We start from the raw sequence: 109,298 nt of genomic DNA, 5'->3' as shown, positions 1-109,298 counted from the left end.
TTCCACCCCAAGACGCTGGAGGGGTTGGACGTTTCCGGACCGATCTGCGGTTTCGAGGTCTATATCGACGCCGTGCCGGAACCGAAGGCCAAGCCGACGAAAACCAAGCCGAAGCTCGAGCTGTCCGCCTTCCATGCGGTGAAGCGCGACTTTGCTTTCGTCGTCGACAAGGCGGTCGAGGCCGGTACGCTGGTGCGCGCGGCGCTCGCTGCCGACAAGAAGCTGGTCACCGGCGTTTCGGTGTTCGACGTGTTCGAGGGGGCATCTCTCGGGGCCGCCAAGAAGTCGATTGCCATCGAAGTGTCTATCCAGCCGGTTGAAAAGACGCTCACCGACGAGGATTTCGAGGCGCTGGCCAAGCGCATCGTCGACAATGTCGGCAAGCAAACGGGCGGCATGCTGAGAACGTAGAGCGGCTAACGCCCGCCCTACATATTTCGCCTTCACGCAATTCTTAGGGAAAGCGCGTCTTAGGGAAAGCGCGGCGCGCTTTCCCAGGAAAACCGCTACACACTTTTTCCTGGAATTGCTTCTGAGGATTGCCGGCAGCTGCGAATCGCTCTCCAAAGGGCGATGGACCATCTGCGCTATTCCGGTCTGCCGTTCGAAGCCCAGCGCGAAGCGTTTCTCGCAATGGTGTTGGCGGATGCGCTCGTCAGCGACGCGCTGGAGCGGGCCCGCACGCTGGCGTTGCCGGACTGGCTGGTGGTGTCCGGCGCGCTCTACAACAGCATCTGGAACCATCTGACCGGCAAGCCGCCGGGCTACGGCATCAAGGATGTCGATCTCTTCTACTTCGATGACAGCGACCTGTCCTACGAGGCCGAGGACGCGGTCATCCGCCGGGCGGCGCAGCATTTCGAGGGGCTGGCTCTGCCGGCCGAGGTGCGCAACCAGGCACGGGTGCATCTGTGGTATCCGCAGAAATTCGGCCAGCCCTGCCCGCGCTATACGAGCTCCAGCGAGTCGGTGAGCTATTTCGCCTCGAAGACGCATGCGGTCGGGGTGCGATACGATGCCGACGAGCAGCTTGAGATCGTGGCGCCGTTCGGGCTGGATGACCTCTTCGCGTTTCGCATCACGCCCAACCGGCTGATGGATAACAGGCGCACGCATGAGGCGAAGGGGGCGAGGGCGAAGGCGTGCTGGCCGGAGATTACGGTGGTGCCTTGGTGATACGAAATGGCGGCGCGAGGCACCCCCCTCTGGCCTGCCGGCCATCTCCCCCGCAAGGAGGGAGATTGGCAGCTTCATCGTTGGCGCACTTTCTGCAACGTTGGTGATTGGCGAAAACAGCGACGACAGCCGATCTCCCCCCTTGCGGGGGAGATGTCCGGCAGGACAGAGGGGGGTGCCGCGCGCTGACTTCTCAGGGCGCCAAGCTCCCCCGCTTGTTCACCCATTCACCAGCGCCAACAGTTCCTCCGTATAGCGCTTGCCAACCACCTTATCCGGCGACAGCGCGTCGCCAATCGCCGCCACCTCGGCCGCGCTCAGCTCGATCCCGACCGCCGCCGTGTTCTGCTCGAGATGGCGTATCTTTCTTGCGCCGGGGATCGGCACGATGAAGTCGCCCTGGTGCAGCACCCAAGCCAGCGCCAGCTGCGCCGATGTGACGCCTTTTTCCACCGCCAGCTTTTCCAGCGTCGCAACGACCTTGGCGTTTGCCGCCATGGCGTCGGCCTGGAAACGCGGCAAGGTGCGGCGCCAATCGTCGTCGCTGAGGGCCTCGGGCTTGGCGATGGTGCCGGTGAGCAGGCCGCGACCGAGCGGGCTGTAGGGGACGAAGCCGATGCCGAGTTCGCGGCAGACATCGAACACTTCGTCTTCGGGGTCGCGGCTCCAAAGCGAGTACTCACTCTGCACGGCAGCGATCGGATGCACGGCGTGCGCCCGGCGGATGGTGGCGGCACTGACCTCCGACAGGCCCAGCGCCCGCACCTTGCCATCGCGCACCAGCTCGGCCATGGCACCGACCGTGTCCTCTATCGGCACGTCGGGATCGACGCGGTGCTGGTAGTAGAGGTCGATAACATCGGTATCGAGCCGCTTCAGCGAGGCTTCCGCCACCGCCTTGACGTGCTCCGGGCGGCTGTCGACGCCGACCATGCGTTCGAGGCCTGAGCCTTCCTCGGAAATCTTGAAGCCGAATTTGGTGGCGATCGTCACCCTGTCGCGCACCGGCTTCAACGCCTTGCCGAGAAGGATCTCGTTCTCAAAGGGACCATAGACTTCGGCGGTGTCGAAAAACGTCACGCCGATCTCGACAGCGCGGCGCAGCGTGGCGATTGCGTCAACCTCTGCCTGACCGCCATATGCGAAGCTCATGCCCATGCAGCCGAGGCCGACGGGGAAGACTTCGAGCTCAGTACCAAGTTTGCGGGTTTTCATGGCGCATCTCCTTGTTGCGATGAAACAGAGATAGCGCCTGGCTTTACGTTCGATAATTGGCTGTCATTCGCACGGGCTGTTCTATAAAATAGAACCGAGCGCATCTTTCTCAACTCGCTGTACTGGCAACAGTCGCCCAATGCGGTAGTTTTCGCGGCGCGGCGCGCGAACTGGCCATCGCGCCCTCGGCAGTTAGCCATGCCGTGTCCAGCCTGGAGGCGCGGCTCGGCGTGCGGCTTTTGGCGCGCAGCACCCGCAGCGTGGCACCAACGGAGGAGGGCGCGCAGCTGCTCGAACGGCTGCGGCCGGCGCTGTCCGAGATCGATCTGGCGCTGGAAACGGCGATCGAGGCGCGCGACCGGCCGGCCGGGAACCTGCGGCTGACCGTGCCGCGCACCGCGGCCCACCTGGCATTGACGCCCAGGCTCGGCGGCTTTGCCGCGGCCTATCCCGACATCGTGCTGGAAATCGTCATCGAGGATCGCTTCACCGACGTCGTCGAAGGCGGCTTCGATGCCGGCGTGCGGCTCGGTGAGAGCCTGCAGCGCGACATGATCGCGGTGCGCATCGGACCGGACCTTCGCGGCGCCGCGGTCGGCGCGCCATCCTATTTCGCGACCATGCCAAGACCCCGCCATCCGCGCGATCTTGCCGACCACCGCTGCATCCGCTTCCGTTTTTCCAGCGGCATTCTTTACCGCTGGGAATTCGAGAAGGATGGCGAAGAGATCGAGATCGCGGCGCAAGGGCCGCTGATCCTCGACGAAGACCATCTGATCGCCCAGGCAGCGGTCGACGGCGCAGGGCTCGCCTTCGTCTTCGACGATTATGTGCGCGCGCCGCTCGCCGACGGCCGCTTGATCCGCGTGCTGGAAGACTGGTGTCCGCCCTTCGACGGTTTCTTCGTCTACTACCCCAGCCGCCGCCAGATGCGCCCGGCGCTGCGGGCGTTTGTGGATTTCTTCAAGGTCGGTGCTTAGCCACCTCCCCCTTGTGGGGAGGGTGGAAGAAAGCCCAGCTGCCATTCGTTCACCAGCCATGCCGGCATTCATCACCAACAACTCAACCCGCTACGGCTGGGCGGCGATCGTCCTCCACTGGCTGATCGGCATCCTGTTCATCGGCCAGTTCATGCTCGGCTTCATCATGGTGCGGTTGACCAGCCAGCGCACCGCCTTCGAGCTGATCCAGCTGCACAAATCCTTCGGCTTCCTGCTGCTCGGCCTCCTCATCCTGCGCATTGCCTGGCGGCTCGGCAATGCGGCCCCGGCCTTGCCGGCCTCGGTCGGAGGCCTGGAGCGTCGGACGGCGCCGCTGGCGCATCTGGCACTTTATGGCTTCCAGCTCGCGGTGCCGCTGTCCGGCTGGGCATTGGTTTCGGTGTCGATGCTGGAGATCCCCAGCATGCCGTTCAACCTTTTCGTGATGCCGAACCTGCCGCTCGGCGTGTCCGATGCGGCGGAAAACTTCTGGGCGGCAGCACACTGGTATCTCGCCTATGCCGGCATTGCCTTGGTTGCGCTGCATGCGCTGGCGGCGCTGCGGCATCATTTCTGGCTGCGCGACAGCGTGCTCACGCGCATGATCACGCCTTCGTCAGATCAGGACATGGAATAGCGCGCGCCGCGCATTCGTTCATTGGAGTGAGGGCGCAACACTTCGCCTGCCCCAGTAAGGACAAAACCCATGTATGCGCGCATCTTCGGATTGGCGGCTGTTGCCGCTTGCCTTGCCATGCCTGTCTCCGCCGCTGTGGACCTCGGCGACGCCGCCGGCAGCTACACGGTCAACCCGGCCAGCTCCAGCATTCGCTTCTCCATCGGCAAGGTCGGTGGCGGCGGCCTCGACGGCGCCTTTGGCCGCTTCAAGGGCTCCATCCGCATCGACAACAGCGATGTCGGCCGTTCCGCGGTCAACTTCACCATCTATCCCGAAAGCGTCGGCACCGGCCAGGGCCGCATCGACGCCTTCCTGCGCTCCGATGCGGTGTTCGACGTGGCCAACAGCCCCGAAATCCAGTTCCGCTCGACCAGCGTAACCCGAACCAGCGACACCACGGCGCTGGTCAGCGGCCGGCTGACGGCGCGCGGCAAGACGTTTGCGGAAAAGTTCACTGCCGAGCTCGGCGGGCTGAAGGGCGGCGTCATTAAATTCCACGTCACCGGCAAGGTGCTGCGCTCCCGGTACGGCATGGATGTCGGCACGCCGATCTATTCGAATATCGTCAATTTCGACATGACGCTAACGGGCAAGCGAGGCTAGCAGGACCAGCGATCCGCATTGGCTTTTCCTGCAATTTCGGGCAAACCTCCTCGCCTGTAAATCGATAGGAGAAGCCTGATGTTCCGATGGGGTGTTTTGTCGACGGCCAAGATCGGCCGCGAGCAATTGTTGCCGGCAATCGTCGAGGCCGAGAATGGCGTTTTGTCCGCGATCGCCAGCCGCGACCTGTCGAAGGCCGAGGCCCTGGGCGAGCGGTTCGGCGCCAGGCATGCCTTTGGTTCGTATGAGGAGCTGCTCGCTTCGAAAGACGTCGACGGCGTCTACATCCCGCTGCCGACCTCGCAGCATGTCGAGTGGACGGCCAAGGCCATCGAAGCGGGCAAGCATGTGCTGGTGGAAAAGCCGCTGGCGCTCGACGCCAAGAATATCGCACCGCTGATCAAGCTGCGCGACCAGAAGAAGGTGCTGGTCTGCGAGGCCTTCATGGTCATCTACCACCCGCAATGGATCAAGGTGCGCGATCTCATCGCCGATGGCGCCATCGGCCGGCTGCGCCATGTGCAGGGCGCCTTCTCCTATTACAATGTCGATCCCACCAACATGCGCAACCAGCTCGATCTCGGCGGCGGCGCGCTGCCTGATATCGGCGTCTATCCGACGGTGTCGACGCGGTTTTCGAGCGGCAAGGAGCCACTGCGCGTGCAGGCGACGATCGAGCGCGACAAGAAATTCGGCACCGACATCTATTCCTCGATCCGCGCCGATTTCGGCGATTTCGAACTGTCCTTCTATCTGTCGACGCAGATGGCGGCGCGGCAGGTGATGGTGTTCCACGGCGAGAAGGGTTTCATCGAGGTGTTCTCGCCGTTCAATGCCGGGCTCTACGACCATCACCGCATCGAATTGCACAACCAGAACCATACGGAGGCGCAGGTGTTCCGCTTTCCCGGCACGCAGCAATACCGGCGCGAGGTCGAGACGTTTGCCAGGGCGGCACAGGGTGGCAAGGAGCGTGTCTTCACGCTGGAGGAGTCCGTGCTCAACCAGAAGGTCATCGACGCCATCTTCCGCGCCGGCGGCAAGGAAGGCTGGGAGGCCGTCTGATACAGCAATCTTAGCGGGTAATTTCATGGGAGAAGGGCGTCCGCATTGTGCATGCGGACGCTCCTTTCCTGTTGAACTGACGATCTCACGCGCCTCTGAGCGTCAGGTGCAAGGTCTCGGCGAAGCGGTCGGGATAGGGCGCAAAGCCCATGTGGTCGCCGGGGAAGGCGGCGCGCTTGCTGCCGAGCCCGTCGGCCAGCGCCTTGCCCATGCCGTCGATCGGCTGGCCGATGGACTCTTCGCCGATGCCGACCACGACCGGGCGGCCGCGCAGCGCCTCGATATCAGGACGGTAGAGCGACAGCGGCATGACGCCATGCGCCAGCCAGTATTCGAAATTGCCGCTGACCCTGGCAAAGGTCTCGGCCTCCTCGGGCGACGGTTCGAACGAAGGCGGTCCGTCCTGCGGCCCGGCTTCATCCTGACCCGGCCCTTCCGACAGGCTGTTCTCGCTGAAGAATTTCTGCATCGCCGCCTCGACACCCTGGCTGCGATAGGTGTCGTGCAGGTCGCGCATGCCGGCCAGTGACGGCGACGGGTCGTCGAGCAGCATCATGCTGGGCGGCTCATGCGCCACCAGTGCACGAACCCGGCCGGGATGGCGGGCGGCGAGGTTGAGCCCGATCTGGGCGCCGCCGCTGGTGCCGAACACATAGGCCGGTCCGGCGCCAAGCGCCTCGATCAATCGCGCGGCATCGTCGCCATGGACATCGAGGTCCTGCTCTTGCGGCTCTCCGTCGAAGGTGCTGCGCGAATTGCCGCGCGGATCATAGGCGACCACCGTGTAGCGGTCGGCGAGGTGGCCCGCGACATCGGCGAAGACGCCGGCGTCCTGCGGTCCGCCGGGGATTATCAACAGTACGGGGCCGGAACCGCGCATCTCATAATAGAGGCTGGCGCCCGGTACTTTCAGCGTCGACGTTTGGGGGGTCATGTCCATCTCTCCTGTTGTTCTCATGTCAAAGTTCGGCTTTGCGCCGGGTCCGATCATTTGCTGGCGACAACCATGCGGTTGCCCTCGCTGTCGCGGAATTCGGCGACTGTGCGGCCCGGCTGCCAAGGCGCTTCCTGCGGCTCGGTGATGATTTCGACGCCGCGCGCCTTCAGGCCCGCGACCGTTGCCTCGACATCGCCATCAACGAGCACCAGCACGGGCTCAGTGCCCGGCGTGTCATCGGGGCGTTTGACGAAATGCAAATTGGTGACGGCGCCGGGAAATGTCAGCTCGATCCAGCGCCAGCCGCTGTCGCCCATCAGCTGGTCCTCCGCCACTTGGCAAGCAAGATGTCCGGTGTAGAAGGCCTTGGCGCGGTCCTGGTCGAACACCGGCAATTCGGCAAACTGGATGTGCATGATGGGTCTCTCCTGCTCCTGGACGGCTGCCGCGCAGCCGTCGACGGGAAAGACGATCCGGACGATCGAAAAGATTCGCCGGGCGACGAATCTTTTCGAGGCCGCGAAACGTCTTCTCTGTGCAGAGTTGAAAAACAGGAGACGACAATGGGCTACAATCTCATCCGCTACGGCGTGAAGGACGAAAGCATCGCCGAGAACCGTATGCTGGTTGCACAGGTGTTCGAGGCACTCGACGACACGAAGCCGCAATCCGTGCGCTACCTCGTCCTGGAACTGGAGAATGGCGAGTTCATCCATCTTGTCAGCCAGGATGGCGACGGCCTGACGGGGCTCGCAGCCTTCAAGGCCTTCAGCGCCGATCATGCCGGGCGCCGCTCGACGCCGCTTGCCAGATCGCCGGCAAAGATCGTCGGCAATTATCGTATGCTGGCCGGCGAGGTCGTGCCGGCTTGAATGCAAAGACCGGCATTTTGGGAACGGACAGGATGAACACAGCAAAACTCGACCGCGTTGCCCTGGAGGCGATGCTCGGCGCCTTGCGACCGAAGCTGCACCGCTACTGCGCCCGCATGGCCGGCTCGGTGATCGATGGCGAGGACATCGTCCAGGAGACACTGATCAAGGCACTGCAGGCCATCGACGGCGACGCCACCGTTGGGCGTCCGGAGCAATGGCTGTTCCGCATAGCCCACAATGCCGCGCAGGATCATCTGCGCCGGCGCCAGCGGGAGCAGGCGCGCATGAGCGAGACCGACATGACGACGATCGAAGACCCCTCCGCAAGCGCCGATGCGAGGCTCGCCACCGCCGCCAGCCTGCGAAGCTTCATGCAGCTGGCAACAGTGCAGCGCAGCGCCGTGATCCTTGTCGACGTGCTTGGCCTCAGCCTGCACGAAACCTGCGAAGTGTCCGGCGCGACCCTGGCTGCGACCAAGGCAGCGCTCCATCGCGGGCGGTCGCAGCTGCGCCTGCTGGCGTCACAGGACGAGCAGGCGCCTGCCCCAAAGCTCGACGCCGGTGACGAGCGGCGCCTGCGCCGCTATGTCGACCTGTTCAACGCGCGCGACTTCGACGCCGTGCGCGCGTTGATCGCCGAGGATATCCAGCTTGAAATCGTCAACCGCACCCGCATGCGCGGTAAGGCGCAGGTTTCCAACTATTTCGGCAATTACGACCGTGTCCAGGACTGGGCGCTGTCGCTCGGCTTCGTCGACGGCAGGCCGGCCATCCTGATCCGCAACCCGCAAACGGGAGATGACGCCGTGCGCGGCTTCATGCTGGTCGACTGGCAGGATGGAAAGGTCAGCCATATCCGCGATTTCCGCTACGCGCCCTATTGCCTTGCCGATGCGGACATCCGCTTCATCGACGAGTAAGCATCGGCCAGAGAGCGCGGGCTTCGCGCCTCAGGCGAAGCTTTGCAAATTGGCGTCCTGCAGCTTGGAGCCGGCGAGCAAGGCCTCGAGCACCTGCTTCTTGAGCGACAGGCACTGCGAGCGGGCAAGCTTTGCGATGGCCGAGACTTCGGCCAGCTCGCAGGCAAGCACCAACTCCTTCTGCTGGCCGATGATCGCTTGCGTGAAGTCGCGCGATTTGAAGCCGAGATGGAGGACACGCTCCGACTGGTCGAGCGTTTGGTCGAGCAGGCGAACTAGGCGCAGATTGCCAGAGAGTTCAGCCAGGGCCAGGCGAAAGGCGCGGTCGGCCGCTAGAAAGGCGACATGGCTGCGCAGCGTCTCCGGCTTCAGCACCTTCTGCGCCGCCAGCCTGATGTCGTCGAGCCCGCGTTCGGTGAGGTTTGCCGCGGCCACCCGGAACACTTCCGGTTCGATCAGGCTGCGGACGTCGAAGATCTCGTTGACGTCGCGCAGGCTAAGCGGTGCGATGACATAACCGCGGCGCGGCTCGCTCTTGATCAGCCCTTCCTGCGTCAGGCGGGCCAAAGCCGAGCGGATCGTCGCCTTCCTGATCTGGTAGCGGTCGCCGATCTGCTTTTCGGTCAGGCTTTCGCCGGGTTGCAGGACGCAGGCGACGATGTCGCTCTTCAGCTGCTCATAAGCTTCCTCGCTGCGCAATATGTCGGCGGTCGACGGCGCCTTGACGGCGGACGGTGACACTGATTTCGGAAGAGCCATATCTGCCTGCCCGTTTGGTCTGCCCGCGTGGTCTGCCCGCGTGGTCTGCCCGCGTAGTCTGCCCGCGTAGTCTGCTTGCCGGTTTCGACCATCCGGTTGACGGGTCTGTCGGCATTCGCTAGCCTGAGCATCTCAGCTGTATTGGTTGAGCTTCCCAATGGAGATGACGACAAATGTCTCTTGCCGCCAACTCGCCTCTCTACGCCGTAACCGCCGATATCGTCAACGCAGCCAAAGGTGCTCATGCCATCGAACGGGTCAAGGCGGTGCTGCGCGAACACACCGATCGCTTCCATGCATCAGGCGTGCTCGCGCATGAGGAAGACGACGATGAGGTGCTGCTGCATGCCAGCCCTGACTTGACCATCTACCACATCACGCTTTCGCCCGGCCTGCAGTACCCGCCGCACAACCATCTGATGGATGCGCTGATCGGCATCTACAAGGGCAGCGAGACCAACTTCATCTATCCCGTCGACGGCAGCGAGATCGATGCGCCGGAACGCCACGACGTCGCGGCGCCCGCGGTGGTGCATATGAACCCGGATACGGTGCATGCGGTCGCCAACACCGGCAGCGCCCGCTCGGGCGCACTGCATGTCTATCTCGGCAATCTGACGGAGACCCACCGCCACATGTGGAGCCCGGACAGCACCCACGCCGAGCCGTTTGACAATGAGCGGTATCTGGCTGGAGCGAGGCCTATTGGGCCCTGATCCGGGAAAGGCGGAAGAAAAGTGAGCGTGCTGCGCGGCGGCGTGAATGAGCATTCAGCGTCGCTGCGCCCAGATAACGGTCGCCGCGTACTCTCCCGTTTCAAGAACATCGCAGCGCGTTTATAGCGCAGTCAGGCTGACGACTGGGGTAATAAATGAAGAAGCCCGGAATAGGCGGCGTCCAGTTCTCCAGCACTCGGATGAGGCGGTGCTCGGCAACGTGTTCCGCGACCTGCTCTTCATATGCGAGCCCAAGACCGGCTAGCGGATCGCAGGAAATCGCAGATTCGGCAGAAATGGCGCGCCCGAAGAGATTCGAACTCCTGACCCCCAGATTCGTAGTCTGGTGCTCTATCCAGCTGAGCTACGGGCGCGCAACAGGCCATGCTTTACATAGCCCCGCTAACCGATCCTGACGACCGGCCGCGACAAGACGTGTTCCCTAGCGACTGAATTTCCGAAAAGCAAGCCAATCCGGCAAAAGTTTTGTCGCAGCTGCTTTCGACGGTGCCGATCAAGGTGTGCTGAGATTCAGCTAAGTCCGACTTCGGCTGAATATCAAATACAGCTCAGGCCGGGCGGCGCAGGCCGCTGCGGGCCTGGTCGAGGCGGACCGGCTGGTCGGGGATGGTGACGGCGAAGGTGGTGCGTCCGCCGATCGATTCGACCAGCTCCACCGTGCCGCCATGGGCGCGGATCAGTTCATGCGCGATGGCCAGGCCAAGGCCGGTGCCGCCGCTGCGGGCCGAGCCGCGAAACGCCGCGAACAGGTTTTCTCGCGCCTTCGCCGGCAGGCCGGGACCGGTGTCGGTGACAATGATGCGGCTTACGCTGCCTATGCGCTCGGCCGATACGGCGAGCCGGCGCACCAGCGCGCTCTCGGCGTCGGCCGCCATCGCCTGGACCGCGTTGCGACACAGATTGGTGAGCACGCGAAACAGCTGGTCGGAATCGGCATCGACCTCGAAGGCGAGCTCGACGGCATTGACGAATTCGATGCCGTCCTCGATGTCGAGCAGGCCGTGGACGTCGTCGACCAGCTGGCGCAGCCGCAAGCGGCGGCGTGAGGGCGCCGGCTCCTGCGTGCGGCCATAGTGGAGCACGCCTTCGGAATAGGAGACGGCGCGGTCGAGCGCGCGCAAGAGCTTTGGCGCGAAGGCCTGCACGGTCGGGTCCTTGACCAGGCGCAGGCGGTCCGACATCAGCTGCGCCGAGGCCAGGATGTTGCGCATGTCGTGGTTGATCTTGGAGACGGCGAGGCCAAGGTCGGCAAGGTGCTTCTGCTCCGACAGCATCTTTTGCAGCCGTTCCTGCATCTGCGACAGTTCGCGCTCGGCAACGCCGATCTCGTCGGCGCGGGCGGCCGGGTGGATGATGCGCCCTGGATCGTCGGGCGCCTCGGAGAAGGACAGCATCGAGCGCGTCATGGTGCGGATCGGGCCGATCATGATCAGGTCGATCGCGGCATAGACCAGCATTGCGGTGAACAACGAGATCAGCAGCGAGACGAAGGCGACGTTGCGCGAATAGCGCAGCATGGCGTTGCGCAGGGAATAGTCGGGCATGATCAGCTCGAATTCCTTGTCGCTGTCGCCGACCGGGCCGAACACCCTGAGCATGCGCTTGCCGCCGAAGAACAGCGTATCCAGCGCCCCGGTCATGCCCTTGATCATGCCGACATTGGCGATGTCGATATGCTCGTCGACCTGCGGCGGCATCTCGGCCACCACCAGCAGGCGCGACACGCCGCCGTCGCGCACCGCGATCGCCTTGGCGCCGATTGCCATCAGCACGTCGTTCTGGGCGGCGCGGGAGAGCGAATTGGGCTCGCCCTGCACCAGCACGATCGACACCGCGGCAGCGGTGCTTAGCCGCTCCTTCAGCCAGGCCAGGCGGTAGCTGGCGATCCAGGGCAGGAAAATGAGGACTTCGGCCAGGAGCACGAAGACAATGGTGAGCAAGAGCAGCTTGGTCGACAGGCCGCGCGCCAAGGGCACTGAACGATTGGGCACCGAACGGCTCGCAACCGGGCGAACGGTCGCCGGGCTGGCATCGGCTGTCGCCGGGCCGCTCCCTTCATCCGCTGATGCAACTTCGCTCATTAAGGCCTGTCTTCACAAACGCTTGATCGGTTGAGATTAGGTGATTGCGGCTTTTTTGCCAATTTCATCCTTCGTTGGACGATGGCGCCAGCAATAAAAGACCGCCTCGAACTGGGTGTTCGCGCTGCGACGAACTGACGTTCGCGCTGCGACGAACTCATAGTTCGCGCTGGATTGACTCCCAAAACCCTTCTTTCTATAAGCCGCTCACGCTCGGGCCATTCGTCCCGGCGCGGTTTCGATCGCGCCAATGCCGGCCCGGCAAAGCTCCTGTTACACAGTGACAGAATCAAGAAGGGCCGCACCCCGCGGTATTAAAACAAATGAAGCGTACCTACCAACCGTCCAAACTCGTCCGCAAACGCCGGCACGGTTTCCGTGCTCGCATGGCCACCAAGGGTGGTCGCGGCGTCGTCGCAGCTCGCCGCAACCGCGGCCGCAAGCGGCTCAGCGCCTGAACGGAAGACGAGATCGTTGCCCGCAACCGGCAAGCCAGTGGGACCAAACCCCAAGCGGCTTCTGAAACGTGCGGAATTCCTGGCCGTCCGCCGCGGTGAAAAGCGGCGCGGGCGGCTTTTTCTCGTTGAAGTTCTCGATCGCAATGACGGCCTGCCGCCGCGCGTCGGCTTCACCGTCACCAAGAAGGTCGGCAATGCGGTTGTCCGCAACCGCGTCAGGCGGCGGCTGAAAGAAGCCGTGCGCACCCATGCCGCAAGTGACATGGCGCCCGGCAATGACTATGTCATCGTCGGGCGTGAAGACGTGCTCACCATTCCGTTCGGCCAGTTGAAGGCCGAACTCTCCCGCCGTCTCAGCGGAACACGATAGGCCAAGGGCTTTCGATGGAAAACAACCGGAACTTCTACATCACCATCGTCTTGTCGGTGCTGATCCTCGGGCTGTGGCAATATTTCTATGTGCTGCCGCGCAGCGAACAGCAGCGCGAGGCGGCCCGCATCGAAGAGCAGCGGGCGGCGGAGCAGAAGAAGGCGGCCGAGGCCGCCAACCCCGGCAGCACGCCGGCGCCCGCAGCGCCCGGCGCCATTCCAAACGCGCCCGGCACCTATGTCACGACGCCGGAAGGCCGCGCGCAGGAAGTGGCCAAGACGGCCCGCGTCAACATCGACACGCCGAGCCTGTCGGGCTCGATCAACCTCACCGGCGCCCGCCTCGACGACCTAAAGCTCAAGCACTACACCGAGACGGTCGACAAGACATCGCCGCAGATCCAGCTGCTCAATCCGCAGGCGCTGCCCACCGGCTATTATGCCGAGATCGGCTTTGTCGGGAGCGACACGACCGGCACGGTGCCGGGCCCGGAAACGGTCTGGAGCGTCGACGGCAATGCGACGCTGACGCCGGCGACGCCAGTGACGCTGACGCCGGCGACGCCAGTGACGCTGACCTTCACCAACGACAAGGGCCTGACCTTCAAGCGCACGATCTCCGTCGACGGCGACTACATGTTCACCGTTTCCGATGCGGTGCAGAATTCAGGCTCGACCCCCGTCACGCTGTCCAATTACGGCCGCGTCATCCGTTTCGACAAGCCGGCCGTCGCCAGCTCCTATGTGCTGCATGAAGGCCTGATCGGCGTCACGGGAACCGAAGGCCTGCAGGAGCACAAATACGCCGACATCGAGAAGAACAAGCTCTATACGCCGAGCAAATCGACCGATGGCTGGCTTGGCATCACCGACAAATATTGGGCGGTCACCCTGGTGCCGACCGAGAAGCAGCCCTTCCAGCCGCACTATGCCTATTACGACAATGGCCGCCCGCGCTACCAGTCGGACTTCCTCACCGACCCGATCACCATTGCCGCCGGCCAGTCGGCGAAGGTGGAGACCGAGATCTTCGCCGGCGCCAAGGAAGTCAACAAGATCAACGCCTACGCCCAGGACCGCCAGATCAGGCTGTTCGACCGGCTGATCGATTGGGGGTGGTTCATCTGGATCACCAAGCCGATGTTCTACCTGATCGACACGCTGTACAAATTCTTCGGCAATTTCGGTCTGGCCATCCTTGCCACCACCGTCGTCGTCAAAACCCTCTTCTTCCCGCTCGCCAACAAATCCTATGCGTCGATGGCGAACATGAAGAAGGTGCAGCCCAAGATGCTCGAGATCCGCGAGAAATACGCGGACGACAAGATGAAGCAGCAACAGGCGATGATGGAGCTGTACAAGACCGAGAAGATCAATCCGCTCGCCGGCTGCTGGCCGGTGGCACTGCAGATCCCGGTGTTCTTCTCGCTCTACAAGGTGCTCTACATCACCATCGAGATGCGGCACGCGCCGTTCTTCGGCTGGATCCAGGATCTGGCCGCGCCCGATCCGACCTCGGTCTTCAACCTGTTCGGCCTGCTGCCCTTCGCGCCACCGGCATTCCTGCCGCATATGGGCGCCTGGGCGGTGGTCATGGGCATCACCATGTTCCTGCAGATGCGCATGAACCCGACGCCGCCGGATCCGACGCAGGCGCAGATCTTCACCTGGATTCCGGTGATCTTCACCTTCATGATGGGCAGCTTCCCGGCCGGCCTCGTCATCTACTGGGCCTGGAACAACACGCTGTCGATCCTGCAGCAGGGCGTGATCATGAAGCGCCAGGGCGCCAAGATCGAATTGTGGGACAATCTGACGGCATTGTTCCGAAAGAAACCCTCGCCGGCTGAATAAACGGCGTGGCAATCAAAGCCCCGGCTCGTCCGGTGTTTTTTGTGGACGAGGCGCGCATCACGTTCCCGTGAGGCGCGAAACTTGCGGCGTGCAACCGGCGTGGCTGCTGCTTGTACCGCCAAGGCCGATCAACACCGATCAGCCCTAATCCGAAGACCGTTGTTTTTGATCCGTGACCCCGTCATGTCCATCGCGGGGATGCGGCGCGTGGAATGGGCATTCGCCTTTAAGTATTTGTTATCATTATCATTTTTTACTCTGCACCGAAACTTTCCCGCAATCGCCGCGTAACTCTTCCCGACAATCGAATCAACAATTGTCGCACCAGAAGGGTTCTCCAATGGCAAAGTCCATCCTCAAGGCATTATGCTTTTCCGTCGGCCTGGCTCTATCGGGCCTCGCAGCGACGACGGCCTATACGCACGCCAATCCCGCCGTTGGCGGCGCTGCGATGCTGACCTCCAAGAACATCGTCGAGAACGCCCTCAACTCGCCGATCCACAAGACGCTGGTTGCCGCCGTCAAGGCCGCCGGCCTGGTCGACACGCTGGAAAGCGCGGGACCCTTCACGGTGTTTGCGCCGACCGATTCCGCCTTCAAGAAACTTCCGGCCGGCACCGTCGCCACGCTGGTGAAGCCCGAAAACAAGGACAAGCTGACCAAGATCCTGACCGCCCATGTCGTGGCCGGCAAGATCTCGGCCAAGGAGATGATGACCAAGGCCAAGGCGATGGGCGGCAAGTATGAGATGAAGACCGTTAGCGGCGACACGCTGATCGCCGAGGTCAAGGGCGGCTCGCTCTACATCGTCGACGAGTCCGGCGGCGCCGCCAAGGTGACGGTCGCCGACGTCAACCAGTCGAACGGCGTCATCCACGTCGTCAACAAGGTGCTGTTGCCGAAGTAACGGCTTTACGCAACGGGGAATGACGGCGGGCTGCGACGGGCTTTCTCGGTCTGCCTTCCCCACCTCACGAGGAGGTGCCATTCTTTTGAAGCCGTCTTCGACACCACCGGGGTCCTGCTTGTCCTTCGCAGGGCCCCGTTTTTTTGGGTTTCAGGGCGCCTTAGCCGACGGCGGCGGTCGACCTGATCGTGATCTGCCGCGGCACGAACTGAACATCGAAGCCCAGCAGGGCTCGCTCATCGGGCGATTGGTGCTATAGGGCGGATCACGCCATCTAGAATGGCGGCTTTAATTTGCGCCACTCTCGACGGATCTCGCCATGGACGGACCCAACCCAGACATCAAACACCCGATCCCGATGCACACCCGCGTCGGCTTCCTCAAGCCCCTGGTCACCGCACCGAATATCGAGATCGGCGAGTTCACCTACTATGACGATCCTGACGGACCGGACAAATTCGCCGAGCGATGCGTGCTGCATCATTATCCCTTCATCGGCGACAAGCTGATCATCGGCAAGTTCTGCGCCATCGCCGAGGGCGCGCGCTTCATCATGAACGGCGCCAACCATGCCATGTCCGGCTTTTCCACCTATCCGTTCAACATTTTCGGCCATGGCTGGGAGCAAGGCTTCGACCCGAAGACGTGGTCGCAGGAAGTGCGCGGCGACACGGTGGTCGGCAATGATGTATGGATCGGCATGGATGCGGTGATCATGCCCGGCGTGTCGGTCGGCAATGGCGCCATCGTGGCGGCGAAATCAGTGGTGACGCATGACGTGCCGGCCTATGCGATCGTCGCCGGCAATGCGGCAAAGGTGGTGAAGATGCGTTTCGACGACAGGACGGTGCGGCGGTTGCTGGCTGTGGCGTGGTGGAATTGGCCGGTGGACAAGATCGGCCGCAACCTCAACGCCATCCGGGGCGCCGATATTTCGAGGCTGGAGGCAGCAATTTGAACGCGCTGGGCAACACCGTCACCGGCACCGACCTGTTCACCAAGGGGTGGATCTTCATCCGCGGCGTGCCGGCGATGAAGTTCCTGCCGCCGGAGGGGCCGCCTGAGATCGCCTTTGCCGGCCGCTCCAATGTCGGCAAGTCGTCGCTGATCAATGCGCTCGTCGGCCATAACGGGCTGGCGCGCACCTCCAACACGCCGGGGCGCACGCAGGAGCTCAACTATTTCGTGCCGGGCGGGTTTTCCGGCGAAGGCACCGACTTGCCGCCAATGGCGCTGGTCGACATGCCGGGCTACGGCTATGCCAGCGCGCCGAAGGAAAAGGTGGACGACTGGACCAAGCTGGTCTTCGATTATCTCAAGGGCCGCGTGACACTGAAGCGGGTCTATGTGCTGATCGATTCCCGCCATGGCATCAAAGCCAAGGACGACGAAGTGCTGTCGCTACTCGACAAGGCGGCGGTGTCCTACCAGATCGTGCTGACCAAGACCGACAAGATCAAGGCCGCCGGCGTGCCGCGCCTCATCGAAGAGACGCTCGCCAAGATCAAGAAGCGGCCGGCGGCGTTTCCGTTCGTGCTCGCCACGTCGTCGGAAAAGGGCGAGGGTCTGGACGAACTGCGCGCGGCGATCGTGCTGGCGGCCAATGGCGGTTAAAAGCAACTCCAGGAAAAGTGTGAAGCGGTTTTCCGTCCGAAGTTGCGAAAAAAGACCTTTGGCTAACTAGGCCTTTGCCTTTGGCTTCGCCTCCACGGCGATCATCTGGTGGCTTTCTTCCTCGGCAAGCTTTTCGGTGCCGTAGGACTTCAGGAACAGGCTGACGCCCGACCGCACGATGTGGTCGATTTCATCCTGGCTCGGCGCCTTGGTGCGGTAGGCGAAGATGCACTGGCGAAACAGGCCGGCGAGGCACAGTTCGGTGAATTGATAGGCGGCAAGATCGACATCATCGATCTTGAGCAGGCCGCGTTCGATGGCTGCATCGAGGAACTTGACCACCTTGTCGTGGCCGCGTTTGGGGCCACGTTCGTAAAACCGCGCGCCCATGTCCGGTATCCTGTCGGAGGCGCCGATCACGGTGCGTTGCGCCTGGATGACCTTGGCCGAGGTGATCTTCATCGACAGCACCTTGCCGAACTTCACCAGCGTCTGGCGCAGATCGTCGGCGCGGTCGAGCATGTCGTACATGTTCTTGAAGATGGTGCCGCGCTCTTCCTCGATCAGCGCCTCGAACAGCTCTTCCTTGTTGGCGAAGTAGACATAGATCGTGCCCTTGGAGACGCCGGCCTCGCGGGTAATGTCGTTCATCGACGCCGCTTCGAAGCCCTTGTCGATGAACACGCGCCGCGCGCCCTCGATAATCTGGCTGCGCTTGACCGGATCCTGGCCCGCCGCCGGGCGGCCGCGACGCGCACTATCCAGCACATCGCACGGATCATTTTCGACGTCGGGTAACGTGTCGGCCATTAAAGTCACACCTCGCGAAATAATTCGAACCGAGCGGTTCGATTGCTCTTGATATGGGCCTGCTTTAGCGCTATGTCAACGTTCGCATCGAACCGAACGGTTCAGTATAACACATTTTCCTTATGTAGCTACGGTAGCGAGATATCATGTCCTCGAACACGCCAACCACCGCCGAAGTCCGCCCCTTTCCCAACGCCAAGGTCTCGCCGGTTATCGAAGCGCCGGAAGCGCCCATCAAGCCTGCCGCCGAAGTTTTGGCCGAGGTGCCGGCCAAGAAGAAGCGGTCGGCTCGCTCGTTCATGCTGCCGATCATCGGCCTCGCTCTGCTCAGCGCCGGCGCCTGGTATGGCTATAATTACTGGACCGACGGCCGGTTCCTGATCTCGACCGACGATGCCTATGTCCAGGCCGACATGTCGTTCGTCTCGCCGAAGATTTCCGGCTATGTCGATCAAGTCAAGGTCTCGGAGAACCAGCAGGTCAAGGCCGGCGATCCGCTGCTGACGATCGACGACGGCGACTACAGAATAGCCGTTGCCCAGGCGGAGGCGCAGATCGCCACGCTGGCCAAGACGCTCGACCGTATCGACGCGCAGACCAAGGCGGCGCAAGCTTCGCTGCAACAGGCGCAGGCGCACAAGGTCGCCGACCAGGCGGCAGCCGACAACGCCGCTCGCGCCCAGCAGCGCGCCGCGCAACTGGTCAAGACGCATGTCGGCACGCAGGCGCAACTGGACGATGCCCAGACCGCTCTCGACCAGGCCAATGCGGCCCTTGTCGGCGCCGACGCGCAGATTGCAGCCGCACAGGCCAATATCGGCGTGTTCGAAGCGCAGCGCGCCGAATCGGCCAGCACGCTGGCTTCGCTGCGGCTGAACCGCGACAAGGCCGCGCGCGATCTGTCCTTCACTGTGCTCAAGGCGCCTTATGACGGCGTCGTCGGCAACCGCTCGGTCGAGCAGGGCGACCTCGTCAGCCCCGGCCAGAAGCTCGCCGTCGTGGTGCCGCTGGACAAGCTCTACATCGTTGCCAACTTCAAGGAGACGCAGCTGGCCAAGCTGGTGCCCGGCGAGAAGGTTCGGGTCTCGGTCGACGCCACGGACGGCCATGATTTCGAAGGCACGGTGTCGTCGCTGGCGCCGGCTTCGGGTGCCGTGTTCTCGCTCCTGCCGCCGGAAAATGCCACCGGCAACTTCACCAAGGTGGTGCAGCGCATCCCGGTTCGCATCGACGTCCCGGCCGATGTGCTGAAGGCAGGCAGGCTGCGCGCCGGCCTGAGCGTCGTTGTCGCCGTCGACAGCCGCACGGCTCCGGCCGCGGCGAACTGAGCGAAAGCCGGGAGCAACGCCATGGCAACCGCAACCATAACAGCAGGAGCGGCGCCGGCCATGCCAGCGGTGCCGACGACCATCTCGACGCGCCGCCTCATCGCCTTCCTGGCGATGGTGTTCGGCATGTTCATGGCGATCCTCGACATCCAGATCGTCTCAGCCTCGCTGGCCGAGATCCAGGCCGGCCTCAGCGCCAGTTCCGACGAAATCCCATGGGTGCAGACCGCCTATCTGATCGCCGAAGTGGTGATGATCCCGCTGTCGGGCTTCCTCAGCCGGATGCTGTCGACGCGCGTGCTGTTTGCAGGCGCCGCGGCCGGCTTCACGGCGGCCAGCGCGCTGGCCGCGACCGCCACCAACATCGACCAGATGATCGTCTACCGAGCCATCCAGGGCTTTATCGGCGGCGGCATGATCCCGAGCGTTTTCGCCGCCGCCTTCACCATCTTCCCGCCGTCGCGCCGCGCCATGGTGTCGCCGATGATCGGCCTGGTGGCGACGCTGGCGCCGACCATCGGCCCGACCGTCGGCGGCTATATCAGCCATGCCATGTCGTGGCACTGGCTGTTCCTCATCAATGTCATTCCAGGCATTCTGGTGACGGTCACGACCTGGACCCTGATCGATTTCGACAAGCCCAATCTCGGCCTGTTCAGCAAGTTCGACTGGTGGGGCCTTGCCGGCATGGCGGCGTTTCTCGGCTGCATGGAATATGTGCTCGAGGAAGGTCCGAACCATGACTGGCTGCAGGAACAGGCCGTGTTCATCTGCGCCATCATCATGGTTGTCGGTGCGGCGCTGTTCTTCTGGCGTGCCTTCACCGCCGAGGAGCCGATCGTCGATCTCAGGGCCTTCACCAACGTCAATTTCGCCTTCGGTTCGCTGTTCTCCTTCGTCATCGGCATCGGCCTGTACGGTCTGACCTATCTCTACCCGGTGTTCCTCGGGCGCATCCGCGGCTACGATTCCATGATGATCGGCGAAGCCTTGTTCGTCAGCGGCCTGGCGATGTTCGTCACTGCGCCGATTTCCGGCATCCTGTCGAGCAAGATGGATTTGCGCATCATGATGATGATCGGGCTGTTCGGCTTCGCTGCCGGCACATGGTGGATGACGCATCTGACCGCCGACTGGGATTTCTGGGAATTGCTGATCCCGCAGATCCTGCGCGGCAGCTCGATGATGCTGTGCATGGTGCCGATCAACAACATTGCGCTCGGCACCTTGCCGCCGGACCGGCTGAAGAACGCGTCGGGCCTGTTCAACCTGACCCGCAACCTCGGCGGTGCGGTCGGCCTTGCCGTCATCAACACCGTGCTGATCGATCGCAGCGCCTTCCACTACGCCAGGCTGGCCGAGCATGTGGAATGGGGCAGTGCGGCGGCGCAGACCAAGCTGCAGAACATGACGCTCGACTTCCAGCAGACTCCCGGCCTCGACGCCACCAAGGCGGCGATCTCCAAACTGTCGGGCATGGTCCAGCAGCAGGCGTCGCTGCTGTCGTTCATGGATGTGTTCACCATGCTGACCGTGCTGTTCGCGACCATGGCGGTCTTCACCCTGGTCATCGCCAAGCCGGCGCCGCCCGCGGGCAGCGGCGGCGGAGGCCATTGAGCGCGCCGGACCCCCCGCCTGGCGCGCTCATGTGTGACCCCGGAAAGCACCCCCGATTTCCGGGGTCACGCTTAAGCATCGATCGTTGTCAAGCTCCTTGGTCGAACACCCGGCGCGCTATGCTGCGGCAGGCGGCCCAAACCATTTGGTCAGCGAGTCGGTTAGCCCGGCTGCTTCAGGGCCGCCGACCCAGGCCACATAACCGTCAGGCCGGACCAGCACTGCGCGTGGGGCTTCGACTGCCCCCAGCACCGGAAGCTCTCATGCGCCATCGTAGCTGGCGTCGACCAGCTGAATCCGCTCCACCCACTGGCCGATACCAAAAGCGCCGGGCTCACCAAGATTAAGCAGCAGCGGCCGAGCGTCATGCAGCAGGGCGAAAACCGGCAGCGGACCGGCAGCGGTGACGAGGTCGAGATCCGGCATGCGACGCCCCAGCAGCGGATGCCCCTCGCCAAGATCGTAGTGGATGTCCAGGCCGGACAACATGCCGGCAAAACGCTTGCGCGGCTCTTCCATGCCGAGAAGTTCCGACACTGTATCGCGCAGCGCCTTGGTGCGCTCGTCTTCGCGACGGAGCACGACCGACGCCATGGTGTTTTTCATCACACGCGCGGCAATCGGGTGGCGCTCTGCCTGGTAGCTGTCGAGCAGGCTTTCGGGCGCAGTTTTCCTGACCACCTGGGCGAGCTTCCAGCCCAGATTGACCGCGTCCTGCACGCCGGTCTGCAGCCCCTGTCCACCGTCCGGTGGATGCACGTGCGCGGCGTCGCCTGCCAGCAGCACCCGCCCCTTGCGGTATGAGGCTGCCTGCCGGGTCATGTCGGTGAAGCGGGCCAGCGATGTTGGATTGTGGACGCCGTAATCGGTGCCGTAGACGGCAATGAGCGCCTCGCTGAGCTCATGCAATGTGGGCACGCCGCCGGCCCCGACCTCGCGTTCGGTCACCAGCACCCGCACCGTACCGTCTTCCAGTCTGCTGAGGCCGTGAATTCCGATGGCATCGCGGTGGATACCCCATTGCGGCTCTTCTGTTACCTCGATCTCGGCGATCAAATTGCTGGTTGTCGGCTCGGAACCGGGGAACTCTATGCCCCCCGCCTTGCGCACGAGGCTTCTGCCGCCGTCGCAGCCGACAAGATAATCGGCACGAAGCGACCCGCCATCTGTCAGCGCGACATCGACGCCGCCTGCATCCTGCACGAAGCCTGTCACCTCGCGGCCACGGTAGACCGTGACGCCAAGTTCATCGACCCAGCAGGCAAGGATGCGCTCGATGTGCTTTTGCCACAGCGCCAGCCCGTAATTGTGGCGGGTGGGGAAGTCGCTGATATCAAGCGAAACGCCGGCGAAACCCGCGACCTGGGCGGTCTGGCCTTGCGACAGGAACCGATCGGCAATGCCGCGCTGGTCGAAGATCTCGATGGTGCGCGAATGCAGGCCGCCGGAGCGCACGCCCGCGAGATCCTGGTTCTCGCGCCGCTCGACGATGGCGACATCGATGCCGGCCAGGGACAGTTCGCCGGCCAGCATCAACCCGGTCGGGCCGCCGCCGGCGATCACCACTTGATGGGAGATACGCGGCCGGTCCGCATCAACACCGCCGGTCGATTTGGCGGTCGATCTGCGCTCGCTAGCGCGAGCCCGTGCTTTGGTTCGTTGCATAGGTTCTGGCCCTCTCGTTAGGGCTGCGGAATCTACGCATAAAAAGCCGTCTGCCAATTCTTGAAGTTGACTGTTTTCGCTCCATTTCAAGAGATAGGAGGCGGTCGTCACGCCGGCGCCAAATCCCCACCCCGCTAAAAGACGCCGAACGGTCAGGCAGTGGCCGGCTTGAAGCTGAGCGCAACGCCGTTGATGCAGTGGCGCAGGCCGGTGGGTGCGGGACCGTCATCGAAGACATGGCCGAGATGACCGCCGCAGCGGCGGCAATGAACCTCGGTGCGGGTCATGCCCAGAGAACGATCCGTGGTCTTGCCGACGCTGTTGGCGATCTCCTGCCAGAAGCTCGGCCATCCGGTACCGGAATCGAACTTGGTCTCCCAGGAATAGACCGGCAGGTCGCAGCCGGCGCAGGCGAAAATGCCTTTGCGGTGCTCGTTGAGCAGCGGGCTGGTGCCGGGATATTCGGTGCCTTCCTTGCGCAGCACATTGAAGGCTTCATCCGACAGGATGGCGTGCCACTCGGCGTCGGTCTTGGTGACCTCGAAGGTTTCGGCAGCTCTGGCGGACTGGGTTCCGCCCAAGCGTAGCGTTGCCAAGGCGCCGGCGACGGCCGCAAAGGCGACGCCACTCAAAAGCAAGTCGCGACGGTGCATAACGGAAATCCTCCTGCGGATCATTTTGCCAGATTTGGCCGCCACTGGAAAATCAAAAGCCGGTGACGGTTGCCCTGCAAACCGAACGCTCCAAGCCGGCTCCGCGTTTTGTGGCGGACGGCGTGGAGCGCTCGGAAGATTGCGCGGCCCGCGAAGGGGGAGCCGCGCAATCAGAGAGCTTACCGCCTGTTCGTCGGCGGCAGGGGCTTTGTTACATCTTCGGCAGCAGGACCTTGTCGATGACGTGGATGACGCCGTTCGACTGCTCGACATCGGCGATCGTGACATTGGCGACATTGCCGTTCTCGTCGGCTACGGTGACCTTGCCGCCATCGGCCTTGAGCGACAGCTCGCAGCCGCCGACCGTCTTGACCTTGTGGGTGCCGCCATCGGCCTTGGCCATCGAGGCGACATCGGCGCCCATCGCCTTGGCGCCGATGACATGGCAGGTCAGGATCTTGGTGAGCTTGTCCTTGTTCTCGGGCTTGAGCAGCGACTCGACCGTGCCAGCCGGAAGCGCGGCGAAGGCCTCATTGGTCGGCGCGAAGACGGTGAACGGGCCGGCGCCCTGCAGCGTCTCGATCAGGCCGGCAGCCTTGACGGCGGCGACCAGTGTCGTGTGATCCTTCGAATTGACGGCGTTCTCGACGATGTTCTTGTTGGCGTACATGGCGGCGCCGCCAACCATCGGATTCTCGGCATAGGCGATTGTGGCGAGGGCGGAGACGGCAATGGTACCGGCGAGCAAAAGGGTGGCGATTCTACGCATAGTGTTCGAACTCCTCGGGGTTATTGTTTCCTCTTTCGGAACAGAGGAGATACGAAATAGAACTGCCTGAGTTTCCGCGCGCCGGGAAAAATTTCCTTTATTTTGTCGGCGAATTAATCTCCCAGATCGAACCTCTAATCTCCAGCAGCGTATCCAAAACGAAAACAGCGGAAGATGTACTTCCGCTGTCTTCATTGTCACGTCATGGTTTTACGATCTATCAGATGCCCTTCAGGTCGCCCGCGGCAACGACCGGTCCGGTCGGCTGTCCCGTCGTCGAACCGCCCGTCGGCTCGACGCTGACAGCAAGCACGGCGCCTTGCGCCAGCTTCTGCTGCACGGCCGGGGTAACCGGGATATGGGCGACCTGGCCGGCGGGGATGACGCCCATCGAGACCGGCGCATTCTTGCCTTCGATCATCCACAGTTCGAAGTCCTTGCCGGCGGCGCGTTCGCCCGAAACCAGCGACAGGCCGACATCGCGGCGGGAAGCGTCGTAGACGACAAGGTATTTGACATCGCTGCCTTCGGCAGCCAGCGAGGCGACGAGGCGCTCCTGCGGCACGACGACCGGCGACCTGACGTAAGGCACGGCGACATAGAGCACCAGGGCCGCGAGAGCCGCTGCGGTGAGGCCGCGCCAGAAGCTAAGGCTGGACCACAGGCTGCCGCTCGGGGCCGTCGTCGACGCCGCGGTGGAGGAGAACAGCCGGCGATCGATAGCCGGCTTGATGGTGGCCGGCGGCTCTACCTCAGCATAAGCGGCAGCCATCGGCGAGAGGTTTACTTCCCAGGAATCGACGAGACGGGCAAAGCCGGTCTCCGCGTCGATGCGTCCGGAGGCTATCTGGCGCTCATCCGCCGGCAGCACGCCGAGAACGTATTCGGCTGCGAGCAGGTCGTCGCCTCCACGTTCCGGTCCATTTTCTTCTGCCAGGGTCATCTTTCCAGACATTCTCTAAGTTTCAACAGGCTGCGGCGCAGCCATGTCCGCATCGTGTTGAGCGGAACCTTGTGACGTTCCGCGAGCTCGGCGTAACTTTCGCCGTTCAAATAAGCACCCCGAACGGCTTGCGCCCGGTCTTGTTCCAACTCTTCAAGGCACTGATAGATGCGCTTGGATTCACCGCCCGCAACAACCATAGCCTCTGGCCCCGGACCGGGGTCAGCCACGTCGAGCGCGGCATCGATATCGGCAGCGGGCTTGCGTCGCGACCGGATGCGATCAATCGCATGATTGCGTGCTATGGCCACCAGCCAGGAGATTGGGCTTAGATCGGAAACAGCGAAACGGTCCGCCTTCGTCCACACTTTGACGAAGACCTCTTGCAGCGCTTCTTCCGCATCTCCGCGATCCTTCAATACACGAAGGCACACGCCGAAAAGTTTCGCACTGGTTTGCCGGTAAAGCAGATCGAACGCAGTCCGATCCTTCATCGAGGTCCGGACAATCAGGGTGGAGATATCCTGCGGCGTCATACGGACAAGCTAAGCGATCACGATTTATTTGCAAAGGCAGAAATCTTGTTGTCCACGCAATCGATGTCCGCGCCCGATCGCCAGTAATCGCCGGTCGGTTGCCAAGGAAATCGGCTGTCGTTAGCCTCCCGCAGATAGGGGAACAGCAATGTCGGCCGAACGGATGCTGTGGGAGAACGATGCGACCGGCTTGGCAGAGCTGTTGCACAGAGGCGAGATCTCGCCGCCAGACCTTGTCGATGCTGCGATCGCGCGCGCCGAGGCAACCCGATCATTGCGCATCCGCCGCTTGCCTGAGGCGCCATGGACCCGAAGGGGGCCGACGAGCTCATCGAAAACCTGCTCGACAAATTGCATTTGACCCGTCTCTTGGAGATCAGATCCTTGTTTGGGCAATTGATGGACAAGAGCCTGTGGTTCACCACTGGCCGGCGATCCAGAATGTCAGCGGCCAGCCGTCGATCGCGCTGCCGGTCCATGTCACCGATGCCGGCCTGCCGCTCGGCATCCAGGCCGTCGGCCGCCCCGGCGACGAGCAGGACGCTTTTGTCGCTTGCTGCGCAGATGGAGAAGGTTTCCGGGTGGCTGACGCGGCGGGCGCCGCTCAAGGTGCCGGCCTGATCCGGCAGATTTCATCATCGTGATAGCAAAGCTGTTTGCGGCCTGGGCCAATTCCCGCTAAGACGCCGCCGTCCTTACCCACATCCAGGGAACCATGCCGATGACGGAGATCACCGCCACCGCCGAAATGCAGGCCGCCCTGCTCTCGCGGGCCCTGCCCTATATGCAGCGCTACGAGCACAAGACGGTGGTGGTGAAATATGGCGGTCATGCCATGGGCGATATCGAGCTCGGCAAGGCTTTCGCCCGTGACATCGCGCTGCTGAAGCAGTCCGGCGTCAACCCGATCGTCGTCCATGGCGGCGGGCCGCAGATCGGCGCCATGCTGGCCAAGATGGGCATCGAATCCAAGTTCGAAGGCGGACTGCGCGTCACGGATCAGAAGACGGTCGAAATCGTCGAGATGGTGCTGGCCGGTTCGATCAACAAGGAGATCGTCGCGCTGATCAACGCCGAGGGCGAATGGGCGATCGGCCTGTGCGGCAAGGACGGCAACATGGTGTTCGCCGAAAAGGCGCGCAAGACCATGATCGACCCGGATTCCAACATCGAGCGTGTGCTCGATCTCGGTTTCGTCGGCGAACCGGTCGAAGTCGACCGCACCCTGCTCGACCTGCTGGCGCGCTCCGAAATGATCCCGGTGCTGGCGCCGGTGGCGCCCGGCCGCGATGGCCATACCTACAACATCAATGCCGACACCTTCGCCGGCGCCATCGCCGGCGCCTGCCAGGCGACGCGCCTTTTGTTCCTGACCGACGTGCCCGGCGTGCTCGACAAGAACAAGAAGCTGATCGACGAGCTGACGGTCGCCGAAGCCAAGGCGCTGATCAAGGACGGCACGGTGTCGGGCGGCATGATCCCCAAAGTCGAGACCTGCATCGAGGCGATCGAGCGCGGCGTCGAAGGCGTCGTCATCCTCAACGGCAAGACGCCGCATGCGGTGCTTCTGGAACTGTTCACCGAACACGGCGCCGGCACGCTAATCGTGCCCTGATCGGCAACTGGCTTGGCGGCCAGTTGGTCGGCTGGCCAGCCCTTAGGCAGGCTGGGGCAGGCGCGCGATGACCTTTATCTCGAAGTCGAAGCCGGCTAACCAGTTGACGCCGACCGCCGTCCAATTGGTGTAGGGCGGTTCACCGAACACCTTCAGCCGAACGGCATCGATCACGGGCCATTGCGTTGCCGGATCGGTGTGGAAGGTGGTCACGTCGACTATATCGTCGAACGTGGCGCCCGCTGCTTTCAGCACTGCCGCGAGATTGTCGAAGGCAAGCTGGACCTGCTTTTCGAAGACAGGTTCGGGCGACCCGTCCTCGCGGCTGCCGACCTGGCCCGAGACAAACAAAAGATCGCCCGATCGGATTGCAGCAGAATAGCGATTGATCTCGTAGAGAGCCTGCCTGCCGGCAGGAAAGATCGCGTCACGTTTGGTCATTTTCACTCCATTGTCCGGGGCACTCACATACGTCCCGTATGCATGAGGTGGGTACATACGCCGCGTATGTCAATACGCATACGGTACGTATCTATGAATGGCAGCGAGCCGGTCAGGTGCCGGCCGAGATCGCGACAGCCGCTTCGGCCGGCTTGAGCGGCGGGCGCATGACGACCATGGATTCCTCATCGGCATCCTGCGGCGCGCCCCAGAACTCAGCCAGCGTCGGACCATCCTTGAGGCGGCGGTCGCGGGCCAGGAAACCCCAGACCTCGCGGAACCACACGCGGCGGCCCATTTGGGTGTACCAGCGCATCGAATGGCGCTGTTCGGGATCGGGGTGGAAGAGAATGCGCGCCAGCGCCTTCGGCCGCGACTGCACCGCGACCTCGATCAGCTTGACCGAGAAGAAAAGCATCCACGGTTTCAGCCGGGTCATCTGCAGCACCTGGTGCTTGTAGTCCCACAGCCGGGCATCCGTCTGGATCACCTTGCGGTCCTTGGCGATGCGGAAGAACGGCGTCCAGCGGTGCGGCGTGACATAGAGCGCCTGGATCTGGTCGGGGTCGTAGGCAAGCAGCTGGCGAAAGCCGCGCCACAGATCGCGAAAGGTCTCATCCTCGAACCCCGCCACCCAGGTCGCCATGGACAGTATGCCATGCTGGCGGAGCAGCCGGATCGCCTCGCGGTCGGATGAGGTGCTGCCGCCCTTGCGGATCAGTTGAAGCGTCTGCTGGTCGGTGTTTTCCATGCCGAGCAGCCAGCGGATGACGCCGGCCTTGCGATAGAGGTGCAGGATGTCGGCATCGCGCACGATGTCGTCGGCCCGGGTCGAGCCGACGATCAGCACCGGCACGTTCTCGGCGATCAGCGCATCGAGAAAGGCGCGCCAAACCTTCTTCGATACGGTCGGGTTTTCGTCGGCGAGGTTGATCAGTTCGACGCCGTGCTGGCGGTGCAGCCAGGCAATCTCCTGCGCAAATTTTTTGGGGTCGCGGTGCCGCCAGCGGGTCCAGAAACCGCGCTGGCCGCAATAGTTGCACAGATGCGGACAGCCCCGCGAAAACTGCATGACCACGGCGCGCTTGCCGCCCCAATAGCTGTAGCGGCGGTGATCGATCAGCTCCCAGCCGACGCGGTACTCGTCCAGATTGGCAGTGGTCCCGGCCGGCCGCGTCGCGAAGGGGCGGCCGAGATCGTCGCGATAGGCGATACCCGCGACATCGCCCAGCGGCCGGCGATTGTCCAGTGCCACGACCAGGGCAAGGATGGTTGCCTCGCCCTCGCCGCGCACGATGAAGTCGAAGACATCGCTCGCCGCCAATATGTCGCGCCAGTGATAGGTCGGGAACACGCCGCCATAGATCACCAGCGTCGCCGGCTCGAGCGCCTTGACCATGCGGGCGATCGCGAGCGCGGTGGGATGCGCCGAGGTCGAGCCGGAGTGGCCGATCAGGATGCAATCGGGCTGGCCGCTGAGCGCATCGCGCACCAGAGTTTCCAACGGCATCGGCCCGAATTCGGCATCGACCAGCCGGACTTTATGGCCGGCGTCGATAAGCGGGCCGCCCAGTGCCAGCAGGCCGAGCGGTGGCAGATGGTCATCGGGCACGCGGCTGCCGATGGCGGTGTGCGGCGGATTGATCAGCACGATGTTCATGACGGACCTTTGAGCGACGGTCCGCATGGCATAGCCGGCGTTTCAGTTTCGCATTTGGGCTCCGTTCAGCAGTTTGCGTGCAGCCTTTCCGCAGAAATGGCGGTGCGTGTCCTACCGCCTGAGGTGGGCGAGCGGCACGTGGCCCGGGCCCTTGATGTTCTGCAGCACCAGCTGGGTGTGAACGTCGCGCACGCCGGCAAGGCGCATCAGGCGGTGCATGACGAAGGCGTTGAGTTCGTCGACCGACGGCACCATGACGTGCAGCAGGAAATCGTGGTCGCCGGTCATCGTCCAGCATGACGACACTTCGTCCATGCGTTGCACGGCGGCGATGAAGGTTTCGGGCGAACCGTCGCTGTGGCTGGTGAGCCGCACCTGGATGAACACCTCGACCATCAGGCCGACGGCGCGGCGGTTGAGCACGGCGGCAAAGCCCTTGATGATGCCGGCCTCCTGCAGCGCCTCGAAGCGGCGGGCGCAAGGCGTCGTCGACAGGCCGATCTCCTGCGCCAGTTCGGACACGGGCTTGCGTCCATCGCGCTGAAGCACATCCAGCATCTTGATCTCGAAATCGTCGAACTGAGGCATTTTCACTCTCTTTCAGCTTCTGCTTGGTGATTTTTACCTCAAATCATGGACCCAAGCCATCATCAAAGCTGAATTGCCTCGCCGGCCGCCGCTAGACTCTGCGGACAGATTCAAGTGTCACGATCAGGGGAGAAGAACCATGACGACGATGAGCGTTGCCGAATATGCCCGTGATTGCGCGGCGCAAGGCCTGCGTGGCGACTATTCAGTGTGCCGTTCCGATTTCACCGTGGCGCAGGGCTATGATTACAGCGCCGACGAACAGGCGGTGTGGCGCACGCTGTGCGACCGGCAGACCAAGCTGACGCAGAAGCTGGCGCACCATTCCTATCTCGATGGCGTCGCCGCACTCGGCCTGCTCGACAAGATCCCGGATTTCGGCGCGGTCTCAGACAGGCTGCGCAAGCTGACCGGCTGGGAAATCGTCGCCGTGCCTGGCCTCATCCCGGCCGCGCCCTTCTTCGACCATCTCGCCAACCGGCGCTTTCCGGTGACCAACTGGCTGCGCACCAAGGACGAGCTCGACTACATCGTCGAACCCGACATGTTCCACGACTTCTTCGGCCATGTGCCCATCCTGACACAGCCGGTGTTTGCCGACTTCATGCAGATGTATGGCGAAAAGGCCGAGAGCGTGATTGCGCTGGGCGGTGACGAGATGATCACCCGGCTCTACTGGTACACCGCCGAATACGGGCTGATACAGGAGGAGGGCCAGAAGCTGAAAGCTTTCGGCGCCGGGCTGATGTCGTCGTTCACCGAATTGCAGTTCGCCGTCGCGAGCCCGGACGCGCACCACGTGCCCTTCGACCTCGAAACGGTAATGCGCACCGGTTACGAGATCGACAAGTTCCAGCGCGCTTATTTCGTGCTGCCGTCCTTCGACGTGCTGCGCGATGCGTTCCGGACCGCCGATTTCAAGGCGATCGTTGCCCGCCGCAAGGGGCAGCCGACCCTGGATCCAGCGACGGTTTAGCAAATCCTGAAGGGTTTGCGCGGCACCTATCCCCACCCTTAATCCTCCCCACAAGGGGGAGGGAGATCTCGTTGGCGCTGATTTCCGAGGGTTTCGACACCAAGGCATGGGTAGCGCCGGTAGAAATCCTGTCGCGCCGTTCGCTTTTTTGACAATCAGACGGTGATGACTTCGTCACACCGGGGGGATGACTTCGTCACACCGTGATTACTTTGGTCAGATGGTCGCCTAGCCGGCAGGCAAGTGCGGTGATCGTCGTCGTCGGGTTGCATTCGCCCGACGTGCAGAATACCGAGGAACCGCCGACATAGAGATTGTCCATGCCGTGCACCTTGCAGTTGGCGTCGACCACGCTCTTGGTGACATCGGTGCCCATGCGCGTGCCGCCCATATGATGGTGGCCGGCCAGTTCCTCATCCGTCGGGTAGTCCTCGCCATTGGTCAGCCAGTCCATGATGCGGACGCGGCCGAGGTCCTTCTCGATCAGCGTCGTTCCGAACAGCTTGAGCCCCTCGAGGATGGTGCGGCGCTCCAACGGCGACTTCTTCCAGTGCAGCTCGATGCGCGGCACGCCGGCACGGTCGACATCGGTCTTCGACAATTCGATATGGTTCGAGGCCAGCGGCGCCTGTTCCCAGGCGACGTAGAGCTGGGCGGCGCAGCGCAGGTTCTGGCTGAGCTGGTAGGCGATCCATTCGGCGGCCTCGGGCGCGGTGCAGGCGAGGTCGGCAATCAGGCTCTTGACGCCGGCATAGGGCGTCTCGATCAGGCGTATGCCGAAATTCATGATCTGCAGCCGCTCCATGGCGGCGAGCGTCGGCGAGAAGAACGCCTCGTTGACGGCATCAACCTCGAACTCCCTGTAATCGGCCAGGATGGCATTGCCGCCCTCGAAGGTCGGGTGCTCCATCCAGTAGCGGCCAAGTGCCGTGGCGTTCGGCACCACGCCGCCATTCGAGCGCTGGTTCGACCATAGAAGCAGCCGCGAATTCTCCAGCCCGCCGGCGCAGACGATGAAATAATCGGCGCTGAAGGCGCCGGCATCCTTGCCGTTCGACCACAGCCTGGCGCCGGTCACTCGTTTGCCGTCCCCGGCAAGTTCGGTGGCATAGGTGTTGAGCACGAGCGCTATGTTCTTGCTCTTGTCGAGCTCGTCGGAGAATTTCTCGCCAAAGCGCACGGCCGGGCTCTTGATCAGCTGCACCCAGCGTATGTCGTCTGAAATCGGCACATCGGGCTTGAAGTCGGGAAGCTCGAGTATGTCGTGCACCTCGGACAGATAGGGCTCGATGTCGGTCCGGGCGATTGGCCAGCCGGTGTCCGGCGCCCATGCCTTGGGCTCAAAGTCCTGCTTGTCGAGCACGCGGCACCAGCCGGCCCAGTGGTTCGACGACCCGCCCATGAAGCGCAGCCGGGTGATGTCGAGATCGAAATATTGATCGCCGACCGTGGAGCCGCGGTAGAAATCCTGCGACTCGTCGCTGAATTCGCGTGCGCCGGCCTCCAGCACCACGACCGGAATGCCGGCGGCGCCGAGCTTTCTGGCAATGGTGGTGCCGGCCGGCCCGGAGCCGAGAATGCAGACCTTGGGCTTGAAATCCGAGGCTCGAAACGCCTCATAGCTGTCGAAGATCATGCCAGGTCGCTCCGCTTCAGGATCCAGCCATTGACCACGACGATCTCGTCGGGATCGGCCGGGGGGCGATCGCTGTCAGGCTGCTTGCGAAAAAGCTGTAGCGCCGGCATCGCAATCAGCGCCTGCACGATGGTGCGGCGCGATATTTTCCTGATGAAGAAACTCATGACACGTCTCTGGATGGGGGCTTCGATCCACGCACGGCGTTCCCTGAACGGCACAGGTACCGGCCAGACATGCCATTCCCGTGCCAAGCCTTGCCTGTAAACGAGTTACAACCCGGTAAACGGCGCAGTTGCGTGGAAACAATGTTGGCGAACCGTTAACAGCCCCACCACCAACACCTAGGCAGCTTCGGAAATGTCCCGGTCGAGGATCGACAAATTGCGGCCGCGGTGCTTGGCCTCGTAGAGCCGGCGGTCGGCGGCGCGCATCAGGTCCGAGACATCGGCATCTTGCGCACAGGTGATGCCGCCGATCGAGACGGTCAGCGGCACCGTGCGCTCGTCGACCGGACGAAAGCGGACCAGCTCGACTTCACGGCGGATGCGCTCGGCCACGCGCCGGGCTTCGGCTTCCGTAGCGCCGACCAGGAAGGCGCCGAACTCCTCACCGCCAATGCGGCCGAGCACGTCGCCGCTGCGGACGCCGCGCTCGATGGCGCTGGCGATCAACAGCAGTGCGTCATCGCCGGTCAGATGGCCGAAACTGTCGTTGATCGCCTTGAAATGGTCGGCGTCGATGATCAGCAGCGCGCCGCGATCGGATTTGCGCCGCGAGCCGTCCAACGCGGCAAAGAAGCTCTCGCGGTTGAGCATGCCGGTCATGTCGTCGCGGCTCGCCTTCGCCGACAGGCGCCGATGCGCGGCGGCGAGCTGGGCATGCGCGCGGGCGAGATCGCGATGCGCGTTTTTCAGTCGGTCGCTCTGCCAGAAGGTGCTGGCGCAGGCGATCCAGGCGAGCGCCAGCGGGCACACCGTCGATGTCAGCCAGACAGTGCGGTCGACCGGAAAACCCATGGCGGGAACGATGATCAGCGTCAGCAAAAGCGAGATGGCTACCGAGCCGAATGCGACCGCGGCGGACTTTAAGACTATGCGACTCATCGCTGGCTCCCACTGAACCGTCTCTGTGCCAGCAAGCCCTGAAGGCCACCTTTCCGTGATGGCTAAAATTTGAATGGTGAGCCCATTTTTACAACTCTAGATGCACATAGGTTGTGGATAAGCCCTACATCAGAAAGGGGTTCGAACGGCAGATATTTCATGCCATAAGGACGCCATGACCACGCTGCCCGATCCCGCCCGCTTCGCCCATGTCACCGACTGGGTGTTCGACCTCGACAACACGCTTTATCCGCACCATTCGAATCTGTTTTCGCAGATCGACGTCAAGATGACGGCCTATGTCGGAGAACTGCTCACGCTGCCGCGCGAGGAAGCGCGCAAGCTGCAGAAGGAACTCTATCTCGAATATGGCACGACGCTGAACGGGCTGATGACGCGCCACGGCATCGACCCCGACGATTTTCTCGAAAAGGTGCACGACATCGACTATTCGTGGCTGGTGCCGGATCCGGTGCTGGGCACCGCCATCCGCCAGCTGCCCGGCCGCAAGTTCATCTTCACCAATGGCGACCGCAGGCACGCCGAGCGCACCGCGCGCCAGCTCGGCATACTCGACCATTTCGACGACATTTTCGATATCGTCGCCGCCGGGCTGACGCCGAAGCCGTCGCGGCAGACCTATGAGAAGTTTGCCGAACTGCACGCCGTCACCGGACACAATGCGGTGATGTTCGAGGATCTCGCCCGCAACCTCGAGGTGCCGAAATCACTGGGCATGACCACGGTGCTGGTGGTGCCGCGCAATTTCGAGCCGACCTTTGCCGAGATCTGGGAACGCGATCCGGCCAATGAGGACGACGTCGATTTCGTCACCGACGATCTGGCGACGTTTCTGACGGGGATAGTGGAGGGGGTGGAGGAATTGAGGAATTGAGGAGCTGAAGAATTGAAGAACTGGTGAAAGGAAGACCGATCCGGACCTCCTTTTCCTCAATTCTTCAGTTCCTCAATTCCCGGTTCCCCTACTCCCCCAACTTGTAGAAGCGGCTGATGATCCCCCAGGCCTCGTCGGCGGTGTCGACAAAGTCGATGATATCCTGGTCGCCGGGCGTGATGGTGCCTTGTTCGGCCAGGAAATCGAGGTCGATCGCGCGCTGCCAGAACGCCTTGCCGAACAGGATCACCGGCACGCGTTCCATGCGGCCGGTCTGGATCAGCGTCAGCGTCTCGAAGAATTCGTCCATGGTGCCGAAGCCGCCCGGAAACACCGCGACGGCCTTGGCGCGCATGACGAAATGCATCTTGCGGATGGCGAAATAGTGGAAGTTGAAGCACAGCTCCGGGGTCACATAGGCGTTCGGCGCCTGCTCGTGCGGCAGGACGATGTTGAGGCCGATCGACGGCGCGCCGACATCGTCGGCGCCGCGATTTCCCGCCTCCATGACGCCTGGACCGCCGCCGGTGACGACGACGAATTCGCGGTAGTAGGACGTGGCCGATTGCTGTGAGCAGAGGCGGGCGAATTTGCGCGCCTCCTCGTAATATTTGCTGTTTTCCTCGAGGTTTTTCTTCTGCGTCTCGTTCTTGGCGGCCCAGGCCTCGCCGCCGGGCTCGGGAATACGCGCGCCGCCGAACAGGATGACCGTCGAGCGGATGCCGCGCTCGGCCAGGATCATTTCGGGCTTCAAGAGCTCAAGCTGCAAGCGCACAGCGCGCAATTCCCGGCGCGTCATGAAGTCGGGATCGTTCCAGGCCAGCCGGTAGGTTTCGGCGCGCGTCTGCGGCGTGTCGGGAACGCTTTTCGAGCGCTCCAGATCCTCGTCCGAATGCGGCAGCGGCGTCCATCCCGCCTTTTCCATAGGAGTCATATGCTTTCTACCCGTCCCAACAGTTCACTTGCGCCGTCCCATGGCGCACGCGCGATTGACCCCCAATACGCCTTAACATAGGGTCCGCGCGACTTTCAAAACAAGGTTAAGGCCGACGGCCTTAACAGCGTGGTAACGGAGCGAATTCATGTCGAAGCCTGATCTGGCCAGCCTCGAAAAGACGATCGAGAAGGCCTTCGAGGAGCGCGACACGATTTCGACCGCGACCCGGGGCGAAACGCGCGACGCCATCCAGTCCTCACTCGACCTGCTCGACCGTGGCACCGTGCGCGTTGCCGAGCGCCAGGCCGATGGCAAATGGCATGTCAACCAATGGCTGAAGAAGGCGGTGCTGCTCTCGTTCCGGCTCTATCCGATGGAGATCATCAAGGGCGGCCCCGGCCAGGCGGTCTGGTGGGACAAGGTGGCGTCGAAGTTCGACGGCTGGAGCGCGGTCGATTTCGAGAAGGCAGGCTTCCGCGCCGTGCCGTCTTCGATCGTGCGCCGCTCGGCCTATGTCGCGCCGGGCGCGGTGCTGATGCCGTCCTTCGTCAATGTCGGCGCCTATGTCGATAGCGGCACCATGGTCGACACCTGGGCCTCGGTCGGCTCCTGCGCCCAGATCGGCAAGAATGTGCACCTCTCGGGCGGCGTAGGCATCGGCGGGGTGCTGGAGCCGATGCAGGCCGGCCCGACCATCATCGAGGACAATTGCTTCATCGGCGCGCGCTCCGAAGTGGTCGAGGGCTGCATCGTGCGCGAAGGCTCGGTGCTCGGAATGGGTGTGTTCATCGGCCAGTCGACCAAGATCGTCGACCGCGCCACCGGCGAAGTGTTTTATGGCGAGGTGCCGCCGAATTCGGTCGTCGTCGCCGGCTCGATGCCGGGCAAGGCCTTTCCGAACAACGAGCCGGGCCCTGGCCTCTACTGCGCCGTCATCGTCAAGCGCGTCGATGCCAAGACCCGGTCGAAAACCTCGATCAACGAACTGCTGCGTGATTGATCCTGTCCGAGCAACCAGAGCGCTCCAGATTGCCCAACACACCACCACTTCCCTGGCTTTTCTTCAGCCTCTCAGGGCGCGTCAGCCCAAGTGCCTACGTGCTCGCCGGGCTGCTGCTGGTGCTTGCACAGTTTTTCCCGCTCTACCAGTTGTCGAGACTGGAACCCGGCACCGCAACCAGCCAGAACTGGGCACTTGTGTTCTGGGTCGTTTTGCTCATCTCGACATGGTCGAGCTTTGCGGTAACCGCAAAGCGGTTTCATGATTTCGGCAAGCCGACTTATTACGCGTTGATCTCTCTTATCATCGGCCCCATTCTTCTCATCGTTCTAGCGTGTTTCCGCGGTGACCCCGGTCCGAACCGCTACGGCAAACGCAGCAACGCGCCGGCTGAACCATGAGCGCCGACCGGATATCTCGCCATGCGCTACCGCACGCTTGATCCGAAACTGATCATCGACACCGCCGAGCGGCTGGAAGAGCGCGTCGCCGAGCGTTTTCCCGATGCCGGCCTGCGCGGCGTCGCCGCCGAACTGGTGTCGCTGTCGCGCGACCTGGCCAAGGCGGCGCAGGCGCTGGAAGCGCCGATCTGGTGGCTGCGCGGCGCCATCGTCGCCGCTGTTGCCGCCGGCGCGCTGATCTTCCTGTTCGTCGGCACCATCCTGCCGCTCATCCATATCTCGCAGGCCGACGATGCGGTGCAGTCGGTGCAAGGCATCGAAGCCACGATCAACATGATGATCCTTGCCGTGCTCGGCCTGCTGGCGCTGATCCGCACCGAGGAGCGCATCAAGCGCAAGCGGGTGTTTCGCCAGCTGCATGGGTTGAGATCGCTGATCCATGTCATCGACATGCACCAGCTGACCAAGGATCCGGCAGCATTGTCCGCCAATTTCAGGCCTACCGCGCATTCGCCGGCTCGCATCACCAATGCCGCCGACCTGGCGCGCTACCTCGACTATTGCTCGGAAATGCTGTCGATCACCGGCAAGATCGCGGCGCTGTTTGCGCAGTCCGTCAATGACGATGTGGTCATCGACGGCGTCAACGACGTCGAGAACCTAGCGTCCAACCTGTCGCGCAAGATCTGGCAGAAGATCACGCTGATCGAGAACCACCCGGCGGCGCAGCCCGTGCCGGCGCCAGGCCCGGCGAGCAAAGCGCCGGCTCCGAGGCGCGCACCAAAGCTGTGACGCGGCGGGCCCACGCGCCTGTTTTCGGGCTATGCGGGCCAAGGCCCGAGGCTCGCGGCAAGTAGACTATCCAGTGACGGCTTCCGGCGTCAGCCCGGGTGAGCCGCGCTTTTCCCGCTCGGCCTGCCGCACCAGCGCGGTGACCCGCTTCAGCAGAGGCGCCGGCGTGCCGGCCTTTTCGGCGAGGCTCAGGACGGCCCCCTGCAGGTCACCGATCTCGGTCGGCCGACCGCGCTGGAGGTCGTCCCACATGGACGAGCGCGCCTGCGGGTCGATCGCGAGCATGCGGCGGGCGACCAGCCGGAACAGCCAGTCCGGCAGCCGGAGCAGTTTCGGCAGCAGGCCGGGACGCAAGCCGCCGATCCGCGCCGGCGCGATATGTAACGCCTTCATCGCCGCCAGGGCCTCGTCGATCTGACCGGCCAGGATCCGCCGCCAGCGGCGGTCGGCAAGTTCGCTCGCCAGCGGCAGGCCGGACAAGGCGACAAGCGCGTTGTTGAGGTTGATCAGCAGCTTGCCCCACTGAACGGCTTTCATGTCGGGATGGGTTTCCACGCCAAGCCCTTCGACATCGAGAAGGCCGGCAAGCCCGGCCATACCGTCTTCGATCATCACCTTGCCGTCGCTGGCGCGATGCACGTGAAGCGGCAAATTGCCTATGGCCGACTGGACGACATTGAACGGCACCATGCCGGCGAGCACAGTCCGACCACCGAGCCCGGCGCGTAACCGGTCGGCATTGCCGACGCCGTTCTGGAGGCTGACCACCACGACGTCGCCGCGCGCATGTCCGGCAACAAGCGACGCCATCTCCTCGGTAGCGCCGTTCTTGACCGCCACCAGCACCACGTCGGCGCTGGCGAGGGCAGCGGCGGGATCGGTGGTGACGGACTCCGGCCGGATGGATCGGTCGCGACCATCGAGATCGGTGATGCGCAGGCCACCGCCCAGCAAGGCCGTCGCTATGCCTGGCCGCGCCAAAAACACCACCTTGCGTCCGGCCAGCGCCAGGCAACCGCCGACATAGCAGCCGATGCTGCCGGCGCCGGCAATGACGATGGTCTTTTCGGCGTTGGCCATGCGATTATCTCGTGTTGGCCTGCACTATACGACAGGAAAACCATAATGTCGGCGGCAGGACCGGTCATCATCTCTGGCCGTGACAGGCCTTTCGCTTTCGACTATCGCTTTGCCCATGAAACTGCCGACCGATCCCGCCGCCAACCTCGCGACCCTCATACGCTGCGTCTCCGTAACGCCCGCCGAGGGCGGCGCGCTGGCTGCCTTGGAAGGCATGCTGAAGCCGCTCGGCTTTTCCGTCGAACGCCCGGTGTTTTCCGAACACGGCACCCCCGACATCGAGAACCTCTACGCGCGCCGCTCCGGTAATGGGCCGCATCTGATGTTTGCCGGCCATACCGACGTGGTGCCGGCGGGCGACGAGGCGTCGTGGACGCATCCGCCCTTTGCCGCTGAGATCGCCAAGGGCGAGATGTACGGCCGCGGCGCCGTCGACATGAAGGGCGGCATTGCCTGTTTCATCGCTGCCGTGGCGCGCCATGTCGAGAACAAGGGTGGTCCGAAAGGCTCGGTCTCGCTGCTGATTACCGGCGACGAGGAGGGGCCGGCCATCAACGGGACGACAAAACTGCTCGACTGGGCGGCGGCCAGGGGCGAGAAATGGGACGCCGCGATCGTCGGCGAGCCCACCAATCCGGACACGCTCGGCGACATGATCAAGATCGGCCGGCGTGGCTCGATGTCGGGCAGTGTCACGGTCAACGGCCGCCAGGGCCATGTCGCCTATCCATTGCTCGCCGACAATCCGGTGCGCGGCCTGATCAGCCTGGTCGACGCCTTGCTGTCGCCCGTCTTCGACAAGGGCACGAAGGATTTTCAGCCGACCAATCTGGAAGTGACCTCGATCGATGTCGGCAACCCGGCGACCAATGTCATTCCGGCCAAGGCGACAGCCACCTTCAACATCCGCTTCAACGACACATGGACTGCCGAGACGGTGCAGGCCGAGATCCATAACCGCCTCGACCAGGCGGCGAAGCGCAAGAAATACCGGACCGGCAAGACGCCGGTCGACTACGAGTTGATCTGGCGCGACCGGCCGAGCCATGTCTTCCTGACGCGCGACGACAAGCTGATCGAGACGCTGCGCGGGTCGATCAAGGCGACGGTCGGCAAGGAGCCGGCGCTGTCCACCTCGGGCGGAACCTCGGATGCGCGTTTCATCAAGGACTATTGCCCGGTGGTCGAGTTCGGCCTCGTCGGCAAGACCATGCACATGGTCGACGAGCGCGTCGCACTGGCCGACCTCGAGACGCTGACCCAAATCTACCAGCGCTTCATCGATGACTGGTTCGAGCAGGGCTGATCATGCTTTCGGTTGACGAGACCTCTTCATCGCTTAACGGCGCCTGGCGGCTGATGCTCGGAAAGGCCGACGGCTTGCGGCTGCTCGACCTTTCGGCGGACGGATTCTGGAATTCCTTCTTCGCCATCGTCGTCGCCGCGCCGGCGATGATCGTCGGCTGGGTCGGCACGGCCAACGAGATCGGCGATCCCAATGCGTTCGCCGGCCGGCTGGGCATGTTGATTCGCCTGGCGACCGTCGACCTCGGCTCGTGGCTGCTGCCCCTGGTTGTGCTTGCCCTGGTCGCATCGCGCGCCGGCATCGGCGACCGCTTCGTCCACTATGTCGTCGCCAGCAACTGGGCGTCGGCGATCACCGCCTGGATGCTGCTGCCTTCAGCGCTGATCAGGCTTTTCCTGCCGTCCGGCAACCCGGTTGCCGAATTGGTGTGGCTGGTTCTGGTGGTGCTGTCGCTGGTACTCTCCTGGCGGATGACCAACGCCGCGATCGGCAAGGGCGCGGCTGTCGGCAGCGCCGTGTTCGCAGGCATGTTGGTGGTGTCTCTGGCCGTCTTGTTCGGCCTGGTGGCGCTGCTCGGCATCACGGTGCCGACCGCCGCTCCGGCCTAGAACTTTTCCGGATAGTCTACACCGACGAGAAAAAGCCCGTCGGGCGGCGCCACCTGGCCGCAGGCGGCGCGGTCTTGCGCCGCGAGCGCTGCCTTGAGGTCGGCGGCGGTCCAGCCGCCGTCGCCGACGCGTTTCAGCGAACCGACCATGGAGCGCACCTGGTTGTGCAGGAAAGAGCGCGCCGAGGCCCTGACTTCGATCAGGTCGCCCTGGCGGCTTACATCGAGCCGCTCCAGCGTCCGCACCGGACTGTTGGCCTGGCATTGCGTCGAGCGGAAGGTGGTAAAGTCATGTCGGCCGAGCAGGACTTTCGCCGCTTCGTGCATGGCGTCCGCATCGAGCCGCTTCGGCACCCACCAGACCTTGCCCTTTTCCATCGCTGCAGGCGCGCGCCGGTTGAGGATGCGGTAGAGATAGTGCCGTCCGGTGGCCGAGAAACGGGCGTCGAACTCATTGGGGACAACCGTCGCCTGCAGGATGGCGATGCGCGCGCCTGCCGCCTGCAGGTGCGCGTTGACGGCGTCGCGCACCTTGTCGTTTGGCCATGCCTTGGCGAGGTCGACATGCGCCACCTGGGCGGTCGCATGCACCCCGGCGTCGGTGCGGCCGGCGGCGCGTATCCGCACCGCCTCATCGCAGAATTTCTCGATCGCCTGCTCTATCGCCTGCTGCACCGAAGGCTGATCCGCCTGGTGTTGCCAGCCGGCGAAAAGGCTGCCGTCATATTCGATATCGAGACGAAAACGCGGCATACACCCTTCGTTCAGGCGGCGAGTGCGGTAAAGGCCTGGGCGTAGACCAGTTTGCCTTTTTCGGGTGCGTCACCCCAGGCCAGCGCCTGCAGCGCTTCGCCCTGATATTCGCTCTCGAACTTTTCGGCGCGCGCATGGCTGTAGCCGAAGCGGCCGTAATAGGCCGGATCGCCCAACACAACGGCGAGCGTCTCGGCGCCATCCCTGAGGCGGATATGCGCCTCGCGGATCAGCGCACCGCCAATGCCCGAGCCGTGGAACGAAGGTTCCACCGCCAACGGCGCCAGCGCCACGGCTGCGAACTGCTTGCCGCCGTTCTGGACGAACAGCCTGGAAAACAGGATGTGGCCGACCACCTGGCCGTCTTCTTCCGCCACCAGTTCGACAACGGCGTCGCCGCCGGTGACCAGAGCGTCGACCAGCCCGGCCTCCGCCTGCTGGCCGAATGCGTGTTCCTCGACCAGGCGTATGGCCTCGCGGTCCCGCGGCGTCGCGCCGCGTATCGACATCATGCTCATGAGAACTTCATTCCTTTTTCGATCTTGGCCCCGCGCAGAAACTCCTGCGCGGCAGCGGGCTTTCCGCCTGCCCGTTGAACTTCGACCAGCCTGACCGCGCCCGACCCGCAGGCGACCGTCAGCCGGTCATCGAGAATTCCTCCCGACTCGCCCATGCTTTCAGAAAGCGTGCCTTCCAAAAGCGTCGAGCGAAGCAGTTTCAGCCGTTCCGTGCGGCCGCCGATGTCGGCCTCGCACCAGGCGCCGGGAAATGGCGACAGGCCGCGAATGTGATTGTGGACCTCCGCAGCCGGGCGCGTCCAGTCCACACGTGTCTCCGACTTATCGATTTTCCTGGCGTAGGTCACCCCGTCAGCCGCCTGCAAAGTCGATGCCAGGGTATTTGTCTCCAATCGGGACAGCGCTTCCACCATCAGCGTGGCAGCAATGTTCATCAAGCGGTCGTGCAGATCGCCGGCCGTCATGTCGGGCTCTATGGCGCATTTTTCAACCAGTGCCACCGGACCGGTGTCCAGGCCCTCTTCCATGCGCATCACCATCATGCCGGTTTCGACGTCGCCGGCCATAATGGCTCGCTGGATGGGAGCTGCACCACGCCAACGCGGCAAAAGCGAGGCGTGGCCATTGAGGCAGCCGAGGCGCGGAGCCTCCAGAATAGCCTTCGGCAACAGCAAACCATACGCGACGACGACTGCGACATCGGCACGCAACGCATGGAAAGCAGCTTGCTCGCCCTCGCCCTTCAGCGACAGCGGCGTGCGCACTTCGATGCCCAGCCGCTCAGCCTCGCGCTGCACCGGCGACGGTGTCAGCTCCAGCCCGCGGCGGCCCGCGGCGCGCGGCGGCTGCGTGTAGACGGCTGCTATCTCGTGCCCGGCCTCGGCAATCGCGCGCAGCACCGGCACCGAAAACTCCGGCGTGCCCATGAAGATGACGCGAAGCGGCATTTTTCGTCCAGTATCCTGTTCTGCGCGCGGCAGTCCGCTCAAGCGTCTGCTTCAAACGGGTTTACGATCTTGAGGTCAAGCTCTTCGAAGTCCTTAATATTGCGCGTCGCCAGCATAGCGTCGTGCGACAGGCAGATGGCAGCGATCATGGCATCGGAAAGGCTGATCGGCCGGCCGATAGTTTCCCGCATTGCCCGGAGCTTGCCCGCCAGACGGGGAATGGGACCGGCAAATTCGACGACACGTCCCGAAAACTGCTTCGAAACCAGGTGGTCAAGTGCACGGACGTGGCGGTCCGAGCCGGTCTTGTTCAGAAACCTTTCGGCTCCAAAGGACTGCTCCATGACAACAGGACCGCAGAGATAGAGGTCGAGCAGGTCCTGTCTGCGAAACCACTTAGCGACGTTTGGATCGGGCGCGGGCCGGCTCGCTTCCGAGACGACATTGGTATCGAGGATTATCACTCGAAATTCTCAATGGTGCGGCCAAAGTCGCGTTTCCGTTCCGCTTCGATCTCATCCATCATCTGCGCAAATTCGTCGCTGATTGCATTTTCCGAGGCGAAGGCAGCGCGAATCGCATCCCAAGCCGTGAGTCCAGGCTCGGCCTTGCCTTCTTTTTCCGCAACCATGCCTTTTCGCAATAAATCGATCGCCTTGAGCGAGAGGCTTTGGCCGCCCTTGCGTGCCGCATGCTCGATTTCACGCTTCAACGGCTCGGGAATATCTCTGATCAACATATCGCCCATCTGAGTCTCCAGTCTGATATCAATGATATCACGCAAGGAAGCGTCTCTCAATAGGGGCGGGTCGAGACGGGATTTTGTGCGAGTCGCCGAAAGCAGGGCCTATCCCACCAGCTTGCCCGGCCCCTTGTCCTTGGCGAGCTTCTTGAACTTCTTGACCACCATGTCGCGCTTCAGCTTCGAGATGTGGTCGATGAACAGCACACCGTTGAGATGGTCGATCTCGTGCTGCAGGCAAGTCGCCATCAGGCCTTCGGCCTCGATCTCCTGCAGCTTGCCGTCGCGGTCGAGATATTTCACGCGCACCGAGGCGGGACGCTCGACCTCGGCGTAATAGTCCGGGATCGACAGGCAGCCTTCCTCGTAGACCGAGCGGGCGTCGGCGCTTTCGAGGATTTCGGGATTGATGAAGACATGCGGCGCCGGCGGCTCGTCTTCCTTGGCGAGGTCGATGACCAGCATGCGCAGCGGCTCGCCGATCTGGATTGCGGCCAAGCCGATGCCCGGCGCATCATACATCGTCGCCAGCATGTCATCGGCCAGTTTGCGCAAAGGCGCGTCGACGCGTTCGACTGGTTTGGAAACCTGGCGCAGGATGGGATCGGGAAGGATGATGAGCGGCTTGATCGACATGGCGCCTCACCTAAAACGTCGCAGGAGAAGCGTCAACCGGTGCGAATCGGTCTCGTTCACGTTTTGATCTGTGCCAGGTCTGCGAATCGGCTATGCTGGCGGGATGAACGACCTGAGCACCATCCTTTCCGAACCCGTTGCCCGGCTTGGCGCCACGACGATCACGCTCGGCCATGCACTGGCCCTCGGCGCGCTGGTGTTTCTCGGCCTGTTCCTGGCGCTTGTCGTGGCGCTGTGGCGATCGGCCAAGGCGCGCACCATCGCCGCGGCGGAAGCCGCCGACCACGCCCGCGACGCCGAGGCGCGGATGGCCGGCATTTTGCAAAGCCAGGCCGAGATGCAGGGCCGCATGGGCGCCATCGCCGACGTGTTCGGCGCAAGGCAGGCCGAACTCAACCAGTCGATCGGCCAGCGCCTCGACGCCATGACCGGCAGGCTCGGTCAAACCATGACCGAACAGACCAAATCGACGCATGAGAGCCTCGCCAAACTGCAGGAACGGCTGGCGGTCATCGACACCGCGCAAGGCAACATTCAGTCGCTGGCCGGCCAGGTCGTGCAATTGCAGGCGATCCTGTCCAACAAGCAGACGCGCGGCGCCTTCGGCCAGTCGCGCATGGAGGCGATCGTCGCCGACGGCCTTCCGATGGGCGCCTACGAGTTCCAGGCAACACTGTCAAACGGCAGCCGTCCCGACTGCCTGGTCAGGATGCCGAACGGTGCGCCGCAGCTTGCCATCGACGCCAAGTTTCCGCTGGAAGCCTGGAACGCCATCCGCGCCGCCGATGGCGCCGAACAACAGAAGATCGCGGCCCAGGCTTTCCGCCGCGACATCGAAATTCACGTCCGCGATATCTCGGAAAAATACCTGATCCAGGGCGAGACGCAGGACACCGCCTTCATGTTCGTGCCGTCCGAATCGGTGTTCGCCGAAATCCACGAGAATTTCGACGCCGTGGTCCAGAAGGCGCACCGGGCGCGTGTCATCATCGTCTCGCCGTCGCTTTTGATGCTGTCGATCCAGGTCATCCAGGCCATCCTCAAGGACGCCCGCATGCGCGAACAGGCGCATCTGATCCAAGGCGAGGTGATCCGGCTGATGGAAGACGTCGCGCGCGTCGACGAACGCGTGCGCCGGTTGCAGACGCATTTTGGCCAGTCGGCCAAGGATATCGACGAGATACTGGTGTCGACGTCGAAGGTGACCAAGCGCGGCCAAAAGATCGAAGCGCTGGAGTTTGGCGAAAGCGAAGCCGAAGTGCGCGGTGGCGGACCCGCCAAGGCCGAAGCCGGGGTGCGGGTGGCGGATTCCAAGACGGGGCAGCTCAGGCTACGTGTCGTCGAAGGCGACGATTAAAGCGCGTCGCGCTGAAACGGATTCATACGACGCGCTTAAGTCTTTGTTTTGATGCATGTCGTTGTCCCGGAACCGCGGCACACTTCTGGGCGACATGCATTAGACCGTAGCCACGATCACGTGCGCCTGGATCTTGGCCGCAACCTCGCCGCTGCCGTGCCTGGCTGCAATCACGGACGCGGCGTGATCGGTTGCGGCTTCCAGTTTTCCTCTGGCCTCGATTTCGTTGCGAAGCGGAGTTCCCTGGCAATAGGCAACCGCCGGAAGGCGCGGCGAGGAGGCACGGCTTTGTTCGGCCCTCGTCTCGATCACCACACGGGAGAAACCTGCGGCTTCCAACTCGCCGCGGATCAATGCAGTGTCATTGTAGCCGTGCGGCGTGCGGGCGAGAAAGCGGGGCGGATCGTTCGGAAAAATCTCCGCAAGAGCATTCGTCACATCATTGGCGAATACATTCTCTTCGATGCGATCCCACACGTTGAACAGGAAATGGCCGCCGGTCTTCAGGACCCGCTTTGCTTCGCGATAGCCGGCGGCTCGGTCGGGAAAGAACATCGCGCCGAACTGACAGCAAACGAGATCGAAAGCCGCATCTTCGAACGGCAGCGCCAGAGCATCCGCCTGACGCCATTGTATGCGACTGTCGGGAGCTTGTCGCGAGGCCGCGTAGTCGAGCATAGGCTGGTTGAGGTCGGTCACGACATAGCTTGCGCCGGGAGACAGTTTTGGAGCCAATGCGCGGGTGACAACGCCGGTACCGGCGGCGACTTCCAGGACGGCGCCGGGCGACAAGGACGCTGCCCGTCGTGCCAAATCCGCGGCGAACGGCTCGAAGATCAGCGGCACCATGTAATGGTCGTAGTTTTCCGGAATCGAGCCGGCAAACACTTTGTCCGTTTCCGACATTGCTATCCCCCGCCATCCGTTTGATGGCTAGCCTAGCACATTATTGGCTGGTTTGGGCCGCGTTTAACCGGGAGGCAGGTGCTACTGCGCCTCTACGATGCTTACGCCCTCGAATTCCGGAAGCCAGTGCAGGGCCGATCGGTGCCATTTCTGTTGGGTCGGAACGAGATCCTCGCGTTGCCGCGCGGTCCCCGCCCTGATCCCATAGACCTTCGGCCCGTCGCCAACCGACGTTGCGTAAAGATGGGAACCGCAGTCGCCGCAGAACGCCTGGGCACGCTTGGCGCCGCTCGATCCCGTCTTGATATAAACCTTCGGTGTGCCCTTTGTGATCCTATAATGATCCTCAGGCGCGGGAACAGTGACACGAAAGGCGGTACCGGTCAGTTGCTGGCAGTCGGTGCAATGACAGATAGAGGTCTTTTCCGGGTCGACGTCTGCTTCATAAGTTATGGCGCCGCAATGGCACCCACCATCGATTTTCATCGTTGATTCTCCGAAATCCGTCGGGTGATCTTAGCGGGACCAGGCGATGGCGCCAACGGTGGACTGCTGGTCCAGAACTAGTCCGACGCCGCCTCGACCTGCTTGCGCCGGTGCTCCCAGGTTCCGGTCGTCTGCGGCTTGACGAACAGTCTGGTGATCTCCGGCATTTCTTTTTTCAAGAGCGCCTCGATGCGCTCGACACAGGCTTCGATCTCAGGCGCCGTCAGATGGTCCTCGAATTCGATGCTCAGCCCAGCGACGATCTGTTGCGGGCCGAGATGGACGGTGAGAACGCCGTTGGCCCGCTGCACTGCCGGATCCTGCTGGGCGATGGCCAGCACCTTGGCCTGCACTTCCGGCGAGGCCGGCTCACCGATGAGCAATCCCTTGCTTTCGCGCGCCAGAAAGATGGCGGTGGCGCCGAGGATCATCGCGATGCCGATCGAGGCGACGCCGTCGAGCTCGGGCATGTCGAGGAGTTCGGCCGCCAATATGCCGGCGAAGGCGACGAACAGACCGAGCAGGGCGGCGCTGTCCTCGAACAGGATCGTGTAGACGCTCGGATCCTTGCTCGATTGCACGGCCTGCAGCCAGCCTTGCTTGCCCTTCTGCTGGCGGAACTCCTTCAGCGCCACGTACCAGGAGCTGCCCTCGAACAGCATTGAGAGGCCCAGCACGATGTAGTTGATTTTGGGATTGGCGACCGGCTGAGGCGCCATGATGTGGACGACGCCTTCATAGAAGGACACGCCGGCGCCGAGCGCAAAGACGAGCAGGGCGACAATGAAGCTCCAGAAATACAGCTCGCGGCCATGGCCGAGCGGGTGCGTGCGGTCCGGCGGGCGGGCGGCGCGGTGCATGCCGTAGAGCAGCAGCCCGCCATTGCCGGTATCCACCAGCGAGTGCACGCCTTCCGACAGCATCGCCGAGCTGCCGGTGAAGAAGGCGGCGACGAATTTGGTCACAGCAATAGCGAGATTACCGGCGAGCGCCGCGTAGATGACCGTCTTCGACCCGCCATGTGCTGCCATGCTGTCCCTCCAAGGAACCTGATGTAACGCCCCTGCCGCCGAGCTCCACAGGCATCACAACGCACGAATCGCCCGGTCGTTCAGGGTCTTGTAGGCAGCTTGCGGAAAGACGCCCCTATTCGATGATCTCGTCCGTCCACACCTTGAAACCAGCCAGCGTGCCCGGTCCGAAGATGTGGGTCAGCGGCACGTCGGCGGCGTCGCGACCCGACGCGATCAGGATGCGGCCGATGCGTGGCGAATTGTTGCGCGGGTCAAAGACATGCCAGCGGCCACCGAGATAGACCTCCATCCAGGCTGCGAAATCCATGCTCGCCCAAGGTTTGGGCAGGCCGATGTCGCTGATGTAGCCGGTGCAGTAGCGGGTCGGGATGTTTAGCGCACGGCAGAAGGTGACGGCGAGGTGGGCAAAGTCACGGCAGACGCCGCTTTGCTCGCGATAGGCTTCCGCCGCGGTGCGGGTCGGCCGCGCATTGCCGTAGCTGAAGACGATATGGTTGTGGACGAAGTCGCAGACCGCCTGGACGCGCGCAATGCCAAGCGGCGTATGCCCGAACAGCCGCCAGGCTTCGCTGGCCAGCAGATCGCTCTCGCAAAAGCGGCTCGGCAACAGGAAGAGCAATGTGTCCGACGGCAGATCGCGCACCTCGTGCTGCCAGGCCATCAGGTCGCCCATCTCGAACGTGCCGGGGTCGCGGATTACCGAATCGGTGCCGAAGGTGAAGCGACCGGGCGGGGCGACGAAACGGTTGCACCAATTGCCGAAACTGTCGCGGTAGCTCTGGATCGGCACCGGCGGGTTGGAGGTCAGGAAATCCGGGCGCTCGAGATCGGAGGCCCTGGAGTAGTGGACGTTGAGCATCGCGATCAGCGGCGTTTCCTGCGGAAAATCGAAACTCATCTCGCTGCCGATGCGGATTCGCATTGTCGTCCTGACCGCACTTCCTGATCATCGCCGGGCGAAGGCATGGCCGATGCTGCAGTGCGAAGGCAACCATGGCACGGACCGGAATGGTTTACGAGCAAATTAGAAAACCGGTTGAAAGCGGCCCGCCGGCGCCGGCGACGGACGCCCGCCCCCTTGCAGTCCGGCGTTTCTCTTGTTTCACTTGGCCTCCCAGCAACTGGAGGAACGAATCATGGCTAAAGGTGCGATGAAGGCGGGCAAGGAAGCTCGCAAGCCGAAAAAAGACGCCAAGAAGCCCGCCGCGGCTCCGGCGCTGAAGGCGCCGCCCGTGAAGGCGATGAGGCTCAAGGAAAAGTAAGCCCGCCTTAGGTCGTCAATATCTTGGGACGGTTGAGATCCGGGCAAACCGTTTCGGCGCAGATTTTCACGCCGGCGGCATGAACGATGCTGCCGGCGTTTTGTTGATCGGACCGGCGCAGCCGCTTATACCGAAGCGGCGAGGACGACCTCGCGCCTTTCTCAAAAGTCCGGCCGGGACGCCCCGCCATCCTCATGGAAGGAGTGCATCCCGATGTCGTGGATTTTTCTGTTCTTCGCTGGTCTGTTCGAAATCGGCTGGGCGATCGGCCTCAAATACACCGACGGCTTCTCGAAGCCGCTGCCGACGGTGCTCACTGTTGCCTCGATGATCGTCAGCCTGGGGTTGCTCGGCCTGGCGCTCAAGACGCTGCCTGTCGGGACGGCCTATGCGGTGTGGACCGGCATCGGCACGGTCGGCACGGCGCTGCTTGGCATCTGGCTGCTGGGCGAGCCGGCGACGGCCATCCGGCTCGCCTGCATTGCGCTCATCGTCTGCGGCATTATGGGGCTGAAGCTCGCCGCCTGAGCAAAGCAACCAAGGAAATCGACGCACAAACACATTCAGGGCCGCTGGAAGGCGACCCTGATGTCCGATCGTTTCGATCGAAGCGTTAGCGGGCGGAGAAGCCCGGAGGCGTCCTGCCGGTACGCTGCTTGCGGGCCGCATAGCGTGCGTCGCGCTTGGCCTTGCGTTCGGCTTCGTCGGCCAGCAAACGGGCAATGCGCTCGTTTTCTTCGGCTTCCTTGATCTTCGCTTCAGCCTGCGCTGCCTCTTCGGCCGCAATACGCGCCGCTTCGGCTGCTGCCTCGCGCTCGGCCTTCTCGACCGCCTCGCGTGCCAGCTTTTCCTGCTTCAGCCTGGCCTTTTCGGCCTCGCGTATCTCGCGAGCCTCAAGAATCGCCTTGCGTTCGGCCTGTTTGGCCAGAACCGCAGGATCATCAGCCGCCGGCTTCGACTTGAAGCGCTCCAGAAGCGCCTTCTTTGCCTCGTTCGCGGCATTGCGCCGCTCGAAAATGTCTTTTTCCCTGTAGATAGCCAAGTCCACTTCCCTGAAGTCAATTCGCGACGCTTACATACGCGCGAAAACCGAGAGTTCAAGCGCCAAAACGGTATGCCAGCCATGAAAGTTTATGCTGTTGCAGCCGGGAGACGCGTTTTCCCTGAAACAAAGCCGGCCGAAACCGACATGCACTGTTCACTATCCGCCCCTCTGGCGGCCGGGGCGGCTCGCCGCTACCTCTAGCGGCAAATCAGAACATTTGGATGACATGCCATGGAACTCGGTCTCTACACTTTCGCCGACGTCAGCCCGGAGCCCGGCCCCGGCGCGATCGGCCCGCATCAGCGGCTGCGCAATCTGATCGAGGAGGTCGAGCTGGCTGACCAGGTTGGCCTCGACGTCTTTGGTCTGGGCGAACATCACCGCCCCGACTATGCCGCGTCCGCGCCGGTGGTGGCGCTGGCCGCTGCCGCCGAACGCACCAAGCGCATCAAGCTGACCAGCGCGGTCACCGTGCTGTCCTCCGACGATCCGGTTCGCGTCTTCCAGCAGTTCGCAACGCTCGACCTTTTGTCGGGCGGCCGGGCCGAGATCATGGCCGGGCGCGGTTCGTTCATCGAATCCTTCCCGCTGTTCGGCTACAATCTCGAGGACTATGACGAGCTGTTCGCCGAAAAGCTCGATTTGCTGCTGGCCATACGCGGCGGCGTCAAAGTTACCTGGTCCGGCAATCTGCGCGCGCCGATCAACGACCTCGGCGTCTATCCGCGGCCGCTACAGGACAAATTGCCGATCTGGATCGCAATAGGTGGAACGCCGCAATCTGCGGCGCGCGCGGGCGTGCTCGGTTTGCCGCTGGCACTGGCCATCATCGGCGGCGAGCCGGCGCGGTTTGCACCGCTGTTCGACATTTATCGCGATGCCGCAAGGCGGGCCGGTACCGACCCCTCGGGCCTCGCCACCAGCATCAATGTGCACGGCTTCATCGCCGGCACCACTGAACAGGCGGCCGACGATTTCTATGGCCCGCAGGCCGAAGTGATGAACCGCATCGGCCGCGAGCGCGGCTGGGGCCCGACCTCGCGGGCGCATTTCGATCAGTCGCGTGGTCCGAACGGCGCGCTGTTCGTCGGCGATCCGGAGCAGGTGGCGGAAAAGATCGTCGCCCAGCACAAGATCTTCAACAATGACCGCTTCCTGCTGCAGATGGCGATCGGCGCCATGCCGCACGCCAAGATCATGAAGGCGATCGAACTGTACGGCACCAAGGTGGCGCCGATCGTACGCAAGGAGACCGCCAAGCCCGGCGTCGCCGTCGCAGCGCCAGCCGCCTGAGCGACGGGCGGCCCGGATTGAGGCCTTGCCGGCTAACGGAACCTTGGGCTTGCAGAGGCGTTTCCGTCAGGGGAAAGCACCAATTGCGGTGCGCCGCTGAGGGAAAATCATGAAAGCCGAACCCGCCGCTTTGGGTGCTGGCCTTGCCGAGACCGAAGAGGCGAGAGTTGTGGCGCGTGCCGACACGCATCTGATGCGTTCGCTGCTCATCGGGATCTTCCTGTTCATGGCCATCTACGCGCTGTATTTCGCGCGTGCTTTCTTCATGCCGGTCATCCTCGCCTTCCTGCTGACGCTGACGCTGACACCAATCGTGCGCTTCCTGCGCAAGCGCGGCATTCCGGAAGTGGTTTCGGCGACAATGTTGGTCGTGCTGTCGATCTGCGTCTTCGGCGTTGCCGGCTATCTGCTCAGCGGCCCGGTCATCGACCTTCTCAACAACACCTCGTCGATCGGCCAACAACTTACCGAACGGCTGGCGCAATTGCGGCGTCCGCTCGAGAGGATCATGCAGATCTCGCATCAGATCGAACAGATGACGGAGACCTCGCAGGAGCCGGGCATCCAGAAGGTGGCGATGGCGCAGTCCGGCGTCCTGTCGGCCGCCGCCAGCAACGTCCTGTCGGCGGGGACAAGCCTGACCATCATCTTCGTGCTGTCGCTGTTCCTGCTGGCGTCAGGCACGATGTTCTATGAGAAGATCATCCAGTCCTTCGCCAGCCTCAGTGAGAAGAAGCGGGCCTTGCGCGTCGTGTATGACGTCGAGCGCGAAATCTCGCATTATCTGCTCACCGTCACCGTCATCAATGCCGGTCTCGGCGCGGTTATCGGCCTTGGCCTGTGGGCGCTCGGCATGCCCAACCCGCTCGTCTGGGGAACGATGGCGGCGCTGCTCAACTTCCTGCCCTATGTCGGCGCGCTGATCACCATCGTGCTGGTCAGCGTCATTGCGATGATCAGCTTCGACTCGATCACCTACGCCCTTTTGGCGCCGGGCTTCGTGCTTTTGTGCGACATCGTCGAAGGCCAGTTCGTTACGCCGATGGTTGTCGGCCGACGCCTCGAGATCAACGCCGTGGCGATCTTCATCGCCATCGCCTTCTGGTCCTGGCTTTGGGGCTTTGTCGGCGCGCTGATGGCGGTGCCGCTGCTGGTCGTCGTCAAAGTGTTCTGCGATCATTTCGATGGCCTCAGCCATGTCGGCAATTTTCTCGCCGCACAGCAGACGGCCGTGATGGAGGAGGAAGCGGCCGAAGAGAACGGAAAGGCCGCGCCATAAGCTTGCCGCGCCTGTCCGTCATCTCGCATTTGTTGTCTTCAGGCGGAGTGCCTATATCGAGCCGGTCAACCCGGACCCTGCGATGAACGATGCCTCCTTCGACCTCGATTCCTATTTCGACCGCATCGGCTATCGCGGCCCGATCGATGCTCCGCTCGGCACGCTGAGCGCGTCGCATCGCCAGCATCCGCAGGCGATCCCGTTCGAGAATTTGGACCCGCTGCTTGGCACCAGCTCGACATCCTCATTCCCGACCGCGCCTTCGAAACCAGGGTCAGGCAGTTGAACATCGTAAAGGCTTGAGGCCCATGACCGCACTTTCCGTTCTCGACCTGTCGCCGATCGTCGAAGGCAGCGACGCCTCGCAATCGCTGGCAAATTCGCTCGACCTGGCCCGCCATGCCGAGCGGCTCGGCTACAGGCGCTACTGGCTGGCCGAGCACCACAACATGCCGGGCATCGCCAGCGCGGCGACCGCCGTCGTCATCGCCCATGTCGCCGGCGGCACCAAGACCATCCGCGTCGGCGCCGGTGGCATCATGCTGCCCAACCATGCGCCGCTGGTGATTGCCGAGCAGTTCGGCACGCTGGCGGCACTGCACCCCGGCCGCATCGACCTCGGCCTCGGCCGGGCGCCCGGCACCGATATGGGAACAGCGCGCGCGCTGCGCCGCAATCTCGAGGCGTCAGACAATTTCCCCCAGGACGTCGTCGAGCTGATGGGCTATTTCCAGCCGGCCGCGGAAGGCCAGCGTATCCACGCCGTGCCCGGCGAAGGCCAGAAGGTGCCGGTCTGGATTCTCGGTTCCAGCCTCTATGGCGCGCAGCTCGCCGCCATGCTCGGCCTGCCCTATGCGTTTGCCTCGCATTTCGCGCCGGCCGAACTCGACCATGCGCTGGAGATCTACCGTTCGCGCTTCCAGCCTTCGGAACAGCTGGACAAGCCCTATGTCATGCTCGGCCTCAACGTTTTCGCCGCACCGACCGATGGAGAGGCCAAACTGCTGTTCACCTCGTTGCAGCAGGCCTTCGTCAATCTGCGCACGGGGCGGGCCGGCCGCCTGCCGCCGCCGGTCGAGGGCTATGACCAGACGCTCGAGCCGATGGCAAAAACCATGATTTCGCAGGCGCTGTCCTGCGCCGTCGTCGGCTCTCCCGAAACCGTCCGGCAAGGCATAGACGCGTTCGTGCGCCGCACCGGCGCAGACGAGCTGATGGTGACCGCGCAGATCTTCGACCATGCGGCACGCGTGCGCTCGTTCGAAATCCTGGCCGAGGCGCATAAATCGCTGTCGCAGGCCGCGTGACGCTTTTGCCTGTGTCTGCTGTGGGCAGGCGCCTTCCTCAGCCAGGAGCCGCCTCTCTCACGCATAGGTGACGTTTTCTTGTGGTTTCGAAGCCCTGACTGGGCGCTTCGCCGGGGGATCGCGCAGATCCTGGGGTTTTGAGCGCGGTTGGAGCACATCCGGGCCGCTGGGCGGCTGTTCAAAGGCGCCAAGCGCGGCGCGGTGGATGCCATGCGCAGAATGCTTGCGCCCGATGCCGCCTGTTCTTATATACGCGCCAAGCCGCCCAGTGCCGGAATGCCGGTTGCCGGAGCGGAATTTCTTGTGAACAGGGGCTTTCGTCGGAACGCCTTACGGGTCCTGAGAGCCTGCTTAGCGGAGAGACTAGAAAAATGGCAAAAGTAATCGGTATCGATCTCGGCACCACCAACTCCTGCATCGCCATCATGGATGGCAAGGAGCCCAAGGTCATTGAAAATGCGGAAGGCGCGCGCACGACGCCTTCCATCGTCGCCATCTCGGGCGACGGCGAACGTCTCGTCGGCCAGCCGGCCAAGCGCCAGGCGGTCACCAATCCTGAAAACACCATCTTCGCGGTCAAGCGCCTGATCGGCCGCCGCTATGACGACCCGGTGACGGAGAAGGACAAGAAGCTTGTCCCCTACAAGATCGTCAAGGGCGACAATGGCGATGCCTGGGTCGAGGCCGGCGGCAAGAAGCAGTCGCCCAGCCAGATCTCGGCCATGATCCTGCAGAAGATGAAGGAAACGGCGGAGGCCTATCTCGGCGAGAAGGTCGAGAAGGCGGTCATCACCGTTCCGGCCTATTTCAATGACGCCCAGCGCCAGGCCACCAAGGACGCCGGCAAGATCGCCGGCCTTGAGGTGCTGCGCATCATCAACGAGCCGACGGCTGCAGCACTTGCCTACGGCCTCGACAAGAAGGATGGCAAGACCATTGCCGTCTATGACCTTGGCGGCGGCACGTTCGACATTTCGGTGCTCGAAATCGGCGACGGCGTGTTCGAAGTGAAGTCGACCAATGGCGACACCTTCCTCGGCGGCGAGGATTTCGACATGCGTCTCGTCGAATACCTGGCGGCCGAGTTCAAGAAGGAACAGGGCATCGACCTGAAGAACGACAAGCTTGCGCTGCAGCGCCTCAAGGAGGCGGCTGAAAAGGCCAAAATCGAGCTGTCGTCGACGACGCAGACCGAAATCAACCTGCCCTTCATCACCGCCGACGCGACCGGCCCCAAGCACCTGACACTGAAGCTGACCCGTGCCAAGTTCGAGCAGCTGGTCGACGATCTCGTCCAGCGCACCATCGAGCCCTGCAAGGCAGCGCTCAAGGATGCCGGGCTGAAGGCTGGCGAGATCGACGAAGTGGTCCTGGTCGGCGGCATGACCCGCATGCCCAAGATCCAGGAGATCGTGAAGCAGTTCTTCGGCAAGGAGCCGCACAAGGGCGTCAACCCGGATGAGGTCGTCGCACTCGGCGCCGCAATCCAGGCCGGCGTGCTGCAGGGCGACGTGAAGGACGTGCTGCTGCTCGACGTGACGCCGCTGTCGCTCGGCATCGAGACGCTGGGTGGCGTGTTTACCCGCCTGATCGAACGCAACACGACCATCCCGACCAAGAAGAGCCAGGTGTTCTCGACCGCTGAAGACAGTCAGTCGGCCGTGACCATCCGCGTCTTCCAGGGCGAGCGTGAAATGGCTGCCGACAACAAGGCGCTCGGCCAGTTCGACCTGGTCGGCATTCCGCCGGCGCCGCGCGGCGTGCCGCAGATCGAGGTCACTTTCGACATCGACGCCAACGGCATCGTCAACGTTTCGGCCAAGGACAAGGGCACCGGCAAGGAGCACCAGATCCGCATCCAGGCCTCTGGTGGCCTTTCGGACGCCGACATCGAGAAGATGGTCAAGGACGCCGAAGCCAATGCCGAGACCGACAAGCAGCGGCGCGCCTTGGTCGAGGCCCGCAACCAGGCCGAGGCGCTGGTGCACTCCTCCGAGAAGTCGCTGAAAGAATATGGCGACAAGGTTTCGGAAACCGAGCGCACGGCGATATCGGAGGCTATCACGGCGCTGAAGGCTGCTGCCGAAGGCGACGATGCCGCCGACATCGAGGCCAAGTCGCAGACGCTTGCCGAAGCATCCATGAAGCTCGGCCAGGCCATGTACGAAGCTTCGCAGAAGGAAGCGGCGGAAGCCGACGCCAAGGCGGACGCGGCCAAGGATAGCGATGTGGTCGACGCCGATTTCGAGGAAATCGACGAAAACGACGAGAAGAAGAAGTCGGCCTGACCGGTTGACGGCAAATAAAGCGGAAAGCCCGGCGCAAAGCCGGGCTTTTTTGCAACCCTCGCTGAAAAAGTGCGGGCCTTGCCGAAAAAGTCACTGAAAAACACAGGCACAAGCGCGCCGGCCCTAGCATCCGGGCAGCACCGCTCCTAAATCGAGACAACGTGCCGGCAAACGACGCAACATGCATCAAGACGTTGAGCATCCGGACTGCGGGAAAAGATGAAAGCTGATTTCTACGAGACGCTGGGCGTGCAAAAGGGCGCCGACGAGAAGGAGCTCAAGAGCGCTTTCCGCAAGCTGGCCATGCAGTTCCATCCCGACCGCAATCCCGGCGATCACTCATGCGAGCATAAGTTCAAGGAAATCAACGAAGCCTACGAAACGCTGAAGGACCCGCAGAAGCGCGCGGCCTATGACCGTTTCGGTCACGCCGCCTTCGAGCAGGGCGGCATGAATGGCGGCGCGCAAGGTTTTGGCGCCGGCGGCTTCGCCGACATTTTCGAAGATATTTTCGGCGACATGATGGGCGGGCGCCAGCGCCGCTCGTCGGGCGGCCGCGAACGCGGCGCCGATTTGCGCTACAATATGGAAATCACGCTGGATGAAGCGTTTGCCGGCAAGACCGCGCAAATCCGCGTGCCGGCCTCGATCTCATGCACGGAATGCTCCGGGACCGGCGCCAAGCCCGGCACCCAGCCGGTGACCTGCTCGATGTGCCATGGCCACGGCAAGGTACGGGCGACGCAAGGCTTCTTCTCGATCGAGCGTACCTGCCCGCAATGCCAAGGCCGCGGGCAGACGATCAAGGACCCGTGCCCGAAATGCGCCGGCCAGGGCCGCGTCACCGAGGAACGCTCGCTGTCGGTCAATATCCCGGCCGGCATCGAGGACGGCACCCGCATCCGGCTTGCCAATGAGGGCGAGGCGGGCCTGCGCGGCGGCCCATCGGGCGACCTCTATATTTTTCTGGCGGTGAAGCCGCATGAATTCTTCCAGCGCGACGGCGCCGATCTCTACTGCAAGGTGCCGATATCGATGACGACGGCCGCCCTTGGCGGCTCGTTCGAGGTGACGACGCTGGACGGCAGCCAGACCAAGGTGAAAGTGACCGAAGGCACGCAGAACGGCCGCCAGTTCCGCCTCAAGGGCAAGGGCATGCCGGTGCTGCGCCAGCCCAATGTCGGCGACCTCTACATCCAGACCGCGGTCGAAACGCCGCAAAACCTGTCGCGCCGCCAGCGCGAGCTGCTGGAAGAGTTCGAGCAGCTGTCGTCGAAGGACAATTCGCCCCAGTCGAGCGGCTTTTTCGCCCGCATGAAGGACTTTTTCGAATCCTTCGGCGAGCACTGAACCCAAACCAAGGCCGCCACGCTTCCCGAACGTCATCAACATCTTATGCCAGATCGCGCCTTGCCTTGGACCTGTTAGCTGCTAAGTAGCGTTCGGGGAGTGTTGAGGAGAACTTGCATGGCACGTGGTCCGGGATTGCGGAAGGCGCTGGCGGAAAAGTTCGACGACGAACTCAAATTCTTCAAAGGCTGGATCGACAAGCCGAAGTCGGTCGGTTCGATCGTGCCGACAAGCTCCGTCACCGCCCGCAAGATGGCTTCCATCGTCAATCCGAAGTCCGGCCTGCCGGTGCTTGAAGTCGGCCCCGGCACAGGCGTCATCACGCGTGCAATCCTCGCCCAGGGCGTTAAGCCCGAAAACCTCTACGCGGTCGAATATTCCACCGATTTCGTGCGCCATCTGCGCCAGCTCTATCCCGGCGTCAACGTCATCGAGGGCGATGCCTTCAATCTCAACGCCACGCTTGGGGAGAAGAGCGGGATGATTTTCGATTCCGTCGTCTCCGGCGTGCCGCTGCTCAATTTTCCGGTCGCACAGCGGATCGCCTATATTGAAAGCCTGCTAGACCGCATCCCGGTTGGACGGCCGATCGTGCAGCTGACCTATGGGCCGTTGTCGCCGATCCCGCCCGGCCGCGGCAATTACACGGTCAAGCATTTCGACTTCATCTTCCGCAACATCCCGCCGACGCAGCTGTGGATCTACCGGCGCGAAGCGCATTAGCTGGTATTGGGGGCGGGAGAAGTCTCTGGCGCCTTGTAAAGGATCGACGTCTCCCGAAGGAAGCTCGATTGAGGGTCGATCCACATCCTTGACTGTTATCCGCCTCGCAAACTCGTGGCGACCTCTCTGATCGCCGCGCACATGGCCCGCACGGCCGTTGCTTCGGCGCTGCTGGAGAACAGAAGCAGCAGAGGCCGACGCGCACGCGGCTCAAGAGGACGCCTCGCGACGGTTCGCTGCCAATCGGCCGGAAACGCCAGGCCTGGCGCAATCGACAAACCGCGCCCGGCCCCAACCAGAGCAAGCAGCGCCGCCATATCGCTCGCCGACAGGATGACAACTGGCGCAACGCCAAAATCCTGGAACAATTCGGCAAGCATTGGTCCGCAGCCGCCGCTCGACATAATGAATGGCTGGCCGTCGAGAGCGCGGATCGGAAATGACCCGCCTTGGACTGAGTTCTTTTGCGATGACGCCACAAAGAGTTCGTCGTCGACAAGTTCCTCGGCTTGGCAATTGCCGGCGATGTAGGACAGTCCAATATCGGCGGCACCGCGATCGACCCACTCCGCCACCTCGGTATCCGTGCCCAAGAGCAGTTCGACAGCAAGCTCCGGGTGCCGGACGGAAGTAATGTTCAACGCATATGGAGCAATCTTTACCGAGGCGCTGCTGACCAGCGCGAGCCGTACTCTGCCTTTGATGGAGTGTTCCCGTAGGCCGACAAGACGGCCTAAAGCATGCAAAGCGGCGCGCGCCGCGTCCAAAGCCGCCTCGCCGGTTGCGGTGAAAGCGACACCGCGCCGATCACGTATGACGAGGGGCGCGCCAACGATCTCCTCCAGCGCCTTCATTGCATGGCTTATGGCCGATTGAGAAAGACAGAGCCGCTCGGCGGTTTTGGTGAAGCTGCGCGTCTCGCTGAGCGATGTCAGGACGCGCACCATCGTGATGTTGATATTAGCTTTGTTCATGGCTGCCGAAATATCTTTCATTTCGCTCATATTAAAGAGCGCTGTAGGTTTTGTGAAGGTGAGGGAAACGACCCTCGAAATCGGCGAGCGGCTTTCCTGGCCTCTCCGGCATGCAGGCGTGCGGTACGACGAGACTGAAACTGGAGTATCGCATGAGCTACCTTCCGCAATTCCTGACCCTTGCTTCGGTCTTCCTGCTCGGCGCCATGAGCCCAGGACCCGATTTTGTAGCCGTGACTTCCCATGCGCTGATCAGCCGTCGCGCGGGGTTCCATGTGGCGCTTGGCATTGCCGCAGCGATCATGGTGTGGGCGGCTCTCGCGATGTGTGGCCTGGGCCTCGTACTGACGCAGATTGCATGGGCTCACCTTGCCGTCCGGATCGCCGGTGCCGTGTATCTCGGTTACCTGGGCAGCAAGATCCTTTTGTCGGCTTGGCAGGCGCGGCCACCGCTGGCCGTCGGTGGCGCAGAGACCACGGCTCCTTGGCGAAGCGGATTCGTTGTCGGAATTACAAATCCGAAGACGGCCGCGTTCTTCGCGAGCCTGTTCATATCGGTATTGCCGATGCAGGCTCCGATCTGGGTCCAGGCAGTGTCGCTGGCCATAATCGGGCTGGTCGCGATGGCGTGGTTTGGGCTTGTCGCGCTAATGTTCTCCACAAGAAGGGTTCGGTCGGTATATGGCAGCGTCCGCAGGCCGATAGATGCCTTGCTCGGAGTTGCACTCATCGCGCTGAGTGCAAGAATTGCGGTCACCCACTAGCAATAGCCCAGCTGCTCGGCACACCTTCGCGCGCCTGCCCCCCGATCGTTTCCGTTTTTTGAGCCAGTGCGTTGATTTGCGCAGCCTCTGGCTGTACCTGTCCGGGAACAAGAGTGGCCAATGGCTGTGATCGCGAAAATCCTCGTCTTCGCCGGCTCGGTGCGCAGCGGCGCCTTCAGCGGCAGGACCGCCGATGTGGCGCAGAAGGAGCTGGCCATGCAAGGCGCCGAGGTGACGCGCATTTCGCTGGCCGACTATCCGCTGCCGATCATCGACGAGGACCTCGAAAAGGAAAAAGGCGTTCCCGACAACGCCGTGAAGCTCGGCCGGCTGATCGCCGCCCATGACGGGCTACTGATCGCGACGCCGGAATATAATGGCTCGATCCCGCCACTGCTCAAGAACACGATCGACTGGGTAAGCCGGGTGCGCCTCGATGGCGGCTGGCCGGTGAGGCCGCTTGTCGGCAAGGTCGCCGGCCTGTGCTCGTCTTCCAACGGACATTTCGCCGGGATCCGCTGCATCAACCATCTGCGCGCCGTGCTGGTGCGCTGCCAGTTGGAGATGGTGACGCCGGAATGCTCGGTATCCGATGGCGGCAGTGCCTTCGACGGCGACGGCAATTTCAGGGATGAGAGACTGACCAAATCGATGGAGCACCTATGCCGCACGCTGATCGAAACCTCGCGCATGCTGTCGACCCGGACCGGGGCATGATTTCCACAGCCATGCAGGCCCATACCATGAGAGAAAGGCTAATCGTCGGCCTCGACGTGCCGACGGTGAAAGAGGCCGAACAGGCGGTGCAGGAGCTCGACGGCGTCGTCTCCTTCTACAAGATCGGCTATCAGCTGGCCTTCGCCGGCGGGCTCGACTTCGCCAGGGAGTTGGCCAGCGGCGGCACGAAAATCTTCCTCGACATGAAGCTGCTCGACATCGACCACACGGTGGCGAAGGGTGTCGAGAACATCGTGCGCATGGGCATGACCATGCTGACCATCCACGCCTATCCCAAGGCGATGCGAGCCGCGGTGGAGGCCGCCAGGGGCAGCGACCTCTGCCTGCTGGCGGTCAGCGTGCTGACCTCGATGGACGAGCAGGACGTGATCGACGCCGGCTATGAATACGACCCTCACACGCTGGTGCTGAGACGCGCCGAACAGGCGTTGCATGCCGGCATGGGCGGCGTCGTCTGCTCGGCCGAGGAGGCGGAAGCGGTGCGCCGCATCGTCGGACCCGACCTGGCGGTGGTGACACCGGGGATACGGCCCAAGGGCAGCGACCATGGCGACCAGAAACGCGTGGTGACGCCCGGCCAGGCGATCCGCAACGGCTCCAGCCATCTTGTTGTGGGCCGGCCAATCGTGGCGGCAAGCGACAGGCGCGCGGCGGCGGAAGCCATACTGGAAGAGATGCGCGCCGCGTAACGAGGAGAAGAAAATGCCCAAGGGATACTGGATAGCCCGCGTCGATGTGCGCGACGCCGAAGGCTACAAGGACTATGTCGCTGCCGCCAAGCTCGCTTTCGACCGTTTCGACGTGAAGTTCCTTGCCCGTGGCGGTGAGCATGAAAAGGCCGAGGGGCCTGGCCGCGCCCGCAATGTCATTATCGAGTTCGAATCGCTCAGCGCGGCGCACGATTGCTACCACTCGCCGGAGTACCAGCGCGCCGTGGCCATCCGTCAGAAAGTAGCCGATGGCGAGATCGTGCTGGTCGAGGGTATCTGACGCGCGAAGCTGCTCTGCTCAGTGCGGCGCTTCCTCCTGCGCCAGCACCTCCAGTTGATGGCGGTGCCCCGACAGCTCATAGCCGACAACGGTGACGGCCGGCGCTAGCGTGAGTAAGATGAGGCAGACCGCCATGTCGACGCCGGCAAGGGCGGCGATGATGGCAAGTGCGACGACCGCAGCCGTTCCCGCCAGCAGCCAGACATGGAGGGGATCGAAGCACTGGACGAGATAATAATACAGCGCGTAGATCGCCCCCAGGAACACGCCTAGCGGAATGGCGACCGAGAGCAGGGTCGCTACCGGGCCGATATGGGCCTTGTGCTCGATGAAATAGGCCGCGACATGCAGCCCGGCGCCGGTGGCGACGATGGCCGCCACGATCAGCATCTGGCCATAGCCCCAGACAAAAGAGCGATTGCGGTGCTGGTGCAGCACTGTCCCCGAGGGCAGCATGTAATAGACCCACCACATGCCGAAGGTGAGACCCATTCCGGCAATGCCGATCAAGGCGGCATCGAGGTTCCAGCCCTGCTCCTCGACCACGGCCGACAGCGTCGCCAGCGTGCCGACCACCCCTTCGCCCAGCGCGATGATGGCGAAGAGGCTGTAGCGCTCGGCGACGTGATGCGCGTGCCAGGGCGTGCCGCCATCCCGGCGTTCGGCGATGACCGGTCCGGCAAGCTCGATGAGAAGCAGGACCGCGCCGAAAGCCAGGCTCGTCGCCAGCGAGAAATCGACCAGGATCTGCACCACCCAGCCGATCTGGGCGATCGCGATGGCGATGGCATAGGTGAGACAGGCACGCCGCCGCCCAGGGTCCTGCCGCGCCGCGCGCAGCCATTGGAAGATCATGGCGACGCGCATGATGACGTAGCCCAGCACCATGACCGAATTGTTGAGGTGTTCGCCATGCTCGATCGAGGCGAACATGCGCGGCAGGCCGATGGCCAGCACCAGCACGCCGATCATCTGCACCATGGTGACGAGGCGGAAGATCCAATCGTCGGTGTCATAGGCGGAGGAAAACCAGGAGAAATTGATCCACGCCCAGCAGATCGCGAAGCTGGCAAAGCCGAAGCCGATCAGCGCCGCCGCGTAGTGGCCCTCGGCCAAGGCATGCGCCAGTTGCGACGAGGCAAGGCTGAAGGCGGTGACGAAGGTCAGATCGAACAGCAGCTCGAGCGGCGTGGCGACGCGATGCGCCTCATGCGGATCGCGCCCGGCCATGCGCCTTATGTGATGATGGAGGGAGCTTGCTGGTGTGCTCATCGCGCGGCCTTGCCTGAGGACTGTCCCGCGACACTAAAGGTGGAGCAAAAGCCGTCAAGGCGCGGTAGGTCGTGCCGGTCCCCGCGGCCTTTCAGATCGCCTGTCGGTTCAGTCGGTTCGCCGCCGTCTCGGCAACCGCATCGGCCAGCGTCATGCTCCATTGCAGCCGGCAATAGGCGCGGAAATCGAAGCAGGGCAGGCCGGGACAGACTTCGAACTCGATGAGGTGGGCATGATCGGTGGCCTCGACCCTGAAATCGATGGAAAACACGTCGCGCAGGCCAAGTCCGCTGACCAGCCGCTCGGCGATGCGGCGGATGGTTGCCGCGGCTGCCGGCTGGGTGTCGGCAACCGCCTCCAGCACCGGCTCGCTGTATAGTCCAGCCGCCTTGGCGGCCTCGCCGGTGTCGCCGTAAAGCGCCATCGAGTCCGCCATGGTCTGGAAATCGCCGCCGGAGTCGACGAACGCAATGCCGAGCGCTTCCGCCCCGGCATCCGTTTGCAGCCCAAGGAAGCTGGCGCGGACATTGCGACCGCCGACATAGGGCTGGACGACGACATCGTCGCGATAAGCGGCATAGACCCGCCGGCTAAGCTCCAGCGCATGGGCCAGGTCGTTGCAGCGTGAATCCGGCCAGATGCCTACCTTAGAGCCGAGCCGGTTCGGCTTGACGAACCAGCCGGCTTCCGAAGCTGGCGGGGCGGCCAGCCAGCGGCCGTCGCGGGCCAGGCCTGCCTGCGGCGCCGGCAGGCCGAGCGCGCAAAGCACGGCGCCGGAGCGGAACTTGTCCTGGCAAAGCGCGAACAGCGCATCGTCGGCTCCGATGGTTCTAAGCCCATTCAGCCTGGCAAGTGCGGGCGCTGCAGCACCGCGGAAATAGGCAATGCCGTCGGTCAGCGTCCAGACAAGCGTGGTTGCGGGATCGGCCTTCGCCAGCGCGCTTGACGCATCGTCGAGTGCAACCGGCATGAAGGCGAGGCCGCGCCGCCCGCAAGCGGCGGTGATTTCATCGAATTCGGGCGCGAGATCGGTCGATTGCGCCAGATAGGACGAGATTTCCAAGGCACGCTCGGCAGGAAAACCATCGGCGACCAGCCTGTCGAAACAGGCCTTTTCAGGCTCGTAGACGAGGATCAAGGTCGGGCGCGGCATGGGTCAAAGCTTCTCGGTGATGCAGCCACACCATCGCACGGCCAATGCGATCGGCTTGCGCGAAATCGACCCGCGCCCGCCGCCTGCACGACAACCGGTACGCTCAGGCGATCAGCACGCGCGGCTCGAAGCGGCCGTTGACGGGGATGTCGAGCAGGAAGGTCATGCCGGCCTGTGGGTCGAGCTTGCGCTGCTTGTCGTCCTTGCCTTTCCAGGCCGAGGTCACCGCCAGCCGATCGGCCTTGGCGCCGACAAAGGCCGGGCACGAGGACTGCCCCGCCGGCACGGCAATCTCGCGCAACAATGTGCCGTCCGGCGCATAAGCCTTCACTGCCTTGCCGCCCCAGACCGCGTTCCACAGCACGCCGTCACGGTCGACAACCGAGCCGTCGACATAGCCCCGCGACGAGCGATGGTCGACGAACACTTTGGACTCGCCGACCGGCAGGCCCGTCGCCGGATCGCAGGCGACGCGCATCAACAGGCCGGTCGCGGTATCGGTGTAGTAGGCGATCGTTCCATCCTGCGAGAAACAGATCGAGTTCGACACGGTGATGCCGGTGTAAAGCGTGCGCAATTCGCCCTTGAAGAACCAGTAGATGGCGCCCGCGCCCTTCTCCTCACCCTTGCCCATCGTGCCGACCCAGAAGGCGCCACAAGGGTGGACGCGCGAATCGTTGGAGCGGGTCAGCGCATTGTCGGCCTCGATGGGCGTATGCAGCGTCAGCTTGCCGGTCGAGACGTCGCGGACATGCAGGCCGGTCTCGGTGGCGATGAGCTGGCGATGGTCGTCGATGATGGCGATGGCGCTGGCCATCTGGCCGAGGTCGTGGACCTTCAGCGCGCCGGAAGCGACGCCCTGCTCCAGCAGAAGGCCGTTGACGATGTCGAACCAGAACAGCGTATCGGTGGCGGGATCGTAGCTCGGCCCCTCGCCGAGTTCGCAGACATGGTCCGAGAAAACCGAAACGTTTTCCATCATGCCGCTCCGCCGAAGGCCGCATCCCAGGCCGTCACCGCCGCCTGCGCGCGCGAGGCCACCTCGTCGACGCTCATGCCGGGTTTGAACAGGCTGGAGCCAAGACCAAAAGCAGTCACCCCAGCGGCTTTGTAGCCGGCAAAGTCTTTGTCGGAAACGCCGCCGACGGCGCCGACCACGGTATCGGCCGGCAGCACGGCCCGCATCGCCGAAATGCCGCTAGGCCCGAGCACGCTTGCCGGGAAGAATTTGAGCGCCGAAGCCCCAAGCCTAATCGCCTGAAAAGCTTCGGTGGGGGTGAACACGCCTGGCATCGTCACCATGCCATGGTGCATGGCGCGGGCCATGACGTCGGCATCGATGTTGGGGCTGACCAGCAAGCGCCCGCCGGCCTTGGCCAAGGTGTCGACATCGGCTGAAGTCAGCACCGTGCCGGCGCCGACCAGCGCTGTCTTGGGCAAAGCGGTGACAATGCTGGCGATCGATGAAAACGGTTCCGGCGAATTGAGCGGCACCTCGATGGCTTCGATGCCGGCGTCAAACAGCGCCTGGCCGATGGCAACCGCCTCGCTGGGTTTGAGGCCGCGCAGAATGGCGACAAGACCACGCTTGAGCTTCGGGAAGGGTGCGGTCTGGGTCACGCTATCACTCCACTCTGGTGAGTCATTTGGCGATCATGCCATTTTCTCGCGCCGCCTCGATAAGGCCGGCACGCACCGCCTCGTCGGCGTCGACCGTCCTGACGGCAAGCGCTGCAAGGTCGAGCGCCTGGCGGTAGAGGGCTGCTAGCGACCCCGAGGCGACCAGCACGATTGCAGTGGTGCTTTCGCCATAGCGGCGGCCCGCCGAGGCGATCTCGCCGCCGATCAGCAGGCCGGACAGGCAAGCGGCGGCATCGTCGGCCTTGAGGTCCTGCAGCAGGCCGGCGGCGCGGATCGAGAACAGCCGCGAGGTGACATCGCCGCCCTCGGCCAAAGCCTTGCGGCACCATTCCTGGAAGGAGGGATTGTCCGGAATGACCGGCTTCGGGCTCTCGCCCAGCGAATGGCGCAGGATCGAGTGAGTGGCCAGCACCGAAAACAGCTCGCCGGTCGGCCAGGTGCAGAAGCCGTCGACCGCGCCGTCTTCGACCAGAACCCATTTCGAATGGGTGCCGGGCATGCAGACGAGATGGCGACCTTTTGCCGGCAAACCGGCGCCGGCAAGCTGGGTTTCCTCGCCGCGCATTACATCCGGCGCATCTTCCAGGCGCTGCGCCAGGCCAGGCACGATGCGGATGTCGCGGCTCTGGCCGGGAATGCGGGCGGCCCCCGCGAGGATGGCACTGAGCGGCGCCGGCACGGTGATGTAAGGCGCTTCCAGCCAACCCTGGCGCGAGCCGGCCATGCCGCAGATGATGACTGGCAGTGTGTCAGGCGCGCCGAGCGCCGCGAGATGGCCTTCGAGGATGGTCGAAAAGCCTTTTTGCTGCGCGGTGATCAGCCCATCATCGCCGCGACGCTCGGCAAGCACCCCGCCCGCCTCGTCGACCAGCCAGACCCGCATGCGGGTCGTGCCCCAGTCGACGGCGGCGACTGCCGGCGTGCCTTTTGCCGGATTTTGATTCACCGGGCTCACAGGAAACCCCCGTCGACGATCAACATCTGCGCCGTCAGCATACGCGAGGCGTCGGAGGCCAGGAACAGCACCGTGCCGACGATGTCGTCGGGCTGCATGACCTGCTTGATGCTTTGCTTGGCGACATGGGCGGCGAGCCCCTGCTCGGTGACCCAGAGTTCCCGCTGCCGCTCGGTGATCACCCAGCCCGGCGCAATCGCATTGACGCGGATGCCATCGACCCCAAGCTTGCCGGCGAGACCTTTGGTGAGGCCGAGTATGCCGGCCTTGGCGGCGGTGTAGGCCGGCATATCGGGGTGGTTGATGAGATAGGAGGTTGAGGTGAAGTTGATGATCGAACCGCCGCCGGCCCGCTTCATGCCCGGCGCCACCGCCTGTGCGGTGAAGAAATGCGGGCGCAGATTGACGGCGAGATTGTTGTCCCAGAACTCGACGGTAACGTCAGCGACGTCGTGGCGTTCGTCCCAGGCGGCATTGTTGACCAGCACGGTGACGTCGCCATGTGCCTCAGCCGCTTTGGCGGCCGAAGCGCGCAACGCCTCGACGTCGCGCAAATCGGTCTTGAGGTAGAGCGGTCGCCGGCCAAGTTCTTTTTCGACGCGGTCGGCAAGCAGCGTGCTTGGGCCATCGGCGATGTCGATGAAGGCGACATGGGCGCCCTGGCGAACGAAGCCCTCGGTCAGTGCCGCACCAATTCCGGAACCGCCGCCGGTGATCAGCACCGAGGCTCCCCTGAGGTCGGCAAAATCCGCCGATGGCATCATATCTTCATCTCCCGGTCCGGTCGGCGCGCATCCTATCCAGCCAAGTCCGGGGAGCAAGGGCGAAAACGGCGATTTGATTGGCTTATGTCAGACAAAAGGCCGCAAGATGGCGGCCACAGTCGATCTTGGCTCGCGCCGCTGACTTGCTCGACGCAGGCCAGACCGCCGGTCAGACTGCCTTGGCGTAGAGGGCGCCGCGATAGGAATCGCGGAGGTAGCCGAGCGTGGCGTCGGCATCGACCGGTTTGCCGAAGAGATAGCCCTGGCCGCCGGCGCAGCCGAACTGAACGAGGCGGTCGGCCTGCGCCTCCTCCTCGATTCCTTCGGCGACGACATCCATGCCGAGCCCTTCGCACATGGCCAGAATGGCGCGGATGATGTGTTCCGACGGTCGGTCGTCGAGGATCGAGGAGACGAAGGCGCGGTCGATCTTGAGCTTGTCGAAATGGAATTCGCGCAAGCGGCCGAGCGAGGACTGGCCGGTGCCGAAATCGTCGAGCGAGACTCGGATGCCGACGCGACGCAGGTCCTCGACGATCTTCTCGGCCGAGGCCGGATCGTTCATCAGGCCGGTTTCGGTGATCTCGATCTCCAGCCGTCGCGGATCGAAGCCGGTGCGGTCGAGGATCGACAATATGTGCAGGCCAGTGTTCTGGTCGACGAGCTGCGAGGGCGACAGGTTGAAGGACAGGAACAGGTCCTTCGGCCAGCTGCGCGCCGCTTCGGCCGCCTTGCGCAGCACCAGCTGCGACAGCGGGCCGATGATGCCGCGCTCTTCGGCGATCGGGATGAACACGGTCGGCGGGACGACGCCGAGGTCGCGATCGGTCCAGCGCGCCAGCGTCTCGAAGCCGATGGTGCGGCGGGTGGTCAGATCGACGATGGGCTGGAAATGCGGCTCGACCTCACCGGCCGAGACGGCGCGGCGCAGCGCCTGTTCGATGCGGGTGACGCGCTTGGCCGCCTCTTCCATTTCGCGGGTGTAGACGACGACGCGGCCACGGCCCGAACGCTTGGCGTGGTAGAGCGCCGTTTCGGCCTTGTTGACGAGGATTTCCGTGGTTTCGTCGCCGGAATAAAAGAGCGAGCAGCCGACCGAGGCCGAAAGCCTGGCGGTGCGTTCGCCGACATCGTAGGGCGCCGACAGGATTTCGATCATCATGCGCGACTTCTCGGCCGCCGCCTCCTCCGAGAACACCATCGGGTAGAGGAAGGCGAATTCGTCGGCGCCGATGCGGCAGACAGTAGAGTGGCTGTCCATCGAGGCGCGCAGCCGCATCGCCACCTGGATCAATATGTCGTCGCCGGCCTTGTGGCCGAACAGATCGTTGATCGGCTTGAAGCCGTCGAGGTCGAGAATGCCGACCGTGAACGGCGCGGGATCGTCTGCACGGTCGCTGATCAGGCGATCGACCTTGTCGAAGAAGCGGCGATGGTTGCCAAGCCCGGTCAGCGCATCGGTGAACGCCAGATCCGAGTTTTCCCTGCTTGCCTGCCCGGTGCCAAACGTCGTTTGCATCGGTATCCCTGTTTGTGACGCCCGAAATTTAGGCTGAGACTGGCAGCAAAGCGTTTAGGAAGCGTATCGCGAAATCGATTTTTCGCTGGCGAATGATGCTTTAGCGGACGCGGTAGAGTTCGACCGGGGTTCCGCGCGTTTCGGCCACCGGTTCGAGCCAATCGGGGACGCTTCCCTGCATCAGCCTGGCCAGGAAGCCTTGCGGCGCCTTGGCGGCAAGCATCTTGCTTTCGGCGCTGCCGCGGCAGAGCGCCATCAGGCCGACGTGGTGAGCCGCCGCGATCGTCCTCGCCTGGTCCGCCGATCCGAGGAAGGCATCGAGCGCAAGCAGGTCGCCGGCGATGTTGCGATGATAGGGGCCGGCAAAGACGCGGTGCCCGGAATAGGCCAGGATGGGCGAGCCGAGATTGGAAATGGCAAGCACCGTGGTGTCCGGCAGCCGGGCCAACGCCGCGAAGGAGGCCTTGCGCTCGCAGGACGGATCGCTGTCGGTGTCCTGTGCCTCGACCGAGACCTTGTTGGCCTCGAACACGCTCGACGTCGCGGCGGCAGCGCCGGCCCAGACGGCATTCACCGACACCACCCAGACCGCCGCCATGCGCAGCGATACGCTGCGCGCAGGGCTGATCCTCGCCCGTTCGCGCCAGCTTGCGATCCAGGCCGACAGCGGGATGACGGCAAAGGCGATCGAGAATGTCGAGCCGCGGACCTGCCAGGCGCTGACGATGAAGGCGCCGAGCAGCAAGGCGCCGACGAGGCTGTCCTGGCGGCGCCATGGTCCGCGCAGGCGAAGCGCCATAAGCGCGATCGCCACCAGCGGCGTGACATAGCGCGCCGCCAGCGAGGCCGGCTCGCTGGCGGCAATACTGAACAGCGACTGCGCCTCGTCAATGTGATCGAGCCACAATTCCTTGAGGCGCGGATCGAGGTTTGCGTAGGGAGCCGCAAGGCATTGCGGAAACAGCGCCACGATGACGGCGCCCAGCACAAGCGCGAGCAGGCTAAGCGAGATCAGGCGGCGGCTGGCCGTGCCATTGGACACCGTGAGCGACGTCACGGCGGCAAGCCCCAGTCCGGCGATTGCCGCCACCACGAACTGCACAGCCGAGAAGGCATCGCACTGCGGCTGGCCCATGGCCGATGGCGGGATGGTGGTGACGAAGACGAGGGCTGAAACCCCGGCAAAGCCGAGACCGAAATCCCTGGCGATCCGGCGTTCGCCGCCGGGATCGACGACGAACAGCAAGGCGATGCAGGCGCCGATGGTGGCGACATAGGGCGCGGTTTCCATGCCGACGGCCAGCGTCAGGGCCGCACACAGCCCGGAAATCAGCGCCGCCCAGCGACGCGCCGGCGCCTCGAGCAGCAGGCTGAGGCTGGCCGTGGTCAGCGTCAGCTGGACATTGTGATGATCGAGCACACCCGGCAAGAAAATGCCGATGAAATGCAGCGCTGCAGCGCCGATGACGATAGCGGGCAGCACGGCGCCGACGCCGGCGAAGCTTCGTGCCGCACGGGCTGTAAAAAACACCGCCAGGCAGAACAGCAGCGACGGCCACAGCACCTGTGCGATCGCTTCGGCCATGGCCATGCTGCCGGTCAGCGCTGAGGCGGCGAGGATGATGGCGGCGAGCGGTGCGTCGACCAGCCGCGACCAGTGCATGACGAAACCGCCTTCCGGCCCCATCCTGTACTGATGCAGGTCGAACCAGCCCTGGCCGGCCAGCATGTCGCGAACCTCGACCAGCCGCAGCAGGCTGTCATTGTCGCCGCCGGCATTGCTCAATTCGCGAAAGCCCGTGGCGGCATTGACGGCCAGCACCACCAGCATGGCAAGCAGCGCCAGCGTCATATCGGACTTCCAGGAGGAAGCACCCGCCTTGGCTGCGTTCATCATCATGACCTTCGTCGGAAAGACTGCGGCCTTAAACCTAGCCTTAACAGCTTCAATAAATAGTAAAGTCGCCTGAGCGAGGCCGCATATGAGCGCGGCCGGAGGCTCCGCCGGGCGTCGGGAGACGGAAATGCCGCACGAAGTCCGCCATGAGCCGGCCATTGCCGTGCTCCTGCCTTGTTACAATGAGGAACTGACCATCGCCGAGGTGGTGCGGCGCTTTCGCGAGACGCTGCCATCGGCCGACATCTATGTCTATGACAACAATTCGCGCGACCTGACGGCATTAAAGGCCCGCGCAGCGGGCGCCATCGTCGTCCGCGAGCCGCGCCAGGGCAAGGGCAATGTCGTGCGGCGCATGTTCGCCGACATCGATGCCGATATCTATCTGATGGCCGACGGCGACGGCACCTATGCGCCGGAAGATGCCTCGCTGCTGATCAACATCCTGCAGACCGAGCGCTGCGACATGGTGGTGGGCACCAGGCGCGGCGTCACCGACGATGCCGGCCGTTCCGGCCATGCCTTTGGCAACCGCATTTTCAACAGCCTCTACAAGCGGCTGTTCGGCACCGACTTCACCGACATCTTCTCCGGCTACCGCGTCTTCTCGAGGCGTTTCGTCAAGAGCTTTCCCGCGGTTTCCGGCGGCTTCGAGATCGAGACCGAAATGTCGGTGCATGCCTCGCAGCTCAAACTGCCGGTGAGCGAGATCGCGCTCGATTATGGCCGCCGGCCTGAGGGATCGTCGTCGAAGCTGTCGACCTATCGCGACGGCGCCAGGATCCTGTGGATGTTCGCCATGCTGATGAAGGAGACGCAGCCGCTGCGCTTCTTCGGCGCCTTCGCGATTTTCTTCCTGGCGTCGAGCCTTGCCCTGATGACGCCGGTGCTGATCGAATTCGCCCAGACCGGCCTCGTGCCGCGCATGCCGACCTGGGTGCTGTCGGTCGGCCTGCTGCTGCTCTCGATGCTTGCGATGGTGACCGGATTGATCCTCGATTCGGTGTCGCGCGGGCGCGCCGAGCAGAAGCGCATTTTTTATCTCTCGGTGCCGTCGAGCCGGGTCGAAGGGCGCGAACGCACTGGTGAAATCCCGAAGGCCGAACCGGGCAAGACGCCCCGGGCCGCCTGAGCCGTGAGCCGGCTCGCCCGCTTCGTCCTGGCAGGCGGCGTTGGTTTCGTCGCCGATGCCGCGGCGCTCTGGCTGCTCTTGGCGCTGACGCCGCTCGGTCCCTTCGTCGCCCGTGTCCTGTCGATCGGCTTTGCGCTGTGCGTCACCTGGCAGATCAACCGGCACCTGACCTTTTCGCCGTCGAGCCGCGGCGTGGCGCAGGAGGGCGCGCGCTATGGCGGCGTCGGCATCGCCACCAGCATCGTCAACTATCTCATCTACTGCGCCATCCTGTTTGCGCTGCCGGCGCTGCCGCCGCTGGCCGCACTTGCCGTCGCCTCGCCGGTCGCCATGGCGCTGTCGTTCCTCGGTTACTCCCGGCTGGTCTTCGACCGTTAAAGGTCTGGGCCAAGCAAGCGCGATTGGCAGAAGCCGCCAAGTTCCGTATATCGGCGACAGAGCCTGCTGGAGACCGGAAGATGCCCCTGAAAATCGCCGTCCAGATGGACCATGTCTCCACCGTCTCGATCGCCGGCGACACGTCGTTTGCGCTGTCGCTGGAGGCGCAGCGGCGCGGCCACCAACTGTTCCACTATACGCCCGACCGGCTGTCGATGCTGGGCGGCAAGGTGTTTGCCCGCATCGAAGAGATGAAGCTCCGCGACGAGAAGGGCAATCATTATACGCTGGGCGACAAAGTGCGCACCGACCTGTCGGAGATGGATGTGATCCTGCTGCGCCAGGACCCGCCCTTCGACATGAATTACATCACCACCACGCACATTCTGGAGCGTATCCATCCCAAGACACTGGTCGTCAACGACCCGGCCTGGGTGCGCAACAGCCCGGAAAAGATCTTCGTCACCGAATTCCCCGATCTGATGCCCGAAACGCTGATCACCAAGGATCCCCAGGAGGTCGCGGCCTTCCGCAAGGAATTCGGCGACATCATCGTCAAGCCGCTCTACGGCAATGGCGGCGCCGGCATCTTCCATCTCAAGGAGGGCGACCGCAACCTCGCCTCACTGCTCGAAATGTTCGCCCAGCTGTCACGCGAGCCCTATATCGTCCAGCGCTATCTCAAGGATGTGCGCAAGGGGGACAAGCGCATCATCCTGATCGACGGCGAGGCGGTCGGCGCCATCAACCGCGTGCCGGCCGACCACGATTCCCGCTCCAACATGCATGTCGGCGGCCGTGCCGAAAAGACCGAGCTGACGACACGCGAACGCGAGATCTGCGCCCGCATCGGGCCGTCCCTGAAAGCACGCGGCTTCATCCTCGTCGGCATCGACGTCATCGGCGACTACATGACCGAGATCAACGTGACCTCGCCGACCGGCGTGCGCGAAGTGCAACGTTTTGGTGGCGCGGATATCGCCAGCCTGTTCTGGGACGCGGTGGAGGCGAAGCGGCGCAATTCGGCCGCGTAGTGTGCGTTGCTACGGAGGACTTTGGTGGGTCCAGAGAAGCATCGAAAGATGCTCTTTATCGGGTAAGACTGCCGAGCAAGCGGCTCATCAAATCAAACTATGTCCCGGAAGCGCCGAGGCCTCAGTTTCGGAGGAAGGAGACCGATAAGTCTGGTCTGCAATTTTAGCTGTGGTGTTGCCCAGTCTTTCAGCAGAAAACCCGCATCGGCGTTCTTTTCCAGCAATGCAAAAGCCGCAGACAGTCCGATCAGGTCGACCAAGGTCCTGCGCATTGAGTGGCGGGAGATTAAATGCGCCAGTCCCGGCGCCACTTCGCACCAACGATTGGCCAGTGCCCGCCGTATCGCTATTTCAGTATCAGGCGACATCCTGCCGAGGCCAACTCCGGTACCCAGGATGCGCCCGTCCGCCCAGCCATTGCCGCCGTGAAGCCGATAACTGCCAAGAGCCCGCCCAATCCTCACGGTTCCGCCGATCATATGGGCGGCACGAGCCATATAACCATCGGCACATATCCTTATTTCGTCCGGATCGGATGGACGCATGATTTCAAGCGGAGCTCGACGAAACATCATCCCCGATGTGGTTGACCAAAACCAACCCACGGTACCCCGATCAATAAATAATAATGTCGGGTCAGCTTCGGTGTCGACATGCAGGTAGCCGCTCATTTTCGGCATCGATCGCGGGTCATTCAGGTGGAATACGGGATGACCGCCCGCAAGCAGTTTGCCGGCCGTATCTATCACCACCTCATCGGAGCTCGACATCGCCGCGATACGGGTGTGGCTGAGATGCGCTCTCACATGGCATTCTATGAAGTCAGGGTGCCAAGCATCGTCACCGTCAAGAAACGAGATCAGGGGCCCGGCTGTCGCGTCAAGCCCGGTCATCATTGCTGTCAACTGCCCGCCATTTTGCAGTCGGGGCAGAAAGCGGAAACGACTGTCGCCAAGCTGGGACAGACACTCTTCAATCCTTCGGCGGGAACCGTCAGTCGAAAAATCATCGACCACCACGCATTCGAACGCAGTGTATGTCTGCGCCGCTACGGATCGGATCGCAGTGTCGATGAATGCCTCTTGATTGAAACAGCCTACGCAAACGGATACGGTTGGTAGCGCGATGTGAGAACCAGCTCCGCTTGGGACGATGTTTTCTTTCAAGAGGCGCTTCTCCGTACACCAGATTTGATCGCCTGAGATATTCCGTCGATCAAATGGCGGTGTTTCTTTGCCAAATTTCTCTCTATCGAAGCGAGTTTTTCTCCGCACTCAAGATCGCAATTGCCGCATGTTGACCCTACAGCACGGGTATCGCCCTCCTACCAAATTCGAGATTGTCAGAGCCATGCTGCGTCATGGCCACAACCTCAGAAAAGGGCACCCTTCCGCGAAGTCGCAACCTGCTCTTCAGGCCAGTTTGCTGTCGGACGATCCGTTCATATCCTATTCGGGAATGTCCGGTACGCCGCTCGGATTAGCAAGTCATATGCCTTTCCGTCCACGCAGCCACCGCGCCTGGTTTCTCATCTCGCCAACCTGGTCCATCGAAAACAGTGCTAGCGTCAAAACCATCCGGACCTATGCCGTTCTGCATAGACTCAAGAACCCCCGTCACTCGCTAATCTTCCTTTCCAACACTCAGCCAGAGGCTGATCTGTTGAACCAGTCCGGCGAGGCCGCCGTCCTGCACAACAAGACGTCAACAACCTCCGAACACATATTCAGGCCTCTCGATGACGTCCCTGTAGAATTTGATGCAATCTACAATGCGCAGCTGGCTCCGTGGAAGCGCCATGACTTGTCGCTTGGCATCCAGCGTTGCGCATTTGTCTTCTATCGAGATTCAAGCGGATCCTCCACGACGGAGTCGGAAAGAGCGCGAATAAATCGGCATAGGGAGCTCGCGCCGCATCACGTCTTTATCAACGAGTTTGACGGCACCGGCAAGCCTGTCCGATTGGCACCGGCTCAGGTGAACACGCATCTAAATCGTGCAGCCGTGGGAATCTGTCTCTCTCACCTGGAAGGACCAATGTTCGCAAGCACGGAATATCTTCTCGCGGGGCTTCCAGTGGTCACGACGCCGAACCATGGCGGCCGAGACCTTTATCTGGATGATGACTATTCGCTTACAGTTCCACCCGATCCTCGATCCATCGCGGAGGCTGTCTTAGCGCTGAAGGAGCGACGAATTCCCCGGGATTACATTCGTTCGCAAACTTTGAAACGAATCGAACGAGACCGCGGGCGGTTCATAGACCTTGTAAACGAGATTTTTCTGGAGAGCGGCTCTTCGCGCCGGATCGCCCTGCCTTGGCCTTTCAGATATCCTGTCATGGAGTGGCTTCCACCGCAGGTCGCGATCGATCGATCGCTTTCAGGTTCGGTCGATGCCTTCATCACCGCTTAGAAGCAACACCCTCAGATTGCCGAAGGGCCTAGTCGCCTTTGTTAACGCGGTCGAGGAGGCGGAGCAGCCGTTCCATTTTGCTCAACCATCTTCCGTTTTTGCAACCGGCACAGCGCGCTGCAACCACCACGAATGCATGTTCCTGTAATGTTCTTGCCTTGGCCTGAAATCTATGGTTGTCTTGTCCTGACGTCGCTCGCGGTCTGAACCACAAGGCCGAGGCGAGCTGATATCCGGGGGCAAAGCAAGATGGTGGCGCGGGTTCGCACGGTTGCTTTCCAGGGCATCGAGGCCGTACCGGTCGATGTCCAGGTGATGATCGCGCCGGGCAAGGTCGGCATGCAGATTGTCGGCCTGGCCGACAAGGCGGTGGCCGAAAGCCGCGAGCGGGTGCAGGCGGCGCTGCACGCTTCGGGCCTGTCAATGCCGTCGAAGAAGGTGACGGTCAACCTGGCGCCTGCCGACCTGCCCAAGGAAGGGAGCCATTACGACCTGCCGATCGCGCTCGGCCTGATGGCGGCACTCGGCGCCATTCCGGGCGATATGCTGGCGTCTTATGTCGTGCTGGGTGAATTGTCGCTCGACGGCACCATTGCCGCGGTGGCCGGCGCGCTGCCGGCGGCGATCGGCGCCAATGCCGAGGGAAAAGGCCTGATCTGCCCGTTCGGCTGCGGGCCGGAAGCGGCCTGGGCGGGCAAGGATTTCGACATATTGGCGCCGCGCAGCCTGATTGCCATCGCCAATCATTTTCGCGGCACGCAGGTGCTGTCGCGGCCCGAGCCCGGCATCCATGTCTCGGCCCGCGACCTGCCCGACCTTTCAGACATCAAGGGCCAGGAAAGCGCCAAGCGGGCGCTGGAAGTGGCGGCGGCCGGCGGCCACAATCTGTTGATGGTCGGGCCTCCCGGCTCGGGAAAATCGATGCTGGCGCAAAGGCTGCCTTCGATCCTGCCGCCACTGGCGCCGAAGGAACTCCTGGAAGTCTCGATGATCGCCTCGGTGGCGGGCGAACTCGGCGAAGGCAAGCTCACCGACCGGCGGCCGTTCCGCGCCCCGCACCACTCGGCCTCGATGGCGGCGATGGTCGGCGGCGGCATAAGGGCACGGCCGGGCGAAGTGTCGCTTGCCCACAACGGCGTGCTGTTCCTCGACGAGTTTCCCGAATTCACGCCGCAGACGCTGGATGCCCTGCGCCAACCGCTGGAGACCGGCGACTGCATGATCGCGCGCGCCAACCACCGCATCACCTATCCAGCCCGCATCCAGCTGGTGGCGGCGATGAACCCGTGCCGTTGCGGCATGGCCGGCGAGCCCGGCTATCGCTGCCTGCGCGGTGAGCGCTGCCGCACCGACTACCAGGCGCGCATTTCCGGCCCGCTGCTCGACCGCATCGATCTCAGGATCGAGGTGCCTGCGGTTTCGGCCGCCGATCTGATCCGGCCGGATCGGGCGGAGAAAAGTGCCGCCGTTGCGCAGCGCGTCGCGCGCGCCCGCACCATCCAGCGCGAACGGTTCGAGCGGCTCGGCGTGACCAGCGCGACCACCAACGCGCATTGTTCGCCATCCGTTATCGAGGACATCGCGATGCCGGATGCCGCCGGCCTGTCGCTGTTGAAGGACGCCAGCGAAAAGCTCGGCTTTTCGGCACGCGCCTATCACCGGGTGCTGAAAGTCGCGCGCACGCTGGCCGATCTCGAAGCCAGAGAAACCGTCGGCCGCATTCACCTGGCCGAGGCGATTTCCTACCGCATGATGTCGGAGCGGGTGGCGCAGGCGGCGTAACGCTCCTCCTTGAGGGGAAGGTGGCCCCGAAGCGGCAGGGTGGGGGTCGCCGAAGAATGGTCGATCTTTTTGGAGCCGAGCCGAGAAAGGGCCTCTGCAATGACATTGCTTGTAGTGTCGTCCGAAGGGAGTCGGCGCACTTCACGCAGGACCCCACCCGGCCCTTCGGGCCACCCTCCCCTCAAGGGGGAGGGAAACGCAGGCGCTAATTCGCCCGCGCTTTCGCCTTCAGTTCCAGCCTCCGCCTGTGCAGCACCGGCTCGGTGTAGCCGTTCGGCTGTTCGCGGCCTCTAAACACCAGGTCGCAGGCGGCCTGGAAGGCGGTGGAATTGTCGAAATCGGTGGCCATCGGGCGGTAGAGCGGGTCGCCGACATTTTGGAGGTCGACGATCGCCGCCATGCGCCGCAGCGAATCCATCACCTGAATTTCGGAGCAAACCTTGTGGTACAGCCAGTTGGCGATGTGCTGCGAGGAGATGCGCAGCGTGGCGCGGTCTTCCATCAGGCCGACATCGTTGATGTCGGGCACTTTCGAGCAGCCGACGCCCTGGTCGATCCAGCGCACGACATAGCCCAGAATGCCTTGCGCATTGTTGTCGAGCTCGCGCTGGATCTCGTCGGGGGTCCAGTTCGGCCGCACCGCCACCGGCACCGACAATATATCATCGAGCTTCGCCTTCGGCCGGCTCTTCAGCGCCGCTTGGACGGCGTGGACATCGACCTTGTGATAGTGCGTGGCGTGCAGCGTCGCCGCTGTCGGCGACGGCACCCAGGCGGTGTTGGCGCCGGCCTTGGGATGGGCGATCTTCTGTTCCAGCATCGCCGCCATCAGATCCGGCATCGCCCACATGCCCTTGCCGATCTGGGCATGACCGGCGAGCCCGCATTCGAGCCCGATGTCGACATTCCACGCCTCATAGGCGGAGATCCAGGCGGCCTGCTTCATGTCGCCCTTGCGGATCATCGGCCCGGCTTCCATCGAGGTGTGGATCTCGTCGCCGGTGCGGTCGAGGAAGCCGGTGTTGATGAACACGACGCGCTCCTTCGCCGCGCGGATCGCTTCCTTGAGGTTGACGGTGGTGCGCCGCTCCTCGTCCATGATGCCCATCTTGATAGTGTTTTTGGCCATGCCGAGCAGCGCCTCGACGCGGTCGAAAATCTCGACTGCGAAGGCGACTTCCTCCGGCCCATGCATCTTCGGCTTCACCACATACATCGAGCCCGCGCGGGAGTTCATCCGCCGCCCGTTGGCGCCGACATCGTGCAGCGCGATCAGCGCCGTCAGCGCCGCATCCATGGTGCCTTCCGGCACCTCGTTGCCATCGCGGTCGAGGATGGCCGGATTGGTCATCAGGTGACCGACGTTTCTCACCAGCATCAGCGAGCGGCCGGGCAAGCTCAGCGCGCCACCACTGGGCGCGGTCCAGGCGCGGTCCGGATTGAGCTTGCGCGTGAAGGTTTTGCCGCCCTTGCTGATTTCCTCCGCCAGATCGCCCTTCATCAGGCCGAGCCAGTTGCGGTAGACGATGACCTTGTCCTCGGCATCCACCGCCGCGACCGAATCCTCGCAGTCCTGGATGGTGGTCAGCGCCGATTCCAGGATCACGTCGGCAATGCCGGCCGGGTCGGTGCGGCCGATCTGGTTGGTGCGGTCGATGAGGATCTCGATGTGCAGGCCGTTCTGGACCAGCAGGATGGCTTCCGGGTTGGCACCGTCGCCGCGATAGCCGGCAAATTGTTTCGGGTTGGCCAGCGTGGTGCCGCCGGCGCCGGCGCCGAGCCGCAAGGTGCCACCCGAAACCGTCAGCCCGTTCACGCCGGCCCATTTGCCCGAGGTGAGCGGCACGGACTCGTCCAGAAAACTCTTCGCCCAGGCAACCACCTTGGCGCCGCGCACGGGGTTGAAGCTTTTACCCTTCTCGGCGCCACCGGTCTCGGCAATGGCGTCGGTGCCGTAGAGCGCATCGTAGAGCGAGCCCCAGCGGGCATTGGCGGCGTTGATCGCATAACGCGCATTCATCACCGGCACCACCAGCTGCGGCCCGGCAACGGTGGCGATCTCGGGGTCGACATTGTCGGTCGACACGGAGAAGGCCGGCCCTTCGGGCACGAGATAGCCGATCTCACGCAAGAAGGTTTTGTAGGCCTCCATGTCGATGGGCGCGCCATTGGCGCGGTACCAGGCGTCGATCTCTTCCTGCATGGCGTCGCGTTTGGCCAACAGCGCCCGGTTCTTCGGCGCGAGATCATGGACGATGGACGAAAAGCCGTTCCAGAAGGCGTCGGCGGCAATACCGGTACCCGGCAGCGCTTCGCCGACAAAGTCATGCAGTTCGCGGGCAATCCGCAATCCGGCGATCTCGACGCGATCGGTCATCAGGGCTTCTCCAGATGAAAGGCTTTGCGGCCTTTGGCATGTCAGGGGTGAAGGGTCAATTCAGCTTAGGGTGAAGGCGGGGAATTTGAAGCTGCTGATCTCCCCCCTCGTGGGGGAGATGCCCGGAAGGGCAGAGGGGGGCGCGAAGGAACGCAAACCTTTCCATGACCGATCGAAACAGGCCGAGTCGCGGGGTGAGCGTCGATGAGAGGTCGGCGGGACAGCGCCCCCCTCTGGCCTGCCGGCCATCTCCCCCACAAGGGGGGAGATTACCCTAAAGCTCGTCGCGCTGAACGGATTCATACGACGCGCTTTAAGTCTTTGTTTTGGTGCATGTCGTTGTCCCAGAACCGCGGCACACTTCTGGGCGACATGCATTAAACCGCAATCCTCGGCCGACCCGATGCAACCGCCACCACATGCGCTTCGATAAACATCCGTTGGGCCTCAACCGTAGACACCTTGAACTCGGTCGAAACTTCTATCTCAGCGTTGTCGGTGCCGGCATTTTTCGCCCGCTCGGCCACAATCGCCCGCACATCAGCCTCCGCTGCCGCGATCGCCTCGGCCTCGTCCGTGAAGTCGCGCACCGTTTGCCCCGACGCCAAACGAAACAAACCTTCCCTGGGCTGGCTGACGCGGGCTTCGGCCGAGACGCGGACCTGGCCGACGACGGCGCCGAGCGCGTTGGCGACGTCGGTATCCTCCGGCACCACGCACTCATTACCGACCAGCTCGGCCAAGCCGGCATAGTGCAGCGGCGCCGAGGCGCCGAGGCCAATGACCGGACGATCGAGCGCGACGCTGAGCCTTGCGATGCCGGGATGGGAATCGACGGCGCGCTGCACCAGCGCGTGCGCGACGGTGGCGGCGCCATCCAGCCCATCCTCGGCAAAGGCTGTCTCCAGAATGTATTCGGCCGACCAGCGCGTGAGCGTCAGCAGCACGCGTTCGGAAATCACCTCCGGAGACGGCGCGATGTACTGGCCTCGCCCATCACGCTTGCGGGCAAACAGTTCGGCGGCGAGCCGGGCCGCAAGCGGGTCCCAGTTGGCCTGCTTGCCGAGCACATGGGCGGCGTCCGAGGGGGTGAAGCCCGAGATATGCACAAGACCGCGCGAGACCAGCCGGTTCAGCGTGGCGTTCTGGGCGTTCGAGGTGAGCAGCCTGTCGATGGCGAGCGGCACGGCACCAATCAGTTCATACAGTTTCGCCTCGGGCGCGGTCAGGCCGGCGGCGAGCCTGTCCGGCACGCCGGTGCGCAACGCAAAGCGGCTGTCCATGCGGCCGGGGTTGGGCGCCCTGAGCTGGCGCTCGAGCTCCGATGTCACTGAAGCACCATGCATCATGCCGGCCAGCGCCAGTGGCACCAGGCGGCGCGGCCCGAGCAGGATTTTCGGGTTGAGCGCGCCATCTTCCAGCGCCACCTCGGAATCGCCGCCGAGGCCGAAGGTGCGCATGGCGACCGCCTCGACCATGGTGCGGAAGCCGCCGACAGTGGCGCCTTCGGGATCGAGCCGAGGACGGCCGCCGTCGAGCACGGCGACATCGGTGGTGGTGCCGCCAATGTCGGACACCATGGCGTTGTCCAGGCCCGTCATGTGGCGGGCGCCGACCAGGCTGGCGGCCGGGCCGGAGAGGATGGTCTCGATCGGCCGCTGGCGGGCAAACGCCGCCGAAACCAGCGCGCCATCGCCGCGCACCACCATCAGGGGCGCTGCGATGTTGCGGGCTTCCAAAAATCCTTCGGTTGCCGCCACCAGCCGGTCGATCATCGAGATCAGCCTGGCGTTGAGCAAGGTGGTGAGCGCGCGACGCGGACCGCCGAGCTTGGCCGACAATTCATGGCTGGCGGTCACCGGCAGGCCGGTCTTTTCGCGGATGAGGTCGCGCGCGGCGAGTTCATGCGCCGGGTTGCGGGTGGCGAAATAGGCGCACACGGCAAAGCCCGACACCGAGGCGCCGAGTTCAGGGAGTGCTGCTTCCAGCCCCGACAGATCGAGCTTGGCCGCATTGCCGTGCACGTCATGGCCGCCCGGACAAAACACCACCGGATCGGTGCCGAGCGCCGTCTTCAGCCCGTCGCGCGCAAGGTCGGCCCCGGTAAAGCCGATCATGATGAGCGCCACACGCCCACCCTGGCCCTCGACCAGCGCATTGGTGGCGAGCGTCGTCGACATCGACACGAGTTTGATCGCGGCCGGATCGGTGGCCGATTTTCCCAGCACCGCATCGACCGCGCCGGAAATGCCGACGGCAAGATCGTGCCGCGTGGTCAGCGCCTTGGCCTTGGCCAGCACCTTGCCTTTTGGCCCGCCTTGTTCCGACCACAGCACGGCATCGGTATAGGTGCCACCGGTGTCGATACCGAGGAACAGGGGTTTTGGCTTGGCGGTCATGTCTGGCGGTCCGGGATTCTGCTCCCCCGCCCTTAGCCGATACGGCCCGGCTGATAAAGGCGGGAGAGGTGGGCCAGTTTGACCCTCGTCGCCGCTCATGCCCGCCAAACTTTGTAACGGTCACATTTTTTCATTGGTGCGTGGCCTGCCTTTGCGTGCACCATGCGCCGATCTCATCCCTTTCAGGACTTCGCCATGACCACGCTTCCCGGCATCGCCGACATCCATGCCGCCGCCGCGCGGCTCTCCGGCCTGATCGCCGAAACGACCTTGATCGAATCGCTGGAACTCAACAAACGCTTCGGCGGCCGCATCCTGTTCAAGCCGGAGACGCTGCAGCGCACCGGCTCGTTCAAATTCCGCGGCGCCTACAACAAACTGTCTTCGCTGAGCGAAGAAGAGCGCAGCCGCGGCGTCGTCGCCTTCTCCTCAGGCAACCATGCTCAGGGCGTCGCCGCGGCGGCTGCCATGTTCGGCGTCAAGGCGGTCATTGCCATGCCGGCCGACGCGCCGGCGATGAAGATCGCCAATGTCCGCAAGATGGGCGCCGAAGTGGTGCCGTTCGACCGCTTTCGCGACGACCGCATGACGGTGGTGCGACCCTACATGGACAAGGGCATGGTGCTGGTGCCTCCTTTCGACGATCCGGCCATCATCGCCGGCCAGGGCACGATCGGTCTCGAACTGATGCGCCAGGCAAAAGCGCTCGGCGTCAGCCTCGACGCGGTCGTCATTCCCTGTGGAGGCGGCGGCCTGACGAGCGGCATTTCGATCGCCATCAAGGATGCCTCGCCGGCCACGGCAGTCTGGGCCGTTGAGCCCGAGCATTTCGACGACACCCGCCGCTCGCTGATCGAGGGAAAAAGGGTTTCCAACGAGCCCGGCCACAGTTCGATCTGCGATGCCATCCTCACCGCAGAGCCCGGTGCCATCACCTTCGAGATCAACCGCAAGAACCTCGCCGGCGCCATCGCCGTCTCCGACAAGGCGGCCGCACAGGCGGTGCGCGACGCCATGGCCCATCTCAAGCTGGTGGTCGAACCCGGCGGCTGCGTGGCGCTGGCGGCGCTCTCGTCAGGCGAGATCGAACTGTCGGGCAAATGCGTCGCCGTCGTGCTGTCAGGCGGCAATGTCGATTTCACCACCTATGCCGAGATCATGGCCGCGGCCTGAGAACCGATATGGCAGACGCTGAGATAAGGGCGGCTCTCCATCGCCATTGGGCTGCCTCCGATGCCATGATCTCGAGACGGAGCATCAGATCTATCGCGAGGACGCGGTGCTCGATTATCCGCAATCAGGCGAGCGCATCAGCGGACGGCACAACATCCAGTCGTCGCGCGCCACGCAGCCCAACCGGAAGCGCTTTGCCGTGCGGCGGATCACCGGGTCAGGCGACCTCTGGATCACCGAATATGTCCTGACCTATGACGGGATTCCGTCCTATACGGTGAGCATCATGGAGTTCGTCGATGGCAAAGTGGTTCGCGAGACCCAGTATTTCGGCGATCCGTTCGAGCCGGGGCAGTCGCGCGCGCAATGGGTCGAACGGATACCTTGAAACACGGCGGCGGTAGATGACCGGCCACCATCCGCTCGATCGTGCCGAACTGCCTGATGATACGGCCGATCTCGCCCGCTATCTCATCGGCAAGCTCGTGGTGCGGGAGCTGCCGGAAGGCATCGTCAGCGGCCGTATCGTCGAGACCGAGGCCTATGTCACCGGCGACGCCGCCGGGCACGGCTATCGCGGCATGACGCCGCGCAACCGTTCGCTGTTCCTCGGGCCCGGACACGCCTACGTCTACCTCGCCTATGGGGTCTCCTGGATGCTCAATGTCTCGAGCGAGGGGCCGGGCACCGGTACCGGCGTGCTGATCCGGGCGCTGGAGCCGCTCGAAGGCATCGCCATCATGCGGCTGAACCGGGGCGTGGAGCGCCTGCGCGACCTGGCGCGCGGGCCGGGGCGGCTCGCCCAGGCATTGCGGATCGACCGTTCGCTGGACGGCCTCGATCTGTGCCGCCAAGGCCCGCTATGGCTGGCAGCCGACGAGCATCAGGCCGGCGACATCGGCCAAGGCATCCGCATCGGCATCACGAAGGATGCGGACCGCCCGCTGCGGTTCTATGTCAGGGGCAGTCCGTTCGTCAGCGGTCCGCGATCGCTCAATTCCTGAACGCTCAGTCGAGCGTGCGCCTGAACCGCACCAATGCGACGCCGGCAAACAAGGCCACGAACCCGACCAGCCAGGCGATCTCGCCCGCAACCGCCGGCAGTTCGGCGCCCTTCAGCATCACCGCGCGGGTGATGCGCAGAAAATGCGTCAGCGGAAAAATCTCGCCGAAGGTCTGCGCCCAGCCCGGCATGCCGCGATAGGGGAACATGAAGCCGGACAAAAGGATCGACGGCAGGAAGAAGAAGAAGGTCAGCTGCAGCGCCTGCATCTGCGTGCGGGCGATGGTCGAGATGGTGTAGCCAAGCAGCACCAGCGCCAGCACGAACACCAATACGGCTGTAAGCAGCAGCGACATCGAGCCGGTGAAAGGAATGGCGAACAGAAGCTTCGACGCCGCCAGCACCACCACCACCTGGACGCCACCGACCACAAGATAGGGCAGCACCTTGCCCAGCATGATCTCGAACGGGCTGGACGGCATGGCGAGCAGGTTTTCCATCGTGCCGCGCTCGGTCTCGCGGGTCAGCGCGATCGAGGTCATCATCACCAGGGTCATCTGCAGGATGACGCCGAGCAGGCCGGGCACGATGTTGTATTGCGAGATGCCTTCCGGATTGTAGCGCTGGTGCACCACCACATCGAGCTGGCCCCTGGCGGCCTCACTCGCCGCCTCCTGCATGCCTTGCGCCCGAAGCAGCGCCTGGCTGGCCACTTTGCTTAGCGTCGAGATGGCGCCGCTGGCGGCGGCCGGGTCGGTGGCGTCGGCCTCGATCAGGATCTGCGGATTGTCGCCACGCTCCACCCGGCGGCCGAAATCGGCCGGGATGGTGACGACGAAGGCGACATCGCCGCGCGCCATCAGGAATTCGGCATCCTCGGCACTTTGCGCGACATGGTCGAAGCGGTAGTAGCCGGTCGTCTGCAGGGCTGCGACAATGGCGCGGGTGTAGGGGTCGTTGCTGGTCGCCACCAGTGCGGCAGGCAGGCTTTTGGGATCGTTGTTGATAGCGTAGCCGAACAGCACCAGCTGCAAAAGCGGCACGCCCAGCATCATGGCGAAGGTGATGCGGTCGCGCCGCATCTGGATGAATTCCTTGATCAGCAGCGCACCGAGCCTGGCGAAGGAGAAGACGCTGTTCATGCCATATTGTCCTTCGAGCCGGACATGAACTGGATGAAGACGTCCTCGAGGCTGGTCTCGCCGGGTTTTACGCTGACGCCCTTGTGCTCCTTCTCGACATCGGCGAGCGCCTTTTCGAGCTTTGCCTTGTCGGAGCCGACGACATGCAGCGTCGCGCCGAACGGCGCCACCTGGTCGACGCCGGGCCGGTCCCTGAGTGCATCGGCGACCTGGTCGAGGCGCGGTCCCTGCAGCACGAAGGTGGTCAGACCGGCATTCGTCACCACCTCGTCCACCGTGCCGGTGGCCAGCATCTTGCCGTAGGAGATGTAGCTGATGCGGTGGCAGCGCTCGGCCTCGTCCATGTAATGGGTGGAGACCAGCACGGTCAGACCGCCGCTCGCCAGCCGGTGGATCTCGTCCCAGAATTCGCGCCGCGCCTTCGGATCGACGCCGGCGGTCGGCTCGTCGAGCAGCAGCAGCTTCGGCTTGTGCATGATGCAGGCGGCCAGTGCCAGCCGCTGCTTCCAGCCGCCCGACAGCGTGCCGGCGAGCTGGTCGCGGCGGCTCGTCAGGCCAAGCTCTTCCAGCGTCTTCGACACATGCTCCTCGACCGGCTTCAGCCGGTAGAGCCGCGCCACGAATTCGAGATTCTCGCCTATCGTCAAATCCTCGTAGAACGAGAATTTCTGCGTCATGTAGCCGACTTCGCGCTTGATGCGGAGCGACTCGGTGCGGATGTTGAAACCCAGCACCGTACCTTCGCCCTCGTCGGGCGTCAGCAGGCCGCACATGATGCGGATGGTCGTCGTCTTGCCGGACCCGTTGGGCCCGAGAAAGCCGACGATCTCGCCCTCGGCCACCGTCATCGTCACATGGTCGACGACGGTCTTGTCGCCGAAACGCTTGACCAGGCCATGAACGTCGATGGCGTTCATTTTGAGGCCGCCAGCTCGACATCGACGATCTGTCCCGGCTGCAGCGCTTGCGCCTTGCCCTCAGGCCGCGCCTCGACGAGGTAGACCAGCTTCTGCCGGTTCTCGAGTGAGTAGATCACCGGCGGGGTGAATTCCGGGTCGGGCGAGACATAGCTGACGCGCGCCTTCACCTCCGGCCCGCAGCCGTCGCAATGGACGACAAGCAGCGTGCCGACCTTGATCGACGAGAACGCACTTTCCGGGACATAGACGCTGAGCTTTACCGCACCGTCCGGCAACATCGAAATGACAGGCGCGGTCGGACCAGCGGTGTCGCCGGGATTGCGGATGACGTCATTGATGCGGCCGGGCGAGGGTGCCGCCAGCACGCGCTTCGATAGCCGCCACTCAGCCTGTTCCAACGCCGACTGTGCCTGTTTGACCTGATTGTCTGCCGCCTTGATCGTTTCGGGACGCGCAGGCAGACCGCCGACGGCGAGGTTGGCCTGCGCCTGGCCGACCTGCGCATTGGCTGTCTCCAGCGTCGCGGCGGCGGTGTCGTAGTCGGCCTGCGTGCCGGCACCGCGCTTGAACAGGTCGGCGGCGCGGTCGTATTTGCGCTTGGCATCCGTGGCCTGGGCCTTGGCCATGTCGACCTCGGCCTTCAGCACCGCGATCTCCTCCGGCCGCTTGCCGATCTGCAGGTCGGCCAGCTGCGCCTGCGCCTGGGCGAGCGCGGCCTCTGCCTGGGCGACGGCGATTTTTGCGTCGGCGCTTTCGAGAGTCACCACAGGCGTGCCTGATACAACACGGTCGCCGCGCTTGACCGCGACGGTCTCGACCTGCGCCACTTCGATCGGCGCCAGCAAGACATAGTCGCCCTCGACATAGCCGACGGCAAGCGGCGCTGCCGGCGCGCAGGCGCCGAACAGCTGGGCCACGAGCGGCAGGGAACAGAGAAAACTCATCGCTTGCCCTCCTTGCGGGCGACCGGATTTCGGGCCGCCAGTATGGCGCCAAGATTGCTTGTGACCGCCGCCACCACCTTGGCGGCTTCGGTGTTACCGATCTCGCGCCAGCCCATACGACGCATCACTGCTTCGCGGCCGATGCGGAAATAGATGACCTGGCCGATCAGCGTGAAGACCACGAGCTTGGTGGCCTCGCTTTCGGCCGGCTCGCCCGTCGCCTGTTCCCAGATCTGGCAGAGGCGGCGATGCGTCGGTTCGAACACCCCGTCATAGATGCGGTCGAGGGCGGCCGTCGGATGCGACAACTCTCTAAGTACGAATTGTACGATATCGCCCGCCTCCGGCCGGGCGACGATAAATCCTACCATCCGCTCCAATGCGGTCGAGAGCTGCGCCCGCGCCGTCTCTGAACTGGCTTGACCTTGCAGCTGCATGCCGCCGAGCGCCTGGCCGGCAACCGCCTGGATGGTCTCGACGATGTGGTCGGCGGCGGCCCCGCGGAGCCCTTCCTTGCCGCCGAAATGATAGGCGATGGAGCCGATGTTGGCCTTCGCCTCCGCCGCGATCTCGCGCGTCGAGGTGCCGTCGAAGCCCTGCCGCCCGAACAGTTTGAGCGCGGCCAGCACCAGTGCGGCGCGCGTCTGCTCGGCGGGCGATGTCTCCTGGCGAGGCATTTTGTCGGGCGCGGATTTGATCATGTGGCCTGTTTAATCAATCGATTGATTAAAGTCAAATTGATTGTCTACGGCCGCTTGCCATGTCGGGCCGCAGACGCTTTAGTGCGCGGCCATGGGCAAGGAAGTCGAACGCAAGTTCCTGGTCTCCAGCGCCGAATGGCTAGAAATGGCCGAGGCGAATATACGCATTCGCCAGTTCTATCTTGCCGCAGCACCTGGCCGCACCGTGCGCGTGCGCATCAGCGACGGCAGTTCGGCGAAGCTGACGCTCAAATTCGGCAGCAAGATCCGCGAGCGCGACGAATACGAATATGAAATTCCTCTGACTGATGCCGAGGAGATGCTGGCCTTCGCCATCGGACATGTCATCGAGAAGACACGCCACCATGTTAGGCATCGCGGCTATCTCTACGAAGTCGATGTTTTCGGCGGGATCCTAGCCGGCCTTGTGGTGGCCGAACTGGAGACGCCGGAGGATGTACCTGACGACATGCTGCCTGATTGGCTCGGCCGCGAAGTGACCGGCGAGCAGAGATTTTACAACGCGTCGCTCGCCCTAGAGCCGGATGATTTTAGGTCGGGTCGACCTAAAATCGGAATCCGGCTCTAAATCAAAAGAGATGGACCATGATGTCGTCCGAAAACCGCTTCACACTTTTCGGCATCATGCTCTAGGGGGATTCCGGAGATCGCCGCATGAGCTTTCGCATCGATCCGCGCCTGCCGCTGACCGGCGAGGTCAGGCGTATCCTTGGCGAGGAGATCGGCAAGGCGCTTGCCCATCTGGCCGTCGCGCGCGACCAGCCGGAGCAGGCATTGCACAAATGCCGCAAGCGGCTGAAGAGCGCGCGCGCCTTGCTGCGGCTGGTCCGTTCCGGAAATGAAACATTCTGTCGGACTGAGAACCAATGCTACCGTCAGGTGGCGGCGCTGCTTGCCGGGCCGCGCGAGGCGACCGCGCTGGTCGAGACCGTCGACCGGCTGGCAGCCGCCTTTCCCGAGCAGGTTGCCGGCGGCGGCCTCGACAGCGTGCGCGACCGGCTGATTGCCCGCCAGCATGAAACGCATGCCGGCGCCGGCCTCGACGCCGCCATAGGCGCGGCCACCGCCGCCTGCGAGGAAGGCCTCATCAGGATAGAGCGGCTGCTGCTCCCCGATCTGCCTGAGCATGCAGCCGATGTGCTTGCGGAAGGCGCTCGCAAGACCTTGCGCCGTGCCAGGAAGGCGCTGGACCGGGCGGGATCGCGCGGCGAAGGAGAGGATTTCCACGATCTGCGCAAGGCTGCCAAGACCCACTCGATGCATTTGTCGCTGCTCGGCCGGCTGTGGCCGACGCCGATCAAGGTGCGGCGCAAGGCAGTTGATGAACTTGGCGAAAAACTCGGCGAACTGCACGACGTCTTCGTCATGCGCGTGTTGCTCGAGGCCGACGGTGAGCCGCTCGGCGATGCGCAGGACACAAGGCTTCTTGGCAAGCTTTTGAAGCGCTCGGAAAAAAGCCTGAAGAAGAGCTGCCTTGCCGGAGCGGCCGAGTTGTTCGGCGACAGCCCCAAGCGCTCGACGAAGAAACTCGCGCGCAATGCGCGCGACGACCTCGCCGGCCCGGCATCGTCGGAAGAGGTCCCGGTCGGTTGATCATGGCCGAGGACGTCACCTCGTGCTAGTCACACTTTGCCATGACCGCGCCGCGCGACACGCTTCTCGACCGCCTTGGCCGCTGGCTTGCCGGCCGGCTGCAGGACGAATCCTCCGGCTATGAGCCCTACACGCCGTCCGACGCCGAGACGTTGCGGCGCACGCTCGAGCCCGGCGACATCCTGCTCATCGAAGGCAACCAGAAGATCTCGGCGGCAATCAAATACCTGACACAGTCGACCTGGTCGCATGCGGCTTTCTATATCGGCGATGCCTTGTCCGAGCCGGAGGACGGATCGGAACGGCGTCGGCTGATCGAAGTCACGCTCGGCGAAGGCTGTGTCGCCGTGCCGCTGTCGCGCTACCGCACCTACAATACCCGTATCTGCCGGGCGAGCGGGCTGACCCCGGAAGACCGCGACCATGTCGTCGCCTTCATGATCGGCAAGCTCGGCCTGAAATACGATCTCAAGAACATTTTCGACATGCTGCGCTTTTTCCTGCCGACGCCACCGGTGCCGGTGCGCTGGCGCCGCCGCATGCTGGCTTTCGGTTCCGGCGATCCGACCCGCGCCATCTGCTCGACGCTGATCGCCGAAGCCTATGGCGAGATCCGCTACCCGATCCTGCCCGAGATCACCCGCGCGCCCGGCCGCGCCTCGGCGCAGTCGAACTATTCGCGCCGCGAAATCCTGCACATCCGCCACCACTCGCTCTACACGCCGCGCGACTTCGACCTGTCACCCTTCTTCCGCATCGTGAAACCGACGCTGGAATTTGGGTTCGACTACCGGGCGGTGACCTGGGAAGATAGGGCCGCTGAGGCGAAGGCCGCCGAATAGCAACCATTCAAACCGGCGCCGATGGCGAGTGGCGCCCTATGAGATCATTCGAGACAGTGTCGATGATCTCAGCGGAAAGCGTCGGATCGGGCACGACGCGGGAGAGGATCACCGATCCGACCATTTCCGCTAGGAATGCGATCGCGGCACTCCGCTTCGCGGCCGGGTCGCTTCCCGGCAGGAGTGAAATGATCAACGCGACATAATTGCTGACGATGCTTCCGAAGAACGATCGAAGCGCTGGATCGTCGTGCCGGGCGGCATCGGCCGCCAGTGCGGTGAGGCTGCATCCGTGCCCCGGATTGTCGCGATGATGGTCCGAGATGTAGTGGCGCACGAGCGTCTCAAACGGAGTATCGGTCGAAGCGAGCCGGGCGGATAGATCGGCGCTCATGTCACTGAAGGCCCGCTGCATGGCCTGAACGATGAGGTCGTCCTTCGACTTGAATTGTCGGTAGAAGCCTCCGTGGGTAAGCCCGGCCGCGCTCATCAGATCGGCAATGCCGATCCCGTCGATCCCTTGTTCGCGGAAGAGCTTTGCGGCGGTATCGATGACCCGCTCTCGATTTAACTCGACCATCTCCTTGCTCACCTTCACGACCGCATCCTCTCCTATTGATGATGATCGACATATAAGACGTGGCGGAGGCGCTTGACAATGATTATGGCGGTCATTATCACCCAATGATTACGATCATAATCATTACGCAGGAAAGTTGAGATGACACAAGTTCAGTCGCGCGCCGAGAAGATCGCGCTGATCACCGGCGCTTCGGGTGGCATCGGGCATGCGGCCGGACTTGCGCTCATCCGGGCGGGGTATCGCGTGTTCGGCACCAGCCGCCGAGCTGCGCCCAACGAAGTGCGTCAGGGCATTCACATGGTCCCTTGCGACGTCACCGATGATGGGTCCGTCAGAGACGCCATCAAGCAAGTTGTCGCCCTCGCCGGCCGGATCGACGTACTGGTAAACAATGCGGGCCGCAGCCTGATCGGCGGCGCCGAGGAATCATCGGTCGCTCAAGCCCAAAGCCTGTTCGACATAAATGTCTTCGGCATCGTTCGCATGACCAATGAAGTGCTGCCCATCATGCGCAGACAGGGCGAGGGCCGGATCATCAACATCAGTTCGGTGTCCGGTTTCCTGCCGGGGCCATTCACCGCCCTCTACACCGCCACCAAACACGCAGTCGAAGGATATTCCGAGTCGCTCGATCGCGAACTTCGAACGTTCGGCATCAGGGTTTCCCTTGTCGAGCCCGCCTTCACCCGCACCGGACTGGAAGAGAACGCCGAACAGCCTGACCGGATTTCCGGCGTCTACGAACAGGGGCGCTCAGCCATGAATTCGACCTGGCGCAACAGAATCGCGAGCGGCGATCCGGTGGAAGCCGTGGCCGACAAAGTGGTACAGGCCGCCACCGAAAAGACGCCGAGCATGCGCTATACGCCTGGCAAAACGGCAGGCCGTCTTCGCTTCATGCGGCGCTTCGTGCCCGAAAACATGTTCGACAAGAGCTTCCGCAAGCAGATGGGCGTGGCCGATTGATCTAAAATCACGGCATCGCCAGGCCAGTCCGGCAGGCGAGCCTCCTTTCGCCGAGGAGCGACGAATGAAGTCCTATTTGTGCAAATATATTCCGCCGCGTTCCGACTTTCTGGCAACGATGACCACCGATGAGGAAGAGTGGATGAAGCAGCACGGAGCATTCCTGGATGACCTGCTTGAAAAGAGGCTTATCGTCGCGCACGGCCCCGTGATGGACCCGGCTGGCGGTTATGGGGTGTCGCTCTATCGGATTGCCGATGATCTGGACATAGAGGCGATCACCTCGGAGGACCCGATCGTGAAGAATGGCGCCGGGCACTACGAACACCATCCGATGCTGCATTTGAAAACGCACGGCTAACCATTTCGACCAAACCGCATCGATGCGGCAGCGAAAGTCGCTCTCGAACGGGCCAGCTTTGCGCACGCTGGCGGGCGCGATCCTGTCGAGGTTTCTGGCGTCCATCCTGCCGAGGTGCAAGCGTCTCACATGGCGGCCTGCATCACGCCGAAACCGCAATAGCGCCCTGGTTTTCGGCTCTGTGTTCGACCCAGACATGGACCGGTTCGTCCCGGCCGCGGATGCTAACCGGTCCATGGTCGCGCGCATTCAACCGTGTCGTGGGCGATTCCGCCTTCGCGGCCTCGATCAGTCGTGACCCAAAGCAAATATTCGCCTGAAGCTCCCGGCAGAGCGCCTGCAAACGGCTGGCGACGTTGACGGTGTCGCCCACCACCGCGAAGGACAGGTTGCGCTCGCTGCCGACCGCGCCGAGGACGACGGCGCCATATTGTGCACCGATCCGAACGTCCAGCGGCGGATATCCCCTGGACACACGCTGGACATTCCAGTCTTCGATAGCGGCGATCATCGCTTCAGCGCACCGGATGGCCCGGGTTGCGTCGTCATGGCTGGCTTGCGGAACCCCGAAGGTCGCCATGATGCAATCGCCGATATAGTTGTCGACGGTGCCATGGTGGTCGAAAACGACCTGCTCCATGCGACGGTGGAACTGACGCAGTAGTTCGAACACTGCTTCGGCCGGATGATCCTCGGAATAGTGTGTGAAGCCGACGATGTCGGCGAACAGCACCGCGATATCCTGCCGGCGGACCGGACCGAAGGGCTCGTCATCCGAGGCGAGCTGGTCGACGACATTGGGCGAAAAATGCCGGGCGAGATTGGCGCGGGCGCGCTCTGCCTTGACATAGTCTTCCGACAGATGCCGGGAACGAGAGACGACCAGCGCCATGATCGCGCCGATAATCAGGACAACCAACACATTGGTCGCCTGCGCGAACGTATCGACGAAATTGGGGTTGAGATAGAGATTCAGTCGCTCTGTCATCGGCAGCGAATAGAGGTTCGTTGCCGGAATGACGGTTCCCGCATGCAAAACCACCCATCCCACCCCGATCGTCCACGTCAAGGCCGCGAGCGCGCCGAGATAGAGCGCCAATCGCGTCGAAAGGGTCAGCGCGCCAAGGCATACGAAAATCAGCAGGAATTTGAAGCTGCCCTCGCGCAGTTGCATCGCAGCCGGCGCGACCTCGAGGGAAAACGGGTTGGGCGTTACCAGCAGAACGGTCAACAGAATGATGTCCAGCGTACCGACGAGGTAACCGATCCACCATGGCGCGTTGCGACGGCGCGCAAAGCGAAACTGGATCAGGCCGACGAGCTGGAACAGCGCGAGGCCCGCCAGCACGAAGAGCAGCGAGGCATCCCAGCGGCTGATCAATGAAAAGAAGCAGGAGATCACGGCGAGCGATGCCGTGCGCGCCCAGAACTGCAATGCAGCACCCTGGCGTTCTGCGCGCTCCCGCAAATTTTTCAGGCGCGAATAGCGGCGAAGTTCAAGTGTTGGCGCGGTCGGCATAGGATCACTTCGATTTTGCGGTGACGGTCACGCATTCGGCAAACCCGCCCCGTACAGTCTGGCAAATCAGCGCGCGAACTCTATCATGGTTTCGTTTTTGAAACGCGGCTGGCGCGTCAAGCCGGCAACGGGCGGCGTCCCTTTGCCGGAGCGGTGGGCCGGTCGGACGCACCGGCATCCCTGGGGTGCGGGCCGATCGGCATGATCGCCGGAAACGGGGTTGCGCCAAAAGCAAATGTCCATTTGTAGCCGGTCAGCCCGTCTTCCGGCGTCGTGTGCTGGTCGTGATGGGCGAGCAGTTTGGCGCGCTCGGCCAGTTCCTTCGCCTCGCGCTTCACCATCTCCGCCGTCTCCGGCCGCATCCGCCTGGAGAAAGAGACGAAGGTCGCTTCCCGCTCCAGATGGGTGATCGCCCAGCCGATGAAATTCTTGTTTGTCATCTCGAATAGCGGCCTGAGCGGCCCTTCGAAATTCCACTGGATCGGTGTGTCGACCAGCAGCCGTGCCGACAACCCGCTGCCCAGCGCAATGAGGCCGAGCGCTTCGAGATCGCGCAGATAGAGGAACATCGACGCTTCGCTCAAGCCTTGCGAGCGCATGACGCCCTCGGGCGTAAATTTCTCCGACAGCATGACGAAGATGAACAGCAACGCCGGCCGGCCGGCAAGCTTGCGCTCGACCTCCGGCGCGATGCGGTTGACCGGTCCCGGCCCCCGGTTCATCGACCCCAGCACGTTTTCCAGCTCGACGCCGGCGGCAGCGCAGATCCCGACGAGACGGTCGAGCTTGCAGTTGCGCTCGTGGAAGATGCGCTTCACCGTCGGCTCGGAAACGCCCATCCGCCCGGCAAGCTCACGATAGGTGACGCCCTTGGCCTTCAGCGTCCGCTTCAGCGCCTCGAAGATCAGGCCGTTCATGGAATGCACCTCTTTTCTCGCGATTTGGTATCGCGTTTCGATACTAGCGGCAATCGCCCTTCCGGAAAAGTATCGACATCTCTAGCTCTCCGCCATCCACCACAGGAGACCTGGCCGTGAAAACCCTCATCACCTCGATTTGCGTCGCCGCCTTCGGTATCGCGCTCGCACCTGCGGCCGAGGCCGCCGAACTCTGGCGCGCCTCGGGCTTCGAGCAACCCGAATCGGCGCTGTTCGACGCCGCCAACAATCGCATCATCGTCTCCAACATCGTCGGCAATCCCGGGGAGGCCGACGGCAACGGCTATCTCTCGGTGCTGTCGCTGGACGGCAAGATCATTAGCCGGCACTGGACCGACGGCATGGATGCACCAAAAGGCTCGGCGATCTCCGGCGGCAAGCTCTACGTCGCCGATATCACCAAGGTGCGCATCGTCGATCTCGCCAGCGGCAAGCTCGTCTCGACCATCGATGTGCCCGGTGCCGTCTTCCTCAACGACGTCACATCGGACTCATCGGGCAAGGTCTATGTCACCGACATGCTGGCCGATGCGATCTACCGCATCGACGGCGACAAGCCGGACCTGTTCGTGAAGGATGCGAAGCTCGCCGCGCCCAACGGCATCTTTGCCGATGGAGGTCGGCTGATCGTGGCGTCCTGGGGCAAGGGCATCAAGCCGGACTTCAGCACTGCCGCGCCCGGGGGCCTGCTGTCGGTCGATCTCGCGACGAAAGCCGTGACGCCGCTGCCTAGCGCACAAAACTTTGCCGACCTCGATGGCGTCGTCGCCATCGGCGACAGCATCTACGCCACCGCCTTCATGACCGGCACGCTCTATAGGTACAAAGTCGGCGAGGCGCCGGAGGCTGTAGAGCAGTTCAAGCCGGGCAGCGCCGATATCGGCACAGACGGCACGCGGATTTTCGTGCCGCTGATGAACGAGGGCGAGATCGCGGTGCTGAGCCTGGACTGACGGCGCACACTTGCCGGCTCAGCCAGCGGGCGCGGCTTTGAGTTGCGCCCGCGCATCCTTGATCGAGGCGGCAAAGGTCACCAGCGGCCGCTTGACGCCGTGGTTGATCAGCATGCGCCGTGTCTGCGGCGAGGCGCCGGCGATGATGAAACGCACGCCGGCGCGTTTCGCCTTGTGCGCCGCGCCCTCGATGACATTGGCCGCGGTGGAATCGAAGAAGGGCACCGCCGAACAATCGAGGATGAAGTTCTTGCGCTGGTCGGCGATGCGGTCGAGCACCGTGCCGACAGTAGAGGCGGCGCCGAAGAAGAAGGCGCCGGAGATGCGATAGACGACGGTGTCGGCGTCGCTTGCCTCGCTTGCATCGTAGGCGCGGCCCCTGCTGTCGGCGACATCGTCCTGCACCAGCGGCAAATCCGCCTCCACGGCGATCGACTTGGCCATACGGTCGATGAACAGGATCGAGCCTAGCGCGAAGCCGACGACGATGCCTTCGGTGAGGTCGCGGAAGACGACGATCAGGAAGGTTGCCATCAGCACCAGGGCATCGCCGCGCGAAGCGCGCAGCAACGTGGCGAAGGCCTGCTTCTCGAACATGTTCCAGCAGACAACCGCCAGCACCCCGGCAAGGGCGGCAAGCGGGATGTAGCTGGCCAGCGGTGCGGCCACCAGCATGAAGACCAGCAGAAAAAGCGAATGCAGCATGCCGGAAACCGGCCCATGCGCGCCGGCCCGCACATTGGTGGCGGTGCGGGCGATGGTGCCGGTGGTGCAGATGCCGCCGAACAGGGCAGACGCGATGTTGGCAAAGCCTTGCGCCACCAGTTCGCAATTGGAACGGTGACGCCGCCCGGTCATGCCATCGGCGACCACGGCCGAGAGCAGCGATTCGATGGCACCGAGCAGCGCAAAAGCCACCGCATCCGGCAGCACCGCAATCGCCTTGTCGAGGTTGAGTCCCGGCAGTGCCGGCAACGGCAGGCTGCGCGGAATGCCGCCATAGCGCGTGCCGATCGTTTCCGCCGGCAGCGAAAGCAGCGCCACGACAAGGGAGGCCAGTCCGACGGCGATCAGCATGCCCGGCCAGCCGGGCCGCCAGCGCTTCACCCCGACGATGGTGGCGATGGTCAGCGCCGCCACCAGCGTTGCCGAGATATTGAGCGTGCCGGCCGCGTGGCCGATCGCCATCAGCTTCGGCAGCAGCGGCCCGGGCTCCGGCCCGGCAAGCCTCAGCCCGAACAGTTCGACGATCTGGCCGGAGAAGATGATGACTGCGATGCCGGCGGTGAAGCCGACCGTCACCGGGTAAGGGATGAATTTGATATAGGTTCCGAGCCGGAGATAGCCGATGGCGAGCAGGAAGATGCCGGCCATCATCGTCGCCAGCAGCAGTCCGTCGACGCCTTCGCGCTGCACCGTCGCCGCCACCAGCACGATGAAGGCGCCGGCCGGGCCGCCGATCTGGAAGCGGCTGCCGCCGAGCGCCGAGACGATGAAGCCGCCGACAATGGCCGTGAACAGGCCGCGCTCCGGCGTCACGCCCGAAGCAATCGCAATCGCCATCGACAGCGGCAACGCGACAATAGCGACGGTCAGCCCGGCCATGAAGTCGGCCTTGAACTGCGGCAGGCGGTAACCTTCGCGCCAGACCGTCACCAGCTTGGGCGTGAACAGCTCTGAAAATGTCGGCTTTGCCGACTTCTGGGCCGGTTGATGCACTGCCCGCCGGATCTGATCCATGGACTGCCTTCCGCTTGCGTGAAGGCGGCGGGATCGTCGGCAGGACTGTCGGCGGTCGCCGTCGCGACTATATGCCGGCTCAGCCTTGCGGGTTCGGCGGCGCGACCGGCTTGAGGCGCACGCCCCGGCCGCCGCGCTCGCTGGTCTGGTTCTCGCCGATGAGCTCCACCCCGGCCTCGTCGAGAGCCTGGATAACCTTCATCAGCGTATCGACCACACCCCTGACCACGCCGTCACTCGCTTCCATGCGCTGGATTGTCGGAAGCGAAACGCCGGCACGCTCGGCGAGCGTCTTCTGATCGATGCCGGCCAGCGCCCTCGCGGCGCGCATCTGCGCGGCAGTGATCATCGGTCGGAACCCCCGTCTGAGTCTGCGGAGACGACGTGTAATACAATCATAGTGATGTTTCAACCATCATAAAGCATACATGAAACATGATCTCTCCACAAAGCCGGATGGCGGGATACGGGATGAGCATGCTACGCTACCGCCTTGGCTCTTACTGGCGGGGAAATATCAGTTGAAGATTTTCAGGACCTTGACGACTTCGGCAGCCTTGCTGTCGGCGGTTTTTCTGCTGGCAGGCTGCGGACACGGGCTGATCAACCGGCTGATTTGAATGTCGCTCCGGATCGTCAGTCTTCGGGCTCGTTGCCATCGGCCACCGCCTTGTTCCGCTGCAGCATTCGCGCCGCCAGCCAGCACAGCGTCGCCCAGGTGAAGCCGGCGCACCATCCCGCCAGCACGTCGGAAGGCCAGTGGACGCCGAGATAGACGCGGCTGACGCCGACCAGCAGCGTTACCAGCACCGCCAGGCTGAGGACATAGATTTTCGTCGTTCGTCCCGGCAGGAAGCGCGCTGCCAGCGAGCCCAGCGTGAGATAGGTCACCGCCGACAGCATGGCGTGGCCGCTGGGAAACGACAGCGACGTCTCGTTGGCCAGGTGCGAGACAAGATCGGGGCGCGGCCGGTCGATGCCGGCCTTGAGCAAGGTCGACAGCAGCTGCCCGCCGGCCACCGCGACAAAGATCAGCAGCGCCGTCCTCGGCCTACGGATCAGCAGGAGGTAGACGATCACCGCCGTTACGATCAGCGCCAGCACGCTGGAGCTGCCGAGGCTGGTGATGTCGCGCATCGCGCCTTCCAGCCATGCCGGGCCGACGGGAACATCCGGCTGACCCACTTTTCGGAAAGCGAGCAGGATCTCAGTATCGAAAGCGTGCGGCGTGGTGGCCCGCGCCACCTCCATCAGTTCCTCGAAGCCCCACAGCCCGGCGGCTATCACCAGCCCGGCCAGCAGCACCGGAAATTCAAGCCAGTTGGTGAACGCACGCGGGGTCTTCATCGGATTACAGTCGCCCCTGCAGGTAAGGCCCGAGCGAGATCAGCACCACCGCCGCGATGGCCAGCACGATGCCGGTCGCTTGCAAGGCATTGACGCGTTCGCCGAAGAACACCAGCGCCACCACATTGACCGCCACCAGCTGGATCACCGCCGACAGGCTGAACGACACCGACATGCCGAACTCACGAACCAGCCGCAGCATCATCAGATTGCCCGCCGTATACAGCGCCAGTGTCAGCACGATCTTGCCAAGGCTTGGCGCCAGCCCCCATTGCTTGGCCGCGATTGCCGCCAGCAGGAAAATCACCGTCGAAACGACGAGCTGCGCCAGTCCCCAGAAACTCACTTTTGTGCCTCGCTGTCGTTTGTGGCAGCCCTTGTTTCGCAAGCGCGCCGACACGTCAAGCAGACTGCGGCGAGACAGGCCCGACGATGACGAGAGGTGGCTGAATGAATGGCAGCACGATCGCGGTCTGATTGCAACGCTCGGGCCGGATTAACGCAAACCCAGGCAGCTGCCCACCCAAGCCCCGGATAAGAATGGACATTTAAACATGGCGCCCTACGTCTTCTGGAGGAGAGTGCCATGCCAAAGTCCGTCTATGACCGTGGCCTGCTGAAACCCGACGACATCGCCAGGCTGCAACGCGTGTTCGACGAAGCCTGCCGCAGGCGCGACGTGCATCCCGATTCGGCGGAGGCGCGGGAGATCGCGCTGAACCTGCTTGCGCTCCACAATGCCGGCATGATCGAGGAAGATATGCTTATGGAAACCGTGGGTTTCCGCAGGTTGGAGCCGAAATCAGCCTGAGGCCCGCAAGGCGGCCTGGAGCAATTCCAGGAAAAGTGTGAAGCGGTTTTCCGTCCGGAATTGCGTAAAAATAAAGGCCTAGGAGCGGTTCGCCGTTTCCGTGAAACGGTGAAACGCTCTAGCCGGCGCGCTGCACGACGGCCACATTCATCTCTGCCCGCAGCCTGAAGCCGATGGATTCGTACAACCCAACCGCGCCGGCATTGCTGGCATAGGCATGCAGGTAGGGAACTTCGCCGCGCGCAAAAATTCGGTTGGCCACGAACACCGACAGCAGCCGGCCGAGGCCGCTGCCGCGAAATTCGGGATGCGAGCAGACGCCGCTGAGTTCGCTGTAGCCGGGCTGCTTCATGCGCTCGCCGGCCATCGCCGCCAGCCGGCCGTCGATCTTCACGCCCCAGAACTCGCCGAGGCTCAGCGCCTTGAGCGTGAACGGGCCGGGCTTGGTCAGTGACGCCAAAGCAAGCATCTCGGCCGCGTCGTCCTGCGTCAGCTGCTGTACACGCTCGTCCGACACGGAAGGCAATGGCGCCTCGGCAACCATCTGAACGCCGAAGGCGGTCACGGTCGCGGTCAGTTCCGGCGGCAAGGCAATGGGGTCCGCCTGGAGCATGAACACGCTCTCACCTGCAGGAATGAGGCTTGCGAGCGCCTGCAGGCTCTCAGCGTCGTCTGCCCCGGAAGCCGCGAAGGGGACGATCGAGGAGGGATAGCGCCTGGCGAGCCTGTCGCCATACGCAAAGATCCGATGCCGCGTGTCGAGCGCGCTCCAGACCGGACGATCGAGGACATGGCTCATGGCGCGACATCCTGTTTCACACGACGGTCGAGCGGGGCCGCCGCCAGGCCGTCCTCTATTGCCGAGAGTTGTTCGAGAAGCGGCCCTGCAAGGTCTTTGCACAAGTCGGCAACGGCGTTCTCGATGCGCGGCCAAACGTCCCGCTTCGCCTTATCGACCAGGCGCTGGCCGTTCGCGGTCAGCGAGATCATCCTGCGGCGCTGGTCGTCGTTCGATGGCGCGGCCTCGACCAGCCCCAACTCGGCCAGCAGCGCCACGCTGCGCGTCACCCCCGGCTGGGTGATCCCCAGTGACTGCGCCAGTTCGCCGACAGGCAGCGGCCCAAGCCGGTCGAGCGCGGCCAGCAGAGGATACTGGCTGGACTGCACCGGCACCTCCAGCCCATCGAGCATGCGCTGCGTATCGGCCTGCAACTGCTCGCCGATGCGCTTCAGCCTGCTGCCGAGGGTGAGGTAGCCAAGGGATCGAATGATGTCTTCCATGGGTGGTCCGTCTCCTGGATAAGTATAACATGTTATATAATGATGCAATGAACGAGTTCAAGCGCCTGCTTTGGAGGTTGGCCGCAAGCATCTCAACTTCGTCGTCCTTGGGCGAAGCAGGAGCGAAGCTCCGTCGCGGAGACCCAGGGATCATGCCTTGGCCGTGGAAGCAGCGGAGCAGAACCTGCAACGCAGCGTAGTTCAGAAGTCACGGCATGGACCCTCGGGTCTGCGCCGTCGCTACGCTCCTTGCTTCGCCCGTGGATGACGACGGGATCGGCGTTTCAGCCAATCGCCAGGATATTCGATCCGTCTTGCAGATGCGTTGAACCACTAGTCCGCGCCATAGCAGCAGCCCGAAGTGCGCGGTGGTTCTCCGTCCAGAAGCGCTCGTCTACAACCCCTTGGCGATCTGACGGGCAATCGCTTCGGCCTGCAGGCCGGCGCTGTGAAAATAGCTGGTCAGGCTTGGCCGCATGCCGATGAACCACAGGCCGGGCTGGCCGCTCGGGGTGCCGCCATTGGCCTTCGGCACGCCCTTGGCGTCGAGCACGCCGAGATCGCCCAGCATGGCCTCGAGGCCGGTGCGATAGCCGGTTGCCGCGATCACCACATCCGGCTCGAGCACCGTGCCGTCGTTCAGCCGCACGCCGGCGCCTTCGAAAGCCGCCACCGGCGCCACCACCGAAATCCGTCCGGCCTTCAGCGCTGCGACGGCGCCGTCGTCGACGGCGATAGCGATCTGCTCGACGCCGAGCCGGCTGGCGCCGCCTTTCGGCGCCGGCGGCAGGCCGAAGCGGGCGAGGTCGCCGAACACCAGCCGCTGCGTCGCGGCAATCGCGGCATCGGCAATCCACGTCGGCAGCATCGCCATGAAACCGCCGAAGCGCGCCACGGCGACCTTGCCGATCCGTTTCGGCATCAGCGACGGACCCTGCCTGGCTGACAAGCAGATGGCCTTGGTGTCGGCGCGGGCGAGGTGGTTGAGCACGTCGAAGCCGGAATTTCCGGCTCCGACCACCAGCACGCTTTTGCCCACATAGTCCTGTGCTGTGCCGAAATCGGCGGCGTGGACAAGTTTGCCGGTGAAAGTCGCCTTGCCTTGCCAGTCCGGCGTCCATGGCAAGCGGTCGCGGCCGGTGGCGACGATGACATTGCGGGCGCTCAGCGTTTCCCGGCCCGTATGGACGAGCCAGCCATTGCCTCTGCGTTCGATCCGCTCGACGGCGGTGCCGAATTCGACCCTTATGCCGCGCGCGCGGGCAAAATCCTCGAGATAACCGACGATGGCATCCTTGTTCGGAAAGGCGGCGGTGCGTGGCGGATAGGCAAGGCCGGGCAGGGCCGATAGCGCGCGATGCGTGTTGAGGGTCAGCTTCTCGTGCCGCCGTCGCCACGGTTCGGCGATCCGCGGCTCCTTTTCAAGCACGACGACCCGCACGCCGCGCCGGCCAAGCGCGTCGGCGGCCGCCAGCCCCGCCGCTCCGGCGCCGATGACGATAACCGTGTCGTCGAGTCCTTTCGGCCCCAGGACGATAGGCATCGTTTCGCTTGTCGTAGCCGCCATTCGGTCGAGATTCCCTTTCAGGTGCGCCATGGGGACCCGTCCTATATGGCACGTCCCATATGGCACAGGGGCGATATGATCGATAATGAGGTCGCGTCAATGCGACTGATTCGAGGCCTTGGGGGCAAGCCTGTTTATCATCGGCACGCGGAAGCTCGACCATGCCCTCCTTGCGTATCTTTCTTGACAGACTGCTGGAGGGCGCCGCAGCCAAGGTGCCGCGCCAGGATTTTTCGCATGTCGAGCGGCTGGCGCTTGTCCGCCGGCACGGCGACTTCTCGCTGGCCTATTCGACCGCCGTGCAGCAAAAACTGTCCTATTTCGGCGACGCCGACGGCTACATCGCCTTCGGCACCAAGATGAAGCACCATTTCGCGCTCGGTGACCCGGTGGCCCATCCGGCCGATCGGCCCGACTATATCAGGCGCTTTGTCGAAGCCGCCGACAGCCCGTGGTTCGTGCAGATCGGCGAACCGACGGCGCGCGTTCTGGCCGGGCTCGGCTACCAGGTCAACCGTCTGGGCGTCGACACGCGGCTGGAACTGCCGGCTCACGATTTTTCCGGCAAGCGCAACGAAACCGTGCGGTATTCCGAACGCTGGCTGTTGAAGAAGGGGTTTTCTTTTGGCGAAGGAGCGGTCTATCTCGACGAGGTCCAGCGCCTGTCACAGAACTGGCGGGCCGACCGCATCGTCAAGCGCTGGGAGATGGCGTTCCTCAACCGCCCCTTTGCCGATCATCTCGGCATCGATATGCGCCGTTTCGTGCTCTACAGCCCGGAAGGCGAGCTCGTCGCTCTGCTCGATTTCGATCCGATGTTCCGGGATGGCAAGGTGATCGGCTACACCACCTCGTTCAAGCGCAAGCACATCGATGCCTCGCCGCATGCCGAAATCGGGCTGACCAAATTCGCCGTCGACCGGTTTCGCAATGAGGGCATTTCGGTCGTCACGCTCGGCCTGTCGCCGATGCTCGATGTCGGAGCCAACAGCTTTGCCGAATCGAGCTTCTGGCGCAACGCCTTCGAGCGGGCCTATGAGTCGCCCTGGGTCAACCGCAGCAAGTTCAACCTCAAGGGCCAGGCGGCGTTCAAGCGCCGCTTCCACGGCATCGAGGAACCGACCTACATCGCCTTCCGCCAAGGCAGGCTGATCGAGATGCTGGGGTTGCTGCGCCTCATCAAGGCGATCTAGCAAGAACCGTGGCGGCCAACGTGGCCAATTTGCCCTCAGCAAAACTGTTGATTTGACCGGCGCACGGGCGATCCCCTATTTGCATGTCGCTCAAAAGTGGTCCCGGTTTTGAGCAAACGACATGCATAAGAACAAAGACCTAATGCGCGTCGCCTGAGTCCGTTGAAACGCGACGCGCTTAAGAGCGGCAGGGTCAGTTGCGCAGCCGGTAGCCGGTGCGGAAGATCCAGGCGACGATGGCGATGCAGATGGCGAGGAACACCATCGTCATGCCCAGGCTGACGGCGACCGAGACATCGGACTTGCCGTAAAAGCTCCAGCGGAAACCGCTGATCAGGTAGACGACCGGGTTGAACAGCGTCACCGTGCGCCAGGTCTCGGGCAGCATGTTGATCGAATAGAAGCTGCCGCCGAGGAAGGTCAGCGGCGTGATGATCAATAGCGGCACCAGCTGCAATTGCTCGAAGCTTTTCGCCCAGATGCCGATGATGAAGCCGAACAGGCTGAAGGTCACCGCCGTCAAGACAAGGAAGGCCAGCATCCAGAACGGATGCTGGATGGTGAGCGGCACGAACAGCGAGGCCGTCGCCAGGATGATCAAGCCGAGGATGATCGACTTGGTCGCGGCGCCGCCGACATAGGCGATGACGATCTCCAGATACGACACCGGCGCCGACAAGAGCTCGTAGATGGAGCCGACGAATTTCGGGAAATAGATGGCAAAGGAAGCGTTGGAGATCGACTGCGTCAACAGCGACAGCATGATCAGCCCCGGCACGATGAAGGCGCCGTAGCTGATGCCGTCGATCTCGGTGATGCGCGAGCCGATGGCCGAGCCGAAGACGACGAAATAAAGCGATGTCGAGATCACCGGCGAGACGATGCTCTGCAGCACGGTGCGGAACGCACGCGCCATCTCGACCCGGTAGATCGCCCATACTGCTCGCCAATTCATGGCTCTTGCCTCAACAGATTGACGAAGATCTCCTCGAGCGAGCTGTTTTGCGTGTCCATGTCGCGGAACTGGATGCCGGCCGTCTCGAGTTCGCGCAGCAGCGATGCGACGCCGGGGCGTTCGCTCTGGTTGTCATAGGTGTAGGTCAGCTGTGTGCCATCGCCCGACAGCTCCAACGCATAGTGCGAAAATGCATCGGGAATGGCGGCGAGCGGGTTGCGCAATTCCACGATCAGGCGCTTGCGGCCGAGCTTGCGCATCAGTTCGGCCTTTCCCTCGACCAGGATGATCTCGCCGCGGTTGATGACGCCGACACGGTCGGCCATCGCCTCGGCCTCTTCGATATAGTGCGTGGTGAGGATGATGGTGACGCCGTCGTCGCGCAGCCGCCGCACCATCGCCCACATGTCCTGGCGCAGTTCGACGTCGACGCCGGCCGTGGGTTCGTCGAGGAACAGGATGCGCGGCTCATGCGACAGCGCCTTGGCAATCATCAGCCGCCGCTTCATGCCGCCCGACAGCGTGATCGCCTTGGCGTCCTTCTTGTCCCACAACGACAGGTCGCGCAGCACCTTTTCGACGAAGCCCGGATTGGGCGGCCTGCCAAACAGGCCGCGGCTGTAGGTGACGGTTGCCCAGACGCTCTCGAACGCGTCGATGGTCAGCTCCTGCGGCACCAGCCCGATCAGGCTGCGCGCCGCGCGGTAGTCTCGGTTGATGTCGTGGCCGTCGACGGTCACCGTTCCCGACGAACGGTTGACGATGCCGCAGACGATCGAGATCAGCGTCGTCTTGCCGGCGCCGTTCGGCCCCAGCAGCGCGAAAATCTCGCCGCGTTCGATGTCGAGGTTGATTTCCTTCAGCGCCTTGAAGCCGGTGGCGTAGGTCTTGGTGACCCCGGAAATCGAAATGATGGAAGGCAAATTCGTGGAAGACATGAGGCCGAAAACGACTGTTTGAAAGAGGCGGGGATTATTATTGCGCTGAATGTCGGTGCGCAGGCTCGGAAGTCAATGCCGCTGCTGACAATTGTGGACAAACGTTCCCCTTTTGCCGTTTCGTCATGGGGTGTCGGGGCGCTGACGGTTTGATCCCATCTGCTGCGACAACGCGCCCCGCGTGACGCCAAGCCGCTTTGACCGGACCGCATCCGCCGCCTATTCTGCGCCAACAAACAGCAGCCGGAGCCCGCATGGACCCGCTCATCCTGTCGCGAATGCAGTTCGGGGCGAATATCTCGTTCCACATCCTGTTTCCGACCATCACGATTGCGCTTGGCTGGGTGCTGCTGTTCTTCAAGCTCCGCTACAACGCCACCAATGATTCCGCCTGGATGCGCGCTTATTTCACCTGGGTGAAAGTGTTCGCGCTGTCCTTCGCCATGGGCGTGGTCTCCGGCGTCACCATGAGCTTCCAGTTCGGCACCAACTGGCCGGGCTATATGGAAAAGGTCGGCAACATCGCCGGGCCGCTGCTTGCCTACGAGATCCTCACCGCCTTCTTCCTCGAAGCGGCCTTCCTCGGCATCATGCTGTTCGGGTTCCGCCGCGTCTCCAACCGCGTCCACACGCTGGCGACGGTATTGGTCGCCGGCGGCACCACGCTGTCAGCCTTCTGGATCATTGCGCTGAACTCCTGGATGCAGACGCCGGCCGGCTTCGAGATGATCGACGGCAAGGCGCATCCCGTCGACTGGTGGGCGATCGTCTTCAACCCGTCCATGCCCTACCGTCTGACGCATATGCTGCTTGCCTCCGGCCTGACGGTGTCGTTCCTGATCGCCGGCCTGTCGGCGCTGCGCTACCTCACCGGCGACCGGTCGGAATCGATGTGGAAGGCGCTGCGCACCGGCGTCTTCACCGCCGCCATCCTGATCACGATCCAGATCTTCGCCGGCGACCAGCACGGGCTGAACACGCTGGAGCACCAGCCGCAGAAGATCGCCGCCATGGAGGCGAACTGGAACACCGGCCCCAACGTGCCGCTGGTGCTGTTTGCGCTGCCCGACGAGGCGGCGAAGGAAAACAAATTCGAGATCGCCATTCCCGACGGCGCCAGCCTGGTGTTGCGCCATTCCACCAGCGGTATCGTGCCGGGGCTCAACGACTATCCCGGGCTGCACCCGCCGGTGTTCCCGGTGTTCTGGGGCTTCCGCATCATGGTCGGCACCGGCATTTTGATGCTCATCGTCTCGTGGTCGGCGACCTTCTTCCTCAAGCGCCGCCACAGCCTGCCGAGGCCGCTGGCCATGCTGATGGTGCCGATGGCGCTGTCGGGCTGGCTGGCGACACTGGCCGGCTGGTACACCACCGAAATCGGCCGCCAGCCCTGGCTGGTCACCGGCGTGCTGAAAACCGCCGACGCTATCGGCCCGGTCGCCGGCAGCCATGTCGCGCTGACGCTCGCCATCTATCTCATCCTCTATGTGCTGCTGTTGATCGCCTATCTCGGCGTGCTGGTGCACCTGGCGCTGAAGGCCGCCAAGGACGGCGATACCTCGCCGCTCCCGGGCGTCATGAAGACGGCGATGTCGCAACCGGCCGCGGGAGAGTGAGGAATGGTCCGCGTAGCGGACGAAAAGCCAACGATTTGGCTTTTCGAATGACGAACGCCCGGAGCCATAGCGAAGGGCAGAACCGTTGATGAGAGGGATGACAGACCGATGACCTTCGACTGGCCAACCGCGCTGCCCCTGATCTTCGCCGGCCTGATGGGCCTCGCCATCCTGATCTACGTCATTCTCGACGGTTTCGATCTCGGCATCGGCATCCTGTTCTCGGTCGCCGAAGATGCCGAGCAGGACACCATGATCGCGGCAATAGGCCCTTTCTGGGACGCCAACGAGACCTGGCTGGTGCTGGCCGTCGGCCTGCTCCTGGTCGCCTTTCCGCTGGCGCATGGCGTCATCCTCACCGCGCTATACATTCCGGTCTTCGTGCTTTTAGTCGGCCTCATCCTGCGCGGCGTCGCCTTCGATTTCCGCGCCAAGGTGCCCGCCGGCAAGAAGCATCGCTGGAACCGCATTTTCTTCCTCGGTTCCGTCATCGCCTCGCTGGCGCAAGGCTATATGCTCGGCGTCTATGTGCTTGGCCTCGATGTCGGTTTTGGCGGCATCGCTTTCGGGGCGCTGGTGGCGCTCTGCCTGTCGGCGGCCTATGCAGCGATGGGCGCTGCCTGGGTCATCTACAAGACCGAGGGCGAATTGCAGAGGAAGGCGGTGGCCTGGCTGCGGACAGCCCTGGTGCTGACCGCGCTCGGCATGGCGGCGGTGTCGCTGGCGACACCATTCGCCAGTCCGCGTATCTTCGCCAAATGGTTCGTCTGGCCCGAAATGCTCTATCTGTCGCCGCTGCCGATCCTGTCGGCGCTGCTGTTCCTGTGGCTGTGGCGGCAGACCTTCCATCTGCCCAAGCCCGACGATCGCCACGCGCTGCGGCCGTTCCTGACGCTCGCCGCCATCTTCGCGCTCGGCTTTGCCGGGCTTGCCTGGTCGTTCTACCCCTTCGTGGTGCCCGACAGGCTGACCATCTGGCAGGCGGCGTCGGCGACGGAAAGCCTGGCCATCATCCTCGCCGGCACGGTGGTCGTGTTGCCGGTGATCATCTTCTATTCGTTCTATGCGTATCGGGTGTTCGGCGGGAAGGCGACGGATCTGACGTATGATTGAGGGGAGCTGATCTCCCCCCTTGAGGGGGAGATGGCCGGCAGGCCAGAGGGGGTCGCCGCGCGTGGAGCGCTAACCTTCTTCTGCCGCAGGAGGTCGCGTCCGGTCGGACCGACCCCCTCTGTCGCCTCCGGCGACATCTCCCCCTCGGGGGCATAGGCGCTAAGATAGGTATTGCCCTGCGGAATCGGGTGTGATTCTACGCTGCGATGACACACGAATCGCTTGTTGATGACGGCTGGGCCGAGACGATTGAGCTTCTGGGCGGCGAAGAGTTGATCGCAGGAAGTGCCCGCGAGACGAAGGCGTTCCTGCGCCCGCGCGGCGTCAGGTCGGCGAGCGACCTGTTGCGCCTGACACTGGCTTACTGCCTTGGCAAGG

Annotated in this window: 115 protein-coding genes, 1 tRNA gene and 4 pseudogenes (1 of these 120 running past the window's edge); 59 read left to right on the top strand and 61 right to left on the bottom strand. The window is 63.4% G+C overall.

All coding sequences use genetic code 11. The annotated features are described in order from the left end of the window. Together pheT and NKI05_RS07855 are read left to right on the top strand one after the other, a co-directional pair. Nucleotides 1-411: the final stretch of a phenylalanine--tRNA ligase subunit beta gene (gene pheT, locus NKI05_RS07860; protein WP_023814518.1), read on the top strand. The gene continues 1,998 nt to the left of window position 1, outside the view; 411 of the gene's 2,409 nt are visible here — the last part of the coding sequence; the start codon falls outside the window, past its left edge; the stop codon is at nt 409-411. Between the two features lie 162 nt (nt 412-573). After that, entirely contained in the window at nt 574-1,176 is a 603-nt protein-coding gene (locus tag NKI05_RS07855) for a nucleotidyltransferase family protein (protein ID WP_023681385.1), read from the top strand. A 219-nt stretch (nt 1,177-1,395) separates the two neighbouring features. On the opposite strand, the gene NKI05_RS07850 is transcribed toward NKI05_RS07855, so the two are convergent. Next, nucleotides 1,396-2,391 carry an aldo/keto reductase gene (locus tag NKI05_RS07850; RefSeq protein WP_023681384.1) on the bottom strand — a complete coding sequence of 332 codons (996 nt, stop codon included), beginning with the start codon at nt 2,389-2,391 and terminating at the stop codon, nt 1,396-1,398. Nucleotides 2,392-2,483: 92 nt separating this feature from the next. Between NKI05_RS07850 and NKI05_RS07845 the strand changes: the two are divergent. The 4 genes and pseudogenes from NKI05_RS07845 to NKI05_RS07830 all read left to right on the top strand — a co-directional run. Next, a pseudogene (locus NKI05_RS07845) lies at nt 2,484-3,371 on the top strand (LysR family transcriptional regulator); the annotation flags it as partial. Between the two features lie 58 nt (nt 3,372-3,429). Continuing rightward, entirely contained in the window at nt 3,430-4,008 is a 579-nt protein-coding gene (locus tag NKI05_RS07840) for a cytochrome b (protein WP_023681382.1), read from the top strand. A 69-nt stretch (nt 4,009-4,077) separates the two neighbouring features. After that, a complete protein-coding gene (locus tag NKI05_RS07835) occupies nt 4,078-4,653 on the top strand; it encodes a YceI family protein (protein WP_023681381.1) in 576 nt (191 codons plus the stop codon). Between the two features lie 78 nt (nt 4,654-4,731). Then, nucleotides 4,732-5,718, top strand: coding sequence for a Gfo/Idh/MocA family protein (locus NKI05_RS07830; RefSeq protein ID WP_023681380.1), 987 nt, complete (start codon nt 4,732-4,734; stop codon nt 5,716-5,718). A gap of 85 nt (nt 5,719-5,803) precedes the next feature. Here NKI05_RS07830 and NKI05_RS07825 read toward each other — a convergent pair whose 3' ends face one another. Both NKI05_RS07825 and NKI05_RS07820 read right to left on the bottom strand, forming a co-directional pair. Then, a complete protein-coding gene (locus NKI05_RS07825) occupies nt 5,804-6,652 on the bottom strand; it encodes an alpha/beta hydrolase (protein ID WP_245261692.1) in 849 nt (282 codons plus the stop codon). Nucleotides 6,653-6,705: 53 nt separating this feature from the next. Beyond that, nucleotides 6,706-7,071 (bottom strand): VOC family protein, encoded by a 366-nt coding sequence (locus NKI05_RS07820; RefSeq protein WP_023672270.1) that lies wholly within the window; start codon nt 7,069-7,071, stop codon nt 6,706-6,708. A gap of 147 nt (nt 7,072-7,218) precedes the next feature. Here NKI05_RS07820 and NKI05_RS07815 point away from each other — a divergent pair, with 147 nt between their 5' ends. Continuing rightward, nucleotides 7,219-7,527 carry a hypothetical protein gene (locus NKI05_RS07815; RefSeq protein WP_023681378.1) on the top strand — a complete coding sequence of 103 codons (309 nt, stop codon included), beginning with the start codon at nt 7,219-7,221 and terminating at the stop codon, nt 7,525-7,527. A gap of 32 nt (nt 7,528-7,559) precedes the next feature. Further along, nucleotides 7,560-8,450 carry a sigma-70 family RNA polymerase sigma factor gene (locus tag NKI05_RS07810; RefSeq protein WP_023814520.1) on the top strand — a complete coding sequence of 297 codons (891 nt, stop codon included), beginning with the start codon at nt 7,560-7,562 and terminating at the stop codon, nt 8,448-8,450. A 30-nt stretch (nt 8,451-8,480) separates the two neighbouring features. Here the strand turns inward: NKI05_RS07810 and NKI05_RS07805 are convergent, their stop codons facing one another. Continuing rightward, nucleotides 8,481-9,209: a GntR family transcriptional regulator gene (locus NKI05_RS07805; RefSeq protein WP_023714481.1), complete on the bottom strand. Its 729-nt coding sequence runs from the start codon at nt 9,207-9,209 to the stop codon at nt 8,481-8,483. Nucleotides 9,210-9,382: 173 nt separating this feature from the next. Here NKI05_RS07805 and NKI05_RS07800 point away from each other — a divergent pair, with 173 nt between their 5' ends. Further along, complete coding sequence (locus tag NKI05_RS07800; protein ID WP_023755496.1) at nt 9,383-9,925, top strand: autotransporter; 543 nt, start codon at nt 9,383-9,385, stop codon at nt 9,923-9,925. A gap of 100 nt (nt 9,926-10,025) precedes the next feature. On the opposite strand, the pseudogene NKI05_RS07795 reads toward NKI05_RS07800, so the two are convergent. The 3 genes and pseudogenes from NKI05_RS07795 to NKI05_RS07785 form a co-directional block, all read right to left on the bottom strand. Continuing rightward, nucleotides 10,026-10,190: pseudogene (locus NKI05_RS07795) on the bottom strand (LysR family transcriptional regulator); the annotation flags it as partial. 32 nt (nt 10,191-10,222) lie between these two features. Further along, nucleotides 10,223-10,299: transfer RNA gene (locus NKI05_RS07790), tRNA-Arg, on the bottom strand. A gap of 195 nt (nt 10,300-10,494) precedes the next feature. Continuing rightward, on the bottom strand, nt 10,495-12,027 hold the full coding sequence (locus NKI05_RS07785) for an ATP-binding protein (RefSeq protein WP_023728827.1): 1,533 nt from the start codon (nt 12,025-12,027) through the stop codon (nt 10,495-10,497). A 323-nt stretch (nt 12,028-12,350) separates the two neighbouring features. Here NKI05_RS07785 and rpmH point away from each other — a divergent pair, with 323 nt between their 5' ends. From rpmH to yihA, 6 genes are all read left to right on the top strand, one after another. Continuing rightward, nucleotides 12,351-12,485 (top strand): 50S ribosomal protein L34, encoded by a 135-nt coding sequence (gene rpmH / locus NKI05_RS07780; RefSeq protein ID WP_008833937.1) that lies wholly within the window; start codon nt 12,351-12,353, stop codon nt 12,483-12,485. Between the two features lie 16 nt (nt 12,486-12,501). Beyond that, the gene (rnpA, locus tag NKI05_RS07775; protein WP_023672264.1) at nt 12,502-12,855 is read left to right on the top strand and encodes a ribonuclease P protein component; all 354 of its coding nucleotides are present in this window, start codon (nt 12,502-12,504) and stop codon (nt 12,853-12,855) included. Between the two features lie 14 nt (nt 12,856-12,869). Further along, entirely contained in the window at nt 12,870-14,708 is a 1,839-nt protein-coding gene (gene yidC, locus NKI05_RS07770; RefSeq protein ID WP_023814521.1) for a membrane protein insertase YidC, read from the top strand. Nucleotides 14,709-15,048: 340 nt separating this feature from the next. After that, nucleotides 15,049-15,615, top strand: coding sequence for a fasciclin domain-containing protein (locus NKI05_RS07765; RefSeq protein WP_023805797.1), 567 nt, complete (start codon nt 15,049-15,051; stop codon nt 15,613-15,615). Nucleotides 15,616-15,934: 319 nt separating this feature from the next. Further along, nucleotides 15,935-16,573: a CatB-related O-acetyltransferase gene (locus tag NKI05_RS07760; RefSeq protein WP_023673243.1), complete on the top strand. Its 639-nt coding sequence runs from the start codon at nt 15,935-15,937 to the stop codon at nt 16,571-16,573. Further along, the gene (gene yihA / locus NKI05_RS07755) at nt 16,570-17,229 is read left to right on the top strand and encodes a ribosome biogenesis GTP-binding protein YihA/YsxC (protein WP_352792294.1); all 660 of its coding nucleotides are present in this window, start codon (nt 16,570-16,572) and stop codon (nt 17,227-17,229) included. Before NKI05_RS07760 ends, yihA begins: the two co-directional genes overlap by 4 nt. 66 nt (nt 17,230-17,295) lie before the next feature. Here the strand turns inward: yihA and NKI05_RS07750 are convergent, their stop codons facing one another. After that, complete coding sequence (locus NKI05_RS07750; RefSeq protein ID WP_023814523.1) at nt 17,296-18,039, bottom strand: TetR/AcrR family transcriptional regulator; 744 nt, start codon at nt 18,037-18,039, stop codon at nt 17,296-17,298. A gap of 146 nt (nt 18,040-18,185) precedes the next feature. Here NKI05_RS07750 and NKI05_RS07745 point away from each other — a divergent pair, with 146 nt between their 5' ends. Next, complete coding sequence (locus NKI05_RS07745) at nt 18,186-19,367, top strand: HlyD family secretion protein (RefSeq protein ID WP_023814524.1); 1,182 nt, start codon at nt 18,186-18,188, stop codon at nt 19,365-19,367. Nucleotides 19,368-19,388: 21 nt separating this feature from the next. Next, nucleotides 19,389-20,984, top strand: coding sequence for a DHA2 family efflux MFS transporter permease subunit (locus NKI05_RS07740; RefSeq protein ID WP_023744900.1), 1,596 nt, complete (start codon nt 19,389-19,391; stop codon nt 20,982-20,984). 117 nt (nt 20,985-21,101) lie between these two features. Here the strand turns inward: NKI05_RS07740 and NKI05_RS07735 are convergent. From NKI05_RS07735 to NKI05_RS07710, 6 genes and pseudogenes are all read right to left on the bottom strand, one after another. Continuing rightward, nucleotides 21,102-22,649: pseudogene (locus tag NKI05_RS07735) on the bottom strand (FAD-dependent monooxygenase). Nucleotides 22,650-22,801: 152 nt separating this feature from the next. Further along, nucleotides 22,802-23,302 (bottom strand): peptide-methionine (R)-S-oxide reductase MsrB, encoded by a 501-nt coding sequence (msrB, locus tag NKI05_RS07730; RefSeq protein WP_023814525.1) that lies wholly within the window; start codon nt 23,300-23,302, stop codon nt 22,802-22,804. A gap of 211 nt (nt 23,303-23,513) precedes the next feature. Then, nucleotides 23,514-24,071 carry a fasciclin domain-containing protein gene (locus NKI05_RS07725; protein ID WP_023752344.1) on the bottom strand — a complete coding sequence of 186 codons (558 nt, stop codon included), beginning with the start codon at nt 24,069-24,071 and terminating at the stop codon, nt 23,514-23,516. Nucleotides 24,072-24,291: 220 nt separating this feature from the next. Then, nucleotides 24,292-25,014: an anti-sigma factor gene (locus tag NKI05_RS07720; protein ID WP_023736962.1), complete on the bottom strand. Its 723-nt coding sequence runs from the start codon at nt 25,012-25,014 to the stop codon at nt 24,292-24,294. Next, nucleotides 25,011-25,550 (bottom strand): sigma-70 family RNA polymerase sigma factor, encoded by a 540-nt coding sequence (locus tag NKI05_RS07715; RefSeq protein WP_352792293.1) that lies wholly within the window; start codon nt 25,548-25,550, stop codon nt 25,011-25,013. Before NKI05_RS07715 ends, NKI05_RS07720 begins: the two co-directional genes overlap by 4 nt. Nucleotides 25,551-25,670: 120 nt before the next feature. After that, nucleotides 25,671-25,907 carry a hypothetical protein gene (locus NKI05_RS07710; protein WP_023696029.1) on the bottom strand — a complete coding sequence of 79 codons (237 nt, stop codon included), beginning with the start codon at nt 25,905-25,907 and terminating at the stop codon, nt 25,671-25,673. 56 nt (nt 25,908-25,963) lie between these two features. Here NKI05_RS07710 and NKI05_RS07705 point away from each other — a divergent pair, with 56 nt between their 5' ends. Next, nucleotides 25,964-26,194, top strand: a complete 231-nt coding sequence (locus NKI05_RS07705; RefSeq protein WP_023696030.1) for an amidase family protein — start codon at nt 25,964-25,966, stop codon at nt 26,192-26,194. Between the two features lie 77 nt (nt 26,195-26,271). Next, nucleotides 26,272-27,165, top strand: a complete 894-nt coding sequence (argB, locus tag NKI05_RS07700; protein WP_013528489.1) for an acetylglutamate kinase — start codon at nt 26,272-26,274, stop codon at nt 27,163-27,165. 42 nt (nt 27,166-27,207) lie between these two features. Here the strand turns inward: argB and NKI05_RS07695 are convergent, their stop codons facing one another. The 3 genes from NKI05_RS07695 to NKI05_RS07685 all read right to left on the bottom strand — a co-directional run bounded on the left by NKI05_RS07695 (nt 27,208) and on the right by NKI05_RS07685 (nt 29,854). Further along, complete coding sequence (locus NKI05_RS07695; RefSeq protein WP_023687463.1) at nt 27,208-27,606, bottom strand: RidA family protein; 399 nt, start codon at nt 27,604-27,606, stop codon at nt 27,208-27,210. 112 nt (nt 27,607-27,718) lie between these two features. Further along, nucleotides 27,719-29,266: a magnesium-protoporphyrin IX monomethyl ester anaerobic oxidative cyclase gene (gene bchE, locus NKI05_RS07690; protein ID WP_023703792.1), complete on the bottom strand. Its 1,548-nt coding sequence runs from the start codon at nt 29,264-29,266 to the stop codon at nt 27,719-27,721. 111 nt (nt 29,267-29,377) lie between these two features. Continuing rightward, complete coding sequence (locus tag NKI05_RS07685) at nt 29,378-29,854, bottom strand: Lrp/AsnC family transcriptional regulator (RefSeq protein ID WP_023687465.1); 477 nt, start codon at nt 29,852-29,854, stop codon at nt 29,378-29,380. A 139-nt stretch (nt 29,855-29,993) separates the two neighbouring features. Here NKI05_RS07685 and phhA point away from each other — a divergent pair, with 139 nt between their 5' ends. After that, complete coding sequence (gene phhA, locus NKI05_RS07680; RefSeq protein WP_023687466.1) at nt 29,994-30,830, top strand: phenylalanine 4-monooxygenase; 837 nt, start codon at nt 29,994-29,996, stop codon at nt 30,828-30,830. Nucleotides 30,831-31,026: 196 nt separating this feature from the next. Here phhA and NKI05_RS07675 read toward each other — a convergent pair whose 3' ends face one another. The 3 genes from NKI05_RS07675 to NKI05_RS07665 all read right to left on the bottom strand — a co-directional run bounded on the left by NKI05_RS07675 (nt 31,027) and on the right by NKI05_RS07665 (nt 33,572). Beyond that, entirely contained in the window at nt 31,027-32,466 is a 1,440-nt protein-coding gene (locus NKI05_RS07675) for a GMC oxidoreductase (RefSeq protein ID WP_023755363.1), read from the bottom strand. Further along, on the bottom strand, nt 32,463-32,633 hold the full coding sequence (locus NKI05_RS07670) for a hypothetical protein (protein WP_023681346.1): 171 nt from the start codon (nt 32,631-32,633) through the stop codon (nt 32,463-32,465). Before NKI05_RS07670 ends, NKI05_RS07675 begins: the two co-directional genes overlap by 4 nt. 177 nt (nt 32,634-32,810) lie before the next feature. Beyond that, nucleotides 32,811-33,572, bottom strand: a complete 762-nt coding sequence (locus tag NKI05_RS07665; RefSeq protein WP_023696034.1) for a GGDEF domain-containing protein — start codon at nt 33,570-33,572, stop codon at nt 32,811-32,813. A 175-nt stretch (nt 33,573-33,747) separates the two neighbouring features. On the opposite strand from NKI05_RS07665, the gene NKI05_RS07660 reads away from it, so the two are divergent. Continuing rightward, a complete protein-coding gene (locus NKI05_RS07660; RefSeq protein ID WP_023814527.1) occupies nt 33,748-34,467 on the top strand; it encodes a pyrimidine 5'-nucleotidase in 720 nt (239 codons plus the stop codon). Nucleotides 34,468-34,555: 88 nt separating this feature from the next. Here NKI05_RS07660 and NKI05_RS07655 read toward each other — a convergent pair whose 3' ends face one another. Further along, nucleotides 34,556-35,401 (bottom strand): LOG family protein, encoded by an 846-nt coding sequence (locus NKI05_RS07655; RefSeq protein ID WP_023681343.1) that lies wholly within the window; start codon nt 35,399-35,401, stop codon nt 34,556-34,558. 148 nt (nt 35,402-35,549) lie between these two features. Between NKI05_RS07655 and dapD the strand changes: the two genes are divergently transcribed. Genes dapD through NKI05_RS07640 form a run of 3 tightly spaced genes read left to right on the top strand, consistent with a single transcriptional unit; the run spans nt 35,550 to nt 37,597 of the window. Beyond that, nucleotides 35,550-36,404, top strand: coding sequence for a 2,3,4,5-tetrahydropyridine-2,6-dicarboxylate N-succinyltransferase (dapD, locus tag NKI05_RS07650; RefSeq protein WP_023673222.1), 855 nt, complete (start codon nt 35,550-35,552; stop codon nt 36,402-36,404). After that, nucleotides 36,401-36,805: a DUF805 domain-containing protein gene (locus NKI05_RS07645; RefSeq protein ID WP_081725464.1), complete on the top strand. Its 405-nt coding sequence runs from the start codon at nt 36,401-36,403 to the stop codon at nt 36,803-36,805. Before dapD ends, NKI05_RS07645 begins: the two co-directional genes overlap by 4 nt. Nucleotides 36,806-36,826: 21 nt before the next feature. Beyond that, nucleotides 36,827-37,597 carry a hypothetical protein gene (locus NKI05_RS07640; RefSeq protein ID WP_023673220.1) on the top strand — a complete coding sequence of 257 codons (771 nt, stop codon included), beginning with the start codon at nt 36,827-36,829 and terminating at the stop codon, nt 37,595-37,597. Nucleotides 37,598-37,663: 66 nt separating this feature from the next. On the opposite strand, the gene NKI05_RS07635 is transcribed toward NKI05_RS07640, so the two are convergent. Next, nucleotides 37,664-38,677 carry a 2-dehydropantoate 2-reductase gene (locus tag NKI05_RS07635; protein ID WP_023814529.1) on the bottom strand — a complete coding sequence of 338 codons (1,014 nt, stop codon included), beginning with the start codon at nt 38,675-38,677 and terminating at the stop codon, nt 37,664-37,666. 115 nt (nt 38,678-38,792) lie between these two features. Between NKI05_RS07635 and dapE the strand changes: the two genes are divergently transcribed. Both dapE and NKI05_RS07625 read left to right on the top strand, forming a co-directional pair. Next, a complete protein-coding gene (gene dapE / locus NKI05_RS07630; protein WP_023741314.1) occupies nt 38,793-39,983 on the top strand; it encodes a succinyl-diaminopimelate desuccinylase in 1,191 nt (396 codons plus the stop codon). Between the two features lie 2 nt (nt 39,984-39,985). Further along, complete coding sequence (locus NKI05_RS07625) at nt 39,986-40,591, top strand: hypothetical protein (RefSeq protein ID WP_023673217.1); 606 nt, start codon at nt 39,986-39,988, stop codon at nt 40,589-40,591. On the opposite strand, the gene truA is transcribed toward NKI05_RS07625, so the two are convergent. The 6 genes from truA to def all read right to left on the bottom strand — a co-directional run bounded on the left by truA (nt 40,588) and on the right by def (nt 44,186). Next, nucleotides 40,588-41,343, bottom strand: coding sequence for a tRNA pseudouridine(38-40) synthase TruA (gene truA / locus NKI05_RS07620; protein WP_023814530.1), 756 nt, complete (start codon nt 41,341-41,343; stop codon nt 40,588-40,590). The two genes, NKI05_RS07625 and truA, sit on opposite strands and share 4 nt — an antisense overlap. 11 nt (nt 41,344-41,354) lie before the next feature. Further along, nucleotides 41,355-41,861, bottom strand: coding sequence for a GNAT family N-acetyltransferase (locus tag NKI05_RS07615; RefSeq protein ID WP_023692998.1), 507 nt, complete (start codon nt 41,859-41,861; stop codon nt 41,355-41,357). Continuing rightward, the gene (gene fmt / locus NKI05_RS07610) at nt 41,858-42,808 is read right to left on the bottom strand and encodes a methionyl-tRNA formyltransferase (RefSeq protein ID WP_023725313.1); all 951 of its coding nucleotides are present in this window, start codon (nt 42,806-42,808) and stop codon (nt 41,858-41,860) included. Before fmt ends, NKI05_RS07615 begins: the two co-directional genes overlap by 4 nt. Before the next feature lie 38 nt (nt 42,809-42,846). Next, a complete protein-coding gene (locus tag NKI05_RS07605) occupies nt 42,847-43,272 on the bottom strand; it encodes a type II toxin-antitoxin system VapC family toxin (RefSeq protein WP_023732763.1) in 426 nt (141 codons plus the stop codon). Next, the gene (locus NKI05_RS07600) at nt 43,269-43,556 is read right to left on the bottom strand and encodes a hypothetical protein (RefSeq protein WP_023739789.1); all 288 of its coding nucleotides are present in this window, start codon (nt 43,554-43,556) and stop codon (nt 43,269-43,271) included. The genes NKI05_RS07605 and NKI05_RS07600 overlap by 4 nt, the downstream gene beginning before the upstream one ends. 99 nt (nt 43,557-43,655) lie before the next feature. Then, nucleotides 43,656-44,186 carry a peptide deformylase gene (gene def, locus NKI05_RS07595; protein WP_023739790.1) on the bottom strand — a complete coding sequence of 177 codons (531 nt, stop codon included), beginning with the start codon at nt 44,184-44,186 and terminating at the stop codon, nt 43,656-43,658. Between the two features lie 103 nt (nt 44,187-44,289). Here def and NKI05_RS07590 point away from each other — a divergent pair, with 103 nt between their 5' ends. Beyond that, nucleotides 44,290-45,543, top strand: coding sequence for a DNA recombination protein RmuC (locus tag NKI05_RS07590; RefSeq protein ID WP_023692996.1), 1,254 nt, complete (start codon nt 44,290-44,292; stop codon nt 45,541-45,543). Between the two features lie 99 nt (nt 45,544-45,642). Here NKI05_RS07590 and NKI05_RS07585 read toward each other — a convergent pair whose 3' ends face one another. The 4 genes from NKI05_RS07585 to NKI05_RS07570 form a co-directional block, all read right to left on the bottom strand. Continuing rightward, nucleotides 45,643-46,449, bottom strand: coding sequence for a class I SAM-dependent methyltransferase (locus tag NKI05_RS07585; RefSeq protein ID WP_023814531.1), 807 nt, complete (start codon nt 46,447-46,449; stop codon nt 45,643-45,645). Nucleotides 46,450-46,530: 81 nt separating this feature from the next. Next, a complete protein-coding gene (locus NKI05_RS07580; protein ID WP_023673210.1) occupies nt 46,531-46,935 on the bottom strand; it encodes a GFA family protein in 405 nt (134 codons plus the stop codon). A gap of 77 nt (nt 46,936-47,012) precedes the next feature. Next, the gene (locus NKI05_RS07575) at nt 47,013-47,966 is read right to left on the bottom strand and encodes a cation diffusion facilitator family transporter (protein WP_023814532.1); all 954 of its coding nucleotides are present in this window, start codon (nt 47,964-47,966) and stop codon (nt 47,013-47,015) included. A 115-nt stretch (nt 47,967-48,081) separates the two neighbouring features. Then, the gene (locus NKI05_RS07570; RefSeq protein WP_023687480.1) at nt 48,082-48,891 is read right to left on the bottom strand and encodes a transglutaminase-like domain-containing protein; all 810 of its coding nucleotides are present in this window, start codon (nt 48,889-48,891) and stop codon (nt 48,082-48,084) included. Nucleotides 48,892-49,105: 214 nt separating this feature from the next. Here NKI05_RS07570 and NKI05_RS07565 point away from each other — a divergent pair, with 214 nt between their 5' ends. Then, nucleotides 49,106-49,231 carry a hypothetical protein gene (locus NKI05_RS07565; protein ID WP_006200611.1) on the top strand — a complete coding sequence of 42 codons (126 nt, stop codon included), beginning with the start codon at nt 49,106-49,108 and terminating at the stop codon, nt 49,229-49,231. A 213-nt stretch (nt 49,232-49,444) separates the two neighbouring features. After that, nucleotides 49,445-49,759 carry a quaternary ammonium compound efflux SMR transporter SugE gene (gene sugE, locus NKI05_RS07560; protein ID WP_023814533.1) on the top strand — a complete coding sequence of 105 codons (315 nt, stop codon included), beginning with the start codon at nt 49,445-49,447 and terminating at the stop codon, nt 49,757-49,759. A gap of 85 nt (nt 49,760-49,844) precedes the next feature. Here the strand turns inward: sugE and NKI05_RS07555 are convergent, their stop codons facing one another. After that, a complete protein-coding gene (locus NKI05_RS07555; protein ID WP_023673205.1) occupies nt 49,845-50,273 on the bottom strand; it encodes a DUF6481 family protein in 429 nt (142 codons plus the stop codon). 234 nt (nt 50,274-50,507) lie between these two features. Between NKI05_RS07555 and NKI05_RS07550 the strand changes: the two genes are divergently transcribed. The 7 genes from NKI05_RS07550 (at nt 50,508) to pmtA (ending at nt 58,516) form a co-directional block, all read left to right on the top strand. Then, nucleotides 50,508-51,569 (top strand): LLM class flavin-dependent oxidoreductase, encoded by a 1,062-nt coding sequence (locus tag NKI05_RS07550; protein ID WP_023732768.1) that lies wholly within the window; start codon nt 50,508-50,510, stop codon nt 51,567-51,569. A 109-nt stretch (nt 51,570-51,678) separates the two neighbouring features. Beyond that, nucleotides 51,679-52,848, top strand: coding sequence for an AI-2E family transporter (locus NKI05_RS07545; RefSeq protein WP_023814534.1), 1,170 nt, complete (start codon nt 51,679-51,681; stop codon nt 52,846-52,848). An 82-nt stretch (nt 52,849-52,930) separates the two neighbouring features. Further along, nucleotides 52,931-53,134: an arylamine N-acetyltransferase gene (locus tag NKI05_RS07540; RefSeq protein WP_023687482.1), complete on the top strand. Its 204-nt coding sequence runs from the start codon at nt 52,931-52,933 to the stop codon at nt 53,132-53,134. 22 nt (nt 53,135-53,156) lie between these two features. Further along, nucleotides 53,157-54,155 carry an LLM class flavin-dependent oxidoreductase gene (locus NKI05_RS07535; RefSeq protein ID WP_023673201.1) on the top strand — a complete coding sequence of 333 codons (999 nt, stop codon included), beginning with the start codon at nt 53,157-53,159 and terminating at the stop codon, nt 54,153-54,155. A 371-nt stretch (nt 54,156-54,526) separates the two neighbouring features. Continuing rightward, a complete protein-coding gene (dnaK, locus tag NKI05_RS07530) occupies nt 54,527-56,443 on the top strand; it encodes a molecular chaperone DnaK (RefSeq protein WP_023673200.1) in 1,917 nt (638 codons plus the stop codon). A 219-nt stretch (nt 56,444-56,662) separates the two neighbouring features. Then, nucleotides 56,663-57,793 (top strand): molecular chaperone DnaJ, encoded by a 1,131-nt coding sequence (dnaJ, locus tag NKI05_RS07525; protein WP_352792292.1) that lies wholly within the window; start codon nt 56,663-56,665, stop codon nt 57,791-57,793. Nucleotides 57,794-57,910: 117 nt separating this feature from the next. Continuing rightward, complete coding sequence (pmtA, locus tag NKI05_RS07520; RefSeq protein WP_023725310.1) at nt 57,911-58,516, top strand: phospholipid N-methyltransferase PmtA; 606 nt, start codon at nt 57,911-57,913, stop codon at nt 58,514-58,516. A gap of 95 nt (nt 58,517-58,611) precedes the next feature. Here pmtA and NKI05_RS07515 read toward each other — a convergent pair whose 3' ends face one another. Further along, complete coding sequence (locus NKI05_RS07515; protein ID WP_023681320.1) at nt 58,612-59,520, bottom strand: LysR family transcriptional regulator; 909 nt, start codon at nt 59,518-59,520, stop codon at nt 58,612-58,614. Nucleotides 59,521-59,642: 122 nt separating this feature from the next. Between NKI05_RS07515 and NKI05_RS07510 the strand changes: the two genes are divergently transcribed. The 4 genes from NKI05_RS07510 to NKI05_RS07495 all read left to right on the top strand — a co-directional run bounded on the left by NKI05_RS07510 (nt 59,643) and on the right by NKI05_RS07495 (nt 61,982). Continuing rightward, nucleotides 59,643-60,254 (top strand): LysE family translocator, encoded by a 612-nt coding sequence (locus tag NKI05_RS07510; RefSeq protein WP_023687486.1) that lies wholly within the window; start codon nt 59,643-59,645, stop codon nt 60,252-60,254. A 120-nt stretch (nt 60,255-60,374) separates the two neighbouring features. Continuing rightward, nucleotides 60,375-60,971 carry an NADPH-dependent FMN reductase gene (locus NKI05_RS07505; RefSeq protein WP_023673195.1) on the top strand — a complete coding sequence of 199 codons (597 nt, stop codon included), beginning with the start codon at nt 60,375-60,377 and terminating at the stop codon, nt 60,969-60,971. Continuing rightward, nucleotides 60,968-61,681, top strand: a complete 714-nt coding sequence (pyrF, locus tag NKI05_RS07500) for an orotidine-5'-phosphate decarboxylase (RefSeq protein ID WP_023755354.1) — start codon at nt 60,968-60,970, stop codon at nt 61,679-61,681. Before NKI05_RS07505 ends, pyrF begins: the two co-directional genes overlap by 4 nt. 13 nt (nt 61,682-61,694) lie before the next feature. Next, nucleotides 61,695-61,982: a DUF1330 domain-containing protein gene (locus NKI05_RS07495; protein WP_023681317.1), complete on the top strand. Its 288-nt coding sequence runs from the start codon at nt 61,695-61,697 to the stop codon at nt 61,980-61,982. An 18-nt stretch (nt 61,983-62,000) separates the two neighbouring features. Here the strand turns inward: NKI05_RS07495 and NKI05_RS07490 are convergent, their stop codons facing one another. The 8 genes from NKI05_RS07490 to NKI05_RS07455 form a co-directional block, all read right to left on the bottom strand. Further along, nucleotides 62,001-63,254: a low temperature requirement protein A gene (locus NKI05_RS07490; protein ID WP_031205070.1), complete on the bottom strand. Its 1,254-nt coding sequence runs from the start codon at nt 63,252-63,254 to the stop codon at nt 62,001-62,003. Nucleotides 63,255-63,345: 91 nt separating this feature from the next. Continuing rightward, complete coding sequence (locus NKI05_RS07485; RefSeq protein ID WP_023814537.1) at nt 63,346-64,407, bottom strand: D-alanine--D-alanine ligase family protein; 1,062 nt, start codon at nt 64,405-64,407, stop codon at nt 63,346-63,348. A gap of 103 nt (nt 64,408-64,510) precedes the next feature. Beyond that, complete coding sequence (locus tag NKI05_RS07480) at nt 64,511-65,386, bottom strand: SMP-30/gluconolactonase/LRE family protein (protein ID WP_196814867.1); 876 nt, start codon at nt 65,384-65,386, stop codon at nt 64,511-64,513. Beyond that, nucleotides 65,386-66,027, bottom strand: coding sequence for a 2-dehydro-3-deoxy-6-phosphogalactonate aldolase (locus tag NKI05_RS07475; protein ID WP_023755350.1), 642 nt, complete (start codon nt 66,025-66,027; stop codon nt 65,386-65,388). Before NKI05_RS07475 ends, NKI05_RS07480 begins: the two co-directional genes overlap by 1 nt. Nucleotides 66,028-66,049: 22 nt before the next feature. Further along, complete coding sequence (locus tag NKI05_RS07470; protein ID WP_027049049.1) at nt 66,050-66,994, bottom strand: 2-dehydro-3-deoxygalactonokinase; 945 nt, start codon at nt 66,992-66,994, stop codon at nt 66,050-66,052. 5 nt (nt 66,995-66,999) lie between these two features. Beyond that, nucleotides 67,000-67,767 carry an SDR family NAD(P)-dependent oxidoreductase gene (locus tag NKI05_RS07465; protein WP_023755348.1) on the bottom strand — a complete coding sequence of 256 codons (768 nt, stop codon included), beginning with the start codon at nt 67,765-67,767 and terminating at the stop codon, nt 67,000-67,002. A 169-nt stretch (nt 67,768-67,936) separates the two neighbouring features. After that, entirely contained in the window at nt 67,937-69,286 is a 1,350-nt protein-coding gene (locus NKI05_RS07460) for a putative bifunctional diguanylate cyclase/phosphodiesterase (RefSeq protein WP_023673185.1), read from the bottom strand. 100 nt (nt 69,287-69,386) lie between these two features. Continuing rightward, nucleotides 69,387-71,186 (bottom strand): hypothetical protein, encoded by a 1,800-nt coding sequence (locus NKI05_RS07455; protein ID WP_023814538.1) that lies wholly within the window; start codon nt 71,184-71,186, stop codon nt 69,387-69,389. 124 nt (nt 71,187-71,310) lie between these two features. On the opposite strand from NKI05_RS07455, the gene NKI05_RS07450 reads away from it, so the two are divergent. The 3 genes from NKI05_RS07450 (at nt 71,311) to gshB (ending at nt 73,727) form a co-directional block, all read left to right on the top strand. Continuing rightward, nucleotides 71,311-72,315 (top strand): glycosyltransferase, encoded by a 1,005-nt coding sequence (locus tag NKI05_RS07450; RefSeq protein ID WP_023814539.1) that lies wholly within the window; start codon nt 71,311-71,313, stop codon nt 72,313-72,315. Nucleotides 72,316-72,318: 3 nt separating this feature from the next. Next, nucleotides 72,319-72,693 (top strand): GtrA family protein, encoded by a 375-nt coding sequence (locus NKI05_RS07445; protein ID WP_023701953.1) that lies wholly within the window; start codon nt 72,319-72,321, stop codon nt 72,691-72,693. 80 nt (nt 72,694-72,773) lie between these two features. Next, nucleotides 72,774-73,727 (top strand): glutathione synthase, encoded by a 954-nt coding sequence (gene gshB / locus NKI05_RS07440; RefSeq protein ID WP_023701952.1) that lies wholly within the window; start codon nt 72,774-72,776, stop codon nt 73,725-73,727. A gap of 92 nt (nt 73,728-73,819) precedes the next feature. Here gshB and NKI05_RS07435 read toward each other — a convergent pair whose 3' ends face one another. Beyond that, nucleotides 73,820-74,893: a glycosyltransferase family 2 protein gene (locus NKI05_RS07435; protein ID WP_196814868.1), complete on the bottom strand. Its 1,074-nt coding sequence runs from the start codon at nt 74,891-74,893 to the stop codon at nt 73,820-73,822. Nucleotides 74,894-75,077: 184 nt separating this feature from the next. Between NKI05_RS07435 and NKI05_RS07430 the strand changes: the two genes are divergently transcribed. Continuing rightward, complete coding sequence (locus NKI05_RS07430; RefSeq protein ID WP_155929503.1) at nt 75,078-76,142, top strand: glycosyltransferase; 1,065 nt, start codon at nt 75,078-75,080, stop codon at nt 76,140-76,142. Between the two features lie 249 nt (nt 76,143-76,391). Next, nucleotides 76,392-77,924, top strand: coding sequence for a YifB family Mg chelatase-like AAA ATPase (locus NKI05_RS07425; RefSeq protein ID WP_023814542.1), 1,533 nt, complete (start codon nt 76,392-76,394; stop codon nt 77,922-77,924). 205 nt (nt 77,925-78,129) lie between these two features. Here the strand turns inward: NKI05_RS07425 and NKI05_RS07420 are convergent, their stop codons facing one another. Together NKI05_RS07420 and NKI05_RS07415 are read right to left on the bottom strand one after the other, a co-directional pair. Further along, a complete protein-coding gene (locus NKI05_RS07420; protein ID WP_023814543.1) occupies nt 78,130-80,301 on the bottom strand; it encodes a malate synthase G in 2,172 nt (723 codons plus the stop codon). A gap of 377 nt (nt 80,302-80,678) precedes the next feature. Further along, nucleotides 80,679-82,700 carry a hydantoinase/oxoprolinase N-terminal domain-containing protein gene (locus NKI05_RS07415; RefSeq protein ID WP_023814544.1) on the bottom strand — a complete coding sequence of 674 codons (2,022 nt, stop codon included), beginning with the start codon at nt 82,698-82,700 and terminating at the stop codon, nt 80,679-80,681. Between the two features lie 195 nt (nt 82,701-82,895). Between NKI05_RS07415 and NKI05_RS07410 the strand changes: the two genes are divergently transcribed. The 3 genes and pseudogenes from NKI05_RS07410 to NKI05_RS07400 all read left to right on the top strand — a co-directional run bounded on the left by NKI05_RS07410 (nt 82,896) and on the right by NKI05_RS07400 (nt 84,877). Further along, complete coding sequence (locus NKI05_RS07410; protein WP_023814545.1) at nt 82,896-83,873, top strand: threonine ammonia-lyase; 978 nt, start codon at nt 82,896-82,898, stop codon at nt 83,871-83,873. Nucleotides 83,874-83,881: 8 nt separating this feature from the next. Then, nucleotides 83,882-84,261: pseudogene (locus tag NKI05_RS07405) on the top strand (nuclear transport factor 2 family protein). A 16-nt stretch (nt 84,262-84,277) separates the two neighbouring features. Then, nucleotides 84,278-84,877, top strand: coding sequence for a DNA-3-methyladenine glycosylase (locus tag NKI05_RS07400; RefSeq protein WP_023673291.1), 600 nt, complete (start codon nt 84,278-84,280; stop codon nt 84,875-84,877). A gap of 4 nt (nt 84,878-84,881) precedes the next feature. On the opposite strand, the gene NKI05_RS07395 is transcribed toward NKI05_RS07400, so the two are convergent. From NKI05_RS07395 to NKI05_RS07380, 4 genes are read right to left on the bottom strand one after another with little or no spacing between them, the layout of a single operon-like run. Further along, entirely contained in the window at nt 84,882-86,018 is a 1,137-nt protein-coding gene (locus NKI05_RS07395; protein ID WP_023696062.1) for an ABC transporter permease, read from the bottom strand. Beyond that, the gene (locus NKI05_RS07390; RefSeq protein ID WP_023696063.1) at nt 86,015-86,935 is read right to left on the bottom strand and encodes an ABC transporter ATP-binding protein; all 921 of its coding nucleotides are present in this window, start codon (nt 86,933-86,935) and stop codon (nt 86,015-86,017) included. Before NKI05_RS07390 ends, NKI05_RS07395 begins: the two co-directional genes overlap by 4 nt. Then, complete coding sequence (locus tag NKI05_RS07385; RefSeq protein WP_023814546.1) at nt 86,932-87,882, bottom strand: HlyD family secretion protein; 951 nt, start codon at nt 87,880-87,882, stop codon at nt 86,932-86,934. The genes NKI05_RS07390 and NKI05_RS07385 overlap by 4 nt, the downstream gene beginning before the upstream one ends. Further along, a complete protein-coding gene (locus NKI05_RS07380) occupies nt 87,879-88,583 on the bottom strand; it encodes a CerR family C-terminal domain-containing protein (RefSeq protein ID WP_023814547.1) in 705 nt (234 codons plus the stop codon). The genes NKI05_RS07385 and NKI05_RS07380 overlap by 4 nt, the downstream gene beginning before the upstream one ends. Nucleotides 88,584-88,674: 91 nt before the next feature. Here NKI05_RS07380 and NKI05_RS07375 point away from each other — a divergent pair, with 91 nt between their 5' ends. The 3 genes from NKI05_RS07375 (at nt 88,675) to NKI05_RS07365 (ending at nt 91,039) form a co-directional block, all read left to right on the top strand. Continuing rightward, the gene (locus NKI05_RS07375; protein WP_023814548.1) at nt 88,675-89,172 is read left to right on the top strand and encodes a CYTH domain-containing protein; all 498 of its coding nucleotides are present in this window, start codon (nt 88,675-88,677) and stop codon (nt 89,170-89,172) included. 86 nt (nt 89,173-89,258) lie between these two features. Further along, on the top strand, nt 89,259-90,197 hold the full coding sequence (locus NKI05_RS07370) for a CHAD domain-containing protein (RefSeq protein ID WP_023814549.1): 939 nt from the start codon (nt 89,259-89,261) through the stop codon (nt 90,195-90,197). A gap of 41 nt (nt 90,198-90,238) precedes the next feature. Further along, entirely contained in the window at nt 90,239-91,039 is an 801-nt protein-coding gene (locus NKI05_RS07365) for a C40 family peptidase (protein ID WP_023755335.1), read from the top strand. Between the two features lie 7 nt (nt 91,040-91,046). Here the strand turns inward: NKI05_RS07365 and NKI05_RS07360 are convergent, their stop codons facing one another. Further along, the gene (locus NKI05_RS07360) at nt 91,047-91,637 is read right to left on the bottom strand and encodes a TetR/AcrR family transcriptional regulator (RefSeq protein WP_023673283.1); all 591 of its coding nucleotides are present in this window, start codon (nt 91,635-91,637) and stop codon (nt 91,047-91,049) included. A 123-nt stretch (nt 91,638-91,760) separates the two neighbouring features. Here NKI05_RS07360 and NKI05_RS07355 point away from each other — a divergent pair, with 123 nt between their 5' ends. Both NKI05_RS07355 and NKI05_RS07350 read left to right on the top strand, forming a co-directional pair. Next, nucleotides 91,761-92,588, top strand: a complete 828-nt coding sequence (locus NKI05_RS07355; RefSeq protein WP_352792291.1) for an oxidoreductase — start codon at nt 91,761-91,763, stop codon at nt 92,586-92,588. A 64-nt stretch (nt 92,589-92,652) separates the two neighbouring features. Continuing rightward, on the top strand, nt 92,653-92,949 hold the full coding sequence (locus NKI05_RS07350; RefSeq protein ID WP_023703852.1) for a YciI family protein: 297 nt from the start codon (nt 92,653-92,655) through the stop codon (nt 92,947-92,949). A 142-nt stretch (nt 92,950-93,091) separates the two neighbouring features. On the opposite strand, the gene NKI05_RS07345 is transcribed toward NKI05_RS07350, so the two are convergent. Next, nucleotides 93,092-94,468, bottom strand: a complete 1,377-nt coding sequence (locus NKI05_RS07345) for an adenylate/guanylate cyclase domain-containing protein (protein ID WP_023814550.1) — start codon at nt 94,466-94,468, stop codon at nt 93,092-93,094. A gap of 116 nt (nt 94,469-94,584) precedes the next feature. Continuing rightward, on the bottom strand, nt 94,585-95,385 hold the full coding sequence (locus NKI05_RS07340) for a helix-turn-helix domain-containing protein (RefSeq protein ID WP_352792290.1): 801 nt from the start codon (nt 95,383-95,385) through the stop codon (nt 94,585-94,587). Between the two features lie 116 nt (nt 95,386-95,501). On the opposite strand from NKI05_RS07340, the gene NKI05_RS07335 reads away from it, so the two are divergent. Beyond that, the gene (locus NKI05_RS07335; RefSeq protein WP_023814552.1) at nt 95,502-96,359 is read left to right on the top strand and encodes an SMP-30/gluconolactonase/LRE family protein; all 858 of its coding nucleotides are present in this window, start codon (nt 95,502-95,504) and stop codon (nt 96,357-96,359) included. Nucleotides 96,360-96,377: 18 nt separating this feature from the next. Here the strand turns inward: NKI05_RS07335 and NKI05_RS07330 are convergent, their stop codons facing one another. Next, nucleotides 96,378-98,099 carry a SulP family inorganic anion transporter gene (locus NKI05_RS07330; protein WP_023805827.1) on the bottom strand — a complete coding sequence of 574 codons (1,722 nt, stop codon included), beginning with the start codon at nt 98,097-98,099 and terminating at the stop codon, nt 96,378-96,380. Between the two features lie 79 nt (nt 98,100-98,178). Next, complete coding sequence (locus NKI05_RS07325; protein WP_023673276.1) at nt 98,179-98,448, bottom strand: helix-turn-helix domain-containing protein; 270 nt, start codon at nt 98,446-98,448, stop codon at nt 98,179-98,181. Nucleotides 98,449-98,527: 79 nt separating this feature from the next. Here NKI05_RS07325 and NKI05_RS07320 point away from each other — a divergent pair, with 79 nt between their 5' ends. Continuing rightward, a complete protein-coding gene (locus NKI05_RS07320) occupies nt 98,528-98,719 on the top strand; it encodes a hypothetical protein (protein ID WP_155923589.1) in 192 nt (63 codons plus the stop codon). A gap of 16 nt (nt 98,720-98,735) precedes the next feature. Here the strand turns inward: NKI05_RS07320 and NKI05_RS07315 are convergent, their stop codons facing one another. After that, a complete protein-coding gene (locus NKI05_RS07315; RefSeq protein WP_023701943.1) occupies nt 98,736-99,446 on the bottom strand; it encodes a phosphatase PAP2 family protein in 711 nt (236 codons plus the stop codon). 4 nt (nt 99,447-99,450) lie between these two features. After that, nucleotides 99,451-99,792 (bottom strand): hypothetical protein, encoded by a 342-nt coding sequence (locus tag NKI05_RS07310; protein ID WP_023673273.1) that lies wholly within the window; start codon nt 99,790-99,792, stop codon nt 99,451-99,453. A gap of 240 nt (nt 99,793-100,032) precedes the next feature. Between NKI05_RS07310 and NKI05_RS07305 the strand changes: the two genes are divergently transcribed. Further along, nucleotides 100,033-100,257 carry a hypothetical protein gene (locus NKI05_RS07305; protein WP_023736970.1) on the top strand — a complete coding sequence of 75 codons (225 nt, stop codon included), beginning with the start codon at nt 100,033-100,035 and terminating at the stop codon, nt 100,255-100,257. 118 nt (nt 100,258-100,375) lie between these two features. On the opposite strand, the gene NKI05_RS07300 is transcribed toward NKI05_RS07305, so the two are convergent. The 3 genes from NKI05_RS07300 to NKI05_RS07290 form a co-directional block, all read right to left on the bottom strand. Next, nucleotides 100,376-101,056, bottom strand: coding sequence for a GNAT family N-acetyltransferase (locus tag NKI05_RS07300; RefSeq protein WP_023703859.1), 681 nt, complete (start codon nt 101,054-101,056; stop codon nt 100,376-100,378). Beyond that, nucleotides 101,053-101,538, bottom strand: a complete 486-nt coding sequence (locus tag NKI05_RS07295) for a MarR family winged helix-turn-helix transcriptional regulator (RefSeq protein ID WP_023703860.1) — start codon at nt 101,536-101,538, stop codon at nt 101,053-101,055. The genes NKI05_RS07300 and NKI05_RS07295 overlap by 4 nt, the downstream gene beginning before the upstream one ends. Nucleotides 101,539-101,932: 394 nt before the next feature. After that, nucleotides 101,933-103,135 (bottom strand): flavin-containing monooxygenase, encoded by a 1,203-nt coding sequence (locus NKI05_RS07290; RefSeq protein WP_348626190.1) that lies wholly within the window; start codon nt 103,133-103,135, stop codon nt 101,933-101,935. Nucleotides 103,136-103,266: 131 nt separating this feature from the next. Between NKI05_RS07290 and NKI05_RS07285 the strand changes: the two genes are divergently transcribed. Further along, a complete protein-coding gene (locus NKI05_RS07285) occupies nt 103,267-104,298 on the top strand; it encodes a phosphatidylglycerol lysyltransferase domain-containing protein (protein ID WP_023814554.1) in 1,032 nt (343 codons plus the stop codon). Nucleotides 104,299-104,491: 193 nt separating this feature from the next. Here NKI05_RS07285 and NKI05_RS07280 read toward each other — a convergent pair whose 3' ends face one another. Both NKI05_RS07280 and NKI05_RS07275 read right to left on the bottom strand, forming a co-directional pair. Next, nucleotides 104,492-105,253 carry an ABC transporter permease gene (locus tag NKI05_RS07280; protein ID WP_023681263.1) on the bottom strand — a complete coding sequence of 254 codons (762 nt, stop codon included), beginning with the start codon at nt 105,251-105,253 and terminating at the stop codon, nt 104,492-104,494. Beyond that, complete coding sequence (locus NKI05_RS07275; RefSeq protein WP_023814556.1) at nt 105,250-106,176, bottom strand: ABC transporter ATP-binding protein; 927 nt, start codon at nt 106,174-106,176, stop codon at nt 105,250-105,252. Before NKI05_RS07275 ends, NKI05_RS07280 begins: the two co-directional genes overlap by 4 nt. A gap of 269 nt (nt 106,177-106,445) precedes the next feature. Here NKI05_RS07275 and NKI05_RS07270 point away from each other — a divergent pair, with 269 nt between their 5' ends. Next, nucleotides 106,446-107,807, top strand: coding sequence for a cytochrome ubiquinol oxidase subunit I (locus tag NKI05_RS07270; RefSeq protein WP_023814557.1), 1,362 nt, complete (start codon nt 106,446-106,448; stop codon nt 107,805-107,807). A 108-nt stretch (nt 107,808-107,915) separates the two neighbouring features. Beyond that, the gene (locus tag NKI05_RS07265; RefSeq protein WP_023701932.1) at nt 107,916-108,920 is read left to right on the top strand and encodes a cytochrome d ubiquinol oxidase subunit II; all 1,005 of its coding nucleotides are present in this window, start codon (nt 107,916-107,918) and stop codon (nt 108,918-108,920) included. Nucleotides 108,921-109,298: the final 378 nt, after the last annotated feature.

Origin of the sequence: Mesorhizobium sp. M0771 (assembly GCF_040320155.1) — a bacterium.
GTDB lineage: Bacteria > Pseudomonadota > Alphaproteobacteria > Rhizobiales > Rhizobiaceae > Mesorhizobium.
The sequence above is the reverse complement of the archived record's forward strand: the minus strand, read 5'-3'. Positions and strand labels throughout refer to the sequence as shown.

What these genes read in the sequence shown, in the direction of transcription:
- NKI05_RS07800 (WP_023755496.1), top strand. Translation starts at nt 9,383, where the DNA reads ATGTCTCTTGCCGCCAACTCGCCTCTCTACGCCGTAACCGCCGATATC.
- NKI05_RS07380 (WP_023814547.1), bottom strand. Translation starts at nt 88,583, where the DNA reads ATGATCAAATCCGCGCCCGACAAAATGCCTCGCCAGGAGACATCGCCC.
- NKI05_RS07420 (WP_023814543.1), bottom strand. Translation starts at nt 80,301, where the DNA reads ATGACCGATCGCGTCGAGATCGCCGGATTGCGGATTGCCCGCGAACTG.
- NKI05_RS07600 (WP_023739789.1), bottom strand. Translation starts at nt 43,556, where the DNA reads ATGGGCGATATGTTGATCAGAGATATTCCCGAGCCGTTGAAGCGTGAA.
- msrB (WP_023814525.1), bottom strand. Translation starts at nt 23,302, where the DNA reads ATGCACCGTCGCGACTTGCTTTTGAGTGGCGTCGCCTTTGCGGCCGTC.
- NKI05_RS07670 (WP_023681346.1), bottom strand. Translation starts at nt 32,633, where the DNA reads ATGAGTTTCTTCATCAGGAAAATATCGCGCCGCACCATCGTGCAGGCG.
- NKI05_RS07395 (WP_023696062.1), bottom strand. Translation starts at nt 86,018, where the DNA reads ATGAACAGCGTCTTCTCCTTCGCCAGGCTCGGTGCGCTGCTGATCAAG.
- NKI05_RS07350 (WP_023703852.1), top strand. Translation starts at nt 92,653, where the DNA reads ATGAAGTCCTATTTGTGCAAATATATTCCGCCGCGTTCCGACTTTCTG.
- NKI05_RS07540 (WP_023687482.1), top strand. Translation starts at nt 52,931, where the DNA reads ATGAACGATGCCTCCTTCGACCTCGATTCCTATTTCGACCGCATCGGC.
- fmt (WP_023725313.1), bottom strand. Translation starts at nt 42,808, where the DNA reads ATGCCGCTTCGCGTCATCTTCATGGGCACGCCGGAGTTTTCGGTGCCG.
- NKI05_RS07685 (WP_023687465.1), bottom strand. Translation starts at nt 29,854, where the DNA reads ATGCCTCAGTTCGACGATTTCGAGATCAAGATGCTGGATGTGCTTCAG.
- NKI05_RS07410 (WP_023814545.1), top strand. Translation starts at nt 82,896, where the DNA reads ATGACCACGCTTCCCGGCATCGCCGACATCCATGCCGCCGCCGCGCGG.
- NKI05_RS07810 (WP_023814520.1), top strand. Translation starts at nt 7,560, where the DNA reads ATGAACACAGCAAAACTCGACCGCGTTGCCCTGGAGGCGATGCTCGGC.
- NKI05_RS07325 (WP_023673276.1), bottom strand. Translation starts at nt 98,448, where the DNA reads ATGATCACTGCCGCGCAGATGCGCGCCGCGAGGGCGCTGGCCGGCATC.
- NKI05_RS07485 (WP_023814537.1), bottom strand. Translation starts at nt 64,407, where the DNA reads ATGCCGCGCCCGACCTTGATCCTCGTCTACGAGCCTGAAAAGGCCTGT.
- NKI05_RS07805 (WP_023714481.1), bottom strand. Translation starts at nt 9,209, where the DNA reads ATGGCTCTTCCGAAATCAGTGTCACCGTCCGCCGTCAAGGCGCCGTCG.
- NKI05_RS07455 (WP_023814538.1), bottom strand. Translation starts at nt 71,186, where the DNA reads ATGATGATGAACGCAGCCAAGGCGGGTGCTTCCTCCTGGAAGTCCGAT.
- NKI05_RS07450 (WP_023814539.1), top strand. Translation starts at nt 71,311, where the DNA reads ATGCCGCACGAAGTCCGCCATGAGCCGGCCATTGCCGTGCTCCTGCCT.
- NKI05_RS07340 (WP_352792290.1), bottom strand. Translation starts at nt 95,385, where the DNA reads ATGAACGGCCTGATCTTCGAGGCGCTGAAGCGGACGCTGAAGGCCAAG.
- NKI05_RS07565 (WP_006200611.1), top strand. Translation starts at nt 49,106, where the DNA reads ATGGCTAAAGGTGCGATGAAGGCGGGCAAGGAAGCTCGCAAGCCGAAA.
- NKI05_RS07590 (WP_023692996.1), top strand. Translation starts at nt 44,290, where the DNA reads ATGAACGACCTGAGCACCATCCTTTCCGAACCCGTTGCCCGGCTTGGC.
- NKI05_RS07820 (WP_023672270.1), bottom strand. Translation starts at nt 7,071, where the DNA reads ATGCACATCCAGTTTGCCGAATTGCCGGTGTTCGACCAGGACCGCGCC.
- NKI05_RS07715 (WP_352792293.1), bottom strand. Translation starts at nt 25,550, where the DNA reads ATGACGCCGCAGGATATCTCCACCCTGATTGTCCGGACCTCGATGAAG.
- dapD (WP_023673222.1), top strand. Translation starts at nt 35,550, where the DNA reads ATGTCGAAGCCTGATCTGGCCAGCCTCGAAAAGACGATCGAGAAGGCC.
- NKI05_RS07675 (WP_023755363.1), bottom strand. Translation starts at nt 32,466, where the DNA reads ATGATCTTCGACAGCTATGAGGCGTTTCGAGCCTCGGATTTCAAGCCC.
- NKI05_RS07535 (WP_023673201.1), top strand. Translation starts at nt 53,157, where the DNA reads ATGACCGCACTTTCCGTTCTCGACCTGTCGCCGATCGTCGAAGGCAGC.
- NKI05_RS07585 (WP_023814531.1), bottom strand. Translation starts at nt 46,449, where the DNA reads ATGTCGGAAACGGACAAAGTGTTTGCCGGCTCGATTCCGGAAAACTAC.
- NKI05_RS07825 (WP_245261692.1), bottom strand. Translation starts at nt 6,652, where the DNA reads ATGACCCCCCAAACGTCGACGCTGAAAGTACCGGGCGCCAGCCTCTAT.
- NKI05_RS07510 (WP_023687486.1), top strand. Translation starts at nt 59,643, where the DNA reads ATGAGCTACCTTCCGCAATTCCTGACCCTTGCTTCGGTCTTCCTGCTC.
- NKI05_RS07665 (WP_023696034.1), bottom strand. Translation starts at nt 33,572, where the DNA reads ATGAGTCGCATAGTCTTAAAGTCCGCCGCGGTCGCATTCGGCTCGGTA.
- NKI05_RS07550 (WP_023732768.1), top strand. Translation starts at nt 50,508, where the DNA reads ATGGAACTCGGTCTCTACACTTTCGCCGACGTCAGCCCGGAGCCCGGC.
- NKI05_RS07425 (WP_023814542.1), top strand. Translation starts at nt 76,392, where the DNA reads ATGGTGGCGCGGGTTCGCACGGTTGCTTTCCAGGGCATCGAGGCCGTA.
- NKI05_RS07465 (WP_023755348.1), bottom strand. Translation starts at nt 67,767, where the DNA reads ATGATGCCATCGGCGGATTTTGCCGACCTCAGGGGAGCCTCGGTGCTG.
- bchE (WP_023703792.1), bottom strand. Translation starts at nt 29,266, where the DNA reads ATGAACATCGTGCTGATCAATCCGCCGCACACCGCCATCGGCAGCCGC.
- yidC (WP_023814521.1), top strand. Translation starts at nt 12,870, where the DNA reads ATGGAAAACAACCGGAACTTCTACATCACCATCGTCTTGTCGGTGCTG.
- pmtA (WP_023725310.1), top strand. Translation starts at nt 57,911, where the DNA reads ATGGCACGTGGTCCGGGATTGCGGAAGGCGCTGGCGGAAAAGTTCGAC.
- NKI05_RS07495 (WP_023681317.1), top strand. Translation starts at nt 61,695, where the DNA reads ATGCCCAAGGGATACTGGATAGCCCGCGTCGATGTGCGCGACGCCGAA.
- NKI05_RS07290 (WP_348626190.1), bottom strand. Translation starts at nt 103,135, where the DNA reads ATGGCGCACCTGAAAGGGAATCTCGACCGAATGGCGGCTACGACAAGC.
- NKI05_RS07745 (WP_023814524.1), top strand. Translation starts at nt 18,186, where the DNA reads ATGTCCTCGAACACGCCAACCACCGCCGAAGTCCGCCCCTTTCCCAAC.
- NKI05_RS07710 (WP_023696029.1), bottom strand. Translation starts at nt 25,907, where the DNA reads ATGCAATTTGTCGAGCAGGTTTTCGATGAGCTCGTCGGCCCCCTTCGG.
- NKI05_RS07835 (WP_023681381.1), top strand. Translation starts at nt 4,078, where the DNA reads ATGTATGCGCGCATCTTCGGATTGGCGGCTGTTGCCGCTTGCCTTGCC.
- gshB (WP_023701952.1), top strand. Translation starts at nt 72,774, where the DNA reads ATGCCCCTGAAAATCGCCGTCCAGATGGACCATGTCTCCACCGTCTCG.
- NKI05_RS07295 (WP_023703860.1), bottom strand. Translation starts at nt 101,538, where the DNA reads ATGGAAGACATCATTCGATCCCTTGGCTACCTCACCCTCGGCAGCAGG.
- NKI05_RS07855 (WP_023681385.1), top strand. Translation starts at nt 574, where the DNA reads ATGGACCATCTGCGCTATTCCGGTCTGCCGTTCGAAGCCCAGCGCGAA.
- NKI05_RS07285 (WP_023814554.1), top strand. Translation starts at nt 103,267, where the DNA reads ATGCCCTCCTTGCGTATCTTTCTTGACAGACTGCTGGAGGGCGCCGCA.
- NKI05_RS07720 (WP_023736962.1), bottom strand. Translation starts at nt 25,014, where the DNA reads ATGACCCTGGCAGAAGAAAATGGACCGGAACGTGGAGGCGACGACCTG.
- NKI05_RS07725 (WP_023752344.1), bottom strand. Translation starts at nt 24,071, where the DNA reads ATGCGTAGAATCGCCACCCTTTTGCTCGCCGGTACCATTGCCGTCTCC.
- NKI05_RS07300 (WP_023703859.1), bottom strand. Translation starts at nt 101,056, where the DNA reads ATGAGCCATGTCCTCGATCGTCCGGTCTGGAGCGCGCTCGACACGCGG.
- NKI05_RS07815 (WP_023681378.1), top strand. Translation starts at nt 7,219, where the DNA reads ATGGGCTACAATCTCATCCGCTACGGCGTGAAGGACGAAAGCATCGCC.
- NKI05_RS07480 (WP_196814867.1), bottom strand. Translation starts at nt 65,386, where the DNA reads ATGGAAAACGTTTCGGTTTTCTCGGACCATGTCTGCGAACTCGGCGAG.
- NKI05_RS07615 (WP_023692998.1), bottom strand. Translation starts at nt 41,861, where the DNA reads ATGAGCATGATGTCGATACGCGGCGCGACGCCGCGGGACCGCGAGGCC.
- NKI05_RS07785 (WP_023728827.1), bottom strand. Translation starts at nt 12,027, where the DNA reads ATGAGCGAAGTTGCATCAGCGGATGAAGGGAGCGGCCCGGCGACAGCC.
- argB (WP_013528489.1), top strand. Translation starts at nt 26,272, where the DNA reads ATGACGGAGATCACCGCCACCGCCGAAATGCAGGCCGCCCTGCTCTCG.
- NKI05_RS07315 (WP_023701943.1), bottom strand. Translation starts at nt 99,446, where the DNA reads ATGAAGACCCCGCGTGCGTTCACCAACTGGCTTGAATTTCCGGTGCTG.
- NKI05_RS07415 (WP_023814544.1), bottom strand. Translation starts at nt 82,700, where the DNA reads ATGACCGCCAAGCCAAAACCCCTGTTCCTCGGTATCGACACCGGTGGC.
- NKI05_RS07830 (WP_023681380.1), top strand. Translation starts at nt 4,732, where the DNA reads ATGTTCCGATGGGGTGTTTTGTCGACGGCCAAGATCGGCCGCGAGCAA.
- rpmH (WP_008833937.1), top strand. Translation starts at nt 12,351, where the DNA reads ATGAAGCGTACCTACCAACCGTCCAAACTCGTCCGCAAACGCCGGCAC.
- def (WP_023739790.1), bottom strand. Translation starts at nt 44,186, where the DNA reads ATGTCGATCAAGCCGCTCATCATCCTTCCCGATCCCATCCTGCGCCAG.
- NKI05_RS07505 (WP_023673195.1), top strand. Translation starts at nt 60,375, where the DNA reads ATGGCTGTGATCGCGAAAATCCTCGTCTTCGCCGGCTCGGTGCGCAGC.
- NKI05_RS07365 (WP_023755335.1), top strand. Translation starts at nt 90,239, where the DNA reads ATGACCGCGCCGCGCGACACGCTTCTCGACCGCCTTGGCCGCTGGCTT.
- NKI05_RS07305 (WP_023736970.1), top strand. Translation starts at nt 100,033, where the DNA reads ATGCCAAAGTCCGTCTATGACCGTGGCCTGCTGAAACCCGACGACATC.
- sugE (WP_023814533.1), top strand. Translation starts at nt 49,445, where the DNA reads ATGTCGTGGATTTTTCTGTTCTTCGCTGGTCTGTTCGAAATCGGCTGG.
- NKI05_RS07765 (WP_023805797.1), top strand. Translation starts at nt 15,049, where the DNA reads ATGGCAAAGTCCATCCTCAAGGCATTATGCTTTTCCGTCGGCCTGGCT.
- NKI05_RS07385 (WP_023814546.1), bottom strand. Translation starts at nt 87,882, where the DNA reads ATGAGTTTTCTCTGTTCCCTGCCGCTCGTGGCCCAGCTGTTCGGCGCC.
- dnaJ (WP_352792292.1), top strand. Translation starts at nt 56,663, where the DNA reads ATGAAAGCTGATTTCTACGAGACGCTGGGCGTGCAAAAGGGCGCCGAC.
- NKI05_RS07625 (WP_023673217.1), top strand. Translation starts at nt 39,986, where the DNA reads ATGCTTTCGGTTGACGAGACCTCTTCATCGCTTAACGGCGCCTGGCGG.
- dapE (WP_023741314.1), top strand. Translation starts at nt 38,793, where the DNA reads ATGAAACTGCCGACCGATCCCGCCGCCAACCTCGCGACCCTCATACGC.
- NKI05_RS07400 (WP_023673291.1), top strand. Translation starts at nt 84,278, where the DNA reads ATGACCGGCCACCATCCGCTCGATCGTGCCGAACTGCCTGATGATACG.
- NKI05_RS07390 (WP_023696063.1), bottom strand. Translation starts at nt 86,935, where the DNA reads ATGAACGCCATCGACGTTCATGGCCTGGTCAAGCGTTTCGGCGACAAG.
- NKI05_RS07430 (WP_155929503.1), top strand. Translation starts at nt 75,078, where the DNA reads ATGCTGCGTCATGGCCACAACCTCAGAAAAGGGCACCCTTCCGCGAAG.
- NKI05_RS07265 (WP_023701932.1), top strand. Translation starts at nt 107,916, where the DNA reads ATGACCTTCGACTGGCCAACCGCGCTGCCCCTGATCTTCGCCGGCCTG.
- NKI05_RS07740 (WP_023744900.1), top strand. Translation starts at nt 19,389, where the DNA reads ATGGCAACCGCAACCATAACAGCAGGAGCGGCGCCGGCCATGCCAGCG.
- NKI05_RS07635 (WP_023814529.1), bottom strand. Translation starts at nt 38,677, where the DNA reads ATGGCCAACGCCGAAAAGACCATCGTCATTGCCGGCGCCGGCAGCATC.
- NKI05_RS07760 (WP_023673243.1), top strand. Translation starts at nt 15,935, where the DNA reads ATGGACGGACCCAACCCAGACATCAAACACCCGATCCCGATGCACACC.
- dnaK (WP_023673200.1), top strand. Translation starts at nt 54,527, where the DNA reads ATGGCAAAAGTAATCGGTATCGATCTCGGCACCACCAACTCCTGCATC.
- NKI05_RS07270 (WP_023814557.1), top strand. Translation starts at nt 106,446, where the DNA reads ATGGACCCGCTCATCCTGTCGCGAATGCAGTTCGGGGCGAATATCTCG.
- NKI05_RS07280 (WP_023681263.1), bottom strand. Translation starts at nt 105,253, where the DNA reads ATGAATTGGCGAGCAGTATGGGCGATCTACCGGGTCGAGATGGCGCGT.
- NKI05_RS07660 (WP_023814527.1), top strand. Translation starts at nt 33,748, where the DNA reads ATGACCACGCTGCCCGATCCCGCCCGCTTCGCCCATGTCACCGACTGG.
- truA (WP_023814530.1), bottom strand. Translation starts at nt 41,343, where the DNA reads ATGCCGCGTTTTCGTCTCGATATCGAATATGACGGCAGCCTTTTCGCC.
- pyrF (WP_023755354.1), top strand. Translation starts at nt 60,968, where the DNA reads ATGATTTCCACAGCCATGCAGGCCCATACCATGAGAGAAAGGCTAATC.
- NKI05_RS07355 (WP_352792291.1), top strand. Translation starts at nt 91,761, where the DNA reads ATGACACAAGTTCAGTCGCGCGCCGAGAAGATCGCGCTGATCACCGGC.
- NKI05_RS07850 (WP_023681384.1), bottom strand. Translation starts at nt 2,391, where the DNA reads ATGAAAACCCGCAAACTTGGTACTGAGCTCGAAGTCTTCCCCGTCGGC.
- NKI05_RS07370 (WP_023814549.1), top strand. Translation starts at nt 89,259, where the DNA reads ATGAGCTTTCGCATCGATCCGCGCCTGCCGCTGACCGGCGAGGTCAGG.
- NKI05_RS07545 (WP_023814534.1), top strand. Translation starts at nt 51,679, where the DNA reads ATGAAAGCCGAACCCGCCGCTTTGGGTGCTGGCCTTGCCGAGACCGAA.
- NKI05_RS07330 (WP_023805827.1), bottom strand. Translation starts at nt 98,099, where the DNA reads ATGGATCAGATCCGGCGGGCAGTGCATCAACCGGCCCAGAAGTCGGCA.
- NKI05_RS07345 (WP_023814550.1), bottom strand. Translation starts at nt 94,468, where the DNA reads ATGCCGACCGCGCCAACACTTGAACTTCGCCGCTATTCGCGCCTGAAA.
- NKI05_RS07575 (WP_023814532.1), bottom strand. Translation starts at nt 47,966, where the DNA reads ATGGCAGCACATGGCGGGTCGAAGACGGTCATCTACGCGGCGCTCGCC.
- NKI05_RS07460 (WP_023673185.1), bottom strand. Translation starts at nt 69,286, where the DNA reads ATGCAAACGACGTTTGGCACCGGGCAGGCAAGCAGGGAAAACTCGGAT.
- NKI05_RS07490 (WP_031205070.1), bottom strand. Translation starts at nt 63,254, where the DNA reads ATGAGCACACCAGCAAGCTCCCTCCATCATCACATAAGGCGCATGGCC.
- NKI05_RS07570 (WP_023687480.1), bottom strand. Translation starts at nt 48,891, where the DNA reads ATGCGAATCCGCATCGGCAGCGAGATGAGTTTCGATTTTCCGCAGGAA.
- NKI05_RS07375 (WP_023814548.1), top strand. Translation starts at nt 88,675, where the DNA reads ATGGGCAAGGAAGTCGAACGCAAGTTCCTGGTCTCCAGCGCCGAATGG.
- NKI05_RS07750 (WP_023814523.1), bottom strand. Translation starts at nt 18,039, where the DNA reads ATGGCCGACACGTTACCCGACGTCGAAAATGATCCGTGCGATGTGCTG.
- NKI05_RS07840 (WP_023681382.1), top strand. Translation starts at nt 3,430, where the DNA reads ATGCCGGCATTCATCACCAACAACTCAACCCGCTACGGCTGGGCGGCG.
- NKI05_RS07515 (WP_023681320.1), bottom strand. Translation starts at nt 59,520, where the DNA reads ATGAGCGAAATGAAAGATATTTCGGCAGCCATGAACAAAGCTAATATC.
- NKI05_RS07580 (WP_023673210.1), bottom strand. Translation starts at nt 46,935, where the DNA reads ATGAAAATCGATGGTGGGTGCCATTGCGGCGCCATAACTTATGAAGCA.
- NKI05_RS07655 (WP_023681343.1), bottom strand. Translation starts at nt 35,401, where the DNA reads ATGACTCCTATGGAAAAGGCGGGATGGACGCCGCTGCCGCATTCGGAC.
- NKI05_RS07640 (WP_023673220.1), top strand. Translation starts at nt 36,827, where the DNA reads ATGCGCTACCGCACGCTTGATCCGAAACTGATCATCGACACCGCCGAG.
- phhA (WP_023687466.1), top strand. Translation starts at nt 29,994, where the DNA reads ATGACGACGATGAGCGTTGCCGAATATGCCCGTGATTGCGCGGCGCAA.
- NKI05_RS07695 (WP_023687463.1), bottom strand. Translation starts at nt 27,606, where the DNA reads ATGACCAAACGTGACGCGATCTTTCCTGCCGGCAGGCAGGCTCTCTAC.
- NKI05_RS07320 (WP_155923589.1), top strand. Translation starts at nt 98,528, where the DNA reads ATGAAACATGATCTCTCCACAAAGCCGGATGGCGGGATACGGGATGAG.